A 113,059-nucleotide genomic window follows, 5' to 3' on the forward strand; every position below is an offset into this window, starting at 1 on the left:
GCTGGTGTTTGCCAGTGCCGCTTTTGATGAGATGCATGGCGTGCAGGTGGACACTCATGCGCCGCTGCACCGCCAGCTGGCGCAGCGGGTGCACCCGGATGACTTGCCCGTGTTGTTGGCCACGATAGAGGCGAGCGTGGTGCAGTGCAGCGATTGGGAGCACACCTACCGCGTGTACAACGAAGCCCAGCAGCTGCGTTGGCTGCACGGCCATGCCCACCCGCACACCGAACCTGGCGAGGACACGCTGTGGCACGGCTATGTGCACGACGTGACCGAAGCCCAAGAGCTGCAACAGGCGCTGCGTGAGAGCGAGGAGCGCCTGCGTCTGTCGATCGAAGCCGTGGGCGATGGCCTGTGGGTCTGGGACTGCATCAGCGGCCAGGTGCAGTGGGATGCGCGCTGCTACGAAATGCTGGGCTACGCGCCCGAGAGCTTTCCCATGAGCTACGCCGCCTTCATGGCTCTGGTGCATCCGGAGGATGCTTCGCGCCTGGCCAGCGAGCTGCACCAGCATATCGATATGGGTTCGGAGTTTCGTGTCGATGTGCGTTTGCGCACCCAGGCGCTGGGCTGGCTGTGGGTGCAGTCGCGCGGCAAGGTCACGCTGCGCAACGCCCAAGGCCAGCCGCTGCGCATGATGGGCGTGCACATGGATGTGCAACAGCGCGTGGCGCAAGAGCGCCTGCTGTACGCCCTCATGGACCGTTTCCCCAGCGGCATCTTGCTGGCCGACCCGCAGGCGCAGCGCATTCGCGGTGCCAACCGCCGCCTGGTGCAAATTCTGGAGCTGGCGCAGGCGCCCGACGCGCTCGAAGGCCAGAGCCTGGCCGATCTGCCCGCTGCCTTGCTGCCGTTGCTGCTGCCCGAGGGCCAGGCGCTGCGCGGCAAGCACAGCCAGCAGCTTGTCGATGGGCGCTATCTGGAGCTGCAGGGCTGGGTGCTGCGCGATGCCGATGGCACCCTGGCGCACTGCTGGGTGGTCAACGACGTGACTGAGCGCAAGCGCCGCGAGGCCCAGTTGCAGTCCCTGGCGCTGACCGACGCCCTCACCGGCGTGCCCAACCGCCGCGCGTTCTTTCAGCGGGTGGAGATGGAGCTGGCGCACCTGCGCAGCGGCCTGGTGGGTGATGCCGTGCTCATCATGCTCGACATTGATCATTTCAAACACGTCAACGACAGCTACGGCCACGCCGTGGGCGACGTGGTGCTCAAGGCGCTGGTGGCGCAGGTGGCACGCCAGCTGCGCCGGGGTGACATGCTCGGGCGCATTGGCGGCGAGGAGTTTGCCGTGCTGCTCAGCGGCGCCAACATGGATGTGGGTATGCGCCGCGCCGAGAGCTTGCGCCACGCGGTGGCCGAAAGCGCAGTGGAGGTGCCGGGGCTGCAGGCGCCCATTCATTACGCCATCAGCCTGGGCGTGGCCCCGCTGCAGCCCGAGGACGATACGGTTGATGCCATCTTGGAACGCGCCGACGCCGCGTTGTACTACTCCAAGCGCAACGGGCGCAACCAGAGCACACTCTGGCGCCCGGATTTGCCGGCGATCACCGAACGCTGAGCGGCAGCAAAATGGTCAACGCCCACCACAGACTCAGGGGCGCGAGCAGGGTCGAGAGCGTGACCAGTCCGGCCACATAGACCCCATGCCGGCCCATACGTGCGGCCAGCACGTAACAGCTTGACGCCGTCGGCAAGGCAGAGAACGCCAGCAGTACCGCGCTTTGCGTGGCATCGAGCGCCAGCAGCCAGGCCAGGCCCCAGGCCAGCAGCGGCAGCAGCAGGTGGCGGATGGCCAGCACGCTGGCCGTCAACAGACGCTGCTGACGCAGCTGCCCCCATTGCATTCCAGCGCCGGTGGCCATCAAGCCCAGCACCAGGGCCGCATTGCCCACGCGCGTGGCGCTGGGCGCAATCCACTCGGGCAGGCGCAGGCCCAGTAAATTGGCCACCAAGCCCGAGACGGTGGCCAAAATCAGCGGGTTGCGCAGCAGCTCGCGCGCGAAATGGTGCTCGCCGTGGCGCGCCATGGGCCAGACGGCGGCCACGTTCAACGGTGGTACGCACACGCCGATCAGCACTGCAATCAGCTGCAGCCCCTGGCTGCCGGCGACGCGTTCGGCCAGCGCCAGGGCCATGAAGGAGTTGAAGCGAAACGCCACCTGCGCCGCGCTGGCGTGGGCGCCGGCATCCAGGTGCCGGCCCAGGCCCGGCCACCACGGCAGGGCGTACACCAGGGCGATACCGCCCAGGCTCAGCAGCAGGCCGGCGGCCATGAGGGCCGAGGTTTCGCCCAGTGCGATCGGAGTTTTGATGATGGACTGGAACAGTAGCACCGGAAACAGCAGGTAGTACACCAGCGCCTCCACTGGTTGCCAGACGCTGCGGTTGAGCGCGGTGTAGCGGCAAGCCAGGTAGCCGCCAAGAATCAGGGCGAAATCAGGCAGGAGCAAGAGAGCGTAGTTCACCTGGCGAGGGTAGCGCAGGGTAGTGGTGGGGGCGGCACAATCGGCGCTTTTCGCCCACTTTGCCGCCGCCATGCCCCGCCGCCTTGCCGCCGATGCGCTGATCGATACCTTTACCGATGCCCTGTGGCTGGAGGAGGGCCTGGCGCGCGCCACTTTGCAGGCCTACCGCAGCGACCTGCGCGCCTGGCGCGACTGGCTGCAGCAGCGCGATAAGGTGCTGCTGCAGGCCGACGAGGAGGACATTGCCGCCTACTTTGCCGCCTGCCACGCAGACACGCGCGCGAGCACTGCCAACCGCCGCCTGACGGTGTTCAAGCGCTTTTACCGCTGGGCGCTGCGCGAGCAAAAAATCCGCAGCGACCCGACGCTGCGCCTGCAGGCTGCGCGCCAGCCGCTGCGCGTGCCGCACAGCCTGAGCGAAGCCCAGGTGGAGGCGCTGTTGCAGGCGCCGCCGACCGAGGAGCCGCTGGGCCTGCGTGACCGCGCCATGCTGGAGCTGCTGTACGCCAGCGGCCTGCGCGTGAGTGAATTGGTGGGCCTGCAGCTGTACGCCGTCAGCCTGACCGATGGCGTGCTGCGCGTGCAGGGCAAGGGCGGCAAGGAGCGCCTGGTGCCGTTTGGTGAGGAGGCGCACGACTGGCTGCAGCGCTACCTGCAGCAGGCGCGCAGCGCCATTTTGGGCGGGCAGCGCAGCGAGGATTTTTTCGTCACCCAGCGCGGCAGCGCCATGTCGCGCGTCATGTTCTGGATGCTGGTGAAGAAGTACGCGCAGCGCGCCGGTATCACGGCGCCGCTGTCGCCGCACACCCTGCGCCACGCCTTTGCCACGCACCTGCTCAACCACGGCGCCGATTTGCGCGTGGTGCAGCTGCTGCTGGGGCACGCCGACATTTCCACCACCACCATCTACACCCACGTGGCGCGCGAGCGCCTGGCGCAGCTACATGCGCGCCACCATCCTCGGGGGTGATTTTTGGGTAAAAAATGGCTGCAAGGCGCTTGCAGCAAGCGCGAGCAGCTATCAAAAAAAGAGCGTTATTAAAAAACGTTATTTAAAAAACGTTATTCCGCCGCCAGGCTCTCGGCCCAGATGAGGGCGTTCATGTGCGCCATGTTCACCTGGTGGTTGGACAGGTGCAGGGCATCGGCGCAGCGGGCGAAGGCTTCGTCGTCACCGCTCTCGCAGGCGCGGGTCAGATCGAGGAAGGGGGCGAACACGCCCCGGTTGTGCAGCAGCGCATCCTGCACGCTGTCGGGCAGGGCGACCGATTCGAGGGCGCGGTCCATGGGCACGCCGAGCATCGCGTCGAGCAGCGAGAACACGCCGACGACGAAGGCGTTGTCGCACTCCTCGGGCGGCAGCAGCTCGGCGGCGAGCAGCTCCATCAGGCGCCCGCGCACCACGGCGGTCTGGCCGACGGCGGCGGGGGCGCCGTCCTTGCGCGAGGTGGTGAGCAGCAGCGCGGCCCAGCGAAAGAGCTTTTTCAGCCCCAGGATCATGACCGCGTGCCGGAACGAGGTGACCTCGCACGACAGGCCAAAGCCCGAGGAGTTGATGAAGCGCAGCAGGTTGAACGACAGCGTTGGGTCTTTTTTCAGCAGGTCTTCGATGTCCGCCGTGCTCGCCTGCTGGCGCACCAGGTTGATGAGCTGGATGATGGTCGCCTGCGAGGGCCGGATGGTCTTGGCCTTGACGATGGCCGGCTGCGCAAACCAGTAGCCCTGAAAGAGCTTGACGCCCAGCAGCGCCATGCGCTCGTGCTGCTCGGCGGTTTCGACCTTCTCGGCCACGATCTGCGCCTTGGGTGCGTGCAGGCGCACGTGCTTGACCAGCGGGCCCGAGAGCTCGGGCTTGAAGGCGGTCAGGTCGAGCTTGATGAAGGCCGCGTGCTGCAGCCAGCTGACGTAGGCCGGCAGCAGGGTGTTTTGGTTGAATGCCAGGCGAAAGCCGCGCTGGCGCAGGGCGTCGAAGGTGGGCAGGCGGTTGGCAATGTCTTCGGCCGTGGCCTGGGGGCCGAGGGTGGGGATTTCGAGCACCACCTTGTCGGGGTGGATGAGTTCGAGGTGGCCGCCCACCAGGCTGTCGTGGGTGCAGTTGATGAACACCGTCTTGCGCCCGACCAGGGCCTCGGAGCCGGCGTACGAGAGGGCGTTGAACAGCAGCGCCGCGTCGCTGGCGGCGGTGTGCGCGTGGTGCGCGGTCGAGCGGTCGAACAGCTCGTAGCCAAAGACGGCGCGGCTTTCATCGACGATGGCCTGGCGCGCAATGATGGCGTGGTCGCCGGTGCCTTCGTCGCTGCTGGGCGTCGGGTGGTCAGAGGTGCTCGTCATAGCGCAAGAAAGTATCGGTGCAGAGTAAAGCGGTGATTCTAGGGCGAAGCTTATTCTTCGCTGACATGGTCGGCCCAGGCCAGGGCCTGCAGGTGCGCCATGTTGATTTGTGGGCTCGTCAGTTGCAAGGTGGCGGCGGCGCGGTCGAACATGGCGTCGTTGCTGCTCTCGCAGGCTTCGGCCAGGCTCAGCAGCTCGCCCAGCGGGCCGCTGCGCTGCAAGAGGGCGGCGGCCACGGCGTCGGGCACGGCCAGCAGGTTGATGGCGTCTTGCATGGAGATGCCCAGCATCACGTCCAGCAGCGAGAAGATGCCGGTGACGAAGGCCTCGTCGGCCTGTTCGGCGCTCATGCTCTCCTGCGCCAGCAGCTCCATCAGGCGCCCGCGCACCACCGCCGTCTGCCCCACCGACGAGGGCACGCCGCTGTGGCGCGAGGCCGTGAGCAGCAGCGCCGCCCAGCGAAAGAGCTTTTTCAGCCCCATGAGCATGACGGCCTGGCGGAAGGAGGTGATCTCGCGCGTGAGGCCAAAGCCGGCGGAGTTGATCACGCGCATGAGGTTGAAGGCCAGGCCGGCGTCTTTCTTGAGCACTTCTTCGATGTCGTCGGTGCTCGCCTGTTTGCGCACCAGGTTGATGAGCTGCACGATGCTCGCCTGCCCCGGCGACAGCAGCTTGGCCTGCACCAGCGCCGGGCGCGCAAACCAGTAGCCCTGGAACAGCTGCACGCCCTGGCTCGATGCCATGTCGTACTGCTGCGCGGTTTCGACTTTTTCAGCAATCAGCTCGGCGTGCGAGTGGCGCCCGGCGTAGCTGATGAGCACCGCCACCTGGTCGGGCGCGAGCAGCGACAGGTCGAGCTTGATGTAGTCGGCCAGCGGCAGCCAGGCGCTGTAGCTCGATTCGAGCACGGTGTGGTTGAAGGCGAGGTGAAAGCCGCGCTCGCGCAGGCCCTGCAAGATGGGCAGGCGCGCGGCGACTTCTTCTTTGGCCGCGTGGCCCAGGGGCGGGATTTCGAGCACGACTTTTTCGGGGTCGAGCAGCTCCAGGTGGCCACCGGCCAGGCTCTCGTGCGTGCAGTTGACAAAAATCAGCTTCTTGCCCACCAGCTCCTCGGTGCCCGCGTGCGAGAGCGCGGTGAACACCAGGATCACGTCCGACGCCGCCGTGTGCCCGGCGCTGCTGCGCGAACGGTTGAACAGCTCGTAGCCTACGACCGCCTGCTGCGCGTTGACGATGGCCTGGCGGGCAATCATGGCGATGGCCGATTGCGCGCCGCCGGCAGCGCTGGGGGTTTGGGGCTTGGTGGACATGGTGACGACTGAAAAAAATCTGCAATTGCTAAGAGTGCTAATTGTAGGAAGGAAGCACCTGTGATCCGCCTGATTTACACTTGCTGCTGCAGCCAGTCGAGTTCGGCCTCGGTAAAGCCGGCCTGGCGGCGGGCGGCGGTGTTCAGCGGCGGCTTGGGGCGCGGCGCGCCGTAGTGCTGCATCAGCTGCGCAAAATGCGCCTCGGCGTCCAGGCCCTGGCGCGCGCACAGCCAGCGGTACCAGTGGTTGCCGATGGCGACGTGGCCGACCTCCTCGCGCAAGATGGTGTCGAGGATGTGGGCCGCCTCCAGCGCGTCGGGTGTCCCCACCTGGCGCAGCTTGGCCTGGATCAGCGGCGTGGCGTCGAGCCCGCGCGCTTCGAGCGTACGCGGCACCAGCGCCATGCGCGCGGTGGCGTCGTGCGCGGTTTTCTCGCACATCGTCCACAGGCCCTGGTGCGCGGGAAAGTCGCCATAGTCCCAGCCCATGCGGCGCAGCTGCGCGCGCAGCAGGCCAAAGTGCTGCGCCTCCTCGGCGGCAATGCGCAGCCAGTCGAGGTAGTAGGCCGGCGGCATGGCGTCAAAGCGCCAGACGGCGTCGAGCGCCAGGTTGATGGCGTTGAACTCGATGTGCGCAATCGCGTGCAGCAAGATGGCGCGGCCTTCCGCCGTGGCCGGCGAGCGCCGCGCAACGTCGGTGTGTGCGCGCAGCTCGGGGCGCGGCGGGTGGCCCGGCAGCGGTGCGGGCAGGGCCTGCGGCTGAAAATGCTCTGCTATTGAAAAGTGAGCTGCTCGCGCTTGCATGTCAAGCGCTGCAGCCGCTTTTTCTTCAGGATCGGTGAGGGCTAAAACCTCTAGGGCGCGCTGGCGAAGTTCCATCCCTACAATTGTAGGTTTGCGCACAACGGAGGCTCGCCATGGCGATATATGAATTGGACGGCGTCGCGCCCGAGGTACATGCCAGCGCCTGGGTGGCCGAAAGTGCCGAGGTGATGGGCAGCGTGACCCTGGAGGCCGATGCCAGCGTCTGGTTCGGCACCGTGGTGCGCGGCGATTGCGACCGCATCCATATTGGCACGGGCAGCAACATCCAGGACGCGAGCGTGCTGCACGCCGACTTTGGCCAGCCCCTGGTCATAGGCAGCCACGTGACGGTGGGCCACCAGGCCATGCTGCACGGCTGCACGATTGGCGACGAGAGCCTGATCGGCATCGGCGCCGTGGTGCTCAACGGCGCCAGGATCGGCAAGAACTGCCTGGTGGGCGCTGGCGCCCTGGTGACCGAGGGCAAGGAATTTCCCGACGGCAGCATGATCCTGGGCAGCCCGGCCAAGGTGGTGCGCCCGCTCACGCCGGAGCAAATCGAGGGGCTGCGCCTGAGCGCGCAGCATTACGTGGACAACGCGCGGCGCTTCAAGAGCGGCCTGCGCAAGATTGGTTGATGGAAGTGTTTCGTGTCTGAACTGCACAAGTTTTTGTTTGACGGCCTGCCGGTGCGCGGCGCCATCGTGCGCCTGACGGATGCCTGGGCCGAGGTGCAGCAGCGCCGCGCCGGCAACAGCGACACCGGCGCCTACCCCGCGCCCGTATCGGCGCTGCTCGGCGAGATGCTCGCTGCCGGCCTGCTGATGCAGTCGAGCATCAAATTCAACGGCGCCCTCATCCTGCAGGTGCAGGGCGACGGCCCGGTCAAGCTCGCCGTGGCCGAGCTGCAGCCCGACCTGGCGCTGCGCGCCACGGCCACGGTGCGCGGCGCCGTGCCCGATGGGGCGGGCTTTGCCGCCATGGTCAACGCCGGTGGCGCCGGGCGTTGCGCCATCACCCTCGACCCGGCCGAGCGCCTGCCGGGCCAGCAGCCCTACCAGGGCGTGGTGCCGCTGCACAGCGTGGAGGGGGAAAAATTCCAGAATTTGGCGCAGGCGCTGCAGTTCTACATGCTGCAGTCCGAGCAGCTCGACACCACCTTGGTGCTGGCGGCCAACGAGCGCGTGGCCGCCGGTCTGCTGGTGCAGCGGATGCCGCTCAAGGGCGCGGCCAACCTGGGGGCGGGCCAGGAGGGCGAGCGTGACGCCATCGGCGCCAACGAGGACTACAACCGCATTGCCCACCTGGCAGCGAGCCTGACGCGCGAGGAGCTGCTGACGCTGGACGTGGACACTATCTTGCACCGCCTGTTCTGGGAGGAGGGGTTGCTGCGTTTCGTGCCGCAAGAGGGCGCGAGCGGCCCGCGCTTTGCCTGCCGCTGCTCGCGCTCGCGCGTGGGCGCCATGCTGCGCAACCTGGGCGCCGAGGAGGTGCAGTCCATCGTCGCCGAGCAGGGCCAGATCGAGGTGGGTTGCGAGTTTTGCGGCCAGCAGTACCACTTTGACGCCGTCGATGCTGCCCAGCTGCTGGCTGCCGGCCCGCAGCCGCCCAGCAGCAGCGCGGTGCAATAAATTTTTTCAGGGTGCTACAGGGGCAGCGACAATAGCCCCCTTTCGTCGTTTCCGAAACCATCCCACAAGGAGACTTTGTTCATGCGTAAAACCCTGCTTGCACTGGCCATTACCACCCTGGCCGGCTCTGCCCTGGCGGCTGACCTGCGCGTCGGCCTGAACCCGGCCTACGAGCCGTTTGAATCCAAAACGCCCACGGGCGAGATCGTCGGCTTTGACGTGGATATTGCCAACGCCCTGTGCGCGCAGCTGCAGCGCAAGTGCGTGTTCGTCGAATCCGAGTGGGATTCCATCATTGCCGGCCTGCAGGCCAAGAAGTACGACGTGGTGATCAGCTCCATGTCGATCACGCCCGAGCGTGCGCGTGTGGTGGACTTTACCCAGCGCTACTACAAGACGCCGAGCGCCATCGTGGTGAAAAAAGGCACCCAGTACGACGGCCCGGCCTCGCTCAAGGGCAAGAAAATTGGTGTGCTCAAGGGCAGCACGCAAGAAAAATGGGCCCTGGGTGAATTGAAGCCCGCCGGCGTCACCGTCGTGCCCTACCAGTCGCAAGACCAGGTGTACCTGGACATCAAGGCCGGCCGCCTGGATGGCACGGTGGCCGACAAGGTCGAGGTCAACGGCGGCTTCCTGCGCAAGCCCGAGGGCCAGGACTACGGCTACGTCGGCCACGACCAGTACGAGCCCAAGTACTACGGTGAAGGCATCGGTATCGCCATGCGCAAAGGCCAGGGCGACCTGAAGAAGCAGCTCAACGACGCCATCACCACCATCCGTAGCAACGGTACCTACGACAAGATTGCCAAGAAGTACTTCGACTTCGATCCCTACGGCAAGTGATGCCCCTGGCGCACCGCCCGCGCAGCTGCGCTGCGCACGGTGCGCCGTTTTGTTTTTCCCATGAGTGATTACTACATTGCCATCCTGCAGGGCTCGCTGCTGACGGTGTCCGTCTCGCTGGCCTCGCTGGCCGTGGCCACGCTGCTGGGCCTGGTGGGCGCGGCGGCCAAACTCTCCGGGCGGCGCCCGCTGGTGTGGGCCGCCAGCACCTACACCACCGTGGTGCGCGGCATTCCTGAGCTGCTCATGATGCTGCTGGTGTTCTACGGCGGCGCCATCGGCCTGAACAATCTGCTGGAGTTGCTGGGCAACCCCGACGGTGTCGATCTCGACCCCTTTGTCGCTGGCGTGCTCACCATTGGCTTCATCTACGGCGCCTATATGACCGAGACCTTTCGCGGCGCCATCCTGGCCATCCCCAAGGGGCAGATGGAGGCCGCCTGGGCCTTTGGCATGGGGCGGTTGCAGACGTTCTTGCGCATCACCTTGCCGCAAATGGTGCGCTACGCGCTGCCGAGCTTTACCAACAACTGGCTGGTCCTCATCAAGGCGACGGCGCTGGTCAGCCTCATTGGCCTGCACGACATGACCTACCTGGCCAAGCAGTCCAGCGCCTCGCAGCGCGAGCCCTTTGCCTTCTTCCTCTTCACGGCGGCGATCTACCTGATCTACACCTCGATTTCGCTGTGGGCGCTCAAGCGTGTGAGTGCGCGCTACAGCCTGGGCAGCGACAAGGTGCAGCTGCAATGAACTGGAGCGTGATTTTTGAACCCGAGACCCTGGCGCTGTACGGCGAGGGCCTCATCGTCACGCTGCAGCTGACGCTCTACAGCCTCTCGGTGGGCGCGCTGCTGGCGCTGTTGTGCGCCCTGGCGCTGGTGAGCCCGCGCGCCTGGTTGCGCTGGCCGGCGCAGACCTTCACCTACTTCATGCGCGGCACACCGCTGCTCATTCAGGTGTATTTGATCTACTACGGCGTCGCCCAGCTGGAATGGGTGCAGGCGCACTGGGACGACGTCTGGCCCTGGACGCACTTCAAGGAGCCGTTCTTCTGCACCCTGCTGTCGTTCGCGCTGAACACGGCGGCCTACACCGCCGAGACGCTGGCCGGCTCCATCCGAGAGACCAGCAAGGGCGAGGTCGAGGCCGCACGCGCCATGGGAATGGGCCCGTGGCAGCTCATGCGCCGCATCGTGCTGCCCAGCGCCATCCGTCGCATGTTGCCGGCCTACGGCAACGAGGTGGTGATGATGCTGCACAGCTCCAGCCTGGCGAGCACGGTGCCGGCGCTCCTGGATCTGACGGGCGCGGCCAGCCGCGTGTACGCCGATTTTTTCCTGCCCTTCGAGGCCTATCTGTTCGCCGCCGCCATCTACCTGTGCATCACCTTTGCCCTGCTCGGCTGCTCCAAGCTGCTGGAGCGGCGCTTCCTCGGCTACCTGGCGCCGCGCAAACATTGACCCCCCAGACATGAACAGCCCGATCAAACTCCAGGTGGAGGACATCCACAAGCGCTACGGCGCGAACGAGGTGCTCAAGGGCGTCTCGCTGACCGCGCACGCGGGCGACGTCATCAGCATCATCGGCAGCTCCGGCTCGGGCAAGAGCACGCTCTTGCGCTGCATCAACCTGCTCGAACGCCCGCAGCAGGGGCGCATCCGCGTCGCCGGCGAGGAGCTGGCCTTGCGCATGGCGCGCGATGGTGCGCTCGACGCTGCCGACCACCAGCAGCTGCAGCGCCTGCGCACGCGCCTGGCGATGGTGTTCCAGCACTTCAACCTCTGGGCACACATGACGGTGCTCGCCAACATCATCGAAGTGCCGGTGCATGTGCTGGGCCTGCCGCGCGATGAGGCCGTGGCGCGGGCGCGCAAATACCTGCGCCTGGTGGGGCTCGAAGGGCGCGAGGACGCCTACCCCAACCACATGAGCGGCGGCCAGCAGCAGCGCGTGGCCATTGCCCGCGCGCTGGCGGTGGAGCCGGAGGTGATGCTGTTTGACGAGCCGACCAGCGCGCTTGACCCCGAGCTGGTGGGCGAGGTGCTGCGCGTGATGCAGGTGCTGGCGCAGGAGGGGCGCACCATGCTCGTCGTCACGCACGAGATGGGCTTTGCGCGTGAAGTCTCGAACCAGGTGATTTTTCTGCACCAGGGCCAGATCGAGGAGCAGGGCGACCCGCGCCAGGTCATGGCCAACCCGAAAAGCGAGCGCCTGGCGCGCTTCCTGTCGGGCAATCTCAAGTAATTGCTATCAAAAAAATAGCTGCTAGCGCTTGTCTGGCAAGCGCTAGCAGCTATTTTTATGCCTGAATTTCAGGGCTTGGGCGGCGCTACGTGGACGTACACCTCGCCGGGCTTGACCATGCCCAGCTCGTAGCGCGCCTTTTCTTCCACCATGTCCAGGCCCTCTTTCAGGTCGTTGACCTCGGACTGAAGACGTTCATTTTTTTGGCGTGCCTGGTCGTTGGCAGCCTGTTGTTCGGCAATGCGCTGCTGCATATCGCGCACGTGGTGCACGCTGCCGCGCCCTGTCCACAGCTGGGCGTGGATGGCACCGAGCAGGGCCAGCAGCACCAGGGGGACGAGGCGGGCAACCATGGCAGCAGCGCAGGCGCTTTAGCGCAGGTTGTAGAACGCGCTGCGGCCCGGGTACACGGCCACGTCGCCCAGGTCTTCCTCGATGCGCAGCAGCTGGTTGTACTTGGCGATGCGGTCCGAGCGCGAGAGCGAGCCGGTCTTGATCTGGCCGGCGTTCAGGCCCACGGCGATGTCGGCAATGGTGCTGTCCTCCGTCTCGCCCGAGCGGTGGCTGATGACGGCGGTGTAGCCCGCGCGCTTGGCCATCTCGATGGCGGCGAAGGTCTCGGTCAGCGTGCCAATCTGGTTGATCTTGATGAGGATGGAGTTGGCAATCTTCTTGTCAATGCCTTCCTTGAGGATCTTGGTGTTGGTCACGAACAGGTCGTCGCCCACCAGCTGCACTTTGTCGCCCAGGCGCTCGGTGAGGATCTTCCAACCGTCCCAGTCGCCCTCGGCCATGCCGTCTTCAATGCTGATGATGGGGTATTTATCGACCCAGGTGGCCAGCATGTCGGTCCACTGCTGGGCCGTGAGTGCAATGCCGCCTTCGCCTTCGAGCACGTACTTGCCGTCCTTATAGAACTCGCTGGCGGCGCAGTCGAGGCCGAGCACGATCTGCTCGCCGGCGGTGTAGCCAGCCTTGTCGATGGCTTCCAGAATCAGCTGGATGGCTGCCTCGTGGTTCTCCACGCTCGGGGCGAAGCCGCCCTCGTCGCCCACGGCGGTGCTCAGCCCCAAGTCATGGATGATTTTCTTCAGCGCATGGAACACCTCGGCGCCCCAGCGCAGGGCTTCGCGGAAAGTCGGCGCGCCCACGGGGATGATCATGAACTCCTGCAGGTCCAGCGTGTTGTTGGCGTGCGCGCCGCCGTTGATGACGTTCATCATCGGCACGGGCAGCTGGCAGCCGTTCATGCCGCCAAAGTAGCGGTACAGCGGCAGGCCGGCCTCTTCGGCGGCGGCGCGGGCCACGGCCATGGAGACGGCCAGCATGGCGTTGGCGCCCAGGCGCGATTTGTTCTCGGTGCCATCGAGGTCGATCAGGGTCTTGTCGAGGAAAGCCTGCTCAGAGGCGTCCAGGCCCAGCACGGCCTCGGAGATTTCGGTGTTGATGTGCTCGACGGCCTTGAGCACGCCCTTGCCCAGGTAGCGCGCCTTGTCGCCGTCGCGCAGCTCGATGGCCTCGCGCGAGCCGGTGGACGCGCCGGACGGCACGGCGGCGCGGCCCATCACGCCCGATTCGAGCAGCACGTCGCATTCGACGGTGGGGTTGCCACGGCTGTCCAGCACTTCGCGGCCTACGATGTCAACGATTGCACTCATGGTGTTTCCTTAGGTTGCTTGAAATCGGGGTGTTTTATGAATCAAAACGGCCTGTAAGGCGCTTCTGTCAAGCGCGAGCAGCTATCGAAATAATAGTAATTTCAGGCCGCAAAGTCGTTTTCCAGGAAGCCGGATTTTTTCGTCACGGCATCGAGCGCGACCAGGTTCTGCAGCAGCGCGCGCACGTGCTTGAGCGGCACGGCGTTGGGCCCGTCCGACCAGGCTTCGGCCGGCCGGGGGTGCACTTCCATGAACAGGCCGGCCACGCCGACGGCGACGCCCGCGCGTGCCAGCACCGGCACCATCTCGCGCGCGCCGCCGCTCACCTGGCCCAGGCCGCCGGGCTTTTGCACCGAGTGCGTCACGTCAAAGACGACGGGCGCGCCGGACTTGCGCATCTCGGCCAGGCTGGTCATGTCGGCCACCAGGTTGTTGTAGCCAAAGCTCACGCCGCGCTCGCAGGCGAGGAAGCGGTCTTCCGACAGGCCCACTTCCGCAGCGGCGGCGCGCGCCTTGTCGATGACGTTCTTCATGTCCCAGGGGGCGAGGAACTGGCCCTTCTTGATGTTCACCGGCTTGCCCGACTGCGCCACGGCGCGGATGAAGTCGGTCTGGCGGCACAGAAATGCGGGGGTTTGCAGCACATCGACCACGCTCGCCACCTCGGCCACCTGCGCGGCGTCGTGCACGTCGGTGAGGATGGGCAGCTGCAGTTGGCGGCGCACTTCATCGAGGATGTTCAGGCCCGCCTCCATGCCCACACCGCGCTGGCTGCAGCCCGACGAGCGGTTGGCCTTGTCAAAGCTGCCTTTGTAGATCAGCGGCACGCCCAGCGCGGCGCAGTCTTGCTTGAGCTGGCCGGCCACGTCGAGCGACATTTGCAGCCCCTCGATGGAGCAGGTGCCGGCGATGAGGAAAAAGGGGTGATCGAGGCCGACTTCAAAACCGCACAGTTGCATGGCTCAGGCCTTTTTCTGGTGCGCGATGGCCGCCTTGACAAAGGCGTTGAACAGCGGGTGGCCGTCCCAGGGCGTGGATTTGAACTCGGGGTGGAACTGCACGCCGATGTACCAGGGGTGGGTGGCCTGCGGCAGCTCGACGATCTCGGTCAGCTGCTCGCGCTGCGTCAGCGCCGAGATCACCAGGCCCGCCTGGCGCAGCTGGTCGAGGTATTGCACATTGGCCTCGTAGCGGTGGCGGTGGCGCTCGGTCACCACATCGCCATAGATGCTGTGCGCGAGCGTGCCCGTTTGCACGTCCGAGCTTTGCGCGCCCAGGCGCATGGTGCCGCCAAGATCGGAGCTTTCGCTGCGCGTCTTGATCGTGCCGTCCGCGTCCTTCCATTCGGTGATGAGGGCGATCACCGGGTGCTTTGTTGCCGGGTCGAACTCGGTCGAGTTGGCGCCTTCGAGGCCCGCCACATGGCGCGCGTATTCGATGGTGGCCACCTGCATCCCCAGGCAAATGCCCAGGTAGGGCACCTTGTGTTCGCGGGCGTAGCGGGCGGTGGCGATCTTGCCCTCCACGCCGCGCGAGCCAAAGCCGCCGGGCACCAAGATGGCGTCGTAGCTGCCCAGTTGCGCCGCTGCGTTGTCGTCGGTGATGGTCTCGGAATCGACGTGGGTGATTTTCACGCGCACATGGCTTTGCATACCGGCGTGCTTGAGCGCCTCGTTGACGGATTTGTACGCGTCCGACAGCTCGACGTACTTGCCCACCATGGCGATTTGCACCTCGCCTTGCGGGTTTTCCGTCTCGTGCACCAGCGCGTCCCAGCGCTTCAAGTTGGTGGGTGGCGTGTTCAGGCGCAGCTTGTCGCAGATCAGGCCATCGAGCCCCTGCTCGTGCAACATGCGCGGCACCTTGTAGATGGTGTCCACGTCCCACATGCTGATCACGCCCCACTCGGGCACGTTGGTGAAGAGCGAAATCTTCGCCTTTTCTTCTTCCGGTACCTGGTATTGGGCGCGGCACAGCAGGGCGTCGGGCTGGATGCCGATCTTGCGCAGCTCCTGCACCGTGTGCTGGGTGGGTTTGGTCTTGAGCTCGCCGGCCGTGGCAATCCAGGGCAGGTAGGTCAGGTGCACGAAGGCGGCATTGTTCGGGCCGAGCTTCAAGGCCAGCTGGCGCACGGCTTCCAGGAACGGCAGCGATTCAATGTCGCCCACCGTGCCGCCGACCTCGCAGATGGCGACATCGACCGCGTCGGGCGTGCCCACGCCGGCACCGCGCCGGATGTACTCTTGAATCTCGTTGGTGACGTGCGGAATCACCTGCACCGTCTTGCCCAGGTAGTCGCCCCGGCGCTCTTTTTCGAGCACGGATTGGTAGATGCGGCCGGTGGTGAAGTTGTTGGCCTGCCTCATGCGCGTTTCGATGAAACGCTCGTAGTGGCCCAGGTCCAGGTCGGTCTCGGCGCCGTCGTCGGTCACGAACACTTCGCCGTGCTGGAACGGGCTCATGGTGCCCGGATCGACGTTGATGTACGGGTCGAGCTTGATGAGGGTGACTTTGAGGCCGCGCGATTCAAGGATCGCAGCAAGGGAGGCGGAGGCGATTCCCTTGCCCAGGGAAGACACCACACCGCCGGTGACGAAGACAAATTTGGTCATGTCTTTTAATGGGGTGGGAAATGGGGATTGTAAACGCCCGCCCTCCACCGCCCACGCCCGCCCGGGCAATGCCCCCAGGCTTTGGGGCTCTGCTAGCATTGCGCCCCCATGATGGAACTCGCTGGCAAACACCTCGTTTTAGGTCTCTCGGGCGGCATTGCCTGTTACAAAAGCGCCGAGCTGGTGCGCCTGCTCACGCAAGCGGGTGCCAGCGTGCAGGTGGTGATGACCGAGGCGGCGACGCAGTTCATCACCCCCACCACCATGCAAGCCCTCTCGGGCCGCGCCGTTTATACCGACCAGTGGGACGCGCGCGAGGGCAACAACATGGCCCACATCAACCTGAGCCGCGAGGCCGATGCCATCCTCATCGCCCCCTGCAGCGCCGACTTCATCGCCCGCCTGGCCCAGGGCCGCAGCGACGAACTGCTGAGCCTGCTGTGCCTGGCGCGGCCCACCGAGCGCGTGCCGCTGCTGTTGGCCCCGGCCATGAACCGCGAGATGTGGGCCCACCCGGCCACGCAGCGCAACCTGGCGCAGGTGGCGCAAGACGGCGCCACCGTGCTGGGCGTAGGCTGCGGCGCCCAGGCTTGCGGCGAGGTCGGCGATGGCCGAATGCTCGAAGCAGCCGAGCTGCTGCAGGCGCTGATCGCCTTCTTCACCCCCAAGCACCTGGCGGGCCAGCGCGTTTTGATCACCGCCGGGCCGACGTTTGAAGCCATCGACCCGGTGCGCGGCATCACCAACCTCTCCAGCGGCAAGATGGGTTTTGCCATCGCCCGCGCTGCGCAAGAGGCGGGTGCCGAAGTCACCCTGGTGGCCGGCCCCGTGCACCTGCCCACGCCGCCAGGGGTGCGCCGCATCAACGTGCAATCTGCACAAAATATGCTTGCAGCCGTTGAGGAGCAAGCGCGAGCAGCTACTGTTTTTATAGCAACTGCCGCTGTTGCCGACTGGCGCCCGGCGCAGGCGGCAGCGCAAAAAATCAAGAAAGACGGCAGCGGCAGCACGCCCACGCTGGCGTTTGTAGAAAACCCCGACATCCTGGCTGCCGTAGCGCAGTCGCCCCGCGCACGCGCCGGCCAGCTCTACTGCGTCGGCTTTGCCGCCGAGAGCGAAAACCTGCTGCAGCACGCCAGCGCCAAACGCCAGCGCAAAGGCGTGCCGCTGCTGGTAGGCAACATCGGCCCCGCCACCTTCGGCCAGGACGACAACGCCCTGCTGCTCATCGACGCCCAGGGCCACCGCGAACTGCCGCGCGCCAGCAAGCGCGTGCTGGCGCAGCAGCTGGTGGTGGAGATTGCGCGGCGCCTTACCCGCACCCAGACCCCATGAAACTCGACCTCAAAATCCTCGACCCCCGCATGGCAGCGCAGTTGCCGGCCTACGCCACGCCCGGCAGCGCCGGCCTGGACTTGCGTGCTTGCATCGATGCACCGCTGACCCTGGCGCCCAACGCCTGGCAGCTCGTGCCCACCGGCATCGCCATTTACCTGCAAGACCCTGGCTACGCCGCCATGATCCTGCCGCGTTCCGGCCTGGGGCATAAGCATGGCATTGTGCTGGGCAACCTGGTGGGCCTGATCGACAGCGACTACCAGGGCCAGCTCATGGTCAGCGCCTGGAACCGCAGCGATACGCCCTACACGCTGCAACCGCTCGAACGCCTGGCGCAGCTGGTGATCGTGCCGGTGGTGCAGGCGCAGTTCAACGTCGTGACCGACTTTGCCCCCACCGAGCGCGGCGAGGGCGGGTACGGCTCCACCGGGCATCAATAAAAAAACTGCAGTGCGCCCGAAGGCGGCACTGCAGTGGCAGGGGTGGCAAGGGGGCGCAGAGCCCCCTGTTTTATTTCCAGCAGTAATCCAGGCCAGAGGCGCCGGTGGCCGTGCGTGCGCCCGTGTTGGTCAACCCGAGGTTGCCGCATTTGGCATCGGTTTGCACCGGGGTGGCTGTGAGGGTGAAGGTGGAGCCATCAGCGGCTACGTTGGCGCTCAGGTTGTATTTTTTCGACTCGGTGGTTTGGAGTGCGCTCGGGAGACTACCCGGATACACGCCCGTTGCCGTGGCCCCGCGCTCCATGTACTGCGCCGCTTGCAGCAGCGCAGCCCTGGCCTCGGCCCGCTGGCCCCGGCGCACGTATTCGGTGTAGCTGGGGTAAGCAATCGAGGACAGGATGCCGATGATGGCAACCACGATCATCAATTCGATCAGGGTAAAACCCCGCTGGCCAGAGTGGCGCTGGGGGTATGGCAATCGCTGCATAGATTTTCCTTTTATTTGACTTGGCGCCAGCTGGGGCGCATGGATTGTTCGGGGGAGCGGTTGTCCGTCCGGGTTTTGTTCTTCACATCCACATCCAGGTTGCGATTGCCTTGGACGATGTTGGTGTGTGAGCCTGCCGTGACTTTAATGCGCGATGGGCCGCCGTTGGGGTCGTTGAAAACTCCGTCATTGGCAACAGACGTAATCTGAAACGATGCTTTTTGACCATCCATGATATTGACGTCGGTACGATATTGGCGCTCCACGTCCAGTGTCGCCTCGTCGCAGCTTTCTACGTCTGGATTGGCATTGGATCCTTTGGCTGGCACTTGCGAGTACATGCGCAAGATGTTGGTGCCGTCATAAAACTCCATGGGCTTGAGCAGGCGCTCGCCAGTGGCTGGCATGTCCAGGAACCAGCCGTTGTGCGTATTCCAATCCATAGCCACTTTGGCGGTGAGTGTGCCCGAATCGCCATCGTTAATGGTTTGTTCGGCCAGTTTGGCAGTGGCTACGCCAGTGCCCAGTGCGGTAGGGGTTGGCACGCAGTCGGCACCATTGGGGCAGGTGCCGCCGCCAGGGTGCACCTGCAGGCGCTTGCCCAGGGTGGTATCGATAATTTTGTAGCGGGTGTTGTCCAGCACTGAATACAGGGTTTGCACAACGTTGCTGGCTGGGTCGAGCTTGGTGACGTTGCGACCAGTACCAAAGGCCACCATCATGCCTCCCACCTTGACGCTGGTGGCGCTGGGGCCTGTACCGACGGTTTTCATGCGATCGTTGGCGCGTACTGTGGGCACGGTAGAAATGGGCTGGACGACTGTGCGTGAGGCCCCGCCGTACGATCCTGGACCTTGAGCTGTGAACAGTGGGCTGCCGCTAAAGGCCACGCTCCAGTTGGCGGCGGTGATATTGGTGAGGTCAAATTTCCACATATTGCCCAGGTTGTCGCCAGCGTACGCAATGTCGGGGCGACCGTCCCCGTTCAAATCCACCAGGCGTGGAGCAGATAGGCCGTTATCGTTGGACAAGCCAGAACCAGGGGTAGGTGGGATGTCTGCAGTGCCGGTGACTGGAATGCGCAGCAACTCCTTGTCGCCGTCCAGGTACTGGATCAGCAGCACCGGGCGCTGGTTTTTGCTGTTGTAGCCATTGCCCATCACCACGGCCCAGCGGTTGTTGTTCAGGCGCGTAATTTGCGAGCTACGCATGGGGTCTGCCTCGTCGATGACGGGGCGAGCGGTGATATGGCCAATGTCAGCATCTTCGGCAACGGCTTTGTTGCAAGCAGCCTTTTGCGCCGTGTTCAGCTTGGTGACGCAGTCGGGGGTAGTGTCTTCGACGTTGCGTGTGCGGTCGAGCTTGACCAGATCACCTGCACTGGCTTCGACAAAGGCCGGTGCAGAGCCTGCTGCCGTCGTCGGATTGGTAACGTCGAGCACAAAATAGCCCTTGCCGCCCAGCCCCATGGTGCCGACCAGCAAGGTGCGCCAGTCGGGCTGGTAGTTGGGGTTGTAGTTGGGGTCTTGCGGGTCTTGGGTGCCGGTGCCCATGTCCACGTCGCCGGTCATGGGTGAGCCATCGACGAAAAATTTATGACTGTCTTTGTACTCCGGTACCGTCAGGTAGCGCAGCTGGGCCATGGCGCCCCGGGGGACGTAGGCCAAGGTCTCGCTGCCATCAGCAGCAGCAAAGCCGTGCAACATGCCGTCGTTGCCGCCAACGTAGATCATGGCTGGGCGGGTACTGTTGGCGCGTACGAACTGGGTGTAGCCCTTCAACGCCAGGTTGGAGGCTGGTGCGCCCGTGTACCAGACGACGGAGTTGATGATGTCGCCCTGAATGGACTGGCGCTGGCGGTATGGCTGGCTGGTGGTCGTGCCTTCAAGCGATTTATCGCCCCGGATGTAGTTCAGCCGCTGCCCGCCTTTGGTAGCGCCCTCATCGGTGCCGGCGGTGTTCTTTTGTAGCCAGGTTCTTTGTTTGCTGCTCAGGTAGGTTTCATCATTCGCCCAGCGAAATGCCACGCCACCTTTTTCAGGGCCAGCGGTAGTCAACTGGTCGCTCCAGCCCACCACGACGCGGGTGTTGATGTTGAAGCCGGCGGCATCGAGTTTGTCGGCGGTGGTTTCGCCGTTCCAACCGGGGTTGGGGATGGTGGTTAACCCACCTTTTTGCACGATTTCGCCCTGCACAAATCCTTTCCAGCCATTTTTTGGATCATAGGCGGCGGTGTATTTGCCCACGTCGTTGCGTGAAGTGTTGGAGCCGCTGGTGGCGTTGGAGCTGAGGTCTGGGTCGGTTTGGACGTTGATGGCGCCAATAATTTCGCGGAAGGCTTTTTCTAAATCTTCGCCTTTGTTGACGGCGTAAAACCGGCCACGACCATTGATGGCTGCATGCCACAAATCAAGGGCGCGCACTCTTTCATCGGTTGATTTCCCGTTTTTTCGCATATTTGGCCATGATTTGTTGCCGGTGACGAAATCGGGGAAACTGCCATTGTAGCCAAATGGTGTTTTGTCTGTCGGCGCAAAAATAGTGGGGGCATCTGGCCAGGTGGTGGCGTCGCCACTAAAGCCAATGGTGTACGTCACCATGTGTGGCCAGGTGGCAGGGTCATATTTTGGGTTCCAGTATTTCTCTAGAACGGCATTTTTTTTACCAGTACTGTCCGTGCCAAAATCTTCGCTGTTCGGGGCGTTGCGGTATTCTGCTGTGGGCTCGGGTGCGCCGCTGACGCCTGTAGTTTGCAAGGGTGTTCCCCAGCTGTAAAAAGCCCAGTCTGCGAGCGTGGTTGTGTTCCAGCTGTCTCGGTACAAGGCGGTCTTGACCTGCTCTGCAGCCGTGCTGCCGCCATACACATTACCATCGGCTAGGCTGATATTGGTGGCGTTATCTCTCCGGCTGGTATCGGTGGGGCTATAAATTGTGCCGTTCCAACGGCCATCAGACATGAAGATGTGGTAATTTCGTCGGCAGCCAAGATATTCTGTGCTGGCGGCATTTGTTCCTCCGGGGTTTGTGGACCAAGGGCCGTATTTGCTTACCTTGGCGCGCATATAGGCGTCGGCCTGTGTGAACATTAAGTGCGAAGGAGTACCGTTGTTGGTGTATAGATTTTTGACAAAAGAGACGAAGTTATTGCGGTGATTCCCTTCTAAGGGGCGCATGGAGTTAGTATTTTGACTGGTAATATTTCCGTAATTATCGGCGTTATATACGCTTGAGGCATTGGGCGATCTACCATTGTTCCACATCGATTGCCAAGATAGTCGTATTTTTTTATCCGGCAATAAAGAGGCATCGTATTTCGAATGGGTAGGGTCGAAAATTGATTGTAGGGAATATTTAAGGATATTGATGCGCGGGGCGGCAGAATCCCAGGTGCCATCGGCCTTTGGTTGTGTTATTTTGTCGTTTTCCGCTAATTGGGGGTCGATGGCCCAACCCATACTTCCCGAATCGTCAACCGAAATAATGACGTTTGGCGCCACATAAGGTTGGGTGGTGCCAGGTGGAGAGGTCGCCAGATCCAGTGCCCAGGCAGCGTGCGGGGCCAGCGCAGCGCCGGCTGCGAGGGCCAGCAGGTTTTTGCGGAAGCGGGGGGGAAGGGTGCGGGGCATGGTTTGCTCCTCAGGCTAAGATAGGGTTGAAAACAGTTCTTGCGCTTACAGGGCTTGCGTGTAAAGCTATTGAATTGATAGTGAGTGATGGCTGATCAAGAGCCCGTCAATCCTTGCGCCGTTGGCGGGCATAGGTTTGTTGCAGCACTACCATGGTGCTGGGCTTGCGCCCATAGGCCAGGGCGGTGATGCGGTAAACCACGTACACGTCGAGGTTGAGCGGAAGCTGGTTCTTTTTTGCATTGCTGGGATCGATGAGTAGACCCGAATTTTTGCTGCTTTGATTGGCGTAAGGCAATACCTCGATCCAGTACCAACCACCGGCATCATTTTTGCTGCGGTCATTCAAAATGGGGTTATTGCTAGCCACAGCGCCGGTGTATTGACCATAACGGGCGCCCACGCCAGGTTTTGCCATGGTACTGAGTGGGGCTTCCCCTGCATTACTTTTTGCAGACGGGTTGGGGGTGAGGCCGTTGGCGTAGTTCCAAAAATCTTGTCGGCCGGCACGTTTGGTGCATAGACCATTGCGGCATTTTCCGGTGCTGGTTTGATCGTCCAGGTTGGCGAGCAAGGTGGTGATGTCTTTGGCTTCCAGCGGAATTTTGTCCACGGTGCTGGTGCGGCAGATATCGCCCGAACCGCTGCAGTCTTTGCCGGTGGGGGTTTCACCGCGAATGTCGAGTTCGGCGTCTTGCAGCAGGGCCTGTGCGGCTTCAAAGGAGCGTTGGTAGTCGGCGTCGTTGCCGACTACCATTTCGCTGAACAGTGCGGTGCGTGAGGCCCACAGCGCCAGCAGCATGGTGAGCATGACGAAGACGATGACGACGAACAGGGCGACGCCGTTTTGACGTCGGGTATGTAAGGAGGGGTGAAGGCGGGGCATGGCGAAAGGCTTTCGGTGGTTTAGAGCAGCCCTTGGCTGCGCAGCTGGTAAACGCTGCGAAACGCCATATGCAGGCGCTTGGCGCGGTCACCGGTGAGGGCGGTCATATCGGTATTGTTGCCAGTACAGTCGGTGTAGCTGCTGCCAGCGGGCATGTTGATGACTTCGCTGCCGTAGAGCACCATGCAGACCTCAACGCCTTGCACACGGCCCCATTGGCCAGATGGAATGGCTGTGACATATTGAATTTTGGTATCGCCCGGCGTAGTGGTGTCTTGCAGCATGTAGCGCACCTGAAATTGCGCTACGTTTTGCACAATAGGCTGAGAGGTAGTGCCATTGCCGCTGCATTGCAATTCAGAGCCATTGAGGCGGAATGTACTTTCCATGCGTTGGTCGTTATTGCTGTCGGCTGGGCCGCCAACACAGTTACGTGCGATGGATTGCAATGCCGTGGATGTAAATACTGGGTCTTTGTAACGGCGGTAGCCGATGGTGATGCCGCCACCGCTATTACTTAAAGTGTCTTGACTAGGATCAAAGCTGTTGCCACCTGTGGCATCGGCTTTGGTTTCAAAAGCGACTTCGATTTGTGGATCGGTGGGGTCACTTTTGTTGGTGGGATTGGGGTTGAGATAAAGAGAGCCGGCCTGGCGCAATTGCTGGCCCATGACGCGAAAGGCGTAGGCAGCCTGCTGCTGCAGGCTGCTGACATCGCTCACGGTGCCTGAAATGCCGCGTGAGACCATGAGTGCACTGGTGGCTGCAGCGATGACGAGCAGGCCAACCACCAGGCCAATCAAGACTTCGATCAGACTCAAACCGTGCTGGTGGGCGCTGCCATAAGGGCGCTTGCGGGCTGCGGGGGGCGCGATGGTAATTTGTATAGGCATGGCGGCTGTCTCAGGAGCAGTAATAGGTGGTGGTGATACTGCCGCCTTTGTCGTATGGCGCGCAGCGAGCTGAAACGGGGATGTATTGCAGGTGGCAGGTACGGCCTGCCTGGCAGCTGACGGAGCCACTACCGCCGCCGCCGGTGACGGCGTCGAGAGCGTCTTTGAAGTTGGTGCTGGTGTCGCGTTCGTTTTCGCGCCAGGAGATCATCACGCCGAGCTGGCGGCGGTTGTTCGTGGGCTCGGATGGCGCCAGAAAAATGCTGGCCTGCCCTAGCGGCAGACTGGCAGCAACGTTTTGCTTCCAAATACCTAGGTCGTATTTGGCCAGAGCGGTGTGGTTGCAGGCGGTACCGCAATTGCCTGGGCTGGGTGTATCGGAAAAACCAGACACGTAGGCGGATATGTCTGTCATCGCGTTGGGGTTGACCTTGAGCCGCTCGCTTAAATCTTCAATCAACCGAATAGCTTGGGCGCGACGTACGGTGGTTTGGGAGTCGGTCAGGGTGCGCATTTGCATTCCTACCACACCCAAAATACCCAAGGCAGCAACAATCATGGCAATAAGAGATTCCAGCAGCGAAATACCGCGCTGGCGTTGGGCAGAAGGGGAGGATGAAGTTAGCCGGTGCATGGAATAGCCTCTTGCGAAATGATGCGGATGCGCCCCCCAGAGCTCATGCACACGCCGCGTGTGCCGGGGTGGGAGACGGTTTTGTCTAAAGGGATCAGGGTAAAACCCAGCCAGGGGCCGCTGACCAGGCCCCAGCGGTTGAATTCGATGCTGGCAGCGCCGCCGGTGCGCGCCACTTGCACCCGCGCCGGGGTGTCGATGCGCTGCAGCATGGGTTCGGTGGCGCTGCAGCTGCCGTTGGCGTTGGTGTCTTCGCACACGATCCAGCCGCAATCCCAGTCGCGGGCGGTGCTGGCGCTGGTGCAACCGTTGGTGTTGTTGGGTAGCTTTTGCAGCACGACGCGCCCGGAGCGTTTGATGGCTTCTGAGCGGGCAAAGTGCAGGCTGGACTGCAGGCTTTCAGCGGCTTGGCGCACGCGCCAGCCTTCGATCATGTGGGCGAAGCTGGGTACGGCAATGGCTGAGAGCAGGGCCACGATGCTGACGGTCACCAGCATTTCCACCAGCGTGAACCCGCCCAGGGCTGTGCCGGGGTGGGTGCGGTGGTGGAGGGTGCTGGTGTGCATGGTGCCCGCCTGTGTTCAGGTGCAGTTTTGGGACAGGGGCAGGATTTGGATGCGTCCGCCCTGGCCGGCGCACAGGCGCGAGGCGTTGGGGGAGCTGTCGCCCTTGCCCTCGGGGTAAACGATGAATTCCACCTTGGTGGCAGCACCGTTGGCAGTGGTGGCCACCATGCCCCAGCGATCGACGTAGAAGGTGTTGTTGGTTTGGGTGACGCCGATTTTTTTGGGTGCGGGCGTGGTTTGCAGCTCGGTGGTGGTGCCGCCGAGGGTGTGCTTGACGCTCCAGCCGCTGCCCCAGCCGTTCGCTGCTTCAATGGTGATGCCGCCGCTGCGCTTGATGGCTTCTGAGCGGGCGTAGTACTGGGTTGATTGCAGTTCTTCGGCGGCCTGGCGTACGCGCCAGCGCTCGATCATGCCGGTGAAGCTGGGTGCGGCAATGGCGGCCAGGATGGCGACGATGGCGATGGTCACCATCAGCTCGATCAGGGTAAAGCCCCGGGCGCGCGCGCGGGTGGGGGGTGGGGGGGCGAGAAAAGACATGGAGCCATCCTAGGTGGGGGTATGGGAATGTGCCCACTGTAGGGGACGGGCGGCAGCCGTGGGTGGATCAGTGGCGCCGGGGCCGCTTTAGCTGGCGTACCCCAGGCAGGCGCCGGCGTTGGGCAGGCCCCGGCATTCGCGCAGCAGGCGGCGTTCGCGTTCGGCGCGGCTTTCTTCAGAGCTGCTGCGTGTTGGCTTGGCGCGGCTGCTTTTGCGCGCGTGTTGGCTGGGGGCGGCACTGTGGCCCGGATGGGCGCCGCGTTTTTTGGCCAGCGCGGGCGGGGCGGCGCTCAGGCTGGTGCATAGCACCAGGGCCAGGGCGCAGTGAAAGAGGGCGGTGCGGCGAAGGGTGGGCATGGGCGGGCTCTTTGCAAAAGGGTGCGCCATGCTGCCATGCGCAGGCCCGCGCAGTTTTGCGTGCATTCCCTGGGGTGGGGTGTTGTTTTGATAAGATTCACATAAAATGAATCTTTGCGCGGGACTGCTCCCGCCGTCTTTTTTTTGCAGGCCTTTCATGCAGACACCTACCACCCCCCCATCGCCTTTTGCCGTTCAGGGCTGGCCTGTGCTGCGCCTGGGTTTTCGGCCGTTTTATCTGGTGACGGCCTTGCTCGCTTGCCTGTCGGTGCCGGTGTGGATTGCGGCTTTTTTAGGCCATATCCAGCTGCCGTTGGCACAGCCGCTGGCGCCGCTGCTCTGGCATGGGCACGAGATGCTGTTTGGCTTTGCTGCTGGCGTGGTGGCGGGCTTTTTGCTCACCGCCGTCAAGGCCTGGACGGGGCGGCAGACGCCGCGCGGGCCGCTGTTGGCGGTGCTGGTGCTGCTGTGGCTGGCGGCGCGGCTGGCGGTGTTTTTCGCGCCGTACGCGGTGTTCGCCGTGATCGACATGCTGCTGCTGCCGGCGGTGGCGCTGGCGCTGCTGCGTGTGCTGATCCAGTCGGGCAACAAGCGCAATATTCCGTTGATTTCGTTGCTGCTACTCATGGCGCTGGCCAATGGCGCGTTTCACCTGGCGGTGTTGGGGGTGTTGACGCTGTCTGCGGTGACGGCGCTGTACGCGCAGCTGGGCCTGATCGTGATGGTGGTGTGCGTGATGACGGGGCGCGTGCTGCCCATGTTCACCAAGAACGTGACCCCGGGTTTGGTCATTCGCATTCCGCCGCGTTTTGAGCCCGCGCTGCTGGCCGCCACGGCCCTGGCGCTGCTGCTGTGGGTGCTGGGTGCGCCGGCGCTTTTGGTGGCGGTGGCGGCGTTGCTCGCTGGCGGGCTGCACGCGGTGCGGCTGTGGCTGTGGCACCCGCAGGTCACGCTGGGGCGCCCGATTCTGTGGGTGCTGCACGCTTCTTATGCATGGCTGCCGCTGGGCTTTGTGCTGCTGGCGCTGGCGCAGCTGGGGCTGCTGCCGCTGTCCTTGGCGGTGCACGCCTTTGGCGTGGGGGTGATTGGCGGGCTCATCATCGGCATGGTCACGCGCACTGCGCGCGGGCATACCGGGCGCCCGCTGCAGGCTGGGCGCGGCGAGACGCTGGCCTACGCCTTCGTGCTGCTGGCGGCGGTGCTGCGCGTGCTGGTGCCGGCGCTGCAGCCGGCCTGGTATGCGTACGCGGTGGAGGGCGCGGCCTGCCTGTGGGCGCTGGCCTTTGCCATTTACCTGTTCATCTACACCCCCTGGCTGACCCAGACCCGTCTGGACGGCAAGGACGGTTGAGTTGTTTTTCCTTGTGTTTTTTGTGTGAACTTTTGCTTTGAAAGGTTGTTTCCATGAGCACCATCGTTGCTGAAATCGACGTGCGTACCATCGCCCCCTACGAGCGCCATGCGCAGATTTTTGGCCGTTTCGACGCCCTGGCGCCGGGCGAGGCCATCGTCATCGTCAACGACCACAATCCCGTGCCGCTGCATATGCAGCTCGAAGGCCGCAGCCCTGGGGCGGTGTCCTGGACTTATCTGCAAGCCGGCCCTGACCTGTGGCGTGTGGAGATCGGCAAGCAAGAGGCCAAGAAGGGTCACGGCAACGGCGGTTGCTGCGGCTCCTGCGGCGGGCACTGAGCGCCCGGTTGCACGATCTGCTGCACCCGTGCCTGCACCTGCGGCAGCAGCTCGGCCTCGAACCAGGGGTTGCGCTGCAGCCAGCCGTTGTTGCGTGGGCTGGGGTGGGGCAGGGCGATGGTGTGGGGCCAGTATTGGCGCCAGTCGCGCACGGCAGCGGTGACGCCGCCGCGCGCCTGCGGCAGGTGCCAGGCCAGGGCGTATTGCCCCAGCACCACGGTCAGCTCGATGTGCGCCAGCTGCGCCAGCAGGGGCGCGCGCCAGGCGGGGGCGCATTCCGGGCGCGGTGGCAGGTCGCCCGACCGGCCTGTGCCCGGGTAGCAAAAACCCATGGGCAGGATGGCAACCAGGGCCGGGTCGTAGAACTGCGCTGCGCTCAGGCCCAGCCAGGCGCGCAGGCGTGCGCCGCTGGCGTCGTCAAACGGGATGCCGCTGGCGTGCACCTTGCGCCCCGGCGCCTGGCCGGCGAGCAGGATGCGCGCGCTGCCCGCTGCCTGCAGCACCGGACGCGGCCCCAGCGGCAGCTGCGCCGCGCACAGGCGGCAGGCGCGCACGCGGGTGAGCAGGTGGGCCAAAGATTCTTCGGGCATGGCGCCATCATAGAAATGGCGGCAAATGCCTGCCTGCGCCATGGGCAGCCGCTACGATCGGCGCCATGAGTGTTCCCCCTCTTTATCAGCCCCTGGCCGAGCGTCTGCGCCCGCGCAGCCTGGCCGAGGTGATCGGCCAGCAGCATGTGCTGGGCCCGGGTATGCCGCTGCGCCTGGCGTTTGAATCCGGGCGCCCGCACAGCTGCATCTTCTGGGGCCCGCCGGGGGTGGGCAAGACGACGATTGCGCGCCTCATGGCCGATGCGTTCGATGCCCAGTTCATCAGCATCAGCGCCGTGCTCGGGGGTGTCAAAGACATCCGCGACGCCGTGCAGCAGGCCGAGAACGCGCGCGATGGCCTGGTGGCGCAGCGCACCATCGTCTTTGTCGATGAGGTGCACCGTTTCAACAAAAGCCAGCAAGACGCGTTTTTGCCGCATGTGGAGAGTGGGCTGTTCACCTTTGTCGGCGCCACCACCGAGAACCCGTCGTTCGAGGTCAATTCGGCCCTGCTCTCGCGTGCGGCGGTGTACGTGTTGCAGCCGCTGACGGCCGACGATTTAAAGCAAATTGTGGCTCTAGCCCAATCCAGGCAAGCGCTACCAGCTATAGAAAATGTAGCAATCGAGCGCCTGGTGGCGTATGCCGATGGCGACGCCCGGCGCTTGCTGGGCACGCTCGAAACCCTGGCCATCAGCGCCCAGCAGGCGGGCATTGAGCGCATCGAGGAAGACTGGTTGCTCTCGGTGCTGGGCCAGCAGCTGCGCCGTTACGACAAGGGCGGCGAGCAGTTCTACGACACCATCAGCGCGCTGCACAAGTCGGTGCGCGGCTCGGACCCCGACGCGGCGCTGTACTGGCTGTGCCGGATGCTCGACGGCGGCGCAGATGCGCGCTACCTGGCGCGGCGCATCGTGCGCATGGCCTGGGAGGATGTGGGCCTGGCCGATCCGCGCGCCCTGCAGATCGTGAACGACGCCGCCGCCACCTACGAGCGCCTGGGCAGCCCCGAGGGCGAGCTGGCGCTGGCGCAGGCGGTGATTTATCTGGCCGTGGCGCCCAAGAGCAACGCTGGTTATATGGCGTACAAAAAAGCCCGCGCCCTGGTGCAGCAAGACGGCACCCGGGCGGTGCCGCTGCACCTGCGCAATGCGCCGACGGCGCTGATGAAGTCGCTCGACTATGGCCGCGACTACCGCTACGCGCACGACGAGGAAGATGGGTTTGCAGCAGGCGAAAACTATTTTCCGCAAGAGCTGACGCCGCCGCCGGTTTTCTACCAGCCCGTGCCGCGTGGCCTGGAGATCAAGATTGGTGAAAAACTCGCCCAGCTGCAGGCGCGCAACGCAGCGGCGCGGGCGGGGGGGCTGTAAAAAAACAGCATTTTCAGGAAGGTGCAACCCGGGTATTCCTGGGGGTTGTACCTCGGGAAAACCCCGCCTTTGCGCTGTGTGCCAAAGCGCTGACGCTGGCTAGAATCCGCGCCCAACCCGTGCAGAAAAAAGCTGCCGGGTTTTTTTGTTCAGCGCTGGTAGGGTGTTACAAGATGGCTTTCTGCCGGGCGCGAACATGCTGCGCACGTCACAAACGAAGGACATCCCTATGGACATCTTGCTGCAACAGATCATCAATGGTCTGGTTCTGGGCAGCATGTACGCCTTGATAGCCTTGGGCTACACCATGGTGTACGGCATCATCCAGCTCATCAACTTTGCCCACGGGGAGGTGCTCATGATCGGGGCGCTGACCAGCTGGAGCTGCATCGGCCTGATGCAAGAGGCCATGCCCGGCGCGCCGGGCTGGGTGATTTTGTTGCTGGCCACACTCATTGCCTGTGTGGTGGCGGCGACGCTCAATTTTTCGATTGAAAAAATCGCCTACAAGCGCCTGCGCAGCAGTCCGCGCCTGGCACCCCTGATTACCGCCATCGGCATGTCGCTCTTGCTGCAGACGGTGGCGATGGTTATCTGGAAGCCCAACTACAAGCCCTATCCCACGCTTTTGCCGACGACGCCGTTTGAAATCGGCGGCGCCGTCATCACCAGCACCCAAATCTTGATCTTGGCCGTCACGGCGCTGGCCCTGGGCGCCATGGTCTACCTGGTGAATTACACCAAGCTTGGCCGTGCCATGCGTGCCACGGCTGAGAACCCGCGTGTGGCGGCGCTCATGGGCGTCAAGCCCGATATGGTGATTTCGGCCACCTTCATCATCGGCGCGGTGCTGGCGGCGATTGCCGGCATCATGTGGGCCTCCAACTACGGCACGGTGCAGCACACCATGGGCTTTTTGCCCGGCCTCAAGGCGTTCACGGCAGCGGTGTTTGGCGGCATTGGCAACCTCGCCGGTGCGGTGGTGGGCGGGCTCATGCTGGGCTTGATCGAGTCGATTGGCGCGGGCTATATCGGCGACCTCACGGGCGGTGTGCTGGGCAGCCACTACACCGATATCTTTGCTTTCATTGTGCTCATCATCATCCTCACGCTGCGCCCCTCGGGCCTGCTGGGCGAGCGCGTGGCTGACCGCGCCTAAAGGAGTTCCCGCCATGAAAAACAACAAAATCCAGTGGATTTTGGGCGGCCTGGCGCTGCTCATCCTGCCCCTGATCCTGCAATCGTTTGGCAACGCCTGGGTGCGCATTGCCGACCTGGCGCTGCTCTACGTCATGCTGGCGCTGGGCCTGAACATCGTCGTCGGCTACGCCGGCCTGCTCGACCTCGGCTACGTGGCCTTCTACGCCGTGGGTGCTTATATGTTTGGCCTGCTGGCCTCGCCGCACCTGACGGAGAACTTTGCCTGGTTTGCCGCCAACTTCCCCGACGGCCTGCACATGTCGCTGTGGATGGTGATTCCGGTGGCGCTGGTGCTGGCGGCGTGCACGGGCGTGCTGCTGGGCATTCCGGTGCTCAAGCTGCGCGGCGACTACCTGGCCATCGTCACGCTGGGCTTTGGCGAGATCATCCGCATCTTCATGAACAACCTGGATCAGCCGCTGAACATCACCAACGGCCCCAAGGGCATTGGGCAGATCGATTCGGTGAAGGTGTTTGGCCTCGATCTGGCGCGGCGCCAGGAGTTTTTTGGCTACGACATCCCGTCTGTGACGCTGTACTACTACCTGTTTCTGGCGTTGGTGATTTTCACCGTCATCATTTGCTACCGCCTGCAGGATTCGCGCATTGGCCGCGCCTGGATGGCGATCCGCGAAGATGAAATCGCCGCCAAGGCCATGGGCATCAACACGCGCAACATGAAGCTGCTGGCCTTTGGCATGGGCGCCTCGTTTGGCGGCGTCTCGGGCGCCATGTTCGGTGCCTTCCAGGGTTTTGTCTCGCCCGAATCGTTCAGCCTGATGGAGTCGATCATGATCGTCGCCATGGTGGTGCTCGGCGGCATTGGCCATATTCCGGGCGTGATTTTGGGTGCGGTGCTGCTCTCGGCCCTGCCCGAGGTGCTGCGCTACGTCGCCGGCCCGCTGCAGGAGCTGACGGACGGGCGCCTGGACGCCGCCATCTTGCGCCAGCTGCTCATCGCCCTGGCCATGATCGTCGTCATGCTGCTGCGCCCGCGTGGCCTGTGGCCCGCGCCCGAGCATGGCAAGAGCCTGGAGCACAAGTCCTGATCCCCGCACCGAGAAACAACATGGCAGATACAACCAAAGAAGTGGTGCTCAAGGTCGCGGGCATCTCCAAGCGTTTTGGCGGCCTGCAGGCCCTCTCAGACGTGGGCCTGACGATTCGCCGGGGCCAGGTCTATGGCCTCATTGGCCCCAACGGCGCGGGCAAGACGACGTTCTTCAACGTCATCACCGGCCTGTACACGCCCGACACCGGCACTTTTGAACTCGCAGGCAAGCCCTACGAGCCCACGGCAGTGCACCTGGTGGCCAAGGCCGGCATTGCGCGCACCTTCCAGAACATTCGCCTGTTTGCCGACATGACGGCGCTGGAGAACGTGATGGTCGGGCGCCACATCCGCACCCATTCGGGGCTGCTGGGGGCGGTGTTTCGCACCCCCGGCTTCAAGGCCGAGGAGGCCGCCATTCGCCAGCGCGCGCAGGAGCTGCTGGACTACGTCGGCGTGGGCAAGTACGCCGAGTTCAAGGCCCGCACCCTGTCCTACGGCGACCAGCGCCGCCTGGAGATTGCCCGCGCCCTGGCAACCGATCCGCAGCTCATTGCGCTCGACGAGCCCGCCGCCGGTATGAACGCCACCGAGAAGGTGCAGCTGCGCGAGCTGATCGACCGCATCCGCCGCGACAACCGCACCGTGCTCATCATCGAACACGACGTGAAATTGATGATGGGTCTGTGCGACCGCGTCACGGTGCTGGACTACGGCAAGCAGATTGCCGAAGGCACGCCGGCGGAAATTCAGAAAAACGAAAAAGTGATTGAAGCCTATCTGGGCACAGGGGGGCACTGAGATGGCCGAGACAGCAAACAACAAGCAGCAAGTGCTGCTCAAGGTACGCGGCCTGAAGGTCGGCTACGGCGGCATCCAGGCCGTCAAGGGCGTGGACATGGAGGTGTGCGCGGGCGAGCTGGTATCGCTCATCGGCTCCAACGGCGCGGGCAAGACCACGACCATGAAGGCCGTCACCGGCACCCTGGGCTACAGCGATGGCGACATCGAATACCTGGGGCGCAGCATCAAGGGCCGGGGCGCCTGGGATTTGGTCAAAGAGGGCCTGGTGATGGTGCCCGAGGGGCGCGGCGTGTTCGCGCGCATGACCATCACCGAGAACCTGCAGATGGGCGCCTACACGCGCAACGACAAGGCCGGCATCCTGGCCGACATCGAGAAGATGTTCACCATCTTCCCGCGCCTGCGTGAGCGCAAGGACCAGCTTGCCGGCACCATGAGCGGCGGTGAGCAGCAAATGCTGGCCATGGGCCGCGCCCTCATGAGCCAGCCCAAGGTGCTGCTGCTCGACGAGCCCTCCATGGGCCTGTCGCCCATCATGGTGGACAAGATTTTTGAGGTGGTGCGCGACGTTTACGCCCTGGGCGTGACCATCGTGCTGGTGGAGCAAAACGCCAGCCGCGCGCTGGCGATTGCCGACCGGGGCTACGTCATGGAATCGGGCCTGATCACCATGACCGGGCCAGGGCAGGAGCTGCTCAACGACCCCAAGGTACGCGCAGCCTATCTGGGAGAATGATGCAGAGGCGGGTAGCTATTAAAACAATAGCTGCTCGCGCTTTGCAGTATTGGGCTGGGCGGTGATTTGACTCATAGAATGAGCGCCCATGAGTTTTTTGTCCAGCCTGCCCATTCCCCTGCAAACCGTCATGCTGTTGCTCGCTAGCAACATTTTCATGACCTTTGCCTGGTACGGACATCTACGTAGCCTGAGCGCGGCCCCCTGGTACGTCGCGGCGCTGGTGAGTTGGGGCATTGCCCTGTTTGAATACCTGCTGCAGGTTCCGGCCAATCGCATTGGGTTTTCCCTCTGGAACGTAGGCCAGCTGAAGATCTTGCAAGAGGTGATTACCCTGGCAGTGTTCGTGCCGTTTTCGGTGCTCTACCTCGGTCAGCCGCTCAAGTGGGACTACCTTTGGGCTGGGCTGTGCATGGTGGGGGCGGTGTATTTCATTTTCCGCAGCGCCTGAGGCGCAACCGCCAGCCGGGGGCGCCCGGTTAAACTCGCGCCATCCCCGCAGGGCCCACACGATGCGCTGGCTGCGGGTTGTTCTTTTTCACTCCCCACCCTCTACCCCATCAGGAGCCCTCATGCTGTTTGGCAAATTGTTGCCGCGCGAAGGCAATTTTTTCGAGATGTTCAACCAGCACGCCGAGCGCATTGTGGAGGCGGCGCACGCCTTCTCGCAGCTCGTGGCCAACTACGGGGATGTGCATCTGCGCGAGAAGTACAACCAGGACGTGGACAACGCCGAGCGCGCTGCCGACCGCGTCACGCATGAGGTCAACCGGGTGCTGCACCAGACCTTCATCACCCCCATCGACCGCGAACAGATCCACTCGCTCATCAACACCATGGACGACGTGGCCGACCTGTTCCAGGACAGCGCCGAGGCCATGGCGCTGTACGACATCCGCTCCATGACCGACGAGATCCAACGCCTGACGGATCTGTGCGTCAAGTGTTGCGAGCGCCTGCAGGCAGCGGTCAAGTTGCTGGAGAAAATCGCCGACCCGGCCGTGGCCGAGGCCGCGCTCAAGACCTGCGAGGAGATCGACCGCTTGGAAGGCGATGCCGACCGCGTGCTGCGCAGCGCCATGAGCAAGCTCTTTCGCGAGGAAAACGACGTGCGCGAGCTCATCAAGCTCAAGGCCATCTACGAGCTGCTGGAGACGATCACCGACAAGTGCGAGGACGTGGCCAACCTGATCGAGGGCGTGATCCTCGAAAACTCCTGAGCCTCCGGCCTGTGTAGTTCACCATGGAACCGGTACAAACCGCCCTCTGGGTCGTAGTCGTGTTGGTGGCGTTGGCCATCATTTTCGACTTCATGAACGGCTTTCACGACGCCGCCAACTCGATTGCCACCGTGGTCTCCACGGGCGTGCTGCGGCCGACGCAGGCCGTGGTGTTTGCGGCCTTTTTCAACTTCATCGCCATCTTCGTCTTTCACCTGAGCGTGGCTGCCACCATCGGCAAGGGCATTGCCGACCCGGGGGTGGTCGATACCCACGTGATCTTCGGTGCGCTCGTTGGCGCCATTACCTGGAACGTCATTACCTGGTACTACGGCATTCCCAGCAGCAGCTCGCACGCGCTCATTGGCGGCATCGTCGGCTCCGTCATCGCCAAGAGCGGCGCCGGCGCGCTGGTGGCCAGCGGCATCTTGAAGACCGTGGCCTTTATCTTCATCTCGCCGCTGCTGGGTTTTACCCTGGGCTCGTTGATGATGGTGGCCGTGGCCTGGACGTTTCGCCGGATGCGCCCGAACAAGGTCGATAAGTGGTTCCGCCGTCTGCAGCTGGTATCGGCCGGTGCCTACAGCCTGGGCCATGGCGGCAACGATGCGCAAAAAACCATCGGCATCATCTGGCTGCTGCTGATCGCCACCGGCTATGCATCGGCCAGCGACAGCGCGCCGCCCACCTGGACTATCGTCGCTTGCTACGCCGCCATCGGCATGGGCACCATGTTCGGCGGCTGGCGCATCGTCAAGACCATGGGGCAGAAAATCACCAAGCTCAAACCCGTGGGCGGTTTCTGCGCCGAGACGGGCGGTGCCATGACCTTGTTTTTGGCGACCATGCTGGGCGTGCCGGTTTCCACCACGCACACCATCACCGGCGCCATCGTCGGCGTGGGCTCGACGCAGCGCGCCAGCGCCGTGCGCTGGGGCGTGGCCGGCAACATCGTCTGGGCCTGGATTTTGACCATCCCCGCCAGCGCCTTCGTTGCCGCCATCGCCTACTGGGTGAGCCTGCAGCTGTATTAAGGCTTTGCTATAAAAATAATAGCTGCTAACGCTTATCCAGTAAGCGCTAGCAGCTTTTTTTATGCCTGAAATTACCTGGGTAGACACCCATTGCCACCTGGATGCGGCCGAATTCGATGCCGACCGCAGCGCCGTGCACGCCCAGGCGCGGGCGGCGGGCGTGGCGCGGCTGGTCATTCCGGCGGTGGCGCCGGCGCACTGGCAGCAGGTGCGTGCGCTGGCGCAGCAGCTGGGCGAGGGCTACGCCCTGGGCATCCACCCGCTGTACGTGGCGCAGGCGCAGGAGGCCGACATCGAGCGCCTGGCGGCGCTGCTGGCGCAGTGGCGCAGCGACCCGCTGCTGCTGGCCGTGGGCGAGATCGGGCTGGATTTTTTCGTCCCCGGGCTCGATGCGGCGCGCCAGGAGTGGTTTTACCGCGCCCAGCTGCAGCTCGCGCGCCGCTTTGACCTGCCGGTGCTGCTGCACGTGCGCCGCAGCAGCGACCGCGTCTTGAAGGGCCTGCGGGGCATTGCCGTGCCCGGCGGCATCGCCCACGCCTTCAACGGCAGCTGGCAGCAGGCGCAGGCCTTCCTGGCCCTGGGCTGCAAGCTCGGCTTTGGCGGCGCGGCCACCTATGAGCGCGCCTTGCAGCTGCGCCGCCTGCTGCAGCAGCTGCCCGATGAGGCCATCGTGCTCGAAACCGACGCCCCCGACATGCCCCCGCACTGGCTCTACCGCAGCGCCGCAGAGCGCGCCGCTGGCCTGGTGCAAGGGCGCAACAGCCCGCAGGAGCTGCCGCGCATTGCCGCTGTGCTGGCGCAGCTGCGCGGGCACAGCCTGGCCGACTGGGCTGCGGCCACGCGCGCCAACGCCTGCGCCGCCCTGCCGCGCCTGGCTGCGCTGCTCTAACTACCGACGCCGGGGCTGGGTCACAATCAGGCCCTTTGGGCCCTGGGCCCGCAATGGACAGCTGCCTTGGCCCGATCAAAATCCCCTTCCCTCGAACTGCCCGAAGTCAGCGTCTCCGACGACGGCGAGGTACGCCACCTGCACCTGGGCACGCCCTGGATCCAGGGCTCCATGCGCGTGGACGATCCCTTTGTGATCGAGCTCGAATACGTGCAGCGCATGATGGCCTGGCTGCTGTTCGTCGAACCCACCAGCGTGGCCAAGCGCCAGGCGCTGCAGCTGGGCCTGGGTGCGGGCGCGCTCACCAAGTTCTGCCACAAGAAGCTGCGCATGGGCTGCGCCGCGATCGAGCTCAACCCCCAGGTGCTGGCCGTGTGCCGCGCCTGGTTCAAGCTCCCGCCCGACGGCGCGCGCCTGCGCGTGGTGCTGGCCGATGCAGCGCAGGAGATTCAAAACCCCCAGTGGCAGGGCCGCATCGACGCGCTGCAGGTTGATTTGTACGACCACCAGGCGGCGGCGCCGGTGCTCGACAGCGCTGCGTTTTACGCTGACTGCCGCGCCCTGCTGACCGAAGACGGCTGCCTGACGGTCAACCTCTTTGGCCGCGCCAGCAGCTACGAGCGCAGTATTGCCAGCCTGAGCGAAGCCTTTGGCGCCGAAGCCCTGTGGGCCTTCAAGCCCACGCGCGAGGGCAACACCGTGGTGCTGGCGCAGCGCCAGCCCAGCCGCCCCAAGCGCGCCGAGCTGCAGGCGCGCGCCGAAGCCATAGAGGCGCGCTGGGCGCTGCCAGCGACCAAGTGGCTGCGCGTTTTCAAACCCGTGGCCAAGGAGTGAGCCTTATGCACGACCATCACGCCAAAACCGCGCCCCGGCGCCCCGGCCCGCTCGATTGGCAGCGCATCGTGCGCTGGCTGCAAAGCGACGGCGTCATCAGCGCTGAAGAAGCGCAGCGCACCACCGCGCGCTGCTCGCAGGCCGAGAGCCACCAGCACCCGCTGGTGCGCCTGGGCAACGTCGCCATGGCGCGTGCCGATGGCGCCGGCGCACTCACGCTCGATGCGTTGACCGAATACGTCGCCGGGCGCAGCGGCCTGGCCTTCTTGCGCATCGACCCGCTGAAGGTGGACGTGGGCCGCGTTGCCGACGCCATGAGCGCGCAGTACGCCGAGCGCCACAAGGTGCTGCCGGTGCAGGTCACGCCCAGCGAGGTGGTGGTGGCCACGGCCGAACCCTTTTTGGACGACTGGGTGGCCGAGGTCGAGCGCCAGGCCAAGCGCAGCGTGCGCCGCGTCATGGCCAACCCGCAGGACATTGCGCGCTACACGGCCGAGTTCTTCGCCCTGGCCAAGTCGGTGCGGGCGGCGCAAAAAAGCGGCGGCGGCAACGGCGGCAGCACTTTCGAGCAGCTCGTCGAGCTGGGCAAGAGCAACAAGCAGCTCGACGCCAACGACCAGGGCGTGATCCGCGTCGTCGATTGGCTGTGGCAGTACGCCTTCGACCAGCGCGCCAGCGACATCCACCTCGAACCCCGGCGCGAGCAGGGCGTGATCCGCTTTCGCATCGACGGCGTGCTGCACCCCGTCTATCAGATGCCCATGGGCGTGATGAACGCCATGGTGGCGCGCATCAAGCTGCTCGGGCGCATGGACGTGGTGGAAAAGCGCCGCCCGCTCGACGGCCGCATCAAGACGCGCAACCCGCACGGCCAGGAGGTGGAAATGCGCCTCTCGACCCTGCCCACCGCCTTTGGCGAAAAAATGGTGATGCGTATCTTTGACCCCGACAACGCCGTCAAGGATCTCGATGCACTCGGTTTTGCGCGCCACGACGCCGAGCGCTGGGAGCAGCTGGTGCGGCGCCCGCACGGCATCATCCTCGTCACCGGCCCCACCGGCTCGGGCAAGACGACGACGCTGTACTCGACCTTGAAGCGCATCGCCACCGAGGAAGTCAACGTCAGCACGGTGGAAGACCCGATCGAGATGATCGAGCCGAGCTTCAACCAGACGCAGGTGCAGCCGCAGCTCGACTTCAACTTCACCGAGGGCCTGCGCGCGCTCATGCGCCAGGACCCGGACATCATCATGGTGGGCGAAATCCGCGACCTGCCCACGGCCGAGATGGCGGTGCAGGCCGCGCTCACCGGCCACCTGGTGTTTTCTACCTTGCACACCAACGACGCGCCCAGCGCCGTCAGCCGCCTGATGGAGCTGGGCGTGCCCAACTATCTCATCAACGCCACGCTGCTGGGCATCCTGGCGCAGCGCCTGGTGCGCACCCTGTGCCCGCAGTGCAAGCAAAAAGACGATGCCGCGCACATCGATGAGCTGGCCGCCGCCGTGCGCCCCTGGAAGCTCTCGGGCGGCTGGCAGCCGTACAAGCCTGTGGGCTGCGTCGATTGCCGCATGACCGGCTTTCGTGGCCGCATGGGGCTGTACGAGCTGCTCACCGTGAGCGAGCCGCTGAAGGACAAAATCACGCAAAGCCCGAGCATGGACGCCCTGCGCCGCCAGGCGGTGCAAGACGGTATGCGCCCGCTGCGCCTGGCCGGCGCGCTGCGCGTGGCCGAGGGCCTGACGACGCTCGAAGAAGTCATTGCCGCCACGCCGCCAATCGAGGCTTGACGGTTTTTTTGCTGTTTTTGCAGTTTTTTTGCAAGGCGCTGGCACACCATGAAAATCAAAAACCAGAAAGATTTTTTTGCCGGCCTGCTGTTCGTGGCCCTGGGCCTGGGCTTTGCCTGGGGCGCCTGGGGCTACGGCCTGGGCACGGCGGCGCAAATGGGGCCGGGCTACCTGCCGCTGCGCCTGGGCCTGCTGCTGGCGGCGCTGGGCGCGCTGGTGATGTTCAAGGCCGGCACCATCGAGGTGCAAGGCGGTGGCCGCACCGGCCCCTGGGCCTGGCGTGCGCTGCTGTGTGTGCTGGCCGCGCCGGGCGCTTTTGTGCTGCTGCTGACGGGCCTGCCGCACTGGGGCTTGCCGCCCATGGGGCTGGTGCTGGCGGTGCTGGCGCTGGTGCTCATCGCCAGTCTGGCGCTGCCCGCGCCTGAGCGCCGCTGGGGCCAGGCGCTGGCGCTGGCGGCCCTGCTGGCGCTGGGCAGCGCGCTGCTGAGCGTGTTTTTGCTGCAGCTGCCGCTGGCGCTGTGGCCCGCTTTCATTCGGGGGTGAAGCATGGAATGGCTGGCACATGGGGCCCTGGGCCTGGAGGTGTTGTTCAGCAGCGGCAACGTGCTCGCCGCCGTTGCCGGCTGCCTGCTGGGCCTGGCCGTGGGCGTGCTGCCGGGGCTCGGGCCCATGGCCAGCATTGCCATGCTGCTGCCCGTGACCTACGCGCTGGCGCCACCCACGGCCTTGATTTTTCTCGCCGGTATTTACTACGGCGCGCAGTACGGCGGCGCCGTGCCGGCCATCTTGCGCCAGCTGCCGGGCGAGGCTTCGTCGGCAGTCACGGTGCGTGACGGCTACGCCATGGCCCGCGCCGGCCAGGCCGGCGCGGCGCTGGGGGCGGCGGCGCTGGCCTCGTTTGTCGCCGGCACCGTGGGCACGCTGCTGCTGGCCGCGTTGGCGCCGCTATTGAGCGCGCAGGCGCAGCAGGTGCTGCAGGCGCCCGAGCAGGTGGCGCTGCTGGTGCTGCTTTTGGTGGGGGCGGTGGTGCTGGCTTCGGGCGCGCTGCTCAAGGCGCTGGGCATGGTGCTGGTGGGGCTGCTGCTGGGCCTGGTGGGCATGGACCCGTATTCGGGCCAGCTGCGCTACGACCTGGGCCTGCCCGAGCTCGCCGGCGGCATCAGCTTCATGGCCCTGGCCATGGGGCTGTTTGGTTTGGGCGAAATCATTGCCCACCTGGGGCGCAAGCCGGCAGAGCCGGCGCTGGCCGTGCAGGCGCCGGCGCTGGCGCAGCGTTGGCCAGATGCGCTGCAGCGGCGCCAGCTGCGCCCGGCGCTGCTGCGCGGCACGGTGCTGGGCTCGCTGCTGGGCTGGCTGCCCGGTGGCGGCGCGCTGCTGGCCTCGTTTGCGGCCTACGCCGTCGAGGGTCTGCGCCGCCTGCGCCCGGGCGAGCTGCCGCTGGGCCAGGGCAATATCCGGGGCGTGGCCGCGCCCGAGGCGGCCAACAGTGCCGGCGCCCAGGCGGCCTTCATGCCACTGCTGGCGCTGGGCCTGCCGACCAATGCCGTCATGGCGCTGCTGCTGGGGGCCTTGAGCCTGCACCAGGTGCAGCCGGGGCCGCTGGTGCCCAGCCAGGCGCCGCAGCTGTTCTGGGGTTTGATTCTTTCCATGGGCCTGGGCAACCTGGTGTTGCTGCTGTGCGGCCTGCCGCTGCTGGGGCTGTGGCTGCGGGTGCTGGCGCTGCCGTACCGGCTGCTTTTTCCGGCCCTGGTGCTGCTGTGTGCGCTGGGCATGTACAGCTTGCAGGCGAGCAGTTTTAGCGTTGCCCTGCTGTGCCTGTGCGCGCTGCTCGGTTATGTGTTTCGCCAGCTGGGCATGGAGCCCGGGCCGCTGCTGCTGGGGTTCATCGTGGCGCCGCAGCTCGAAGCCCAGCTGCGCCTGGCGCTGGTGCAGGGGCAGGGCACTTGGTCGGTTTTTTGGACGCGCCCGCTGGCGGCGGGCCTGCTGGTATTGACGGGGCTGCTTTTGTTGTTGGTGCTGCTGCCGGGGTTGCAGCGCCAGCGGGGGCAGACCTTTGTGGACGATTGATGGATTTTTCTTTTTTCTTTCATGGCTTTGACTTCTTTTCCGGCACAGCATCCGCAGCGCGCCCAGCTGCATAACGAGGTTCACGCCCGCCCGCCCGAGGCCCTCACGGCGCCGGTGGCGATCACGCACATCGTCATGTGGGCCGACGCGGCCGAGCGCGAGGCCAGCCGCGCGCACCTGACGCAGCTGCTGCGCGACCAGCACCTGCCGCTGCCGGGGGCCGACAGCACGCACCTGCGCGTCGATCTGGGGCCGTTTCGCCTGCGCTGGGAGCTGCACACCGAGTTCGTCAGTTGGACCTTCATGGCGCCGCTGGCGGCCGACGGTTTTGGCCAGCGCGAGCCCCAAGGGGCGATCGAAGCCGTGCCGCGCGAGTGGCTCGCCGGCCTGCCAGGGCAATGCCTGTGCAGCCTGCACCTGTGGCTGCTGCCGATGCAAAAATTTGGTGACGTGGCCCTGGTACCGCAGGTGCTGCGCGAGGACAGCCTGGTGGCCTGCACCGTGGCCGACGGCCATGGCGAAGTGTTCACCGACTTTGCCCTGCACGCCGACGGCTGCTCGCGCATGGTGCTGCTCGCCGGCGCCATGACGCCGCGCCGCTTGGGCCGCCTGGTGCAGCGCCTGCTGGAGATCGAAACCTACCGCATGGCGGCGCTCCTGGGCCTGCCGGCGGCGCGCGAGGCGGCGACCGTGCTCGCCAGCGCCGAGCGCGAGCTGGCGGCGCTGGCCAACGCCATCCGCAGCGCCGACCGCGACAGCGAGCCCGTGCTGCTCGACCGCCTCACGCGCCTGGCCGGCCAGGTCGAGAGCCAGTACGCAGCCACGCATTCGCGCTTTTCGGCCAGCAGCGCCTACTTTGAGCTGGTCGATACGCGCATCCGCGACATTGCCGAGTCGCGCCTGGCGGGGATGCAGACCATTGGCGAATTCATGGACCGGCGCCTCTCGCCCGCGCGCAGCACCTGCGCCTGGGTGGTGCGGCGCCAAGATGGCCTGTCGCAGCGCGTCTCGCGCATGAGCAACCTGCTGCGCACGCGCGTCGAGATCGAGCAGCAGCAAAGCAGCCAGGCGCTGCTCGCCGCCATGAACCAGCGCCAGGACCTGCAGCTCAAGCTGCAGTCCACGGTCGAGGGGCTGTCGGTGGCGGCCATCACCTACTACATCGTCGGCCTGGTGAGCTACCTGGCCAAGGGGGCGCAAAAAATCGGCTGGCCGCTCTCGCCCGAAAGCACGGCTGCCGTCGCCATTCCGCTGGTGGCGGGCAGCGTCTGGTGGTCGCTGCGCCGGCTGCACCAGCGCATGTTCCGGAATAGGCATTGAATCGGGCTGCAGGGCAATGTGGGTAAGCGCTAGAAGCTATCAAAAATATAGTAAATAGATGCTTCAAAGCAACGCCCGGCCCGCAAGCACCGCCCGGGTACGGGCACAATGGCCGGCGTTACGTACAAAGCCTTACGTAAAACCACAAGGAATACAAGGAAAGGGGCCATGCACGCCTTGCTGTCATCTCTGCGGCGCCGTTGGTTGACGGCGTTGTGCGCTCTGGGGCTCGCCAGCGCCTCTGCGGCCCTGGCCTTGACGCCGCCCGCATCTGCACCCGCACACGCGCCTGCTGCTGCCGTACCTGCGCCGTACAAACTGCGCATCGTCGGCGGCCTGGCGGGTGTGACGCAGTATCTGCAGCACGAGGAGCCTTTCTGGACGCAGCAGCTGCAGCAGCTCAGTGCTGGTCGCTACAGCGCCGACATCGTGCCCTTTGACCGCGCCGGCGTGCCTGGCTCGGAGATGCTGCGCATGATGCAGCTTGGCGTGCTGCCCTTTGGCACGGTGCTGATGAGCGCGCTCTCCGGCCAGTACCCGCAGTACACCGCTGCCGACCTGCCGGGCATGGCTGCCGACATTGCGCAACTGCGCGCCAGCGTCGCGGCGCTGCGCCCCTTTCTGGAAAAAGACCTGCGCCAGCGCCACGGTGTGGAGCTGCTCGCCATCTACGCCTACCCGGCGCAGGTGCTGTTTTGCAAAAAACCCATCGCCCGCCTGGCCGATCTGGCGGGGCGGCGCGTGCGCGTGTCCTCGGGTGGCCAGGCCGACTACGTCAGCGCCCTGGGCGCCTTGCCGGTCAATACCGCTTTTGCCCAGTTGGCGCACAGCCTGGAGTCGGGCGATACCGAATGCGCCATCACCGGCACCCTCTCGGGCCACAGCCTGGGGCTGTACCGCGTGACGCAATACCTCTACACCCTGCCCATCACCTGGGGCCTGGGGGTGTTTGCCGCCAACCAAACGGCCTGGGCGGCGCTGCCGGCAGACCTGCGTGCCCTGCTGCTGCGCGAGCTGCCGCAGCTCGAAGCGCGTATCTGGGATGCGGCCGAGCGCGATACCGCCGAAGGCATCGCCTGCAACAGCGGCGCTGCCAGCTGCGCCTTGAGCCGCAAAGGCCGCATGGTGGTGGTCAACCCCTCGGCCCAGGACCAGATCAAGAGCCGCGAGATTTTCAGCAGCGTCGTGTTGCCGCGCTGGCAACAGCGCTGCACGGTCGATTGCGCCGCCATCTGGAACCAGACCGTGGGGCCGGTGCAGCAAATCCAGCTGCCGCCGCTGCGCTAGACCCGGCCATGCCCTTGCCTGCCCGCACCACAACCCGGATCCGGCTGGCTGTGGCCGTGGTGGTGCTGGGGTTCTGGCTTGTGCTGCTGGTGGGCTCGGGCCTGTTGGTGCAGCGCATCCGCCAGAACGACTACGCCGAGAGCGAGGCCCAGGTCACGCGCTTCGTCGCCGGTGCGCTGACGGCGGTCAACCGCGTGCTGCTGGGCGTGGACGTGCTGCTCGCGAGCTGCGACGAGCTGCTCGACCTGGCCCAGCCCCGGGGCCGCTGGCAGGATGGCGCCAGTGCCAGCGCATTGCTGCGCAGCAGCGTGCGCTACAACCTGCTGCTGCGCCATGTGGCGGTGCTCGATGGGGCGGGGCGGGTGCTGGCCTCTTCGGCACCGGCGGGCCAGCAGCTGGCGCTGGCGTTGCCGCCCGATTTTGCGCAGCAGGCGCTGGCGCAGCCCGTGCCCGGCATGTGGCTCAGCCGCGCACACATCAACCCCGATACCTCTGAGCGGATGCTCTACGTTGCCCGCCCGGTGCTGCGCGCCAATGGCAGCCGCTGGCTGGTGGTGGCGCAGATTCCACTGGCCATGCTCGAACCAGTGCTGATGCAGAGCGTGGACATCGAGGGCCTGGAGGTCACGCTCGAAGAGCCGCAGGGCGGCGTGCTGCTGGCCGTCTCGCCAGTGCAGCACGCCGCACCTGCGGGCCAGCCCCTGGCGATGGGTGTGCACTGGCAGCAGCGGGCACGCCTGTCGCAGAAGCCGGCCCTGGTGGTGGCCCAGCCCAGCCTGTATCCGCAGCTGTGGATCTCGGCGAGCCTGCCCGAGGTCGATGCTCTGGACAGCTCCCGGGGCGAGCGCCAGGTGCTGCTGGGCGTGGCGCTGCTGCTGGGTGTGCTGGTGCTGCTCGCCGGCCTGGGGGTGCAGCGCTACGTGCTGCGCCTGTACAGCGCGCGCAGCGCCATGACGCGCGCCAAGGAGATGCTCGACCAGGCCCTGGGGGCCATGGTCAGCGGTTTTTTGCTCATCGACGGCAAGCTGCTGGTGCGGCAGTGGAACCGGCGCTTTGAAGAAATGTTTCCCTGGCTGCGCGGCGTCATCCGCGTCGGCCAGCCTTGCGCCGAGCTGCTCGAAGCCGTGGTGCACCAGCACCTGGCGGGCGCCAGTGCGGCCGAGCGCCAGCAATGGGTGCAGTGGCGCTTGCAGCGCATGGTGCGGGCGCAGGGGCTGGCGTTCGAGCAGCTTTTGGCCTCGGGGCAGTGTATCGAGGTGACCGAAAGGCCCACGCCCGAGGGCGGCTGCGTCATCACCTACCACGACGTCACGGCACTGCGCCGCGCCAACGCCGAGATCGAATCCCTGGCCTTCTACGACCCACTCACCAGCCTGCCCAACCGGCGCCTGCTGCTTGACCGTCTGGGGCAAGCCATCTTGCAGGCGCAGCGCTCGGGCCAGCGCGGGGCGCTGCTGTTCTTGGATCTGGACCATTTCAAGATGCTCAACGACACGCGCGGGCACGAAGTGGGCGACCAGCTGCTGCAGCAGGTGGCGCAGCGCCTGAAAGAGACCGTGCGCAGCTGCGACACCGTGGCGCGGCTGGGGGGCGATGAGTTCGTCGTCATGCTCGGTGAGCTGGCCGACGATGCCGTGCAGTCCGCCGCCCAGGCGCGCCAGGTGGGCGAAAAACTGCTGCAGCAGCTGGCCCAGCCCTACATGCTCTCGGGCCAGCCGCACCGCAGCAGCTGCAGCATGGGGGCGACGGTGTTTGGCAGCGAGCCGTTGACGGCGGCCGAGCTGCTCAAGCGCGCTGACATCGCCATGTACCAGAGCAAGGCGCAGCGCAGCCACACGCTGGCTTTTTTCGATCCGCAGATGCAAGAGGCGCTCAACCGCCGCGCCAGCCTGGAGGCCGATCTGCAGGCCGCGCTGCACAGCCCCGGGCAGCTGAGCCTGCACTACCAGCCGCAGTACCGCTGGGGCGGGCAGATGGTGGGGGCCGAGGCGCTGCTGCGCTGGCAGCACCCCGAGCGCGGCAGCGTCGCGCCGGGGGAATTCATCACCGTGGCTGAAGACTCGGGCCTGATCGTGCCCCTGGGCACCTGGGTGCTGCAGCAGGCCTGCGTGCAGCTGGCGGCCTGGCAGGGTGGTGCGCTGCGCGGCTTGCCGTTGTCGGTCAACGTCAGCGCCCGGCAGTTTCGCCAGGCAGATTTTGTCGAACAGGTGCTGCAGGCGCTGCGCGCGAGCGCGGCGCCGGGGCATCTGCTCAAGCTCGAATTGACGGAGTCGCTGGTGCTCGAAGACGTGCAGGATTCGATCGCCAAAATGCACGCCCTGCGCACCAAGGGCGTGCGTTTTTCCATGGACGACTTTGGCACCGGCCATTCCTCGCTCGCCTACCTGACGCGGCTGCCGCTCGATCAGCTCAAGATCGACCAGTCCTTTGTGCGCCAGCTCGGGCTGCAGCACAGCGACGACGTGATCGTGCAAACCATCATCGCCATGGCGTGCACGCTGGCGCTGGAGGTGATTGCCGAGGGCGTGGAAACCCCCGCCCAGCGCGATGCCCTGGCCGGCTACGGCTGCAGCCTGTACCAGGGCTATTTGTTTTCCCGGCCGCTGCCGTTGGTGCAGCTGCTGGCGCTGGCCGCATCGGCTTCAGGCGCGGCGCGAGCTGATGACGATGCCGCCAACGATGAGCAAGAACGCCAGCCCATGGTAGGCCTGGGGCCGCTCGCCCAGGAAGGCGGCTGAGAGCAGGGCGGCAAACAGCGGTGTGAGGTTGATGAAGAAGCCGCCCAGCACCGGCCCTGCGCGCTGCACGCCCACGCCCCAGAAGCGGTAGGCCAGCACCGCCGGCCCGATGGCGATGAACAGCAGTCCCGCCAGCAGCGGCGCGCTGGGCGTGAGGTACACCTGGCCCAGCCCCGCCTCGACACCGGCAAACGCGCCCGACCAGCCCAGGCCGAAAACGATTTGCGCCAGCAAAAACGCCGACCAGTCGCTGCGGATGTGCTGCGGCTCTTGCGTGCGCACCAGCAGCCAGCTATAGAACGACCAGGAGATGGTGGCCAGCACCATGTACAAATCGCCCGGCACCAGGTGCAGCGCCAGCAGCTGCTCCCAGCTGCCCCGGCTGAGCACGGTCAGCACGCCGACGATGGACAGCAGCGCACCGGCCACCTGCTGGCGCGAGGCTGGCACGCCAAAAAAGAGCGCGCCCACCAGCAGCATCCACACCGGCATTCCGGAGCCCACCAGGGTCACGTTCAGCGGCGTGGACGTTTGCAGCGCCAGGTACTGCAGCGCGTTGTAGTTGCCAATGCCCAGCAGCCCCAGCCAGGCGTAGCGGCGCCAGTGTGGCCACAGGCCGCTGCCCGGGCGCAGCACCTGCCAGGCCAGTGGCAGCAGCAGCACGGCGGCAATCAGCCAGCGCAAAAAATTCAGGGTGATGGGCGCCACCAGCGGCGCCAGGGCACGGCCCACCACGGCGTTGCCGGCCCAGAGCAGGGGCGCGGCGGCGAGCATGAGGAGGGTGGAGGGGGAAAGCTGTGAACGCATAGGGTTTGCGACTGTACCCGTTGCCGTGGCACGATGTGCGCTGCGCAAATTTTTCACAGGAGGATGGCCATGGGCCTTGCCGTTCATATCCGCCAGCATGGCGGCCCCGAAGTGCTGGAGCTGGTCAACGCCGCCGTGGGCAGCCCCGGCCCGGGCGAGGTGCACATCCGCCACCACGCCATTGGCCTGAACTTCATCGACTGCTACCACCGCAGCGGCCTGTACCCCCTGCAGCTGCCCGCCGGCATCGGCATGGAGGGCGCGGGTGTGGTGCTGGCGCTGGGCGCGGGCGTGGAGCACCTGCAGGTGGGCGAGCGTGTGGCCTACGCCAGCACGCCGCCGGGCAGCTACTGCGAGGAGCGCATCATGCCGGCGCGCTGCGTCTGCCGCCTGCCCGATGACATCAGCTTTGAAACGGGCGCGGCCATGATGCTCAAGGGCCTGACGGCGCAGTACCTGCTGCTCAAGACGCGCCCGGTGGAGGGGCTGCAGGCGGGCGACGCGGTGCTGTTCCATGCCGCTGCCGGGGGCGTGGGCCTGATCGCCTGCCAGTGGGCGCGCGCGCTGGGCCTGCAGCTGATTGCCACGGCCGGCAGCGACGAAAAATGCCAGCTCGCCCTGGCGCACGGCGCCGCCCACGCCATCAACTACCGGCGCGAGGATTTTGTCGCCCGCGTGCGCGAGATCACCGCCGGTCAGGGGGTCAAGGTGGTGTACGACTCGGTGGGCAAGGACACCTGGGAAAAATCGCTCGACTGCCTGCGCCCCTTTGGCCTCATGGCCAGCTTTGGCAACGCCTCGGGCCCGGTGCCGCCGTTTGCGCCCGCGCTCCTGGGGGCACGCGGCTCGCTCTACGTCACGCGCCAGACGCTGTTCACCCACATCGCCACGCGCGAAGCCACCCAGGCCATGGCCGATGCGCTGTTTGCCGTGGTGCAAAGCGGGGCGGTGCAGATTCGCATCGACCAGCGCTACCCGCTGGGTGAGGTGCAGCAGGCACACCGCGACCTGGAGGCGCGGCGCACTACGGGGTGCTCGGTATTGATGCTGTAATTGGCCACTAGCTCTTGCTGGTCAAGCGCTAGTAGCTATCAAAATCATAGCTTTTCGTGGCCGGGCGGCTCGGGCGGGTTGTCGCTGCGCAGGCGGCTGGGGGCCAGGGCGCCGGTGTTTTCCAAAATGGGGTAGGCCATGGAGCACAGCAGCGAGTTGATGCGCTTGAGCTCGCTGAGCAGGTCGATGTGCAGCGAGCTGGTTTCTATGCTCTGCATGGTGCGCTCGGACAGGCGCGCCAGGTGCGCGGCGGCGTAGCTGCGTTCGAGGTCGCGAAAGCGCACCTTCTCTTCGAGCAGGCGGTGCGCGTCGCGCAGGTCGCCGTTGAGGAACACGCTCATCGCCAGGCGCAGGTTGTCCAGCAGGCGCGCGTGCAGCTCGGTGATCTCCTGCAGACCGGCTTCGGAGAATTGGAAGCCGCGCTTGATTTTCTTGTCCTCGATGTCGATCAGCACGCGCTCGATGATGTCACCGATCTGCTCCATGTTGATGGTGAAGCTGATGATGTCGGTCCAGCGCCGGCCCTCGCGCTCGTCGAGCTCGGCGCGCGAGATTTTCGTCAGGTAGTACTTGATGGCCGAGTACAGCTCATCGACCGTGTCGTCGAGCTGGCGCAGCTCGGCCGAGCGCTTCAAATCGTCGCTGCGGATGACCTCGAACATGCCGATCAACATGGTTTCGACCAGATCGGCCTGGTGCAGCGCCTCGCGCGCGGCGCAGGAGATGGCCAGCGACGGCGTGGCCAGCGCCGAGGGGTCGAGGTGGTGCGGGCGCAGCGGGTTCTTGCTCGCCGGGTCGGGCGGCGGCATCAGGCGCGCCACCAGTTGCGCCACCGCCTGCGTCAGGCCGATGAAGCCGACGCTGATGATGACGTTGTACGCCAGGTGAAACAGCACCACGCCGTGCGCGTCGGCGGGCATGTGCGGCTGCACGTGCTGCAGCCACAGGCCAATCGCCGGCGCCATGAGCAGCACGCCCATGATCTTGAACACCATGTTGCCAACGGTGACCTGCTGCACTTCCACCGAGGACTTGGCCATGGTCAAAATGGCCGCCAGGCCGTTGCCCAGGTTGGCGCCCAGCACCATGGCCAGCGCCATGGGCACGGGCACGATGTGCGAGTCGGCCATGGCGGCAATCAAGAGCACCACCGCCAGGCTGGAGTACGAGATGATGGCGAGCACAGCGCCGATCAAGATTTCGGCCAGCAGGTCGCTGCCCATGGACTGCAGCAGCGCCTGCGTCACGGGCGAGGCCATCATGGGGTCGGTGGCCTGGGTGATGCGTTCGAGCGCCAGCAGCATCAGCCCCAGGCCGATGCAGACCCGGCCCACGCGCCCGGCGGTCGTCTCTTGTCGTGCCAGGAACAGCACCACGCCGACGAAGATGAACAGTGGCGAGAGCCAGGACAGGTCGGTGGAGAACAGCACGGCCATCAGCGCCGTGCCGATGTCGGCGCCGCGCATCACCGCCAGCGCCGCCGGCAGGCTGATGAGGCCCTGGCCGACGAAGGAGGCCGTCATGAGCGAGGTTGCGGTGCTCGACTGCACCAGCGCCGTGACGCCGATGCCCGAGAGCGCTGCCGTGAAGCGGTTGCCCATGCTGCGCGCGAGCAGGCTGCGCAGGTTGGCGCCAAACACCCGCAGCACGCCGGTGCGCACCAAGTGGGTGCCCCAGACCAGCAGGGCAATGGCGGCGAGCAGGTTCAGTAGGTGCTTCATGGCGGCGGCGTTGTCTCCTGGGCACGCGCCAACAGCCGGGCGGTGCGTGGTATCGAACCTTGCAGTCTACTGCCGTGCGCCGTTGCTGGTGCCCGGGTGCGCAATGGCGCAGCCCGGCGGGGGGTCAAGCCTGCGGGCGGCGCGCGCGCAGCAGCTCGTCGAGGATCAGGCCGATGGCGCCGATGGTGATGGCGCAGTCGGCTAGGTTGAAGGCTGGAAAATGCCCGCCGTGGAACAGGCCCGCCAGAAAGGCCCAGTGGAAGTCCAGAAAATCCACCACATAGCCGTGCTGCAGCCGATCGACGACGTTGCCAATGGCGCCGCCGAGGATGCTCGAGAGCGCAAAGGCAAACAGCTTCTCCCCCGGGTGCTGGCACAGCTGCCAGACGATGAACAGCGCCGCTGCCAGGCCAAAGGCGATGAAGCCCCAGCGCTGCCAGCCGCCGGCGTCGGCCAAAAAGGAAAACGCCGCGCCGCTGTTGTGCGCGCGCACGAGGTTGAAAAAACCCGTCACCGGCGTCGCCTCGCCGAGCTGGTAGGCGCCCAGGATCAGCGCCTTGCTCAGTTGGTCGGCCACGAACAGCAGCAGCGCCCAGGTCAGCCAGGGCCAGAGGCTGGCGGCTTTGTGCGGGTTGGCGCAGCGCATCAGGCGTGGGTGCGGGACTCGCCCGCACCGTGCAGGTTGCTGTCGCAGCGGCCGCACAGCGTGGGGTGCTGCGCGTTGCTGCCAACGTCGGCGCGGTAATGCCAGCAGCGTTCGCATTTGGCATCAGAAATGGCGCTAACGCTTATCTGGAGAGCGTCACCAGCTATCAAATCAATAGCAGAAACGATGAATGGGAACTTCAAATCATCGCCCAGGCTGGCGAGCAGCGCGTAGTCCTCGGGGGCGGCGGTGAGCTGCAAGCGCGCCTGCAGCGAACTGCCGACGCCGCCTTGCGTGCGCAGCTGCTCGATCTCCTTGTTTGCCAGATCGCGGATGGCGCGAATGCGCGCCCACTTGGCCAGCAGCGCCTCGTCGCCGGCGGGCAGGGTTTGGTAGGTTTCCAGGAAGATGGAGGGGCTGTGGCCAAACAGCTTCCAGGCTTCTTCGGCGGTGAAGGACAGGAAGGGTGCCATCCAGCGCAGCATGGCGTGCGTGATCTGGTGCAGCGCAGTTTGCGCGCTGCGCCGTGCCAGGCTCTTGGCGCCGGTGGTGTAGAGGCGGTCCTTGAGCGCGTCGAGGTAGAAGCCGCCCAGGTCTTCCGAGCAAAACAGCTGCAGCTTGGTGACCACGGGGTGGAATTCGTACGCTTTGTAGTGCCCCAGCAGCTCGGCCTGGAACTCGGCGGCGCGCGCCAGCGCCCAGCGGTCGATCTCCAGCAGGTCGCCCTCGGCCACGGCGTCCTGCGCGGGGTCGAAGTCGCTGACGTTGGCGAGCAAAAAGCGCAGCGTGTTGCGGATGCGGCGGTAGGCATCGACCACGCGGGCGAGGATCTTGTCGTCAATCGCCAGGTCGCCCGAGTAGTCGGTGGACGCGCACCACAGGCGGATGATCTCGGCGCCCATCTTGGAGCTGACCTCTTGCGGCGAGACAGTGTTGCCCAGCGACTTGCTCATCTTCTTGCCCTGGCCATCGACCGTGAAGCCGTGCGTGAGCAGGCCCCGGTAGGGCGCGCGGCCAAAGATGGCGCTGGCGAGCAAGAGTGATGAATGAAACCAGCCCCGGTGCTGGTCGTGGCCCTCCAGGTACAGGTCGGCCTCGGGGCCCTCGTCGTGGTGCATACCGGCGTGCGTGCCGCGCAGCACGTGCCAGAAGGTGGAGCCGGAGTCGAACCACACTTCGAGGATGTCGGTGCTCTTGGTGTAGTGCGCGGCGTCTTGCGCCCCCAAAATTTCTTCCGCCGTGGCGCGGCTCCAGGCTTCGATGCCGCCTTGCTCGACGATGGCCGCCGCCTGGTCGATGATCTCCAGGGTGCGCGGGTGCAGTGCGCCCGTGTCCTGGTGCAGGAAGAAGGGCAGGGGCACGCCCCAGCTGCGCTGGCGCGAGATGCACCAGTCGGGCCGGCCCGCAATCATGTCGCGCAGGCGGGCCTTGCCGTTCTCGGGGTAAAAATTGGTTTTTTCGATGGCTGCGAGCGCAATCTGGCGCAGGGTTTGCGCCGGTTTTTGCGCCGGGTCGGTGAACACGCCCTCGCCCTCGTCCATGCGCACGAACCACTGTGCGGCGGCGCGGTAGATGACGGGCGACTTGTGGCGCCAGCAATGCGGGTAGCTGTGCGTGATGGTGACCGAGTCGAGCAGGCGGCCAGCCACTTTGAGCGCGTCGATGATGACCGGCACGGCCTTCCAGATGTGCTGGCCGCCAAACAGGCCCAGCTCGGGCGCGTAGGCACCGTTGCCCTGCACGGGGTTGAGGATGTCTTGCAGCGCCATGCCGTTGGCGCGGCAGCTGTTGAAGTCGTCCACGCCGTAGGCGGGCGCGCTGTGCACGATGCCGGTGCCGTCGTCGGCCGTGGCGTAGTCGGCCAGGTACACGGGCGAGAGGCGGTCAAACGCCTTGTCCACATGCGCCAGCGGGTGGCGGAAGCCCAGGTGGTCGAGCTTCTCGCCCAGGGCCGTGGCCAGCACCTGGCCTTGCAGCTGCCAGCGCTCCAGGCATTTTTCGACCAGCGCGCTGGCGACGATGAGCAGGCCGCGCTCGGTATCGACCAGGCTGTATTCGAGCTGCGGGTTGACGTTGAGCGCCTGGTTGGCCGGAATCGTCCAGGCGGTGGTCGTCCAGATGACGATGAAGGCGGGCTTGGCCAACTGCGGCAGGCCAAAGGCGGCGGCCAGGCGCGCCGGCTCGGCAGCGGGGAACATCACGTCCAGCGTCTGGCTCTTTTTGTCCTGGTATTCGATCTCGAATTCGGCCAGCGAGCTGGCGCAGTCAAAGCACCAGTACACAGGCTTGAGGCCCCGGTAGACGAAGCCGCGCTCCATGACTTTTTTCAGCGCCCGCAGCTGCCCGGCCTCGCTGGCGAAGTTCATGGTCTTGTAGGGGTTGTCCCACTCGCCGAGCACGCCCAGGCGCTGGAAATCGAGCAGCTGCTGCGCGATCTGCTCGGTGGCAAAGGAGCGGCCCTTGGCCTGCATCTCGTCGCGCGGCAGGTTGCGCCCGTGCAGCTTCTCGATGGCGTTTTCGATCGGCAGGCCGTGGCAGTCCCAGCCGGGGGTGTAGAGGGCGTCAAAGCCTTCGAGCTGGCGGCTCTTGACGATCATGTCCTTCAAAATTTTGTTCACCGCGTGGCCGATGTGGATCTGGCCGTTGGCGTACGGCGGGCCGTCGTGCAGGATGAATTTGGGTGCACCCCGGCGCGCGTCGCGCAGCTTTTGGTACACGCCTTGCTCGTTCCACTCCTTGACCCAGCCCGGTTCGCGCTTGGGCAGGTCGCCGCGCATGGGAAACGGCGTGTCGGGCATGTTCAGCGTGGCGCGGTAGGCGGACGCTTCGGCAGGTTTGCTGGGCTTGGCGGGTTGGTTTTCGGACATGGGGGGAAACCTTCAAAACAAGGGCGCTCCCGGCAGGGGCGCCAGGAGCGGGCAAGACGGGCGGACGCACAGGGACAGGGGCGGGGCGCGGGCGGCCCCGTCAAATTCGGTCGCGCGTGGTCTGGCGGTGGGTTTCGGCGTGGCCGGCAAAGTACGCCCGGGCGTCTTCGCAGTCGCGGGCGATGCCTTGGGTGAGGGCCGCGAGGCTGTCGTATTTCAGCTCGTCGTGCAGTTTGTGCAGCAGTTCCACGCGGATGATTTTACCGTAGCCCCCCTCGGCGCCGAGGTGCGCGGGCCAGTCCAGGCAGTGCGTCTCCAGCAGCACGCGCCCGCCATTGACGTCGTTCGGGTCGAGCGAGGGTCGCACCCCGAGGTTGGCCACGCCCTGCAGCGGCGTATCGCTCAGGCCATGCACCCGCACGGCAAAAATGCCGCTGGCGGCAGGCTTCCAGTGGGCAAAGCGCAGGTTCAGGGTGCGAAAGCCGTCGCCGGCGCCGGCACGCGACTCGGCCAGCTGGCGCCCGAGCTTGCGCCCGTGCAGCACGTGGCCGCTGATGCTGTAGGGCCGGCCCAAGAGGCGCGCGGCAGCCTGCATGTCGCCGCTGGCCAGGGCGCTGCGCACCTCGGTGCTGGAGACGCGCGTGCCGTGCACCTCGTAACTGTTCATGCGCGCAACATCAACGCCGCGTGCCTGGCCGCAGGCGTCGAGCAGGGCGTAGTCGCCCGCGCGCTGGGCGCCAAAGCGGAAGTCGTCACCGACGAGTACGTAGCGCGCGCCCAGGCTGCGCTGCACCACCTGGTCGATGAAGTCCTGCGCCGACAGCGCGGCGAACGCGGCGTTGAAGGGCTGCACCACGACCTGTTCCACGCCGCAGTCCTGCAGCTGCGAGAGTTTGTCGCGCAGCGTGCCAATGCGCGCCGGCGCCAGCGCGGGCTTGCGCAAGGCGGCGGCAAAGTAGTCGCGCGGGTGCGGCTCGAAGGTCAGCACGCAGCTGGGCACGCCGCGCAGGTGCGCCTCGTGCGCGAGCAGCGCCAGCATGGCGCGGTGGCCCCGGTGCACGCCGTCAAAGTTGCCAATGGTCAGCGCGCAGGCGCTGGCCAAACCCGGCCGATGAAAGCCACGGAAGATTTTCATGCTTTTATTTTGATAGCGGCTGGCGCAAGCCTGGCAAGCGCGGGAGCCCTGTTTCAATAGGAGACGGAGTATATTGCGCCCGGCAGCCTCGCGGCGGCAGGCATCGCTCGGCGGCGGCGGGAAACCGGCCTGGGTTTGTGGTTGAATTGAGGGTTTTCCCTGGGGTTTGTCCATGATCGTCCGCGAGCGCCCGTCGGGGCTGCGTTTGTTTTTGTTGCTGCGCGGTTCGATCTTGCAGCGCATTCGCCTGATGCTGCTGGTCAACACTTTGCTGGCGCTGGCTGTGACCTTGGTGCATGGTCATTTGTTCACGCTCAAGGTCACGCTGACGCCGGTGCCGTTCACGCTGATTGGCCTGCCGCTGGCGATTTTTCTCGGGTTTCGCAACACCGCCGCTTACGACCGCTATTGGGAGGCGCGCAAGCTCTGGGGTGAGATCACCCTGCGCCTGCGAACCTTGTCGCGCCAATGCCAATCGCTGCTGGCGCTGCCCGCGCTGCAGAGCCCCCGCTCCGACGATGTGCGCGTGCGCATGGTGCACCGGGGTATTGCTTTTGCGCACGCCCTGCGCTTGCAGCTGCGCGGGCAGAGCGATGCGCCGCTGCTGCAACACTGGCTGGGGACAAAGGAGTGGGCACAGCTGCAGCGCCAGCGCGCCGCACTGCCCGACGCCTTGCTGCTGGTCATGGGCCGCGACTTGGGGGCCGAGTTGCGCGCGGGCCGCATCGAGCCCTGCCTGGCCGCAGCGGTGGATGCCACGCTGTCGGCGCTTACAGCGGCAGCGGCCGCGTGCGAGCGCATCAAAAATACGCCGGTGCCGTTCTCGTACACCCTGCTGCTGCACCGCACGGCCTATCTGTACTGCTTCTTGCTGCCCTTCGGGTTGGTCGATACCGTGGGCTTTATGACGCCCTTCGTCGTGGCCATCGTCGCCTACACCTTCTTCGGTCTGGATGCAGTGGGCGACGAACTGGAGGAGCCCTTCGGCCTGGAGAGCAACGATCTGCCGCTCGACACCCTGTGCCGGGGCATCGAGATCAGCCTGCTGGCCTCGCTCGGCGAGACCGAGCTGCCGGCGCCGCTGGCGCCGGTGGACTTTCAGCTGACGTGATCAGGCGGCCTTGTAGGCCGTGATGACGAAGCCTTGGACGGGCTCCCGGTTCTCGTAACGCAACACGGTGTCTTCCACATCTACGCGCACAAAGCCTGCCGCTCGGCACAGTGCTTCGATGTGGCTGCGTTGGTGTGCGTAGCGGCCGGTGCTGGGCAGCGTGAGCGTGGCACCATTTTCCGGTGCACTTTCACACGAAAAAATCATGTGTCCACCCGGTAGCAGGATGCGGTGCGCATTCGGGATGATTTCGTCGAGTGCTCCAGCATAGGGAAAAACGTCAAGTGCTGTGATGACGTGGTACAGCGCGTCGGGAGTTTCGTGCAGCGCGTCGTGCAGATTGACGGTGTGAAAGCGGTCGTAAACGTTGTGGCGGGTCGCTTGCTCGACCATTTTGCGCGAAGTATCAACGCCGATGAGGAAACCTTCGATACGCCCCAGGCAGACGCCAAGCAGGCCGGTGCCGCAGCCCAGATCCAGCACGTTGAAGGGCTTGCCGGCGTGCAGATTCTTGATTTGCGTTGCCACTTGTTTGGGCAGTTGGTAGCCCAAGCCGCGCACCATGTGGAGGTCGTAAATTTCAGCCATGTTGTCGAACAGGGATTGGTTCAGAGCCACGGGCTGCTGCGTGGGGACTTGACCGTGGGCCAGGGCGTTGTAGTACGCGTAGACCGAATCGCCAGGGGCTTGGGCCAGTAGTTCCGTAGTGTCTGCAATGGCCCTGGCGGGTGTTTGCGCTGCGAGCAGGGTTTGCACGCGGCCCAGGCGCGCTTGGGCATCGGCAGGGTTTTGTTCGATCAATGCGCCCCAGATGTCAAGTGCTTCGGCGTGTGCACCTTCGGTGCTCAGGTCGCGTGCGAGCAAATGGCGCAGCTGTACGTCGCCTGGCACCAGCTCCAAGCCCCGGCGCAAATGGCGAATCGCCATCTCGTTGTGGCTGGCGCGGTGGGCAATGTCAACCACACCGGCCAGCACCTGCAGGTTGCGTGGCTCGATCGTGGCTACTTTTTCAGCCGTTTCGGTCGCTTCTTTGAACTGGTTTTGCCGCGCCAGCAGCAGTGCGAGCTCCAGCAGACCAGGCCCCCAGTTTGGCGCCATAGCGACGCATTTGCGCAGCGCATCAAAGGCTCCTTGGATGTTGCCCGATTTTTCTGCCATCCAGCTGGCAACCATGAAGGTGCGTGCATCGTTGGGCGATTTCTTTTGGGCTCGATTGAGTGTTTGTGCTGCCTGCTGGAGATCACCTTGGGCGATTTGTGCACGGGCCGTGTCAAGATATTGGCGGATGGGATCGGCGATGCTCATGGCTTGATGTGAAATATAAAAAAGGAGGCGAGAATTTTTCGTGAACCTGCCATTATCGAAGATGTGATGGTGTTGGCGGTACGTGGGATCGGTAACGTAACCTCCGGCCCGTGTGATCAGGCGCCGCCAGGGATAATCCCCCACCTTATGAAAAACATCGTCATCTTGATCTCGGGCGGCGGCTCGAACATGGCTGCCATCGTGCGTGCGGCGCAGCAGCAGGACTGGGCGCGCAGCCTGGGGGCGCAGGTGGCCGCCGTGGTCAGCAACAAGGCCGAGGCCAAGGGCTTGGACTTTGCCCGCGCCCAGGGCATTGCCACCGAGGTGCTCAACCACAAAGACTTTGCCAGCCGCGAAGATTTTGACGCGGCGCTGGCGCAGGTGATCGACCGCTACCAGCCGGCGCTGGTGGTGCTGGCGGGCTTCATGCGCATCCTCACACCGGGTTTTGTGGCGCACTACGCTGGACGCATCATCAACATCCACCCTTCGCTGCTGCCGGCCTTCACCGGCCTGCACACGCACCAGCGCGCGATTGATGCCGGCTGCAAATTTGCCGGTGCCACCGTGCACCAGGTGACGGCTGAGCTGGATGTGGGCCCCATCCTGGAGCAGGCCGTGGTGCCGGTGCTGCCCGGCGACACGGCCGACACCCTGGCCGCGCGGGTGCTGACGCAAGAGCACGTGATCTACCCGCGCGCGGTGGCGGCTTTGTTGCGGGGCTGAGGGGCGCATCCAGCAGGGGCCGGTACCGGGTATCCGGGCGCCGTGGGAGGGTGGCGGGTAAATGGGACAATCGCCCCCATGCATCCCAAAGCCCTTTTAGACGCCTGCGCTGAACTCGTCAGGCTGACCCTTTCTTTTGAACACCCGGCCGACGCCGTGGTGTCGCGTTTTTTCCGTGACCATCGCAACCTGGGGCAGCGCGAGCGCGCCACCCTGGCCGAGACCACGTACGCCGTGCTGCGCCAGAAAATCCTGTTCGAGCAGCTCGCGCGCTCAGGATCGGGGCCGAAGGAGCGGCGCCTGGCCATTCTGGGCTTTTATGGCCCGCGCGACTTTCTCAAAAGCGCCCTGAACGAGCAGGAAAAAGCCTGGATCGACGCCTGCGACAGCGTGCGCCCCGATGAACTGCTCGAACCCCAGCGCCACAACCTGCCGCAGTGGCTGGCCGAGCCGCTCAAAGCCCAGCTGGGCGCGGGCTTTTGGCCGCTGGCCGAGAGCCTGCAGCAGCAGGCGCCGCTCGATCTGCGCGTCAACGCTTTACAAGAAAAACGCGAGCAAGTGCAGAAGGAGCTTGCGCAAGCAGCTATCAAATCAGAAGCAACGCCGTACTCCCCCTGGGGCCTGCGGGTGCAGGGCAAGCCGGCGCTGAACAAGCTCGACGCCTTCACGCGCGGCGCGCTCGAGGTGCAGGACGAAGGCTCACAGCTGCTGGCACTGCTGCTCGATGCCAAGCGTGGCGAGATGGTGGTGGATTTTTGTGCCGGTGCTGGCGGCAAGACCCTGGCGATTGGTGCGCAGATGCGCAACACCGGGCGGCTGTATGCGTTCGACGTCTCGGGCCACCGGCTCGATGCGCTCAAGCCGCGCCTGGCGCGCTCGGGCCTGTCGAACGTGCACCCGGCGGCGATTGCGCACGAGCGCGATGAGCGCGTCAAGCGCCTGGCCGGCAAGATCGACCGCGTGCTGGTCGATGCACCGTGCTCGGGCCTGGGCACGCTGCGGCGCAACCCCGATTTGAAATGGCGCCAAAGCCCGCAGGCCGTGGCCGAATTGACGGTCAAGCAGGCGGCGATTCTGGCCAGCGCTGCGCGCCTGGTGAAAAGCGGCGGGCGCCTGGTGTACGCCACCTGCAGCGTGCTGCCCGAGGAGAACGAGGCCATTGCCGAAGCCTTTGGCGCTGCGCACCCCGACTTTGCGCCGCTGGCGGCCGGCGAGCTGCTGGCGCAATTGAAGGTGGAGGGCACCGCCAGCCTGTGCAGCGGCGGCGACGATGGCCAGCGCTACCTGCGCCTGTGGCCGCACCTGCACCAGACGGATGGCTTTTTTGCCGCTGTGTGGCAGAGGAACTAAGCCCCCATCCCAGCCTTCCCCCAGAGGGCTTATGTATGCACACATCTTTTTTTGATAGCGCACAACGCTTGTTTGGCGCTGGTTTGCACTCCCTCTCCCCTTGCGGGAGAGGGTTGGGGAGAGGGGTGAATAGGCAAGGTGCTGCCAGCGCCCCCTCTCCCCCGGCCCCTCCCCCGCGAGGGGGGAGGGGAGCAAAAACCGCCCTTTGACCAGGCGGATGGGAGCCGTCAAAAGATGTGTGCATACACAAGCCCAGAGGGGGAAGGGGCCCAAAAACAAAAAACCGCCAAGGCTTGCGCCGTGGCGGTTTTTTGGGAGGGCGGGGCCGAATTACTTCAGCTTCGCTTCCTTGTACTCGACGTGCTTGCGCGCCTTGGGGTCGAACTTCATGATCGACATCTTTTCAGGCATCGTCTTCTTGTTCTTGGTGGTGGTGTAGAAGTGACCGGTGCTCGCCGTGGAGACCAGCTTGATCTTTTCGCGTCCGCCTTTAGTAGCCATGGTGTTTCTCCTTCAGGAAATTAAGCTTGGCCACGGGCACGCATGTCTGCGAGCACGGAGTCGATACCGTTCTTGTCGATCAGGCGCAGGGCGGCGCTGGAGACGCGCAGGCGCACCCAACGGTTTTCGCTCTCCACCCAGAAACGGCGGTACTGCAGGTTGGGCAGGAAACGGCGCTTGGTTTTGATGTTCGAGTGGGAGACGTTGTGTCCCACCATGGGCTTCTTGCCCGTTACTTCACATACGCGTGCCATGAGGACACTCCGATAGTTGCACGGCTGCAAGCCCTGAAACACGGCCTGCAACCTCACCTCGCCAGAATAGGGGTGGCGGTAACCCCGCTGCTCTGGGTTGGGGCCAAAGCAGCAAAGCCCGCGATTATAGCGCGGTGCGCGGATTTACCCTTGTTGCTCCAAAAAGCGCTGGGCATCGAGCGCCGCCATGCAGCCCGTGCCGGCGCTCGTAATCGCTTGGCGGTACACGTGGTCCTGCACGTCGCCGGCGGCAAACACGCCGGGCACGCTGGTTTGCGTGGCAAAGCCCTTGAGTCCGCCCTGGGTGACGATGTAGCCGTTTTCCAGTGTCAGCTGGCCCTGGAAAATCTCGGTATTGGGCGCGTGGCCGATGGCGATGAAGCAGCCTTGCAGGGCAATATCTTCGCTGTGTCCGTCCTCGGTGCTCTGGATGCGGATGCCAGTCACGCCGCTGTCGTCGCCCAGCACCTCTTGCAAGTTGAAGAAGGTTTTAAGAGCTATCTTGCCCTCGGCCACCTTGGCCATCAGCTTGTCGATCAGGATGGGTTCGGCGCGGAACTTGTCGCGCCGGTGTACCAGCGTCACCTTGCGCGCGATGTTGGCCAGGTACAGGGCTTCCTCCACGGCGGTGTTGCCGCCGCCGATCACGCACACGTCCTGCTCGCGGTAGAAAAAGCCGTCGCAGGTGGCGCAGGCCGACACGCCCCGGCCCATGAACGCTGCTTCGCTGGGCAGGCCCAGGTACTTGGCCGAGGCGCCGGTGGCGATGATGAGCGCGTCGCAGGTGTACTGGCCGCTGTCGCCCGTCAGCGTGAAGGGGCGCTTGGAAAAATCAACCTGGTTGATGTGGTCGAAGATGATGTTGGTCTTGAAGCGCTCGGCGTGCTCCAAAAAGCGCTGCATCAGCTCCGGGCCTTGCACGCCGGCGACGTCGGCGGGCCAGTTATCGACCTCGGTGGTCGTGGTCAGCTGCCCGCCCTGGGCCATGCCGGTGATGAGCACGGGGTTGAGGTTGGCGCGCGCGGCGTAGATGGCGGCGGTGTAGCCAGCGGGACCGGAGCCGAGGATCAGAACCTGGGCGTGTTGCGAAGTGCTCATGGTGTTTTTCCTGTGGTACGCCCCGAAGGGCAAACACCGATTGTAGGGAGGCCCGCCCAGCGCCTGCAGCGCGCACGGCTTGGCAGCCCTGCTTGCTGTAAGCTTGCCCGCCTGCCATGACCTACTCGCTCAACACCCTGAACGCATCCTCCGCCGGCAAGGCTGCGGCGCGCACCGGTATCGCCCGCGTCGGCCAAGAATTGAGCCTGGTGCTGGGCCTGGTGGCCCTCGTCGTCTGGCTGCTGGCATTGCTCAGTTACTCGCCGCAGGATGCGGCCTGGTCCACCTCGGGCACCGGCGCCATGGCCAGCAACTGGGTGGGGCGCCTGGGCGCCTGGCTGGCCGACAGCAGTTACTTTTTGCTCGGGTTTTCCTGCTGGTGGGGCGTGCTGGTGCTCGCCTGGGGCTGGGCGACGGCGCTGGCGCGCTGGATGCGCGGCGGCCAGGAGCCCGAGGGCGCCCCCGGGCCGCTGCTGCGCCGGCTCATGTTCTGGGGTGGCATGGTGCTGATGCTGTGCACCAGCACCATGCTCGAATGGACGCGCCTGTACCGCTTTGAAGACCACCTGCCCAGCCACGCCGGCGGCGTGCTCGGCTACCTGCTCGGGCCGCAGGCCATGCGCTGGCTGGGCTTTACGGGCTCGGGGCTCTTGGGCATCGTGCTGGCGGTGCTGGCGCTGGCGCTGGTGTTTCGCTTCTCCTGGGGGCAGCTGGCCGAGGGGCTGGGCGCGCGCATCGACGCCCTGGTGCAGCGGCTGCTCACCCAGCGCGAAAAAGCCCGCGACCAGGCCGTGGGCCGGCGCGCGGCCAAGGCGCGTGCCGAGGTCGTGCAGGAGGAGCGCGCCGAAAGCGCCGCGCACCACCCGCAGCCGGTAAAAATCGTTGAACCCGTGCTCGACGAGGCGCCGCAGAGCAGCCGGGTCGTGAAGGAGCGCCAGCAGCCGCTGTTCACCGAGATGCCCGACAGCCACCTGCCGCAGGTCGATCTGCTCGACCGCGCCCAGGCGCGCCAGGAAAGCGTGGCCGCCGAGACGCTGGAGATGACCAGCCGCCTGATCGAGAAAAAGCTCAAGGACTTTGGCGTCGATGTCACCGTGGTGCAGGCCGAGCCCGGCCCCGTCATCACGCGCTACGAGATCGAGCCCGCCACCGGCGTCAAGGGCGCGCAGATCGTCAACCTGGCCAAAGACCTGGCGCGCTCGCTGTCGCTGGTGTCGATCCGCGTCGTCGAGACCATCCCGGGCAAGACCACCATGGCGCTGGAGCTGCCCAACGCCCGGCGCCAGACCATCCGCCTGTCCGAAGTGCTGGGCTCGCAGGTGTACCACGACGCCAAGAGCCTGCTCACCGTCGGCCTGGGCAAGGACATCGTCGGCAACCCGGTGGTGGCCGATCTGGCCAAGATGCCGCACTGCCTGGTGGCGGGCACCACCGGCTCGGGCAAGTCGGTGGGCATCAACGCCATGATTTTGAGCCTGCTGTACAAGGCCGAGGCGCGCGACGTGCGCCTCTTGATGATCGACCCCAAGATGCTGGAGATGAGCGTCTACGAGGGCATCCCGCACCTGCTGTGCCCGGTCGTCACCGATATGAAGCAGGCTGCCAACGGCCTGAACTGGTGCGTCGCCGAGATGGAGCGGCGCTACAAACTCATGAGCAAGGTCGGGGTGCGCAACCTCGCCGGCTACAACGCCAAAATCGACGAGGCCAAGGAGCGCGGCGAGATCATCGCCAACCCCTTCAGCCTCACGCCCGAAGCGCCCGAGCCGCTGGCGCGCCTGCCGCACATCGTCGTCATCATCGACGAGCTGGCCGACCTGATGATGGTCGTGGGCAAGAAGATCGAGGAGCTGATCGCGCGCCTGGCGCAAAAGGCGCGCGCTGCCGGCATCCACCTGATTCTGGCCACGCAGCGCCCGAGCGTGGACGTGATCACCGGCCTCATCAAGGCCAACATTCCGGCGCGCATCGCGTTCTCGGTGGGCAGCAAGATCGACAGCCGCACCATCCTCGACCAGATGGGCGCCGAGGCCCTGCTGGGCATGGGCGACATGCTCTACATGGCCAGCGGCACCGGCCTGCCGGTGCGCGTGCACGGCGCCTTCGTCAGCGATGAGGAAGTGCACCGCGTCGTCAGCTACCTCAAAAGCCAGGGCGAGCCCGACTACATCGACGGCGTGCTCGACGCCAGCGAAGGCAGCGAAGACGGCGGCGGCGAGGCCGGCGAAGGCGCCAGCGCCAGCGGCGAGCAAGACCCGATGTACGACCAGGCGGTGGAGGTGGTGCTCAAAGACCGCAAGGCCAGCATCTCCTACGTGCAGCGCAAGCTGCGCATTGGCTACAACCGCTCGGCCAATTTGCTCGAACAAATGGAACGCGCCGGCCTGGTCAGCGCTCTCACCGCCAGCGGCCAGCGCGAGGTGCTGGTGCCGGCACGGGAATGACCATGAAACTCAAGATTGCTATCGTTTTACTAGCTGCTAGCGCGCACTGCGCCTGGGCTGACGGCCTCAAAAGCCTCGAAACCTTCATGCGCGACGTACGCAGCGGCCGTGCCAGCTTCACGCAAACCGTCACCCCCCCGCCCAAAGACGGGCAGACCGCGCGCAGCAAGCAGTCCAGCGGCGACTTCGCCTTTGCGCGCCCGGGGCGCTTTCGCTTTGACTACACCAAGCCCTTTGCCCAAACCATCGTCGCCGACGGCAAGACGCTGTGGCTCTACGACCCCGACCTGAACCAGGTCACCCAGCGCGTGCAAGACCAGGCCCTGGGCAGCACGCCGGCGGCGCTGCTGACCTCCGCCACCGACCTGGCGGCGCTGCGCGCCGAATTCGTGCTTGAAAACGCCCCCGACCAGGACGGCCTGCAGTGGGTGCTGGCGCGCCCCAAAGCCCTGGGCGGCCAGCTGCAAAGCGTGCGCGTGGGCTTTGCCGGCGCGCAGCTGGCGGTGCTGGAGATTGAAGACAGCTTCGGCCAACGCTCGCACATTCGGTTTACGGGCCTGCAAACCAACCCCAGCCTGCCGGCAGCCACCTTCCACTTCCAGGTGCCGGCGGGCGCCGACGTGCAAAAGCTCAATTAAAAAACGGGAACGGCCCTCACTTTTTGATAGCGCGTTGCGCTGATGGGGCGCGGGTTTTGCTCCCTCTCCCCTTGCGGGCTTGTGTATGCACACATCTTTTGACGGCTCCCATCCGCCTGGTCAAAGGGCGGTTTTTGCTCCCCTCCCCCCTCGCGGGGGAGGGGCCGGGGGAGAGGGGGCGCTGGCAGCACCTTGCCTATTCACCCCTCTCCCCAACCCTCTCCCGCAAGGGGAGAGGGAGTGCAAACCAGCGCCAAACAAGCGTTGTGCGCTATCAAAAAAGATGTGTGCATACACAAGCCCTCGCGGGGGAGGGGAGTTACAGCCGTCACGCGCCATCAAAAAGCCCGCGCGCAGCGGGAGCGTTGTTATGGCTTGCGCAGCACCAGCCGCACATCCTCGCCCACCCGCTCCATGCTGTGCCAGGCCAGCGGCGCCGCGGCTGCCAGGTGGCTCGGACCGCTCCAGTCGGCCAGGCCGCGCCCGGCGCCGAGCAGCCGGGGGGCGAGGTACAGCAGGTACTCATCGACCAGGTTGGCTTGCACCAGGGCGCCGTTCAGGCGTGCGCCGGCTTCCACGTGCAGCTCGTTGATGCCGTGCGCGCCCAGGTTGCGCAGCAGCGCCCGCAGATCGACCCGGCCATCGGCGCCGGGCAGGTGGATGACGCGCGCGCCGCGTGCCTGCAGGGCCGCGCGGCGGGCCTCTATTTCAGGGCTTAAAGGGGCTGCAAAGTAGATCAGGCAAGCGCGAGGTGCTATAAAAATTGCAGCATCCGGGGGCGTGCGCAGGGCGCTGTCGAGCAGCACCAGCTGCGGCTGGCGCGGCGTGGCCAGGGCGCGCACGTCCAGGCGCGGGTTGTCGGCCAGCACCGTGCCGACGCCGGTGAGCACGGCGCAGGCACGGGCGCGCCAAATCTGGCCGTCGGCCCGGGCGGCGGCGGCGGTGATCCACTGGCTCTCGCCGCTGGGCAGGGCGGTGAAGCCGTCGAGCGAGCCCGCCGCTTTCATCCGCACCCAGGGCAGGCCGTGCTCCATGCGGCGGAAAAAACCGATGTTGAGCGCGTGCGCCGCCTCGGCGCCCGGGCCCACGTCCACCGCCACGCCGGCGGCGCGCAGGCGCGCAAAGCCCTGGCCGCCGACCAGCGGGTTCGGGTCGCCCAGGCTGGCCACCACGCGGGCGATGCCGGCGGCCACCAGCGCGTCGCAGCAGGGCCCGGTGCGGCCCTGGTGGGCGCAGGGTTCGAGCGTGACGTAGGCCGTGGCGCCGCGCACGCTGTGCCCGCGCGCGGCGGCGTCGCGCAGCGCCATGACCTCGGCGTGCGCGCCGCCGGCCTGCTGCGTAAAGCCCTGGCCGAGCACCTGGCCGTCGGCGCTGGTGATGACGCAGCCCACGCGCGGGTTGGGGCTGGACAGGAGCAATGCCTGCTCGGCCTGCGCCAGTGCCTGGGCCATGAAAAATTCGTCCATCTGCGGGTGTGTCATGGGGTGCTCGTGGGCTGCTCGTGGGGGGGGAGGGCGGCCAGGGCGGCGGCGATGGCCGCCGCCGTGCCCTGGGGGTCTTCCATGGGGAAAAGGTGGCTGCCGTCAAGCAAGCTCATACGCCCCTGGGTGACACGCCGCGTCAGCCCCAGGCCCACCTGGCGCAGCTCGTTGGAGTGGCGCCCGCCGATGAAGGCCACCGGGCAGCGCAGCGGGTGCTGGCGCAGCAGCTGCGCCAGGTTGTGCGGCAGGGTGTTGTAGATCTGCGTCTCCACCATGCGGTCAAAGGCCAGCACGCGCTGGCCGTCGGCGTCGTGCAGGCCGTGCGTGACGTAGTCCTGCAGCACCTGCGCATCCCAGCGGGCAAAGCTTTTTTTCTGCTGGAAATGCGCCAGCGCCGCCTCGGTGCTGGGCCACTGGTGGCGCCGGCGGCGGCTGATGCGCCCGGGCGTGACCGAGGGCGCCAGGCCGGTGTGCTTGGCCAGCGCCAGGGCGTGCGCGCGCCAGCCGCCAATCAGCGGTGAGTCGAGCAGCAGCACGCCGCGCGCGAGCTCCGGGTGCTGCGCCGCCACCATGGCGCTCAAAAAACCGCCGAGCGAATGGCCGACGAGAAACGCCGGCTGGCCGTTGCGCTCTTGCTCGCGGCGGGCAAAGTCGGCCAGCTGCGCCACCAGGTGCGGCCAGTTGTTGGTGACGGGGTAGCGCGCGTCGTGCCCCAGGCGCTCGATGGCGTTGACGGCAAAGCCGCGCGCGCGCAGCTGCGCGAACAGCACGCGGTAGGTGCTGGCGGGAAAACTGTTGGCGTGGGCGAAAACGATGGGGGTCATGGGGTGGGGTGGTGGCAAAGGCGTTCAGGCGCTGTGTGCCAGGTTCAGCGCCAGGTTCAGCGCCAGCAGGCGGCGCAGGAGCTCGTCGTCCTTCATGTCGGGCTGGTAGTCCGCCCAGCCGTAGGCGGCGGCAACGGCGGCGTCGAGCTGCTGGTGCGCCGCCGCCAGCCAGGCCGGGCGCTGGTTGTAGAGCTTGGTCAGGGTGCGCTGGGCCAGCTCTTTTTCAAAACCGGGCTTGGCCACCGTGCGGTCGGGGTAGGGCGAGGCGGCCAGGCCCAGCGGCACCACCTCGGGCACGGTGTCGGTCCACTCGGGCGGGTTGAGCCAGCGCTGGCGCAGCTGGTGCAGGCGCTGGGCGGCCTGGGCGATGTCGGTTGCTATTATTTTGGTAGCTGGTAGCGCTTGCTGGTCGGGCGCTGCAGCCGTTTTTTGCTCTGAAAGATCGGCCGGGATGACGGCGCCGCAGGCCAGGGTTTCGGTGCGCTGGTGGGCGGTGTCGGCCGGCGTCAGGCCGGTGGGGAAGGGGAAGGTTTCAAAGCAGGTGGTGGGGGTGTAGCGGGGGCGGTCTTCCAGCGAGGTGCCCAGGCGCAAGGCCCAGAGTTCGTGGAAGCGGCTGTGCAGGATGCCGAAGGTGGTGTCGTCGGCGCGGGCGATGACGACGACTTGGGAATCGGGAATGACAGCGGAGGGTTGCCACACAAACAATCGATATTTGGCAACTCTGGCCGTCGCAATGAAACGTTCAAGAGGCTGCAAAGCGGCTTTCATTTCGGGTCGCGTCCGTTGTAACTTCCACCATTGCTCCCCTGTGCGACCTTCGCGGTTATTGAGTCGTGATGTCTTGACATGGTTTTCGCAATGGAGCCAAGGCGCTTCAAACATCACAGCGTGGTCTGCGGACAAATCGTTGAAATCCACAATCCATAACCCGTTGGGCCTACGGGTGATGTCCAGCCCATTGATCCATGGAGCGAGAACCGTTGCATTTGATTGGCCATGCGGGTTGGGCTGACGAAGCCACGCACGGGCGATTTCACCTGAGATATCGAATGCGCCACCTTTTTGGGTACCAATGAAAGTGGTTCCGGGGGCGTTTAGAGCGACTGCTCGCGAAAGATCGAGCAATGTGTCGTGGTCGTTTCCCCCGGTCAGATCTGAATAAATCGCGCCCATAGCGATGCCGTCGAGCGCTGCTGCTTGGTCACTTTTGCCAAACGCCACCAGAGACACCCGCACTGCAGCACCGTTGTTCACCCACGGCTCGTCGCTCCAGGCCTCAAAGATGCGCGTGGCGTCGGTGATGGCGTCGAGCACTTTGCGGTTGGCGCCGCCGCGTATGGAGTTGGTGGTGACCAGCCCGGCGCGCTGCAGTTGACCGGCGTTGATGTGCGTGCGGGCACGCTCGAACCAGTAGCACACCAGGTCGGCGCCGCCGGGCACGCGGCCGGCGTAGGTCTGGCGCAGTGCGGTGGTGTAGGCGTCGCCCAGTTCGGCGCGCATTTTCTTGTCGCCCAAAAACGGCGGGTTGCCCACCACCACGTCGGCGCGCGGCCAGGCGGCTTGGCCCTGGCCTTCGGGCGCCAGCAGCGCGTCGCGGCATTCGATGTGCTGCAGGGTGTCGAGCACGGGGTTGGTCTTGAAGGGGTAGCCGTGCGCCAGGCGCCATTGCAGCTCGCCGATCCAGACGGTGACGCGGGCGAGTTCGGCGGCGTATTCGTTGAGCTCGATGCCGAGCACGTTGTGTGGGCCGGTGACCAGGTCTTGCTCGCGCTCCAGGCCCAGTTCGGCGGCCTGCAGGTGGCTGTGCAGCTCCACGTCTTTGAGGCAGCGCAGCGCCAGGTACAAAAAGTTGCCGCTGCCGCAGGCGGGGTCGAGCGCGCGATAGTCCTTGAGCGTTTGCAGCCAGCCGATGAACAGCTGGTGCGCGGCGCGGTAGTGTTTGTCGCCTTTTTTGGTAATTTTGGCCGCCAGCGCTTGTATTTGCTGCGCGACCAGCTCCCATTTTTGTAGCAACGGGCGGCGGATGACGGGTGCGAGCAGGCGCTCGATGGTGTCCGGGTCGGTGTAGTGCGCGCCCAGCTGGCTGCGCTTGGCGGGGTCCAGGCCGCGCTCGAACAGGGTGCCGAAGATGCTGGGGTCGATGGCGCTCCAGTCCAGCTCGGCGGCGCGGCGCAGCTCGGCCAGGTCGGGGGCGGCCAGGGGCGGCACGGCAATGCTCTGGAACAGGCCGCCGTTGAACCAGGGGATGTCGTCCACGCCGAACAGGCCGCCTTGCTGCATGGCGCCAAAGAGCTGCGCCAGGCCCTGCGTCAGGCGCTCGGGCGTGCTGTGGGCGTGGCCCACCAGGCGCTCGAACATGCGCGCGGGCAGCAGGCCCACGTCTTCGGCAAAGAAGCAGAACAGGCATTGGGTGAGGAAGTGCGCCGCCTGCTGGGCGTGCACGGCCGGGGGCGTGCCCGTGGGGCAGCGTGCGCGCAGGCTCTCGGCCAGGGTGGCAAAGCTGCGTGCGGCGGCTTCGGTGATGTCGCGGTTGGTCTGGCGCGGCTTGAAGCTCTCGGGTTCGGTCCAGATGCGGCGCAGCAGGGCGCGTTTGTCGGGCTGCTCGAGCTCGTCGATGCGCAGCGCGTGCGTGGTGCTGGGGTGGCCGGTGAACTGGGTGTGGATGCGGAGGGTGAGCCGGTCGCACACCACCAGGATGGGCGGGTTGGACAGTGCCAGGCTGTAGCTGAGCAGCTGCTTGAGTGCGCTGTCGAGGTTTTTGCCGGGGGCTTTGTTTTCCCAGGCGAAAACGCCTTGCATGAAGACGTCGGCGTAGCCGGTCTTGCCGCCGACGATGGCGCTTTTTTCTTCAAAGCGGTAGCCGGCGCGGCTGCCGGGTTTGGGCACATCGAGCAGCGCGCACAGGTCCAGGAAGTGGCTTTGCGCGCCTTGCTCCTCGTTCAGGTGGTAGCCGGGGCCGGGTACGCCGCCGGGGGCGCCCCATTGGGCGATGAAGTCTTGCGGGGTCATGGGCGGGGGTGGGTCAGTAGCCGTGCAGGGCGTAGTCGAGTGCGTCCCAGATGGCCTGGGCATCCTGGCCAAGATTGGTCAGCGGGCTACGGAGTTCGCCAGGTTCAAAGGAGCCGATGGCCAGTGTTTCCAGCACGAAGGCCTGCCCTGCCACCTTTAGCAGGGGGTTGAGCACGGAGGCGTGTTGCGGGTTGTTCAGGGGGGCGAGTGGAACGACCATGACGGCCACAGGGCGCTGGAGGAAATGGCTTTGCACTTGCACCACGTAGGGGTGGGTGGCGCGCAACTCCTCCAGCGGGTGGGGGTAGACGTCAAACTGCGCCATCAGCTGCCGCCGCTGGCTGCGCCTTGGTCTTGCGCCAATCATGGATGCGTCGTGCCATGGAGCCGATCCTGGACATGCGCTGGTTCATGGCCTCGATGGCTTCCTTGTTTTCTTCTTCCCACTGGGCGTGTGCGGCGTTCGCTTCAGCCGGGCTGCGTGCGGCTGCTGCGGCGCGCCGGGCCAGGCGCTCGGGCGTGCGCCAGCCATCACCAGCGTCACTACCGCCAGCGGCGCTGGGGTTGGCGTAGCTGGCGCGTTCTTCCTGCACGGCCAGCGGCGCGGGCACGACTTGCATGGGCTGCAGCACGATGGTGCCGTCGGCCCGGGTTTGCAGGTCAAAGAGCTGACCGGCGTATTTTTTGCCCAGCGAGATTTGGCCGCTGGCGCCGACTTCCTTGAGCATGGCGGGTGTCCTGGGGGCGGGGTGTCATGCCATCATGCGGCATGAATCAGGGCTTGGCAAGCTGGGCCTTGAGCTGGTAGAGCGCATCGAGCGCTTCGCGCGGGGTGAGCTGGTCGGGGTTGATTTGCGCCAGCAGGGTTTCGACGGCGCTGCCGGGCGCGGCGGGCGGCGCGGGCGGCGGGGCGAACAGATCGACCTGCGCCTGCCCGGCGGCGGCGCGCTCTTCGAGTGCGGCCAGGGCGTGGCGGGCGTGGCTGAGCACGGCGGCGGGCATTCCGGCGAGCTGGGCCACCTGCACGCCGTAGCTGCGGCTGGCGGGGCCGGCCTGGATTTCGTGCAGGAAGACGATGTCGTGCCCGCTCTCGGCGGCGCTCACATGCATGTTGACGGCGTGGCGCGCCTGGGTGGGCAGCTCGGTCAGTTCAAAGTAATGCGTGGCAAAGAGGGTGAAGGCGCGGTTTTTGTCGTGCAGGTGGCGCGCGATGCTGCCGGCCAGGGCCAGGCCGTCGAAGGTGCTGGTGCCCCGGCCAATTTCGTCCATCAGCACCAGGCTGTGGGGGGTGGCGGCGTGCAAAATTTGCGCCGCTTCCACCATTTCCAGCATGAAGGTGGATTGCGCGTTCGCCAGGTCGTCGGCGGCGCCGATGCGGGTGTGGATGGCGTCGATCGGGCCCAGGCGGCAGCTCGCGGCGGGCACGTGGCTGCCGATGCTGGCGAGCAGCACGATCAGCGCCACCTGGCGCATATAGGTCGATTTGCCGCCCATGTTGGGGCCGGTGATGATCTGCATCCGCGCCTGCGCCGACAGGCGCGTGTGGTTGGCGATGAAGGCGCCGGCCGAGGTTTCGGCCAGGCGCGCTTCGACCACCGGGTGGCGCCCGGCCTCGATCTCGATGCAGGGCTCGGGCACGAACTGCGGCGCGCACCAGCCCAGGGTCAGGGCGCGTTCGGCAAAGCAGCACAGCACGTCGAGCTGCGCCAGCGCCTGCGCCAGCCGTGTGAGCAGCGGCACGTGCGCCTGCAGGTCTTCGAGCAGCTGCTCGTACAGCCATTTCTCGCGCTGCAGCGCGCGTTCCTGCGCCGACAGGGCCTTGTCCTCGAAGGCTTTGAGCTCGGGCGTGATGAAGCGCTCGGCGTTCTTCAGCGTCTGGCGGCGGCGGTAGTCCGGCGGCACCTTGTCGAGGTGGCTGACGGTGACCTCGATGTAAAAGCCGTGCACGCGGTTGAACTGCACGCGCAAATTGGGGATGGCGGTGCGCTCTTTCTCGCGCGCTTCCAGGTCGAGCAGAAAACTGTCGCAGTTGTTCTGGATGGCGCGCAGCTCGTCGAGCTCGGCGTCAAAGCCGCTGGCGATGACGCCGCCGTCGCGCACCAGCGCGGCGGGCTCGGGGGCGATGGCGCGCAGCAGCAGCGCCTGGCAGCCCGGGGGCGGCTGCAGGTGGCTGAAAATTTGGGCCAAATACGGCTCTGGGGCTTGTCCATGCTGCGCGAGCAGCTGCGTTTTTTGTAGCGTCAGGGCCAGTGCCAGCAGCTCGCGCGGGCGCACCTGGCGCAGCGCCAGGCGGGCGCTGATGCGCTCGACGTCGGCCATGCCCTTGAGCGCTTCGCGCAGCAGCTGCCAGGGCCCGCCGCTGCCGCTGCCGCACAGGGCGCGGCTGGCGTCCAGGCGCTGCTGCGCGGCCTGGCGCTGGCGCGCGGGCGTGAGCAGCCAGTGGCGCAGCAGGCGGCTGCCCATGCCGGTGATGCAGGTGTCGAGCTGTGACAGCAGTGTGGGCGCGTCTTCGCCGCGCAGGGTTTGCGTCAGCTCCAGGTTGCGGCAGGTGCTCGCCGGCAGGGCGATGAGCTCGTCGCCGCGCTGCACCTGCAGGGCGTGGATGTGCGTGAGCGCGCGCCCCTGGGTGTGCTCGGCGTACTGCAGCAGGGCGGCGCAGGCGGCGTGGGCCTCGGCCAGCTCCTGCGCTTGCCAGGCGGCGAGGGTGGCGGCGCCGAGCTGTTCGAGCAGCTTGCGCTGGCCCAGGGCGCTGTCGAATTGCCAGTCGGGGCGCGGCGCCATCGGGCAGCTGCAGGCGCCGCTGTGGCGCAGCTGCTGCAGCTGCTGTTCAAAGCGCTGCGTGACGCCTGCGCTGTAGATCAGCTCGCTGGGCGCCAGGCGCGCGAGCCAGGCGCCAAGCTCGCCCTGGCTGCATTCGGCCAGAAACACCCGCCCCTGCGTGACCGAGAGCCACGCCAGGCCGCAGCGCGCGCGCTTGCCCTGGTGCACGGCCAGCAGCAGCGCCTCGCTCTTGTCGGCCAGCAGCGCGCTGTCGGTGAGGGTGCCGGGGGTGACCACGCGCACCACCTTGCGCTCGACCGGGCCCTTGGCCGTGGCCACGTCGCCCACCTGCTCGGCAATGGCCACCGATTCGCCCAGCTTGATGAGGCGCGCCAGGTAGCTCTCGAGCGCATGAAACGGCACGCCCGCCATGGGGATGGGCTGGCCGGCGGACTGGCCCCGGTGCGTGAGGGTGATGTCGAGCAACCGCGCCGCCTTGTGCGCATCGTCGTAGAACAGCTCGTAGAAGTCGCCCATGCGGTACAGCAGCAGGGTCTCGGGGTAGCCGGCCTTGAGGGCCAGGTACTGGGCCATCATGGGGGTGTGCTGTTCGGAGGGCGTGGGCATGGCGGGCATGGGCGGCAAACCGGCAAAGGCGCAGACTGTAACAGTTGCACTGTCGGGTATGTCCCAGGGGGTAGCATGTAACAAATGTTTCAAACGCAGCTGCGGGTTTGCGATACTGCGGCGCTGGTGCTTTGTGCTGTTTTTCTTTGGCTGACTGACCATCCCCAGTGCTGGGGTGTGTGGATCCCTTGTGAAACCAACTGAACTGCTGTCTGCCCTGCTGGCTCCCGCCGGCGATTCGCAACTGCCGCACGCGGCCTATGTCGGGTTGCAGGCTTTGCTCGATGCCGTGCCCATCGCCTTGATGGAGTTTTGCCTGAGCGGCTCGGATTTGATTTTGCTCGCGGCCAATGCGGCTGCGCGGCGTATGCCCGGCCTGGGGGCGGTGCGCGAGAGCGGGGCCGATGCGGCCGTGGTGTTTGACCAGCTGGCCGATACCGCGCTCGTTGAGCAGCTGCGCGGCGTGGCGCAGCTGGGCGTGCCGCTGGATGTGCGTCATGTGCGCCGCGAAGGCCCACGCCTGCAGCTGGCCTGGGACGTGGCCGCGCGCAGCCTGGCCGAGGGCTGCGTGCTGGTGGCCATTGCGGATGCGAGCGAGGCCGAGGAGCTGCGCTACCAGCTGCGCGCGAGCGAGGCGGCGCTGGCCGAGGCGCGGCGCGACCTGCGCGAGCAGACCGAGGTTTTTGACACCATGGAGACGCTGGCGCGCGCGGGCCACTGGCGGCGCATCAAAGACCCGGCGGAGACGGTGCTGCTGTGGTCGCCCGGGCTGTGCGACATCGCCGGCTTTGAGCGCCAGGAGTGGGTCGATCCCGAGCACGCTGTCAGCGGCATCCTGCCCGATGACCGTGCACGCTACGAAACCGCCAGCCGTGCCTACGACGGCGCCGACGTCGAATACCGCTGGCGCCGCCCCGATGGCCAGGTGCGCTGGATGCGCTCGCGTGTGCAGCGGGTGCGAATGCGTGACGGCGTGGCGGTGCAAATGGGCGTGGTGCAGGACGTGACGCAAGAGCACCAGGCGGCCGAGCAGCTGCGTGAGCAGCTGCTGTTCATCCAGCGCATTGCCAGCCGGGTGCCGGGCTTTATCTACCAGTACCGACTCGGGCGCGGTGGCGATGGCGCGCATGTGCAGTACGTGAGCGATGCCGTGCGTGAGTTTTTGGGTGTCGAGCCCGCCGCCGTGCTGCGCGACCACGACATGCTGCTGCAGCGCGTGCTGCCCGAGGATGTGCCGCAGCTGCGCCGCGCCATGTTGCTGTCGGTGCGTCGGCTCTCGCCCTGGCAGAGCGAATACCGCGTGCGGATGCCCGACGGCAGCGTGCGCTGGCACATGACCAGCGCCGTGCCTTACCGCGAGGGCGATGGCGCGGTGGTGGCGCATGGCTTCACCATGGACATCACCGACCGCAAGCGCGCCGAGCAGCAGATCGAGCGCCTGGCCTTCTATGACGTACTCACCGGCCTGCCCAACCGGCGCCTGCTGCTCGACCGCCTGCAGCGCGCCACCATGCTGAGCCAGCGCACGCAGCAGCAGGGGGCGCTGTTGTTCATCGACCTGGACAATTTCAAGGTACTCAACGACACCCTCGGGCACGACATGGGCGACCAGCTCCTGATCGAAGTCGCCAACCGCCTGAGCGAGACCGTGCGCGAGAGCGATACCGTGGCGCGTTTGGGCGGCGACGAGTTCGTCGTCATGCTCGACAGCCTGGCTGCCAATGCCGATGAAGCCGCCTTGCAGGCCGAGGCGGTGGCGGAAAAACTGCTGTTGCACGTGAACGAGCCCATCGTCCTTGCCGGGCGCCAGCACTACAGCTCGCCGAGCATCGGCATCGCCCTGTTTGGCCCCGAACGGGTGCCGGTGCACGAGCTGCTCAAGCGCGCCGACCTGGCCATGTACGAGGCCAAAGGCGCGGGGCGCAACACGCTGCGGTTTTTTGATCCCGAGATGCAAGCGAGCGTCAACGCCCGCCTGCACCTGGAGGCCGACATGCGCCAGGGCCTGGAGCGCGGCGAATTCAGCGTGCACTACCAGCCCATCGTCGATGAGCGTGCGCGCCTGGTGGGCGCCGAGGTGCTGCTGCGCTGGCAGCACCCCACGCGTGGCATGGTCAGCCCGGCGGAATTCATTCCGCTGGCCGAGCAAACCGGGCTCATCCTGCCGCTGGGACGCTTTGTACTGCAGCAGGCGTGCGCGCAGCTGGTGCGCTGGGCGCAGGATGAGCGCACGGCGCGGCTGGGGCTGTCGGTGAACGTGAGTGCGCGCCAGTTCCGTCATGCCGATTTTGTCGATGAGGTGCTGGACGTGCTGCAAGCGAGCGGCGCCAATGCCCAGCGCCTGACGCTGGAGCTGACCGAGAGCATGTTGCTCGGCAAGGTGGAGGAGGCGATCGCACGGATGCAGCAACTGCAAAAGCAGGGCATAGGCTTTGCGCTCGACGATTTCGGCACCGGCTACTCCAGCCTGAGCTTCTTGAAGCGCCTGCCGCTGCAGCAGATCAAGATCGACCAGGGCTTTGTGCGCGACCTGCTCGAAGACCCGAACGACGCCGCCATCGTGCGCACCATCTTGGCGCTGGCGCAGAGCCTGGACTTGCATGTGGTGGCCGAGGGTGTGGAAACCGCCGGCCAGCTGGGCTTTTTGCGCCTGCACGGCTGCCCAGGTTTTCAGGGCTATTTGTTTGGCCGCCCGGCACCGCTGGCGGCCTGGGATGAACTGCTGTTCAAGGTATGAACCAGCTGCTCGACAAACTCTTTGCCCGCCGCCAGCGCTGGCTGCCCGGCATGGCGCTGGTGCTGCTGCTGGCGCTGCTGGGTGCCTGGCTGGCGGTGCAGACGGTGGAGGCGCTGCTGCAGGCGCAGCGCGGGCAGGAGCGTACCCGCCTCGTCAACCAGACGGCGCAGGAGTTGCTGGGTAAAACCAGCGCCGGGCCGCTGCTGGCGGCGGCGGTGCAGCTGGGCCTGGACGAGCCCTTGCTCAAGGGCTTGGCGCTGGGCCACTTGCCGCCCGATGCCCCCGATGCCCTCTCGCGCCTGGCGCTGGCGCGCGTGCGCTCAGGCGCGGTCGATGTGTACGTTCTCGACCAGGCTGGCACGGTGGTGGCGCACGACACCGAGGGTGAGCACGCCACGGGTTTTAACCTGTTCTCGCGCCCCTATCTGCAGCAGGCGCTGCATGGGCGCGCCAACGTGTACGCGGCGCAGGGGCGCAGCACCCATGTGCGCGGGCTGTATTTCACGGCGCCGCTGTATGAGGGCGAAGACAGCAGTGGCGCAGTGATTGGCGCCGTGGTGCTCAAGACCAGCTTTGTCCCCATCGATACGCTGCTGCTGCGCAGCGGCATGACCATGCTGCTGCTCTCGCCCGAGGGCGTGGCCTTTGCCGCCACGCGGCCCGAATGGCAGTACGCCATGCGCGCGCCGCTGTCGCAAGAGCGCATCGACGCCGTGCGCGCCCTGGGCCAGTTTGGCAACCACTTTGACAACAACCAGGCGCAGGCCCTGCCGTTCACCCAGGAGGCAACGCAGGCCTTGATTGGCGGCAAGCCCTACGCCATTGCCCGCCAGGACATCGTCTGGAACGACCCTGGCGGCCCCTGGCGTCTGGTAGCGCTCGACGACGTCAGCGCCCTGGTGCCGGCGGCGCTGCGCTGGCAGGTGGGGGTGGCGGCTTTTTTGCTGCTGTGCGTGTTTGGCAGCCTGGTGTTCGTCATGCTGCGCAGCCGCGCGCGCATGGCGGCGGTGCTCGAACGCTTCCGGGTGCTGGGCGCAGCGCTCGAGAGCAGTCCGGTGGGCGTGGTCATCACCGACCCCCAGGGCCGCATTGAATGGGTCAACCCGCATTACGAGCACAACACCGGCTACCGCCTGCGCGAGGTGCAGGGGCAAAAGCCCAGCGTGGTCGCCAGCGGGCAAACGCCGACGCACCACTACCGCGCCATGTGGAAGGCGCTGCTGGCGGGCCAGCCCTGGAGCGGGCGCTTCGTCAACCGCCGCCGCGATGGCAGCCTGTACCACGACGAGGCCACGCTCTCGCCCGTTGTTGACAAGCGAGGTCAGTGCATCGCCATCGTCGGCCTGCACCAGGACGTGACCGCGCGCATCGAGGCGCAGCAGGCACTCGAATGCCAGCAGCAGGAGCTGAGCGAACTGCTGGACCAGCACACGGCCATTTTTGACAACGCCCCGCCCATCTTGCTGGTGTGCGATGGCGCCTACCGCCAGGTCAACCCGGCCTTTGCCGAGCTCATGGGTGGCCAGGCACAGGACATGGTGGGCACCCCCATTGCCCGCCTGTTTGGCAGCGAGGACAGCTACCAGGCTTTCAATACCATGGTCGTGCAGGGCTTGGCACAGCGCCAGGCGGTGCAGCAGGTGTGGCCGCTGCAGCGCCTCGATGGCACGCAGTTCCAGGCGCGGCTGTCGGGGCGCATGGTCAAGCTCACGGGCTGTTCGCGCGGCTCGATCTGGGTGATTGAAAACGTTACCGAGGCGCTGCGCGCCGAAGAAGCTTTGCACCAGGCGAAAGAAGCGGCAGACGCCGCCAACCGCGCCAAGAGTGATTTTTTGGCCAACATGAGCCACGAGATTCGCACGCCCATGAACGCCATCATTGGCATGTCGCACCTGGCGCTCAAATCGGGGCTGGACGCGCGCCAGCATGGCTACGTCAGCAAAATCCAGCAGGCCGGTCAGCATCTGCTGGGGGTCATCAACGACATTTTGGATTTTTCCAAGATCGAGGCCGGCAAGCTGCAGCTCGACGCCCAGCCGTTTGCGCTCGACCGCCTGCTCGCCGGCGTGGTCGATGTGGTCGGCTACAAGGCCGGCGCCAAGGGGCTGGAGCTGGTGCTCGACGTGGCGCCCGATGTGCCGCAAAACCTGGTGGGTGATGCGCTGCGCATCGGCCAGGTGCTGATCAACTTTGCCAACAACGCCGTCAAGTTCACCGAGCGCGGTGAAATCACCCTGCTCGTGCGCCGGCAGGACAGCAGCGCGCCGGGCCAGGTGCTGCTGCGCTTTGAGGTGCAAGACAGCGGCATTGGCATCGCTGCCGAGCAGATGGGGCGCTTGTTCCAGAGTTTTGAGCAGGCCGACAGCTCCACCACCCGGCGCTACGGCGGCACGGGCCTGGGGCTGGCCATTTGTCGCAAGCTCGCTGAGCTCATGGGCGGCAGCGTGGGCGCCGACAGCACGCCCGGCCAGGGCTCGCGCTTTTGGGCTGATTTGCCGCTGGCGCTGGGCGTTCCAGCCCCGCGCCGCGAGCTGCCGGCGGGCTGCTTGCAATCTGGGCGTGTGCTGGTGGTGGATGACAACGAGGCCGCCGCCCATGTGCTGTGCGACATGCTGCAGTCCCTGGGGTTGCAGACGCAGACGGTGCATTCCGGTGCCGAGGCCCTGATCGCCGTGCGCCAGGCGATGGATGCGGGGGCACCGCACAGCTTGCTGCTGCTCGATTGGCAGATGCCGGGCATGGACGGCATCGAGCTGGCGCGGCGCATTCGCGCGCTCAACATCGGCCCGGTGCCGCAGATGCTGATGGTCACCGCCTATGGCCGCGAGGAGGTTTTGCAGGCCGCGCGCCAGCAGGGCATAGACACGGTGCTCATCAAGCCCGTCAGCGCCTCGGTGCTGTTTGAAACCCTGGTGCAGCCCCTGGCCGCCATTGAGCCCCAGGCCGGCCACCGGGCCAGCCTGCAAGACCCGGCGCAGCAGGCGCTGCTCGAGCCGCTGCGCGGCGCGCGTGTGCTGCTGGTCGAAGACAACGACCTGAACCAGCTGGTGGCGCAGGAGCTGCTGCGCGATGCGGGCTTGCAGGTCGATCTGGCGGCCGACGGCCAGCAGGCCCTCGACGCCCTGGCGCAGCAAGACTACGACGTGGTGCTGATGGACATGCAAATGCCCGTGATGGACGGCGAAACCGCCACCCGCCGCTTGCGCCAGAACCCGCGCTGGGCCGATTTGCCCGTGATCGCCATGACCGCCAACGCCATGGACAGCGACCGCCAGCGCTGCCTGGCCGCCGGCATGAACGACCACGTCGCCAAGCCGATAGCGCCCGAGCAATTGTGGGCTGCGCTGCGGCGTTGGCTGCGTCCGGCGGCCCCGGTGGCGCCCATCCCAACGCCCGCTCCACCGCCAGCCCCCGCACCGATGGCCGCCGGCGCCGTCGATGCCTTGCTGCCCGCGCACCTGCCGGGCGTGGACATGCGCCAGGGCCTGCAGCGTGCGCTGGGGCGCCCGGCGCTGTATGCCGACATGCTGCGCCGCTTTGCACAGGGCCAGGCCCTGTGGGCGCACGATTTTGCAGCGGCCATGCAGGCGGGCGATGCGCGCCTGGCCGAGCGCCTGGCGCACACCCTGCGCTCGGTGGCCGGCAATATTGGCGCGCAGCCGCTGGCGCAGTACGCGCAGCAGCTCGAAAGCCTGCTGCGTGCTGCGGCCCCGGCGCCCCAGGTGGTGGAGGTGCAGGCCGAGCTGCAAACCTTGCTCGCCGAGCTGCAGCAGGCGCTGCGCCAATGGCAGCCAGCCCTGGCACCCGCGCCCGCAGCCGCCGCTGAGGTGGCGCAGGCCGCGCCGCTGGTGACCGAGCTGCGCCGCCTGCTGTGCGCCGATGATCCGGCCGCCGTTGCATACTTGGAGCGCCACAGTGCCCTGTTCCAGGCGCTGTGGGGCGAGCATTTCCAGCGGGTGCGGGGCAAAACCCAGGCATTCGAATTTGAACAGGCGCTGCAAAGCATGGACGCGGCAGGTACCCCGCCGTAACCCCAGGCGCAGCGCCACCACCACAGCAGGAAGACCATGGACTACGCCCCCTTCTTGAGCCCATCATCGGTGTTGGTTGACAAGCCCATTGCCACGGTGCTGGTGGTGGACGATACGCCCGAAAACCTGTCGCTCATGGGCGCGCTGCTGCGCGACCATTACCACGTCAAGGTGGCGAATCAGGGGGAGAAGGCGCTCAAGATCGCCCAGGCGGAGGCGCCGCCCGACCTGATCTTGCTCGACATCATGATGCCGGGCATCGACGGCTACGAGGTCTGTCGCCAGCTCAAGGCGCGGACGCAGACACGCGACATTCCGGTGATTTTTCTCACCGCCCGCGCCGAGATCGAGGACGAGCGCCTGGGGCTGGCGCTGGGGGCGGTGGACTACATCACCAAGCCCATCAGCCCGCCGATTTTGCTCGCGCGCGTGGCCACGCACCTGGCGCTCAAGGCATCGAACGATTTTCTGCGCGACAAAAGTGCCTACCTGGAGCGCGAGGTGGCGCTGCGCACGCTGGAGGTGCAGGCCATTCAGGATGTGACCATCATGGCCATGACCAGCCTGGCCGAGACGCGCGACAACGAAACCGGCAACCACATCCGGCGCACGCAGCTCTACGTCAAGGCCCTGGCCGAGCGCTTGCGCGAGCACCCGCGCTTTGCCCATGTGCTGACCGATCGCATGATCGACCTGCTGTACAAGTCGGCGCCGCTGCACGACATCGGCAAGATTGGTATTCCCGACGCCATCTTGCTCAAGCCGGGCAAGCTCACGGTGCAGGAGTTTGAGGTCATGAAAACCCACACCACCCTTGGGCGCCGGGCCATCGAGGAGGCTGAGCGGCGCCTGGGGATGCGCGTGGCCTTCTTGAGCGTGGCCAAGGAAATAGCCTACAGCCACCAGGAAAAGTGGGACGGCAGCGGCTACCCCGAAGGGCTCAAGGGCGATGCGATTCCGATTTCCGCGCGCCTGATGGCGCTGGCCGACGTGTACGACGCGCTTATCAGCCGCCGCGTGTACAAGCCGGCGTTCTCGCACGAGCAGGCGTGCGTCATCATCGTCAAGGGCCGGGGCAGCCATTTTGACCCCGACATTGCCGATGCGTTTGTCGAGCTGGCCGGGGATTTTTTGCGCATCTCACAGCGCTATCCCGACCCGGATTGAGAGCCGGGAGGGGGCTGCGCGCGTGGGCTTATTCGCCAGCGCTGGGCGCGTCTTGGCGCAGCGTGGCCTTTTCCCCGGCGCTGGCGAATTTGCTGTACTTGGAGAGCAGGGGCACCAGCTGGCCGTAAATGCGTGGCGCGGCGGCCAGGCATTCTTTTTGTTCCAGAAAATCGGCTTCGCCGGTGTAGTTGCCGATCAAGCCGCCGGCCTCGGTTACCAGCAGCGAGCCGGCCGCCACGTCCCAGATCGACAGGCCGGTTTCAAAAAAACCGTCGCTGAAACCTGCCGCCACGTAGGCCAGGTCGAGCGCGGCCGAGCCCGGGCGGCGCAGGCCCGCCGTGCGCGGCATGATGTCGGCCATGATGGCCATGTAGTTCTTGAAATGGTCGCCAGGGCGGAAGGGAAAGCCGGTGGAGATCAGGCAGTCCTTGAGCTGGGTGCGCTTGGAGACGCGGATGCGCCGCTCGTTCATGAAGGCGCCGCGCCCGCGCGTGGCGGTGAACAGGTCGTTGCGCGTGGGGTCGTAGATGACGGCGTGCTCGATCTTGTCCTGGTACGCCAGGGCAATGCTCACGCAGTACACCGGAAAGCCGTGGATGAAGTTGGTCGTGCCGTCGAGCGGGTCGATGATCCAGCAGTAGTCCGAATGCTTGGCACCGCGTTCGCTGCCGCTTTCTTCGGCCAAGATGGCGTGGCCGGGGTAGGCGGTGAGCAGGGTGTCGATGATGACCTGTTCGGCGGCGTGATCGACCTCGGTCACAAAGTCGTTGACCTGCTTTTGCGAAATACGCACCGCTTCCACGTCGAGCGCAGCGCGGTTGATGATGGCGCCGGCGGCGCGTGCGGCCTTGATGGCCACGTTGAGCATGGGGTGCAGGTTGGACGACATAGCTTGTGACGAAGGTGCGAGGGGCGGCTGGTGGCCGAAAGCGGGCCCGGCGATGCGAGCGCGCAAAGGAGGCATTCTAGCTGTGCTGCCCCGCATTTGCCCAGCCGGCTGCGACAATCCCCCCTATGCACACGCGTTTTATCCTGATTGAAACCAGCCACGCCGGCAATGTGGGCGCTGCCGCCCGCGCCTTGAAAACCATGGGTTTTGACGACCTGGTGCTGGTGCGCCCGCGCTGGCCGAATGTGCTGCGCAAAGAAGAAACCATCCAGCGTGCCAGCGGCGCCCTGGACGTGCTGGAGAAGGCGCGCATCGTCGCCAGCCTGGACGAGGCGCTCGACGGCGTGAGCCACCTGTGCGCCACGGCGATGACGCCGCGCGACTTCGGCCCGCCCACGCGCGCGCCCCGGCAGCATTTTGAAATGCTATTAAAACAGGAGCTGCTCGCGCGCTCTGGTAAAGCGTTAGAGGCTGATTTTGCTCCCAATGCAGGCATTGCCTTCTTGTTTGGCTGCGAGCGCTTTGGCATGGCCAACGAAGATGTGTACCGCTGCCATGCGGCGCTGTCGATACCGACCAATCCCCAGTTTGGCTCGCTCAACCTCGGGGCGGCGGTGCAGCTCATTGCCTATGAATGGCGCCAGGCGCTGGGCAGTTTTGCCCTGCCCGATGCGCGGGCGCCGGCGCTGCAGGCCGATGCGCAGCAGGTGGCGGGCATGTTGGCGCATTGGGAGCAGGCGCTGACGGCGGTGGGTTTTTTGGACCCGGCGGCGCCGAAAAAGCTCATGCCGCGCCTGAACCATCTTTTCAACCGTGCGCAGCTGACGCCGGAAGAAATCCACATTCTGCGCGGCATTGCCAAAGCCATGCTGCAGACGGCTGCGGGTAAGCCGCTAGACTGAGCGGCCCTTGCTTTTGCACAACAACAATATGTTTGCCCGCCTGCGTTCCGACATCCAGTGCATTCTTGACCGCGACCCGGCGGCGCGCTCGCGCTTTGAGGTCGTGACCTGCTACCCCGGCCTGCACGCCATCTGGCTGCAGCGCCCGGCGCACTGGTGCTGGAACCATGGCCTCAAGTGGCTCGGGCGCTTCATCTCGCACTTTGCGCGCTGGTGTACGGGGATTGAGATCCACCCCGGTGCCGTCATCGGTGAGCGCGTTTTCATCGACCACGGCATGGGCGTGGTGATTGGCGAGACGGCGGTGGTGGGCGATGGCTGCACCATCTACCACGGCGTCACGCTGGGCGGCACCTCGCTCTACAAGGGCGCCAAGCGCCACCCGACGCTCGGGCGCGACGTGGTGGTGGCTGCTGGCGCCAAGGTGCTCGGCGGTTTTGAGGTGGGTGACGGGGCCAAAATCGGCAGCAATGCCGTGGTCATCAAGCCCGTGCCGGCGGGCGCTACGGCGGTGGGCATTCCGGCGCGCATCATCCCCTCCAAGGAAGGCCACAGCGCCGACGTGACCGAGGCGCCGCGCCCGCGTTTTACCGCCTACGGTGTGACGCAGGAGGACGATCCGCTGTCGCAGGCGCTGCACGGCATCATCAACAACGCCTCGGCGCAGGAGCACCAGATTGCGCTGCTCTGGCGTGCCCTGGAGCAGCTCGCCCAGGGGCAGCGCGAATGCGTGCCCGGCGAGGCGGCGCGCGAGGAGCATTTCGAGGCCGGCAAGTTCAACGACATGGTGGGTAAATAAAAACGGCGCCCGTGCAGGGCGCCGTCAAGCCTTCTCGTGTTGCTGCCGGGTTCAGCGTTCAGCGTTTAGCGTTTAGCGTTTAGCTGCAGCCGCAGGTGCCACCGCCGCAGCCGCCTTGTGCCGCTGCCTTTTCAAATTGCGGGAACAGCACGTTGTTTTCCAGGTGGATGTGGTTGATGAGATCGTCGCGCAGCTGCGCCATGCCGGAGTAGAGCGCACGCCAGGTGTTGCACGCACCCGGGGGCGGGGTGATGTCGTTGGTCAGGCGGGCGATGTGCTCCAGGGCCTCGCCGTGGTCGTTGTGCTCGTGGCGCATCATGGCGATGGGCTGGGGCACAAAGCTGTTGCCACCGGCGCGCAGCATGGGGAACAGCACGGCCTCTTCCTTGTGCATGTGCGTGGTCAGCTCGCGCTCCATGGCTTCGAGGGTGTCGGCCAGGCCGTGCGGGGTGTGGGGGTTGTCGCGGTGCACGGCCTCGACGCGGCGCGCCATGCGCACCAGCTCGGGCAGCTGGGCGCGGTGCACTTCGTGGTAACGCGCCAGGATGTGGTCGATCAGCTCGTTGGGCGTGCCGGTGTCGGGCAGCTCGGTCGGGCGTTGCAGGCTGGCGAGCTCATCGACCACGGCCTGCAGCTCCAGGCCACGACCGGCGCAGGACTGGCGCAGGCTGACCTGGCCGCCACAGCAAAAATCGAGTTTCAGACGGCGAAAAACCGCTGTCGCGCCGGGTAATTCGACGGCGATCTGGCCAATCGCTTGTTCGACGTCTATCGGGGTCTGGGGCAGACGGGCGTTCATGGTGGACTGTCCTTGTAAAGATTCATTCGACATGTGCATTTTATCGAAATAAAATTCATCCTGTATGACTCTTTTCTTGACCTAAGGCAATTCCTCCATGCGCCTGACCCAATGGACCGACTACGCCCTGCGCGTGCTGATGTACTGCGCCGGCCAGCAGGAGCGCGAGCAGCCGGTGACGATCAGCGAGGTGGCGCAATCGCACGACATCTCGCGCAGTCACCTGACCAAGATCGTGCAGGAGCTGGCGGCCCAGGGCCTGCTGGAGACCACGCGCGGGCGCGGCGGCGGTATGCGCCTGATGCGCCCGGCCAAGGAGATCAGCGTCGGTGCCGTGGTGCGGGTGATGGAGTCGGACTTTGAAATGGTCGAATGCTTCAACCTGGAGAACAACACCTGCCGCCTGAGCAGCCACTGCGTGCTCAAGGGCGTACTCGGCAGCGCCACCCAGGCGTATCTGGCCGTGCTCGACCGCCTGACGCTGGCCGACCTGGTGCCGCAGCCGCCGGAGCCTATCTCTTTACCGGCACCCGGCGCCGCGCCCGCGCAGCCGGTGCATATGCTGCGCCTGGTGCGGTAGGGTAAGTAGGTTAGTGCAAGCTCTCGTGCGCAGCCGCCAGCACGCAGTCTGTCAGGCGCTGCAGCGCGGCCCGGGCGCTGCGCGGGTGGGCCCAGAACAGCGGTACGTCGATGCGGGCCTCGGGCCGTAGCTCCACCAGGCGGCCCTGGGCCAGTTCCTCTTGCACCATGGCCATGGGGTGCATTCCCCAGCCCATGCCAATTTCACAAGCGCGCACATAGCCACCGGCTGAGGGCAGGAAATGCCGGGGCGGCGCTTCGCTCGGGGTCAGGCCCTGGGTTTGCAGCCATTGTTCTTGCAGGCGGTCGTTGCGGTCGTACACCATCATGGGTGCACGCGCCAGGGCCTGCGCCGTCACGCCCTGGGCAAAGTGGCGGTGCATGAAGGCCGGGCTGGTGGCGGCGATGTAGCGCATGGTGCCCAGGGGCCAGCTGTCGCAGCCGGCCATCGGTGCGGCGCTGGTGGTCACGGCGGCCAGCACCTCGCCTTCGCGCAGGCGCAGGCCGGTGTGCTCCTGGTCGTCAATGCGCAGATCGAGCAGCTCCGTGCCGCCCGCAGTAAAGGCCGCCACCGCCTGCATGAACCAGGTGGCGAGCGAGTCGGCATTGACCGCCAGTTTGAGCGTGGGCGTGTGCTCCGCCATGGCCGGCAGCAGCGCCGGGTGGCGGCTGCGCAGCTGGTGTTCGAGCAGCGCCACCTGCTCCAGGTGCAGGCACAGGTGGCGCCCGGCCTCGGTGCCGGTGCAGGGGCTGCCGCGCTGCACCAGCACCTGGCCGGCGCGTTCTTCCAATTGTTTGATGCGCTGCGAGACGGCAGAGGGCGTGACGTGCAGGCGCTGCGCTGCGCGTTCAAAACTGCCTTCGCGCAGCACGGCGGCCAGGGCCTGGAGGGCGGCGTAGTCCAGCATGAAGTTTTGCTAAATATGCATTAGAAATTTGAAGTGTACTTAAATGCATGGTGTGCTTAGCATCGGCGCCATGTTCTCTCTTGCTGCTGCTTCTCCCTGGTCTGCCGCCTGGCTCGCGGGCTTTGGCGTGTGCCTGTCGCTGATTGCTTCCATTGGCGCGCAAAACCTGTACGTGCTGCGCCAGGCCGTGCGGGGCGAGCATGTGCGTGCCTGCGTGGCGCTGTGTGTGGCTTGCGATGCGTTGCTGGTGGCCCTGGGGGTGGCGGGCATGGCGCAGCTGCTGGGGTCTTCGCCCGTGCTGGCGCAATGGCTGCAGTGGGGCGGGGCGCTGTTTTTACTGGCCTACGGCCTGTTTGCCTGGCAGCGGGCGCTGTTTGCGCCGGATGCGAACCAGGCCGCAACCGGGGGCGATCGCGTGGCGCGCGGCGTGCTGGGCGTGCTCGCAGGGTTGGCCGTGATTACCTTGCTCAACCCGCACGTGTACCTTGATACCGTGCTTTTGATCGGCTCCATCGGCGCGCGCCAGCCGGGGGCGCTGAAGGCGGTGTTCGTGCTGGGTGCGACCTGCGCCAGCCTGAGCTGGTTCGTCGCCCTGGCGGTGACGGGGCGGCGCTTGCAGCACTGGTTTGCCCAGCCCCGGGCCTGGCGTGTGCTCGATGCGTTCACCGGCAGCACCATGCTGGTGCTCGCCTGGTGGGTGGCGCGCAGTGCGTGAGCGTTTGGTTCAAGACCCCAGCTCAATACACCAGCCGCTCGGGCCGCACCTCTTGCAAGATGGTGGTGGCGATTTCCTCGATGCTTTTGGTCGTGGTCGAGAGCCATCGGATGCCGGCGCGGCGCATCATGGCCTCGGACTCGCTGACTTCGTAGCGGCAGTTGACGATGTCGGCGTAGCGTGAGTTCGGGCGGCGCTCGTTGCGGATCTCGGAAAGGCGCTCGGGCTGGATGGTCAGGCCGAAGATTTTCTTGCGGTGCGGCAGCAGCGCGGGCGGCAGCTGGCGGCGCTCGAAGTCTTCGGGAATCAGCGGGTAGTTGGCCACCTTCAGGCCGCACTGCATCGCCAGGTACAGGCTGGTGGGCGTCTTGCCGCTTCTGGAGACGCCGATCAGGATGACGTCGGCGCCCTCCAGGTCGCGGTGGCTTTGGCCGTCGTCGTGGTCGAGGCTGAAGTTGATGGCCTCGATGCGGTCGATGTACTCCTTGGAGCGCGTCACGTCCGAAAAGCGCCCGACGCGGTGCAGCGACTTGATGCCCAGCTCCTGCTCCAGCGGCCGCACAAAGGTGCCGAACATGTCCATCAACATGCCTTTGCAGCCTTCCTGGATGACCTTGAGCACCTCCATGTTCACCAGCGTGGTGAAGACGATGGGCTTCTTGCCCTCGAGCTCCGCCTGGTGGTTGATCTGGCGTACGGCCTGGTGGGCCTTGTCCACGGTGTCGATGAAGGGCAGGCGAACGTGGCGCGATTTGACTTCAAACTGCGCCAAGATGGCATTGCCAAAGGTTTCGGCGGTGATGCCGGTGCCGTCAGAGATGAAAAAAACAGTGCGCATGGGAGAAAGGGCTGAGAGGGGAAGCCATAGGCTGCAGGGCTTGGGGGCTGCGGCATAGAATCGCGCCCATTGTCCCAAATTCACGCCATGCGCAGCCGCAGCCCACAACCCCAAATACAACGCGCGCCCTTGCCCATGGCCGCCTGCGCCCTGCTGGCGCGGGCCACCGGTTTTTAACTTCTGGAGTCTTCCCATGTCTGCACGTTTTGAGGCGACCGCCCTGGTCGTACCGTTTGAACAACTGAGAATGAGCGACGTCGAGGTCGTTGGCGGCAAGAACGCCAGCCTGGGCGAAATGATCTCGCAGCTGCCCCAGGGCGTGCGCGTGCCCACCGGCTTTGCCACCACGGCGCACGCCTTCCGCGAGTTTTTGAAGTACGAGGGCCTGCACGAGCGCATCAGCGCGCGCCTGGCGGCGCTCGATGTCGAAGACGTGCGCGCCCTGGCCGCAGCCGGGGCTGAAATCCGTGGCTGGGTGGAGAACCAGCCCTTCCCTGCCGACCTGGAACAAGCCGTGCGCGCCGCCTTCGCCACCCTGAGTGCAAGCAATGCCCAGGCCAGTTTTGCCGTGCGCAGCTCGGCCACGGCAGAAGACCTGCCCGACGCATCCTTTGCCGGCCAGCAAGAAACCTTTTTGAACGTCGTCGGCATCGAAGATGTGCTGCACAAGATGAAAGAGGTGTTTGCCAGCCTCTACAACGACCGCGCCATCTCCTACCGCGTGCACAAGGGCTTTGCGCACGACGTGGTGGCGCTGTCGGCGGGCGTGCAGCGCATGGTGCGCTCGGACCTGGGCGCGGCGGGCGTGATGTTCACCATCGACACCGAAAGCGGCTTTGAAGAAGTCGTCTTCATCACCAGCAGCTACGGCCTGGGCGAGACGGTGGTGCAAGGCGCCGTCAACCCCGACGAATTCTACGTCCACAAGCCCATGCTGCGCGCCGGCAACAAGGCCGTGATCCGCCGCAACCTGGGCTCCAAGCTGATCCAGATGGTGTTTGCCAGCGCGGAAGAAAAGGCCGCCACGGGCAAGCTCGTCAAGACCACCGATGTGGCCACCGAGCTGCGCAACCGCTACAGCCTGAGCGACGATGAGGTGCAGCAATTGGCGCAGTACGCGCTGGTGATCGAGCAGCACTATGGCCGCCCCATGGACATCGAGTGGGGCAAGGACGGCCAGGACGGCCAGCTCTACATCCTGCAGGCGCGCCCCGAGACGGTGAAAAGCCAGGCCAAGGGCCAGGCCGAACTGCGCTACAAGTTGAAGGGCCACGGCCAGGTGCTGGCCGAGGGCCGTGCCATTGGCCAGAAGATCGGCACCGGCCCGGTGCGCCTGGTGCACGACATCCGCGAGATGGACAAGGTGCAGGCCGGCGACGTGCTCGTCACCGACATGACCGACCCGAACTGGGAGCCGGTGATGAAGCGCGCCAGCGCCATCGTCACCAACCGGGGCGGGCGCACCTGCCACGCCGCCATCATCGCGCGCGAGCTGGGCATTCCCGCCGTGGTGGGCTGCGGCAACGCCACCGACAAGCTGAGCGACGGCACGCTGGTGACGGTGAGCTGCGCCGAGGGCGATACCGGCCACATCTACGACGGCCTGCTGGAGACCGAAGTGACCGAGGTGCAGCGTGGCGAGATGTCCGCCATCAAGACCAAGATCATGATGAACGTCGGCAACCCGCAGCTGGCCTTTGACTTTGCCCAGTTGCCCAACGAAGGCGTGGGCCTGGCGCGGCTGGAATTCATCATCAACAACAACATCGGCGTGCACCCCAAGGCCATCCTGGACTACCCCGCCGTCGATGCCGACCTGAAGAAGGCCGTGGAGAGCGTGGCCCGTGGCCATGCCAGCCCGCGCGCCTTCTACGTGGACAAGGTGGCCGAGGGCGTGGCGACGATTGCGGCGGCGTTTTGGCCCAAGCCCGTCATCGTGCGCCTGTCGGACTTCAAGAGCAACGAGTACCGCAAGCTCATCGGCGGCAGCCGCTACGAGCCCGAGGAAGAAAACCCGATGCTGGGCTTCCGGGGCGCGGCGCGCTACATCAGCGCCGATTTTGGCGAGGCTTTTGCCATGGAATGCGAGGCCATCCGCCGCGTGCGCGGCGACATGGGCCTGACCAACGTGCAGGTGATGGTGCCGTTTGTGCGCACCCTGGGCCAGGCCGACCGCGTCACCCGCCTGCTCGCCGAGCACGGCCTGCAGCGCGGGCAGAACGACCTCAAGGTCATCATGATGTGCGAGGTGCCCAGCAACGCCGTGCTGGCCGACGAGTTCCTGCAGTACTTCGATGGCTTCTCCATTGGCTCCAACGACCTGACCCAGCTCACCCTGGGCCTGGACCGCGACAGCGGCCTGGAGCTGCTGGCGCAGGATTTTGACGAGCGCGACCCGGCCGTGCGCGCGCTGCTGTCGCGTGCCATCGCTGCCTGCAAGGCACAAGGCAAGTACGTGGGCATCTGCGGCCAGGGCCCCAGCGACCACCCCGACTTTGCGCAGTGGCTGGCAGATGAGGGCATCTCCTCGATCTCGCTCAACCCCGACAGCGTGATCGACACCTGGCAGCAGCTCGCGGGCTGAGGCCGCAGACACCATGCCACCGGCGATTGAGCCCACAGCCGAGCACAGTGGCATGACCACGGGCGTGCCGTTTGCGCCCGATTTGCACGATGCGCGTCACCTGTGGCTCAAAGCCGTTTTGCTGCTGCTGTGGCTGCTGGTGACTTTTGTCACCAGCTTTTTTGCCCGCGACCTGAGTCTGCCGTTTGGTGGCTGGACGTTTGGCTACTGGATGGCAGCGCAGGGCGCGGTGCTGGTGTTCATCGTCCTCACCATCGTGTACTGCGGGGCCATGGATCGCTTTGAACGCGCAGATGCCGATGCAGCGGCGCCGCCCCCGCGCCATGGCTGAAGGGGTGCAGGGCGAGCGCGCCTACCTGCGGCGCCTGCACCGCACCCTGGCGCTGTACGTGGCCGGGGTGTTGGGTTTTCTCGGCCTCATGGCCTGGGCCGAGCAGCGGGGGCTGTCGCGCCACTGGATCGGGCCCATTTTTCTTTTCTTCACGGTGATGGTGTACGCCGCCATCGGCGTCTGGGGGCGCACCACCGACCCTGAGGAGTACTACGTTGCCGGGCGGCGCATCCCGCCCATGTACAACGGCATGGCGGCGGCGGCCGACTGGATGAGCGCCGCCTCCTTCATCAGCCTGGCGGGCGCCCTGTACCTGCAGGGCTTTGCCGGCCAGCCCGGCCAGCCCGGGGGCCTGGCGTATTTGCTGGGCTGGACGGGGGGCTTTGTGCTGGTGGCGCTTCTCATTGCGCCGCACCTGCGCGCCATGAATCTCTACACCATCCCGGATTTTTTTCAGCAGCGCTTTGGCGGGCGCTGGCCGCGCATCATTGCCGCGCTGGCGGCGGTGCTGTGCTCGTTCACCTATGTGGTGGCGCAGATTTATGGCGTCGGCCTGATTGCCTCGCGCCTGACGGGGGTGCAGTTCGAGATCGGCATCATGCTCGGCCTGGGCGGGGTGCTGCTGTGCTCGTTCCTCGGGGGGATGCGCGCCATCACCTGGACGCAGGTGGCGCAGTACGTGGTCGTGCTGCTGGCGTTTTTGATCCCGGTGTCGTGGCTGGCCTACCAGCAGCTGGGCACGCCGCTGGCGACCTTGGTGTACGGCCAGCAGGTGGCGCGGGTGGCCGAGCTGGAGCAGCAGCTGCTCGATGACCCGGCCGAGCGCGCCGTGGTGCAGGCTTATTTGCAGCGTGCGCGCAACTACGAACAGCGCCTGCACAACGTGGGCGTGGCCCTGGAGCGCGAGCGCGAGGCGGCGCGTGCCCATGTGCGCGAATTGCGTGCGCGCAATGCCGATGTAGGTCAGATCGTTGCTGCCAGTCGCGAGCTGGCGGCGCTGCCGCGCGATGAGGCGCAGGCGCGGGCGCAGTGGACGCGTGAGATGTACACCTATTACGAGCGTGCCCGTCCCCTGGGCGGCCTGCCGCGCCACAGCCAGGCTTTTGCCGGCAACCCCGACGGCACGCCGCAGGAGCGCGCCGATTACCAGGACACGCGGCGCAACTTTCTGGCGCTGATGTTCTGCCTCATGGTCGGCACGGCGGGCCTGCCGCACCTGCTCACGCGCTACTACACCGCCAGTTCAGTCGCGGGGGCGCGCGCCTCGGTGGCCTGGTCGGTGTTCTTCATTGCCCTTTTGTACCTGAGCGCCCCGGCGCTGGCGGTGCTGGTCAAGTTTGAGGTCATGCACAACCTGGTGGGCAGCAGCTTTGGCGAGCTGCCCAACTGGATTGCGCAGTGGGCGCGGGTCGATCCGGCGCTGCTGTCGGTGGAGGACGTCAACGGCGACGGCATCGTGCAGTTTGGCGAGATTCACCTCGGCGCCGACCTCATCATGCTGGCCACGCCCGAGCTCGGCGGCCTGCCGTACGTGATCTCGGGGCTGGTGGCCGCTGGGGGCCTGGCAGCGGCGCTGTCCACCGCCGATGGCTTGCTGCTGACCATCAGCAACGCCCTGGTGCGCGACCTGTACTACCAGGGTCGCAGCGGGCGGCGCCATAGCTCGGCTGAGCAGCGGGTGATTTTGACCAAGTTTGCCCTCATGGCGGTGGCGCTGGCGGCGGCTTTTGTGGCCTCGCTCAAGCCGTCGGACATCTTGCCCATGGTCTCGGCCTCGTTCTCGCTGGCGGCCTCGGCCTTCGTGCCGGCCATGGTGCTGGGTATTTTTTGGCGCGGCACCACGCGCGCGGGCGCCGTCTGGGGCATGTTGGCGGGGCTGGGGGTGGCGCTGTACTACATCGTGTCGCATCTGCCGGTGGTGCAGATGCTCACGCCCAGCTGGCTCGCCTGGCTCTGGGTGCAGGGCCTGTGGTGGGAGATTCAACCGATCTCCGCCGGCGTCTTTGGCGTGCCGGCGGGGCTGGCGGTGACGCTGCTGGTCAGCCGCATCACGCGCCCGCCGCCGCCGCTGCCGCGCATCCGGCTGGAGATGTGAACGCTCTGGGCCGGTGCGCGGGCTGCCCGATGGCGGTTAAACCGCCAGCAGTTCGACGTCGAACTTGAGCGTGGCGTGCGGCGGAATGACGCCGCCCGCGCCGCGTGCACCGTAGCCCAGGCTGGCGGGGATGATGAGGGTGCGCTGGCCACCGACTTGCATTCCCTGCACGCCTTCGTCCCAGCCCTTGATGACCATGCCGGCGCCCAGCAGGAAGGCAAACGGATCGCCCCGGTCGCGGCTGGAGTCGAACTTGGCGCCTTGCTGGCCGTCGTTGTAGAGCCAGCCGGTGTAGTGCACGCGCACCTGGGCGCCGGCCTGGGCGCTGGCGCCGCTGCCTTGCACGGTGTCTTCGTACTGCAGGCCCGAGGCGGTGGTGGTGAAAGCCATGGTGAAAATCCTTTTGCTATCAAAATAATAGCTGCTCGCGCTTGCTGGATAAGCGTTGCAGCCCAAAAAGCCAAAAACCCGCGCAGGGCGCGGGTGTCTGGCGAGAACAAGGGGCCGGGGCCGCTTTACTTCTTGGCGCGGCCGGCGGCCCAGCGGGTGGCAAAAGCCTGCAGATCCGACAGGCGCTTGAGCAAGTCCTGGCCGCTGGCGGTGACGGTGTAGCCCTCGCTGCCGTGGTCGAGCAGGCCCGCTTCGCGCAGCTCTTTGATGCGGGTGTTGAGCGTGTTGGGCGTGATGCCGCCGACGCTGTCTTGCAGCAGGCGGAAGGTTTGCGGGTGGCCGTCGCGCAGCGCCCAGAGCACGCGCAGCGCATAACGGCATTCGAGCTTTTCAAACAGCTGGTGGATGGCGGCGTTTTCTTTGGCGCTCATGAACGCTTCTCCTGGGGCAATGGGTGGGCGATGGGGCAGGGCGGGCCTGCCAAGGTGGGCCGGACTATAGCCGGGATTCGATTTTGCTACAAGTTTAATAGCTCCAAAGTGCCGGTGGGTATGCGCTACCCTGCAAAAACGGGGTAAATACCGAGTGCCCCTCCAGGGGCGGGCTTATGCTGTAGCCCCCTGTTTTTTGCTTCCCGCCATGTCCTCTCGCACTTCCTCCCTTCCCCTGGCCGGCCTGCGCGTGGTCGAATTCACGCACATGGTCATGGGCCCGACCTGCGGCATGGTGCTGGCCGACCTGGGGGCCGAGGTCATCAAGGTCGAGCCCATCGAGGGCGACCGCACGCGCCACCTGCTGGGCGCGGGCGCGGGCTTTTTCCCCATGTTCAACCGCAACAAGAAAAGCATCGCCATCGACCTGCGCCAGAGCGAAGGCCAGGCCGTGGCGCGCAAGCTCGCGCTGTCGGCGGACGTGGTGCTGCAAAACTTCAAGCCCGGTACCCTGGCCAAGTACGGGCTCGATTACGCCGCCCTGAGCGCCGAGAACCCGCGCCTGATCTACGTGAACCACACGGGGTTTTTGCCCGGCCCCTACGAGCACCGCACGGCGCTCGACGAGGTGGTGCAGATGATGGGCGGCCTGGCCTACATGACGGGCCGCCCCGGCGACCCGCTGCGCGCGGGTACCAGCGTGAACGACATCATGGGCGGCATGTTCGGCGCCATTGGCGCCATGGCGGCGCTGCTGCAGCGCGGCATCAGCGGGCGCGGGCAGGAGGTGGATTCGGCGCTGTTCGAGAACAATGTCTTTCTGGTCGGCCAGCACATGCTGCAGTACGCCATCACCGGCGAGGCGGCGGCGCCCATGCCCGCGCGCATCTCGCCCTGGGGTGTGTACGACGTGTTCACGGTGCAGGGTGGCGAGCAGATTTTTCTCTCTGCCGTGAGCGATGTGCAGTGGCAAACCCTGTGCCGTATTCTGGATTGGGCCGATCTTGCTGCCGACCCGCAGCTCGCCAGCAACAACGACCGCGTGCGCGCCCGCCCGACGCTGCTGCCACAGCTGCGCCAGCGCCTGGCCGAGCGCAGCGCAACCGAGCTGGCGCAGCTGTGCGAGGCCCATGGCCTGCCCTACGCCCCCATTGGCCGCCCCGAGCAGCTCTACGACGACCCGCACCTCAACGCCAGCGGCGCCCTGGCCGACATCACCCTGCCCGACGGCGAGCGCGCCGGCCAGACGGTGCGCACACCCTTGTTCCCGCTGCGCCTGGCCGGCGCGCACCTGCCCGTGCGCATGGACCCACCGGCCAAGGGTGCGCACACCGACGCGCTGCTGCAGGGCCTGGGTTACGACGCCGCGCAAATCGAGGCCCTGCGCACGGCTGCCGCCGTGGCTTGAAATTGGAGTGTTTTTGGCCTCTAGTCCTTGCTAATCAAGCGCTAGTAGCTATCAATTTAATAGTTTCTGGCGTGCTTGCAGCATCCGCACCAGTACCAATAGGGCCTGGTTTGCCGGCGCCGTCAGGCCATGGGCGGCGGCGCGGCGCACAACGTAGCCATTGAGGTGCTCGATCTCGCTCTCGCGCCCGCGCGCCAGGTCTTGCGCGGTGGACGATTTTTGCGCCGGCATGGTCTGCGCAATCGCCTGCACGCGCGCAGGCAGGTCGGCGGGCAGCGGCACGCCCTCGGCCTGGGCCACGGCCTGGCATTCGGCCACCAGCTGCGCCAGCAGCGCCGGTGCGCCGTCTTGCTGCAGGAGCCAGCCATAGGGCTGCTGCACGATGGCCGAGAGCGCGTTGTAGGCGCAGTTGACCACCAGCTTGGCCCAAAGCGTGCCCGCCACCTGGTCGGACAACGCCACGGCAATCCCCGCCTGCTGCAGCCAGGGGGCGATGGCGGCGCAGGCGCTGGCGTCGGGCAGCACCAGTTCGCAGCGGCCCAAATGCTGTACATGGCCGGGCCCGGCCATGGCCGTGGCGACGTACACCACCGCCGGCCAGACCGGGTGTGCCGGCCCCAGCACGGCGCGCACGCGCTCGGCGTTATCGACGCCGTTTTGCAGGCACAGCACCACGGCGCCGGGGCGCAGGTGCGGCGCCAGCTGCTGCGCAGCTGATTCGGTGTCGGTGGCCTTGACGCACAGCAGCACCACATCGGCCTGGGCGGCGGCGCGCGCCTCGGTGCTGGCGGCCAGGGGGATGTGCACATCCTCGGTCGCCGTTTGCAGGCGCAGGCCGTGCGTGGCAATCGCCTGCACGTGGGCGGCGCGGCCAATGAGCTGCAGCGGGTAGCCGGCGCGCGCCAACAGGGCGCCAAAGTAGCAGCCGACGGCGCCGGCGCCGAAGACGGCAAAGAAAGGGGGGTGGGAGCGATGCATGGGCGGTGATTGTCCCAGTCCGCCGGCCCTTGTGCAGCCCGGGGGCGGGGCGGAAAATCCAGGCGCCGGCGCCGTTGCCGCCGATTGGAGATTGACCATGCGTACCCCGCTCTTCCTGTCCTCGTTTTCCGCCCCGGCCCCGCTCCTGGCTTTGCCCCTGGTTGTGCTCCTGGCGCTGGGCAGCAGCGTTCAGGCGCAAACCTTGCAGCCGGGGCTGTGGGAGTTTCAGCACCAAAACCCAAGTGCGCAGCAGTCCGGCGGCAACGCCATGGCCGAGCGCATGGCGCAGATGCGCGAGCAGCTCAAAAACATGCCACCCGAATCGCGCAAGATGATGGAGCAGCAAATGGCGGCCCAGGGCGTAGCGCTCGACGGCAACGGTGGCCTGCGCGTGTGCATCAGCCCCGAGCAGGCGCAGCAGGCCCCCATCCGCGAGGGCCAGCGCGAAGGCCAGTGCACCTACAGCCAGGTGCGCCACAGCGGCAATACCTGGAAGGGCCATGTGCGCTGCCAGGAGCCGGCGAGCGAGGGCGATTTCACCACCACCCTCTACGGCCCCGAGCACTTCGTCACCGAGGCGGTGGTGACGAGCAAGGAGCATGGCCGCATGGCGATGAAGACCGAGGCACGCCGGCTCGGCAGCGACTGCGGGGCGTTGAGCAAAAAGCCGGCGGCCGGGCAGTGAGGGCGCTTGTCCGTCGTCGGCGCGCCGAACACCTGGGCGCACACCGTGCGCAGCAAAGGGTACTAACTGCGCCGGCGAGTCCAGGGCGTCGGGGTGCCTTCGGCCCCTGCCAGTTGCATCTCTGACAACCAACGCCGGGCGTTGGCGGCGCAATCCATGTCCTCGGGCTTGGCTTCGATCTGCGCCATCAGTTCGACCAGGTGGGCCTTGCTTTGTGCGAGCTGTGCTTGCAGCGCCTCGATGTCCTGCACTTTGCGGCGCAGCGTCTGGAGCAGGGTGCCGTGCTCCCAGCTGGCGAGGTCGCTGGGCAGCAGCGTGCGCAGTTCCTCCAGGCTGAAGCCCGCGTTCTGCCCAGCTGCGATCAGCTTGAGCACCAGAACCGCATCGTCGGGATAGCTGCGGTAGCCATTGGCCTGGCGTTCAACCGCCTTGAGCAGGCCGATCCGCTCATAGAAGCGAATGCGCGAGGGCGCCAGGCCAGTGCGCTCCGCCAGTTCTCCAATTTTCATTTCACGGTGCTCCGAATGGGCGCGTAGTTTGACATTGAACTTTGCTTCAAGGTTAACCTTACGGCCATTACCACAAGATTCAGTTCACCGAGATGCGCGCAATGCAGACGATATTGGGGGCCAACGGCCAGATCGCCACAGAGCTGGCGAGGGAGCTCAAGCGTAGATACACCGACGAGGTGCGGCTGGTGAGCCGCACGCCGCGCAAGGTCAACGCTGCCGACAGCCTGGTGTCTGCCAACCTGCTCGATGTGCAGCAGACCTTGGAGGCAGTCAAGGGCAGCCGCATCGTCTACTTCACCGCTGGCCTGCCGCCGGACACGGAACTGTGGGAGATGCAGTTCCCGACGATGCTCAAGAACGCCCTCGATGCGGCCCGCGCCACAGGTGCGCGCTTTGCGTATTTCGACAACACGTACATGTACCCGCAGGATGCGCGGCTGCAGACGGAGGAGGCGCCCTTCGCTCCGGTCGGCCGCAAGGGCAAGGTGCGTGCCGCGATGGCGTCCATGGTGCTCGATGAAATGGCGCGGGGCGAGATTCCCGTGCTCATCGGCCGTGCCCCCGAGTTCTACGGCCCGGGCAAGACGCAGAGCTTTACCAACGCGCTGGTGATCGAAAAGCTCCAGGCCGGTAAGAAGCCGCTGGTGCCGGTGCGCGACGACACGCGGCGCACGCTGATCTGGACGCCGGACGCGAGCCGCGCGCTGGCGGCACTGGGCAATGCGCCCGATGCGTTCGGGCAGACCTGGCACCTGCCGTGCTGCGACGAGCGCCTGACGTACCGGGAATTCGTCGCCATGGCCAGCGAGATAGGGGAGCGGGAGTTCGCCTACAAGGTCATTGGCCAGTGGGCACTGACCGCCGCCGGGCTGTTCCGGAAAGAGGCGCGCGAGATCCGCGAGCTGCTGCCCCGCTACCGGCAGGACAACCTGTTCGACTCCACGAAGTTCAAGCGCCGGTTTCCAGAATTCGGGGTAACCACGTACCGGCAGGGCCTGGAGCTGATCTGGCGGGGCGCAGCGGGCACATAGATAGCCTCGCCGCCGCCTACGCTATCTGTAGCGGCCCCGATCCTGGCAGGCGCGCCACCAGGTCGGCCCCCACCAGCCGGGACGGCGTGTAGGCGCCACCTGCGGGCCGGGCCGCCATCAGGTGCTCCACCACGGCCAGTGCGCCGGTGATGGTCAGGCTATAGCCATTGGCGGTGCGGATGCGTGCAGTCTTCTTCTCCCCGCGCGCATTGCGGGCCTCGCCCCAGACGAAGGTGGGCATCTGTGCGCGCTGTTCCTCGCTGGGGCCCTTCACCGTTTGGGCGATGCGTGCCTTGATGAGCTTTTGCACCCACGGCCACCCCAGCAGCGGCCGGATGTAGTTGGCACGCCGGGCGTTGGCGATCATGCTGGGCGCGCCAGGAATGAACACCCGTACGTTCGGAATGCCGGTGCTGTAGAAGGCGGTGGAGACATCGCCCCAGGGGATGCTCATGGCCTCCTTCTCGCCATCGCCGAAGTCGATGCGGCGCACCTCGTGGGCCAGCGGCACGGTGATGATCTTGCCGTCTTGGCGCACCTTGCCGCCCTGGGCCAGGCCCTCGACCGAGGTCTTGGCCGTGCCGGGCGAGAAGCCCGAACGCGAATCGAAGCCCAGCGCGAGATGCGTGGCATCGGGCAGCGCTTCCTTGAGTGCCGCAGCCACGCAGTCGGTGGGGATGACATCGAAGCCCACGCCGGGGCACAGCACCACGCCCGCGTCGCGCGCGCGTGCATCGAGCGACTGCGCCAACTCGAAGACGGCGATCTCGCCGGTGATGTCCAGGTAGTGCGCACCGGCGCGCAGGCAGGCCGCCATCATCGGCGCGGCGGTGGCGGAAAACGGGCCGGCGCAGTTCAGCACCAGCGCGTGGTCACGCAGCTGTGCCGCCAGCACCGTGGCGTCGTCGAGGCCGAAGGCTTGCGCCTCCAGCCCGAGGGTGCGTGCCAGCGGTTCGATGCTTTCGCGCCGGCGGCCCGCCAGCACCGGCGTGAGCCCGCGCCGCACTGCTTCGCGGGCGATGAGTTCCCCGGTGTAGCCGTTGGCGCCATAGATCATCCAGCGCAGGGGCTGGGTGTTTTTTGTGATTACCATGATGACGATGCCTTGGTTTTGCCCCGCGTGAATGGGAATTCACGGATGGCCTTGGAGTGGAGGAGCGATGGCGTGAATCTAAGGTTTAAGTTAAGTTGAATGTCAAGGGATTGTTCGGGCCCATGGCGGATCGGTGCGCTGCGATGGGCGCCGGGCCTCGCGCAGTAGGGCTGGAGGCGAACAGGCAAGCGGTGGTCAGCGATGGACGAACCGGCTGTATCGGGCGGCGGCGCAGTCCAGCAGAATTGGGTGCTGGCGCGATGTGGAAATGAAAAAACCCGCCCCCACGCTGTGCGTCGGGGCGGGTGTGCCGGGTGGATGCAGGCTTACAGCGAGTCGATGAAGCTGCGCAGCTTGTCGCTGCGGCTGGGGTGCTTCAACTTGCGCAGCGCCTTGGCTTCGATCTGGCGGATGCGTTCGCGCGTGACGTCGAACTGCTTGCCCACTTCTTCCAGGGTGTGGTCGGTGGACATTTCAATGCCGAAGCGCATCCGCAGCACCTTGGCTTCGCGCGGGGTCAGGCCGTCGAGGATGTCTTTCACCACGTCGCGCAGGCCGGCCTGCATGGCGGCGTCGATGGGCGCGGTGTTGGCGCTGTCCTCGATGAAGTCGCCCAGGTGGCTGTCGTCGTCGTCGCCGATGGGCGTTTCCATCGAGATCGGCTCCTTGGCGATCTTCATGATCTTGCGGATTTTGTCCTCGGGAATCTCCATCTTCTCGGCCAGGATGGAGGCATCGGGCTCGAAGCCGAATTCCTGCAGGTGCTGGCGCGAGATGCGGTTCATCTTGTTGATGGTCTCGATCATGTGCACCGGGATGCGGATGGTGCGCGCCTGGTCGGCGATCGAGCGCGTGATGGCCTGGCGGATCCACCACGTGGCGTAGGTCGAGAACTTGTAGCCCCGGCGGTATTCGAATTTATCGACCGCCTTCATCAGGCCGATGTTGCCTTCCTGGATCAGGTCCAGGAACTGCAGGCCCCGGTTGGTGTACTTCTTGGCAATCGAGATCACCAGGCGCAGGTTGGCCTCGATCATCTCTTTCTTGGCGTCGCGGCTGGCCATCTCGCCGGCGTTCATGCGCTTGTTGATGTCTTTCAACTCGGTCAGCGGCACGACGACGCGGGTCTGCAGGTCGATCAGCTTTTGCTGCAGGTCCTGGATGGGCGGGATGTTGCGCGCCATGACGGCGCTGTAGGGCTTGCCGGCGCTGGCTTGCTTTTCCACCCACTGCAGGTTCAGCAGGTTGGGCGGGAAGTCCTTGATGAAGGTCTCCTGCGGCATACCGCACTTATCGACGATGATGCGGCGCAGCTCGCGCTCTTTCTTGCGCACGTCGTCCACCTGGGCGCGCACCATGTCGCACAGCTTCTCGATGGTCTTGGCGGTGAAGCGGATCGTCATCAGCTCGGCCGAGATGGCGTGCTGGATCTTCATGTACGCGGCGCCGCCGTAGCCGTCCTTGTCGTACACCTTGTGCATTTTCTCGAACAGCGCGTGCAGGCTGTCGAAGCGGCGCAGGGCTTCGTTTTTCAGCTCTTCGAGCTTCTTCGTCAGCGCCTTGGAGCCGCCCTTGCCGTCGTCGTCGTCGGCTTCGTCGTATTCGTCGAAGTCTTCTTCGGCCACGTAGTCGTCGTTTTCGTCGGCGTTGACGAAGCCATCGACGATGGTCGAGATGACGACCTTGCCGCCCCGAATTTCCTCGGCCATGCTGAGAATTTCGGCAATCGTGGCGGGCGAGGCGCTGATGGCCTCCATCATGTCCTGCAGGCCGCCTTCGATGCGCTTGGCGATCTCGATTTCGCCCTCGCGCGTGAGCAGCTCCACGGTGCCCATCTCGCGCATGTACATGCGCACCGGGTCGGTGGTGCGGCCAAATTCGCTATCGACGGTGGAGAGCGCGGCCTCGGCCTCTTCTTCCGCTTCTTCGACCGTGGTGGCGGTGGGTGTGACGTTGTTCTGGAACAGGGTCTCGGCGTCGGGCGTTTGCTCGTACACCGCCACGCCCATGTCGTTGAGCATGGTGACCACGACTTCCATGGTCTCGGCGTCCACCAGTTTGTCGGGCAGGTGGTCGGAGATTTCGACCTGCGTCAGGTAGCCGCGTGTCTTGCCCAGGGTGATGAGCTTTTTCAGCTGCGAGCGGCGCTTGGCCAGGTCTTCTTCCGACAGCACGGTCTCGTCGAGGCCAAACTCCTTCATCAAGGCGCGTTCCTTGGCCTTGGAGAGCTTCATGCGCAGCGGCTTGGCCTTTTCCACGGTGGTATCGGCGCTGGCTTCGGCGGCTGGGGCTTCTTCCACCTCACCTTCGAGGTCGGCTTCGATGTCCGACAGGTCGGTGTCGTCGCCCGCTTCTTCTTCCTTGGCCTTGGGCTTGCGGCCGCGCTTGGCCGGGGCCTTGGCGGCGGCTTTGGCAGCGGGCTTGGGCTTGGCGAGCGCTTCGTCGGCGCTGGTGTCCTTGGCGGCGCTGCTGCGCGTGGCCTTCTTCTTGGGCGTTTCGGCGCTGGTGTCTGTGGCGACAGTGACAGCCGCTTTGGGGGTGGCCTTGGTCGCGCCCGTGACCGCAGTCTTGGCAGCGGCTTTGCTCGCCGGCTTTTTCTTGTCCTGGGCTTCGGCGTTTTTCAGGAATTCATCGGCCGCTTCTTTGAGCAGCTGGGCTTTGCTTTTGGGTGGGGTGGACACTTGAGCAGCTTTCGTTGCGGCCAGGGCGGCCGGGGAAGAAGGGACAGCGGCGCCTGCAGCAGGCTTGGCAGACTTCGCGGACTTTTGAGTGGGCATCAACTACCTCAGGGTCAAAAACGGGCACACAAAGAAAACGCAAGCGCCACCGCCATGGTGCGCGCAAATAACGGCCCGGGCGCAGCGCCTGGGCGGCCGAGGGCAAGCCTCGGGGGCAAGATGTCTGGGCGAACATTTGGAGTGCAGTCCTTGCGAGAGAGTGGGCCTTGCACTGGCTGCAAGTGGCGTGGATTCACGCTGGCCCGGGTCGGAGGTGCTGCTGTCGCTCTTGCCGAAAAGCCGTGGATTATACCGTTGCCTAAATGTCGGGAGAAAATTCAAAAAGTCAAGGGGGCGGGGCGGCCGGCGTTTCGAGTACCTTGCGCTGCGCCTGCAGCGTGCGCAGGCGCAGCGCGGCCTGCGGGTCGCTGCCCAGGGCGTGGATGGCTTCGTTTTCCTGCTGTTTGATGTGGTCGATGCGCAGGCGGTTGAGCACGCCGCGCAGCTCGCGCTGGATTTCCGCCAACTCACCCTCGGGTTGGGCGTGGGGGCTGTTCATTAGGCGCAGCGCCAGGTCTTCGCTGCCTTGGCTGCGCAGGCCCTCGCGCAGCACGGCCCAGGGCTGGGGGCCGTGTTCGTGCCACTGCGCCTCCAGCCAGGCAAACAGAGGGCCGTGTGGCGCGGGTTGCTGCGCCAGCGCGGCCCAGTCGTCGTGGTCCATGTGCTCAAGAAAATCCATGTGCGACAGCAGCAGGCGCGCGGCCTGGTCGGCGCGGCTGACGGGTGTCGGGCGCGGGCCCTGGTAGGGCGGCGCGGCATCTTGCCAGGGGCCGCGTTTTTTCCACGTGCCTTTGCTGCGGTAGGCGCCGGCGCCTGTGTGCGCTGGCGCGGGCCAGCTGCCCCGGTTGCCCTGGCCAGCGTCGCCGGCCTGGGCGTGGGGCGGGGCAAAGTCGCCCTCCCAGGGGGGGGCGCTGCTGCCGCCCGGTGCGGGCGGGCGGGCGTTGCTGGTGGGTTTGCTGTGGTGCCACAGGTCCCACAGTTCGCTGCTGTCGAGCTGGCCGCGCTGCGCCAGCTCGGCCAGCAGCTGGCGTTTGAGGGCGCCGTCGGGCAGGGCGCCCCACAGTGGCTGGGCATTGCTCAGCATGTGGGCACGGCCTTCGGTCTGGCCCAGGTCGCAGCCCTCGGCGGCGGCTTCGAGCACGAAGCGGCTCAGCGGCAGGGCGGCGCCGACGTGGCGCGCAAAGGCTTCCGGGCCGTGGGCGCGGATGAAGCTGTCGGGGTCGTGCTCGGCGGGTAGAAACAAAAATTTGATGCTGCGCGTGTCGCTGGCGTAGGGTAGGGCGGCGAGCAGCGCCTTGTGCGCCGCGCGCCGGCCAGCGTTGTCGCCGTCAAAGCTGAACACCACCTGCTCCGTAAAGCGAAACAGCTTGTGCACATGCTCGGCAGTGCAGGCCGTGCCCAGGGTGGCGACGGCATTGGCAAAACCCAGCTGCGCCAGCGCCACCACGTCCATATAGCCTTCGGTGACGAGGGCGTAGCCCTGGTCGCGGATGGCCTGGCGGGCCTCGTACAGGCCGTATAGTTCCTGGCCCTTGTGAAAGACGGGGGTTTCGGGCGAGTTGAGGTATTTGGGCTTGGCATCGCCCAGCACGCGCCCGCCAAAGCCGATGCACTCGCCCTTGACGTTGCGGATTGGGAACATGATGCGGTCGCGAAAACGGTCGTAGCGCTTGCCGTCCTCCTCGCCGACGATGACCAGGCCCGACTCTTGTAGCAGCGGATCGTCGTAGGCCGGAAAGACACTGGCCAGGCTGCGCCAGCCCTCGGGCGCGTAGCCCAGGCCGTAGCGCTTGGCGACGATGCCACTGACGCCGCGCTGCTTGAGATAGGCGATGGCGTGGGGCGCTGTCTTGAGCTGCTGGCAGTAGGCGGTGCCGGCGCGTTCGAGCACCTCGCTCAGGGTGTGCTGCTTCTCGCGCGCAGCGGCTGCCTGCTGGCGCTGGTGTGCCGGGGTGTCGTCCTGCGGCACGGCCAGGCCCACGCCCTGGGCCAAATCTTGCACGGCTTCCACAAAACCCATACCGGCGTGTTCCATGAGAAACCCTATGGCATTTCCATTTTTGCCGCAGCCGAAACAGTGGTAGAACTGTTTGGAGGGGCTGACGCTGAACGAGGGGGATTTCTCGCCATGGAAGGGGCACAGGCCCATGAAATTGGCGCCGCCTTTTTTCAGCTGCACATAGCGGCCCACGACCTCGACCACATCGACGCGGGCGAGGAGTTCCTGGATGAATGACTGGGGAATGCTCACAGCCATGATTGTCCGTGCAAACACAATGGCCGCGCTGCCCAGGCAGTGGCGCCGCCGTAATTGGCTGCTGGCAGCAACAGCGGCGTCAGCCGCACTGGTGGGCTGCCAGGCGCGTGCGCGCCAGTCGGTGCTGCGGGTGCTGGCTTGGCCGGGCTACGCCGATCTGGACTGGATACAGGCGTTTGAGCAGCGCCATGGCGTACGCGTGGAGTTCACCATCATTGGCAGCGATGACATGCTGCGCGCCAACCTCAGCCGCCCGGCCCATGGCGGCTTTGACGTGGTGGCGGCGAACACCGTCGAGCTCGCTGCGCTGCTGGCGCAGGGGCGTCTGCTGGCGCTCGATCCGGGGCTGCTGCCGCTGCGCGCTGGGCAGCTGCCGCGTTTTCAGCAGCCCATTGCCGGCACGGCGGCGCAGGGGCGGCTGTACGCCGTACCGTTTACCTATTCCGAGATGGGCTTGATTTACGACCGGCGTCAGTTTGAGCAGCCGCCGTCGCTGGGCACTTTGTGGGATCGGCGCTGGCAGGGGCGGGTGTTGTTTTTTGATGGCAGCGCGCACGCGTTTTCACTTGCGGCGCAGGCGCGTGGCTGGGCGCCTTTTGCACTGCAGCCGGCGCAGTTTCCCGTCCTGGCGCGTGACCTGGTGCAGCTGCGGCGCAACCTGCTGGTGTTGTACCGCCTGCCCGAGGAGCCGGTCGAGCTGTGGGTGCGCCATTCGGTGGCGTTGATGCACGCCAATTACGGCCAGCAGCAGCTCAAGATGTTGCGCGACGCAGGCCTTGACGTGGGTTATGTCGTGCCGCGCGAGGGCGCCCTGGCCTGGCTCGATGCCTGGGCGGTGCTGCAAAGCACCCAGCAGCCGCAGCTGGCGCAGCAGTGGATCAACCACATGCTCGATCCTGCCATTTGCGCTGAGTTTTCCCGCCGCCAGGGCCTGGCCAATACCTTGCAGGAGCCCGCTGGCCTTGATGCCGCCAGCCTGCGCGGCTCTATTGTTTGGCTTGAACCGGTGGAAGATGAAGAGCAACGCCAGCGCTGGTGGCGCCGCATCGTTGCCGGTGACCGGTTGCAGGGGGTGGCCTGATGCGCTGGAATATGGGACAGCGTTTGGGGCTGCTGCTGGCGAGTTTTAGTCTGCTGGCCTCGGTGCTGCTGGGCTACCTGGGGTTTAACGCTGGGCGCACGCTGCTGGAGCAGCGCGCCAGCCAAGCCTTGCTCGACACCACGCGCATTCTGGCGGCGCATTGGCAGAGCGGAATCGATCAGGTGGGGCAGGATGTGCAGGCCCTGGCCGAGCTGGCTGCTCGCCTGCCCGCCAGCGCCCCCAGCACAGGCCAACAGCAAAGCCTGGCCGACGCCTTTGCCTCCCTGCTGCACAGCCACCCTGACTATTTACAGGCGCGCTGGATTGGCCGTCAGGGGCATGGGCTGGAGCTGGTGCATGTGCGCCAATGGGTCGATGCCCGGATCGAACGGGTCGGTGGTCCCGCGTTGCAAGAGAAGGGGCATTTGCCTTTTGTGTACGAAACCCTGCAACTGCCGCGTGGTGCGGTGTACGTGAGTGATGTCGGTCTGAACCATGAAGACGCCCAAGATTGGCGCGACCCGCCGATGTTCTACGTTGCCGTGCCCGTGGTGCCAGCAGCGGGTGCAGCCACTGGGGTGGTGGTGCTGCGCATTGATGCGCTGGCTTTTTTGGCGCGTATGCGCAGCGGGTTGCCATCGGACTACCAACTGTTTTTGACCAACCGCTGGGGGGACTTTTTGTTGCACCCGGACAGCGCCTTGGCATTGGGCTTTGAGCGTGGGCGGCGGGCCCTGGTGCAAGAGCAGTTCCCGGCCACCCAGGCGCTGCTGCAGACGGGTGAGCGCAGCGCCTTGTTTGCCCATAGTGATGCCCAGGGCAACGTCCAGAGCGTGGCTTTTGTGCGGATGCCGTATGGCGGCGTGGACGATGGCCGATTTTTGCTCCTGGGCCTGGCACAGGCCATGGCTGGGGTGCAGGCCGATACCCAGGCTCTGGGCATTGCCACGTTGCGTATGGTGGCGTTGCTGGCTTTGCTCGGTGCATTGCTGGCCGCCTGGGCCTCGCGCATTTTCATTGGGCCCTTGCGCGCCGTGGTGCAGGCGGCGCAGGCGTTTTCGCTCGGGCGTGCGCATGGCTCGTTGCCGGTGCAGCGCCAGGACGAACTGGGTGATTTGGCGCGCAGCTTTCAGGACATGGAGGGCATCATTGGCGCGCAGCTGCAGGAGCTCAACCGCAGCCGTGACGCCATGGAGCACCTGGCGCACCACGACGCCCTCACCGGCCTGCCCAACCGCCGCATGTTCACGCAATGCCTGCAGCAAGCCATCGAGCGTGCGCGCCGCAGCGGGCGACCGCTGGCGCTGGTGTTCGTCGATCTCGATGGCTTCAAGGCCATCAACGACAGCCTGGGCCACGCCGTGGGCGATGCCGTGCTGCAGGCCACGGCCCAGGCCATCCGGGGTGCCGTGCGCCAGAGCGACATCGTCGCCCGCCTGGCCGGCGATGAATTCACCGTGCTGTGCGAGAACGTCGATACCCCCGAGGCCGCCCAGGCCCTGCTGCACAAGCTGGCGCAGGCGTTTGCGGCGCCGCTGGCCGTGGGCGAGCGCACCCTGCCGGTGCGTGCCAGCATGGGGCTGAGCCTGTTCCCGCAAGATGCAGAGGAGGCAGAGGGCCTGCTGGGCAGCGCTGATGCCGCCATGTACCAGGCCAAAACCGCTGTGTCGCGTACTTGACAGCTGTTCCCGGGGAATGGGCGGCGCTATCAGCCAGCTGTCAGATTCAATTGCTGCAATGCAGCATCTTCGTGCCTGAATCATCAAGGAATCCGCTGTGACCAGCATCTACGACCAGAATCTGCCCCGTACCGAAGCCAACCACGCACCGCTGTCGCCCCTGTCCTTCATCGAGCGCACCGCCCAGGTGTACCCCGAGCGCCTGGCCATCGTGCACGGCAGCCTGCGCCAGACCTGGGGCCAGACCTACACGCGCTGCCGCCAGCTCGCCAGCAGCCTGCAGCGTGCCGGCATTGGCAAGAACGACACCGTGGCCGTGATGCTGCCCAACACCCCGCCCATGGTGGAGGCGCACTTTGGCGTGCCCATGGCCGGGGCGGTGCTCAACACGCTCAACACCCGGCTGGACCCGGAAACCATCGCCTTCATGCTCGACCACGGCGAGGCCAAGGCCGTCATCGTGGACCCGGAATTTGCCGCCGTCATGGCCAAGGCCCTGGCGCTGCGCCAGAGCGCTGCGCCCCTCACGGTGATCGAGGTGCAGGACGCCGAATACGGCCCTGCCGCGCACAGCCTGGGCGGCGTGGACTACGAAAGCTTTCTGGCCCAGGGCGATGCGCAGTTTGCCTGGCAGCTGCCGGGTGACGAGTGGGATGCGATCGCGCTCAACTACACCAGTGGCACCACCGGCAACCCCAAGGGCGTGGTGTACCACCACCGGGGCGCGGCCATCAATGCCATCAGCAATGTGCTCGAATGGGACATGCCCAAGCACAGCGTGTACCTGTGGACGCTGCCCATGTTCCACTGCAACGGCTGGTGCTTTCCGTGGACGGTGGCGGCGCGTGCGGGCGTCAACGTCTGCCTGCGCCGGGTGGACGCCAAGGCCATCTTTGATGCCATTCGCCAGCATGGCGTGACCCACTACTGCGGCGCGCCCATCGTGCAGGGCCTGCTGGTCAACGCCCCGGCAGCGCTCAAGGAAGGCGTGCCCGCCGGCGTGAAAACCATGGTGGCCGGCGCTGCGCCCCCGGCCTCGATGATCGAGGGCATGGAAAAAATCGGTTTTGACCTGACCCACGTCTATGGCTTGACGGAGGTGTACGGCCCGGCCACCGTGTGCGCGCCGCACGAGGCCTGGGCGCAGCTCGACATTGGCGAGCGCGCGCGCCTGAACGCCCGCCAGGGCGTGCGCTACCACCTGCAGCGCGCCGCCGCCGTGCTCGACCCTGACACTCTGGAGCCCGTACCGCACGACGGCGAGACCATGGGCGAAATCATGTTCCGGGGCAACATCGCCATGAAGGGCTACCTGAAGAACCCGCAGGCGACGCAAGATGCCTTCCGGGGCGGGTGGTTCCACACCGGCGACCTGGCCGTGCAGTACCCCGACGGCTACATCAAGATCAAGGATCGCAGCAAGGACATCATCATCTCGGGCGGCGAGAACATCTCCTCCATCGAGGTCGAAGATGTGCTCTACCGCCACCCCGACGTGCTTGCCGTCGCCGTCGTCGCCAAGCCCGACGCCAAGTGGGGCGAGACGCCCTGCGCCTTCGTCGAGCTCAAGGCCGGCGCGCACACCACGGTGGAGGACATCGTGGCGCACTGCAAGCAGCACCTGGCCGGCTTCAAGGTGCCGCGCGCGGTGGTGTTTGGCGACCTGCCCAAGACCAGTACCGGCAAGATTCAGAAGTTTGAGCTGCGCCGCCAGGCGGGCTCGGCGGTGGCCATCAACGTTTAGTTTTGCTATTAAAACAATAGCTGCTAGCGCTTGCTAGATAAGCGCTAGAGGCAAATTGGAGTAAAAATTGGGGTCAGATTCCAATTTCCTGAGGGAAATTGGAATCTGACCCCAATTTTTTTTAAAGTCCCTTGAGCATCACCACCAGGATGAGCGCCGGCGTCACCCAGCGCAGCAGCACGAACAGCACCCCGGCCAGGGCGCCGTTGCGCAGCTGGCCCTGGTTGGACAGCGCCCGGGCAAAGCCCTCGTGCCCCCAGGCCCAGCCCACGCACAGCGCCAGGCCGATGCCGCCCACGGGCATGAGCAGGTTCGACGAGACGTAGTCTGCCCAGTCGAACACCGTGCGCCCGCCGGGCGTGAACTGTGCCAGCGTGCTGCCGCTCAGGGCGCTGCCCGCGCCCAGCAGCACCAAAATCACCAGCGTGGCGATGGTGGCGTGGCTGCGGCGCAGGCCCCAGCGCTCGTGCAGGATGACCACCGGCACCTCCATGATGGAGAGCATGGCGCCGGTGGCGGCAATCGCCGTGAGGATGAAGAACGCTGCCAGCAGCACCTGCCCGCCGGGCATTTGCGCAAACACGGCGGGGATGGTGATGAACACCAGCGACGGCCCGGCCGAGGGCGCAAAGCCAAAGCTGAACACCGCCGGAAAAATCGCCATGCCCGCGAGCAGCGACACCGACAGGTCGGCCAGCATCACCCGCGTGGCCGTGGCCGGGATGTTTTGCTCTGGCGTGAAGTAGCTGCCGTAGGTCATCATCGTGCCCATGCCGATGGAGAGCTTGAAGAACGCCAGCCCCATGGCGGTGAGCACCACGGCGGGCGTGATCTTGTGCCACTCGGGCTCGAACAGAAAGCGCAGCGCCGCCCCCGTGCCCGGCAGCGTCAGGCTGTAGCCGCACAGCAGCAGCAGGAGCAAAAACAGCAGCGGCATGAGCTTTTTCGTCATCGCCTCGATACCCTTGGTCACCCCCATGAGCAGGATGGCGGCAATGAAGGCCAGCACCAGCCACTGCCACAGCAGCGACTGCACCGGGTCGGCCACCAGGGCGCTGAAGGCGGCTTGCGTGCTCGCCGGGTCGCTCGAAAGCAGGCGGCCCGAGAGCGCCTTGGCGACGTAGGCAAACACCCAGGCCACGACCTCGGAGTAGAACGACAGGATCAAAAACGCCGCCACCATGCCCCCGGCGCCAATGAGCCACCAGGGCGCGCCGCCGGGGCTGAGCTGGCGCAGCGCGGTAATGGGGTTGGCCTTGGCCTGGCGGCCTATGCTGATCTCGGCAATCATCAGCGGCAGGCCGATGAGCAGCGTGGCCAGCAGGTACACCAGCAAAAAGCCCGCGCCGCCGTTGGCGCCGGTGAGGGAGGGAAACTTCCAGATATTGCCCAGGCCCACGGCCGAGCCCAGGGTGGCGGCGAGGACGCCAAAGCCAGAGGTAAACCCAGCGCGCGCGGTGGTGTTGGCGGGGGCGCTGGTAGCGCTGGTGGCGCCGGGGGAGCTTGGTTTGCTCATAAATTGATAGCTGCTAGCGCGCATTGGTATTGCGCGGGGGGCGTATTTTGCCTCAAGGAAAAGGCCCTGCAGGTGCGGTTCAGTGTTGTCTTAGGCGCGCACCGGCCCGGGGTGGCCGTCGGTGACGACGAACTGCGCCAGGGTGTAGGCCGGGCTGCGGGCGTCGAGCGGGTTGGCCACGGCGCGCAGCGTGGTGCGCCAGGTCTGCGGCGTGATTTCGGCCAGACCGTAGCCGCGCTCCTCGCAGCGCGCGAGCAGCACATGCGGGTTGTGGCGGGCGATGGCGTCCACCTTCTCCTGCGCCGTGCCGCTGCGCGAGCTGATCGAGGTGCTGCAGAACTCGCTCGCCAGCAGGGCGGAGTCGGGCTGTTCGGCCTTGGCGTGCACCTGGCAGACGTAGTTCTGGTGGATGTCGCCGCCCAGGAACACGGTGTTGCGCTGCGGGTGCTGTTGCAAGCTGGCGAGCAGGCGCGTGCGCGCTGCCGGGTAGCCGTCCCAGTTGTCGGTGCTTTGCAGGCCCGAGGGGTAGTGGCGTGGCGAGAACAGGGTTTGCTGCGCCAGCACGCTCCAGCGCGCCGGCGCCTGTGCCAGCTGCGCCGCCAGCCACTGCTCTTGCGCCGGGCCGAGCAGGGTGCGCGCCCGGTCGTGCAGGCTCGGGCAATCGCTGGCGCGTACGCTGGCGGCGCCGCTGCGGCCGGGCTGGCGGCAGGCTTGCCAGTCGCGGTACTGGCGGTCGTCGAGCAGGTGGATGCGCGCCAGCTGGCCCCAATCGAGGCTGCGGTACAGCTGCAGGCCGCCTTGCAGCCAGGCCGTGGCGGACAGGGGCATGTGCTCGTAGTACGCCTGGAAGGCGGCAGCGCGCTGGGGCGCAAAAGCCTGGGCGCCGTCGGGGCCGGCGCTGCCGGCCCAGTCGTTCTCGACCTCGTGGTCGTCCCAGGTCACGGCCCAGGGGCAGGCGGCGTGCGCGGCCTGCAGCAGCGGGTCGCTTTTGTACAGGGCGTAGCGGTCACGGTAGTCCTGCAGGGTGCGTGCCAGCGGCAGGTCGTGGCTGCGCGCCAGGGTGCTGCGCTCGCGCGGGCTGGCGTATTCGTAGATGTAGTCGCCCAGGAACAGCACCAGGTCGGGGGCGTCTTGCGCCGCGTGCCACCAGGCGGCGTATTGCCCGTGCTCCCAGCGCTGGCAGGAGGCGAACACCAGGCGCAGCTGCGCTGGCAGCTCGCCCGCAGCCGGCGCGGTGCGCGTGCGCCCGGTGGCGCTGGTGGCGCCGCCGCAGTGAAAGCGGTAGAAGTACCAGCGCCCCGGCTGCAGGCCCTGCAGCTGCACGTGTACGCTGTGGCCCCATTCGGGTGCGGCCAGCGCCTGGCCGCGTTGCACCGGGCGGCGAAACTGCGCGTCGTGCGCCAGCTCCCAGTGCACGGTCTGCGCTGGCAGCTGTGGCGGGGCGCTGGCCAGGCGCGTCCACAGCACCAGGCTGTGGGCGCCGGGCTCGCCGCTGGCCACGCCCAGGGCAAAGGGGTCTTGCTGCCAGGGCTGGGGGTTGGCCCAGGCCCAGCGCGGCAGTTGCATGGCGCAAGCGGCCAGGGCGGCGCGCTGCAGCCACGCGCGCCGCGCGGCGTTCATGCCGGCACGACGCGGTTTTTGCCGGCGCGCTTGGCCAGGTACATGCCTTGGTCGGCGCGGCGGATGGCGTCGGTGCTGCTTTCGGTTGGGCCCAGCTCGGCCACGCCGGCGCTGAAGGTGATGAGCAGCTTTTCGTTGTTTTGCAGGAAAAACCGCGTCGTCAGCTCGCGCTGCAGGCGCTGCATGGCCTGCACGCCCTGGGCCTGGGTGGTGTCGGGCAGCACGAGCACGAATTCTTCGCCGCCGTAGCGCGCCAGCATGTCCTGCGGGCGCATGACGGAGCGCGTGACCTCGGTCAGGTGTTGCAGCGCGGCGTCGCCGCTGGCGTGGCCCAGGCGGTCGTTGAGGGCCTTGAAGTTGTCAATGTCGAGCAGCGCCACGCACAGCGGTGAGCCCAGGCGGCGCGCGCGGGCGATTTCGCGCTCCATGGCTTCGTCCAGGCCCTTGCGGTTGAGGGCGCCGGTCAGGGGGTCGTGGCGCGCCAGGGCGCTGGCCTGGTCGAGTTCTTCTTGCAGGCGTGAGATTTCGGCGCGTTTTTCTTCCGCGCGCTCACGCAGGGTTTGCAGCTCTTCGTGTGCGATGCGGCTGTCGAGCGCCATGGCGCGGGTGGCGTTCATCACCTCTTGCAGCACCGGGGTGATGTCTTCGAGCCGGCTGGCCTGGCCGATTTGGTCGGCGCAGCGTTCGAGTGTGAGGTGGAACTGGTCGCTGGTGGAACAAATGCTGGTCAGGCGTTCGATGAAGGTGGCGAGCAGCTCCTTCATTTGTTCCTGCGCTTCGTTCGAGCGGGCGCGGGCTTCGGTTTGTTTGAAGATGACGTCTTTGAGGCGCCGCTGCACGTCGTCGAGGCGGCGCAGGCTCAGCGGCGGGGTGGCTGCGGCCATCAGCGCCTCGGCCTGGCCGCGCAGCCAGTCGTCGTTCGGGCTCAGGGCGGAGATGTTCTCGAACACCAGGTGCAGCAAGGTCAGCAGCCCGAGGCGGATGGCCTGTAGCTCTTCGGCCGAGAACGACAGGCGGTAGCTGAAGTTGGCCAGCAGCAGCGTCAGGGTGGAGCTGGGTGGGTGGTTGGTGCGCAGCAGCTGCGTGATCTCCAGCGCCATGTCGTGCACGCGGGCGTCGTCTTCGCTCAGGATGGTGCGCAGACTGTCGAGCAGGCGGGCGATTTGTTCGGCCAGGTCGTTGGGCAGGACTTGCAGGGGGGCTGGCTCGGGCGGTGGCAGGGCCGTGCCGGCGGCTTGCAGGCCGAGGTTGGCGTAGCCGACGAGCACGCTTTGCAGCGCCGTCCAGTCCTGGCGGTGCACGGCGGCGCCGAATTGTTCGAGCAGGCGGATCTGCGGGGGAGTTTGTGCTGGCAGCACGCGCATGATGGCGCGCAGCTGGCCTTCGGGAAAACCCAGGCTGGCAGCGGGCACGCCGGCGATTTCGGCATATACCGCCTGGTAATGCTCGGGCGTGGGCGCGAGTCGGCGCAGGGCCAGCTGTTTGAGGGTTTCGCGCGCGATATCGGAGGTGGTGCGTTCTGCCATGGGCCATGCCAAGCGGTAGCGTTGGACGGCTGCGAGTGTGACAGAAGAAGCGGCCCGCTGTGGCCGTGGCTCTTGGGTTGTTGCGTCGGTGGCACGCTTTCGGTGTGCTGTGAACGCCCACCCTACAATCGGGCGCACTGCGATGTGACCCTATGAAAATTCTCATTTCCAACGACGACGGTTACCAGGCTCCGGGCATCGTGGCGCTGTACGAGGCGCTGCGCACGGTGGCCGACGTTGAAGTCGTCGCCCCCGAGCACAACAACAGTGCCAAGTCCAATGCCTTGACGCTCAATGCTCCGCTGTATGTG

At 66.0% G+C, this 113,059-nt stretch carries 97 protein-coding genes (2 of these 97 cut by a window edge); 51 read left to right on the forward strand and 46 right to left on the reverse strand.

The window, feature by feature from the left end:
- Positions 1-1,561 carry the 3' portion of a diguanylate cyclase gene (locus G7045_RS03190; protein WP_240919258.1) on the forward strand. The gene continues 1,001 nt to the left of window position 1, outside the view, so only the last 1,561 of its 2,562 coding nucleotides appear in the window; its start codon lies off the left edge, out of view; it ends in the stop codon at positions 1,559-1,561.
- Here the strand turns inward: G7045_RS03190 and G7045_RS03195 are convergent.
- On the reverse strand, positions 1,548-2,468 hold the full coding sequence (locus tag G7045_RS03195) for an AEC family transporter (RefSeq protein ID WP_166157217.1): 921 nt from the start codon (positions 2,466-2,468) through the stop codon (positions 1,548-1,550). The two genes, G7045_RS03190 and G7045_RS03195, sit on opposite strands and share 14 nt — an antisense overlap.
- 70 nt (positions 2,469-2,538) lie before the next feature.
- Here G7045_RS03195 and xerD point away from each other — a divergent pair, with 70 nt between their 5' ends.
- Positions 2,539-3,438, forward strand: coding sequence for a site-specific tyrosine recombinase XerD (gene xerD / locus G7045_RS03200; RefSeq protein ID WP_166157220.1), 900 nt, complete (start codon positions 2,539-2,541; stop codon positions 3,436-3,438).
- 92 nt (positions 3,439-3,530) lie between these two features.
- Here the strand turns inward: xerD and G7045_RS03205 are convergent, their stop codons facing one another.
- From G7045_RS03205 to G7045_RS03215, 3 genes are all read right to left on the reverse strand, one after another.
- Entirely contained in the window at positions 3,531-4,799 is a 1,269-nt protein-coding gene (locus tag G7045_RS03205; RefSeq protein ID WP_166157223.1) for an EAL and HDOD domain-containing protein, read from the reverse strand.
- Between the two features lie 50 nt (positions 4,800-4,849).
- Positions 4,850-6,109: an EAL and HDOD domain-containing protein gene (locus G7045_RS03210; protein ID WP_166157226.1), complete on the reverse strand. Its 1,260-nt coding sequence runs from the start codon at positions 6,107-6,109 to the stop codon at positions 4,850-4,852.
- Between the two features lie 74 nt (positions 6,110-6,183).
- A complete protein-coding gene (locus G7045_RS03215; RefSeq protein ID WP_166157229.1) occupies positions 6,184-6,987 on the reverse strand; it encodes a ferritin-like domain-containing protein in 804 nt (267 codons plus the stop codon).
- Positions 6,988-7,025: 38 nt separating this feature from the next.
- Between G7045_RS03215 and G7045_RS03220 the strand changes: the two genes are divergently transcribed.
- The 6 genes from G7045_RS03220 (at position 7,026) to G7045_RS03245 (ending at position 11,630) form a co-directional block, all read left to right on the forward strand.
- Entirely contained in the window at positions 7,026-7,550 is a 525-nt protein-coding gene (locus G7045_RS03220) for a gamma carbonic anhydrase family protein (RefSeq protein ID WP_166157232.1), read from the forward strand.
- Positions 7,551-7,562: 12 nt separating this feature from the next.
- Entirely contained in the window at positions 7,563-8,543 is a 981-nt protein-coding gene (locus G7045_RS03225) for an Hsp33 family molecular chaperone HslO (protein ID WP_166157234.1), read from the forward strand.
- Positions 8,544-8,624: 81 nt separating this feature from the next.
- Positions 8,625-9,386, forward strand: coding sequence for a transporter substrate-binding domain-containing protein (locus G7045_RS03230; RefSeq protein WP_166157237.1), 762 nt, complete (start codon positions 8,625-8,627; stop codon positions 9,384-9,386).
- 60 nt (positions 9,387-9,446) lie between these two features.
- Complete coding sequence (locus G7045_RS03235) at positions 9,447-10,136, forward strand: ABC transporter permease (protein WP_166157240.1); 690 nt, start codon at positions 9,447-9,449, stop codon at positions 10,134-10,136.
- On the forward strand, positions 10,133-10,846 hold the full coding sequence (locus G7045_RS03240; RefSeq protein ID WP_166157243.1) for an ABC transporter permease: 714 nt from the start codon (positions 10,133-10,135) through the stop codon (positions 10,844-10,846). The genes G7045_RS03235 and G7045_RS03240 overlap by 4 nt, the downstream gene beginning before the upstream one ends.
- 10 nt (positions 10,847-10,856) lie before the next feature.
- Positions 10,857-11,630 (forward strand): ABC transporter ATP-binding protein, encoded by a 774-nt coding sequence (locus tag G7045_RS03245; protein ID WP_166157246.1) that lies wholly within the window; start codon positions 10,857-10,859, stop codon positions 11,628-11,630.
- 68 nt (positions 11,631-11,698) lie between these two features.
- On the opposite strand, the gene ftsB is transcribed toward G7045_RS03245, so the two are convergent.
- From ftsB to G7045_RS03265, 4 genes are all read right to left on the reverse strand, one after another.
- Complete coding sequence (ftsB, locus tag G7045_RS03250; protein ID WP_166157249.1) at positions 11,699-11,983, reverse strand: cell division protein FtsB; 285 nt, start codon at positions 11,981-11,983, stop codon at positions 11,699-11,701.
- Between the two features lie 18 nt (positions 11,984-12,001).
- Complete coding sequence (eno, locus tag G7045_RS03255; RefSeq protein ID WP_166157252.1) at positions 12,002-13,288, reverse strand: phosphopyruvate hydratase; 1,287 nt, start codon at positions 13,286-13,288, stop codon at positions 12,002-12,004.
- A 101-nt stretch (positions 13,289-13,389) separates the two neighbouring features.
- A complete protein-coding gene (gene kdsA, locus G7045_RS03260) occupies positions 13,390-14,247 on the reverse strand; it encodes a 3-deoxy-8-phosphooctulonate synthase (RefSeq protein ID WP_166157255.1) in 858 nt (285 codons plus the stop codon).
- 3 nt (positions 14,248-14,250) lie between these two features.
- Positions 14,251-15,900, reverse strand: a complete 1,650-nt coding sequence (locus G7045_RS03265; RefSeq protein WP_166157258.1) for a CTP synthase — start codon at positions 15,898-15,900, stop codon at positions 14,251-14,253.
- Between the two features lie 108 nt (positions 15,901-16,008).
- On the opposite strand from G7045_RS03265, the gene coaBC reads away from it, so the two are divergent.
- Both coaBC and dut read left to right on the forward strand, forming a co-directional pair.
- Positions 16,009-17,235, forward strand: a complete 1,227-nt coding sequence (gene coaBC, locus G7045_RS03270) for a bifunctional phosphopantothenoylcysteine decarboxylase/phosphopantothenate--cysteine ligase CoaBC (protein WP_166157261.1) — start codon at positions 16,009-16,011, stop codon at positions 17,233-17,235.
- Positions 17,232-17,678 (forward strand): dUTP diphosphatase, encoded by a 447-nt coding sequence (gene dut / locus G7045_RS03275; RefSeq protein ID WP_166157265.1) that lies wholly within the window; start codon positions 17,232-17,234, stop codon positions 17,676-17,678. Before coaBC ends, dut begins: the two co-directional genes overlap by 4 nt.
- A gap of 70 nt (positions 17,679-17,748) precedes the next feature.
- Here dut and G7045_RS03280 read toward each other — a convergent pair whose 3' ends face one another.
- From G7045_RS03280 to G7045_RS03315, 8 genes are all read right to left on the reverse strand, one after another.
- On the reverse strand, positions 17,749-18,165 hold the full coding sequence (locus tag G7045_RS03280) for a type IV pilin protein (protein WP_166157268.1): 417 nt from the start codon (positions 18,163-18,165) through the stop codon (positions 17,749-17,751).
- 11 nt (positions 18,166-18,176) lie between these two features.
- Positions 18,177-21,791: a pilus assembly protein gene (locus tag G7045_RS03285; RefSeq protein ID WP_166157271.1), complete on the reverse strand. Its 3,615-nt coding sequence runs from the start codon at positions 21,789-21,791 to the stop codon at positions 18,177-18,179.
- Between the two features lie 106 nt (positions 21,792-21,897).
- Positions 21,898-22,677, reverse strand: a complete 780-nt coding sequence (locus tag G7045_RS03290) for a PilX N-terminal domain-containing pilus assembly protein (RefSeq protein WP_166157274.1) — start codon at positions 22,675-22,677, stop codon at positions 21,898-21,900.
- A 20-nt stretch (positions 22,678-22,697) separates the two neighbouring features.
- Complete coding sequence (locus tag G7045_RS03295) at positions 22,698-23,570, reverse strand: PilW family protein (protein WP_166157277.1); 873 nt, start codon at positions 23,568-23,570, stop codon at positions 22,698-22,700.
- A 10-nt stretch (positions 23,571-23,580) separates the two neighbouring features.
- The gene (gene pilV, locus G7045_RS03300; protein ID WP_166157280.1) at positions 23,581-24,204 is read right to left on the reverse strand and encodes a type IV pilus modification protein PilV; all 624 of its coding nucleotides are present in this window, start codon (positions 24,202-24,204) and stop codon (positions 23,581-23,583) included.
- Entirely contained in the window at positions 24,192-24,770 is a 579-nt protein-coding gene (locus tag G7045_RS03305) for a GspH/FimT family pseudopilin (protein WP_166157283.1), read from the reverse strand. The genes pilV and G7045_RS03305 overlap by 13 nt, the downstream gene beginning before the upstream one ends.
- A 15-nt stretch (positions 24,771-24,785) precedes the next feature.
- Positions 24,786-25,307, reverse strand: coding sequence for a GspH/FimT family pseudopilin (locus G7045_RS03310; RefSeq protein ID WP_166157286.1), 522 nt, complete (start codon positions 25,305-25,307; stop codon positions 24,786-24,788).
- 87 nt (positions 25,308-25,394) lie between these two features.
- Positions 25,395-25,664 carry a hypothetical protein gene (locus G7045_RS03315; protein WP_166157289.1) on the reverse strand — a complete coding sequence of 90 codons (270 nt, stop codon included), beginning with the start codon at positions 25,662-25,664 and terminating at the stop codon, positions 25,395-25,397.
- Between the two features lie 157 nt (positions 25,665-25,821).
- Here G7045_RS03315 and G7045_RS03320 point away from each other — a divergent pair, with 157 nt between their 5' ends.
- On the forward strand, positions 25,822-27,015 hold the full coding sequence (locus G7045_RS03320; protein WP_166157296.1) for an NnrS family protein: 1,194 nt from the start codon (positions 25,822-25,824) through the stop codon (positions 27,013-27,015).
- A gap of 53 nt (positions 27,016-27,068) precedes the next feature.
- Positions 27,069-27,356: a DUF2249 domain-containing protein gene (locus tag G7045_RS03325; RefSeq protein ID WP_166157299.1), complete on the forward strand. Its 288-nt coding sequence runs from the start codon at positions 27,069-27,071 to the stop codon at positions 27,354-27,356.
- On the opposite strand, the gene G7045_RS03330 is transcribed toward G7045_RS03325, so the two are convergent.
- Positions 27,314-27,946: a uracil-DNA glycosylase family protein gene (locus G7045_RS03330; protein WP_166157302.1), complete on the reverse strand. Its 633-nt coding sequence runs from the start codon at positions 27,944-27,946 to the stop codon at positions 27,314-27,316. The genes G7045_RS03325 and G7045_RS03330 overlap by 43 nt on opposite strands.
- 65 nt (positions 27,947-28,011) lie before the next feature.
- On the opposite strand from G7045_RS03330, the gene G7045_RS03335 reads away from it, so the two are divergent.
- The 16 genes from G7045_RS03335 (at position 28,012) to G7045_RS03410 (ending at position 46,289) form a co-directional block, all read left to right on the forward strand.
- Positions 28,012-29,319 carry a replication-associated recombination protein A gene (locus tag G7045_RS03335; RefSeq protein ID WP_166157305.1) on the forward strand — a complete coding sequence of 436 codons (1,308 nt, stop codon included), beginning with the start codon at positions 28,012-28,014 and terminating at the stop codon, positions 29,317-29,319.
- Positions 29,320-29,548: 229 nt separating this feature from the next.
- On the forward strand, positions 29,549-30,478 hold the full coding sequence (locus G7045_RS03340) for a branched-chain amino acid ABC transporter permease (protein WP_166157308.1): 930 nt from the start codon (positions 29,549-29,551) through the stop codon (positions 30,476-30,478).
- Between the two features lie 13 nt (positions 30,479-30,491).
- On the forward strand, positions 30,492-31,568 hold the full coding sequence (locus G7045_RS03345; protein WP_166157311.1) for an ABC transporter ATP-binding protein: 1,077 nt from the start codon (positions 30,492-30,494) through the stop codon (positions 31,566-31,568).
- A 20-nt stretch (positions 31,569-31,588) separates the two neighbouring features.
- Positions 31,589-32,371, forward strand: a complete 783-nt coding sequence (locus G7045_RS03350) for an ABC transporter ATP-binding protein (protein WP_166157314.1) — start codon at positions 31,589-31,591, stop codon at positions 32,369-32,371.
- Position 32,372: 1 nt separating this feature from the next.
- The gene (locus G7045_RS03355; RefSeq protein ID WP_166157317.1) at positions 32,373-33,110 is read left to right on the forward strand and encodes an ABC transporter ATP-binding protein; all 738 of its coding nucleotides are present in this window, start codon (positions 32,373-32,375) and stop codon (positions 33,108-33,110) included.
- An 88-nt stretch (positions 33,111-33,198) separates the two neighbouring features.
- A complete protein-coding gene (locus tag G7045_RS03360) occupies positions 33,199-33,561 on the forward strand; it encodes a DMT family protein (protein WP_166157320.1) in 363 nt (120 codons plus the stop codon).
- A gap of 121 nt (positions 33,562-33,682) precedes the next feature.
- Positions 33,683-34,330 carry a DUF47 domain-containing protein gene (locus tag G7045_RS03365; RefSeq protein ID WP_166157323.1) on the forward strand — a complete coding sequence of 216 codons (648 nt, stop codon included), beginning with the start codon at positions 33,683-33,685 and terminating at the stop codon, positions 34,328-34,330.
- A 23-nt stretch (positions 34,331-34,353) separates the two neighbouring features.
- Complete coding sequence (locus G7045_RS03370; RefSeq protein ID WP_166157326.1) at positions 34,354-35,364, forward strand: inorganic phosphate transporter; 1,011 nt, start codon at positions 34,354-34,356, stop codon at positions 35,362-35,364.
- 61 nt (positions 35,365-35,425) lie between these two features.
- A complete protein-coding gene (locus tag G7045_RS03375; RefSeq protein ID WP_166157329.1) occupies positions 35,426-36,253 on the forward strand; it encodes a TatD family hydrolase in 828 nt (275 codons plus the stop codon).
- Positions 36,254-36,319: 66 nt separating this feature from the next.
- A complete protein-coding gene (locus G7045_RS03380; protein ID WP_166157331.1) occupies positions 36,320-37,087 on the forward strand; it encodes a spermidine synthase in 768 nt (255 codons plus the stop codon).
- Positions 37,088-37,092: 5 nt separating this feature from the next.
- Positions 37,093-38,877: a GspE/PulE family protein gene (locus tag G7045_RS03385; RefSeq protein ID WP_166157334.1), complete on the forward strand. Its 1,785-nt coding sequence runs from the start codon at positions 37,093-37,095 to the stop codon at positions 38,875-38,877.
- A 48-nt stretch (positions 38,878-38,925) separates the two neighbouring features.
- Positions 38,926-39,420, forward strand: coding sequence for a tripartite tricarboxylate transporter TctB family protein (locus tag G7045_RS03390; RefSeq protein WP_166157337.1), 495 nt, complete (start codon positions 38,926-38,928; stop codon positions 39,418-39,420).
- Between the two features lie 3 nt (positions 39,421-39,423).
- Positions 39,424-40,944, forward strand: a complete 1,521-nt coding sequence (locus G7045_RS03395) for a tripartite tricarboxylate transporter permease (RefSeq protein WP_166157340.1) — start codon at positions 39,424-39,426, stop codon at positions 40,942-40,944.
- Positions 40,945-40,965: 21 nt separating this feature from the next.
- Positions 40,966-42,264, forward strand: a complete 1,299-nt coding sequence (locus G7045_RS03400; RefSeq protein ID WP_166157343.1) for a DUF3422 family protein — start codon at positions 40,966-40,968, stop codon at positions 42,262-42,264.
- Between the two features lie 168 nt (positions 42,265-42,432).
- Positions 42,433-43,551 carry a TRAP transporter substrate-binding protein gene (locus G7045_RS03405; protein WP_166157346.1) on the forward strand — a complete coding sequence of 373 codons (1,119 nt, stop codon included), beginning with the start codon at positions 42,433-42,435 and terminating at the stop codon, positions 43,549-43,551.
- Between the two features lie 8 nt (positions 43,552-43,559).
- Positions 43,560-46,289 carry an EAL domain-containing protein gene (locus G7045_RS03410; RefSeq protein WP_166157349.1) on the forward strand — a complete coding sequence of 910 codons (2,730 nt, stop codon included), beginning with the start codon at positions 43,560-43,562 and terminating at the stop codon, positions 46,287-46,289.
- Here the strand turns inward: G7045_RS03410 and G7045_RS03415 are convergent.
- Entirely contained in the window at positions 46,194-47,096 is a 903-nt protein-coding gene (locus G7045_RS03415) for a DMT family transporter (protein ID WP_166157352.1), read from the reverse strand. The two genes, G7045_RS03410 and G7045_RS03415, sit on opposite strands and share 96 nt — an antisense overlap.
- 69 nt (positions 47,097-47,165) lie before the next feature.
- Between G7045_RS03415 and G7045_RS03420 the strand changes: the two genes are divergently transcribed.
- Positions 47,166-48,149 (forward strand): quinone oxidoreductase, encoded by a 984-nt coding sequence (locus G7045_RS03420; protein WP_166157355.1) that lies wholly within the window; start codon positions 47,166-47,168, stop codon positions 48,147-48,149.
- 44 nt (positions 48,150-48,193) lie between these two features.
- Here G7045_RS03420 and G7045_RS03425 read toward each other — a convergent pair whose 3' ends face one another.
- The 4 genes from G7045_RS03425 to G7045_RS03440 form a co-directional block, all read right to left on the reverse strand.
- Positions 48,194-49,870, reverse strand: a complete 1,677-nt coding sequence (locus tag G7045_RS03425; RefSeq protein ID WP_166157358.1) for a Na/Pi cotransporter family protein — start codon at positions 49,868-49,870, stop codon at positions 48,194-48,196.
- Positions 49,871-49,994: 124 nt separating this feature from the next.
- On the reverse strand, positions 49,995-50,516 hold the full coding sequence (lspA, locus tag G7045_RS03430) for a signal peptidase II (protein ID WP_166157361.1): 522 nt from the start codon (positions 50,514-50,516) through the stop codon (positions 49,995-49,997).
- On the reverse strand, positions 50,516-53,383 hold the full coding sequence (ileS, locus tag G7045_RS03435; RefSeq protein WP_166157364.1) for an isoleucine--tRNA ligase: 2,868 nt from the start codon (positions 53,381-53,383) through the stop codon (positions 50,516-50,518). The genes lspA and ileS overlap by 1 nt, the downstream gene beginning before the upstream one ends.
- 100 nt (positions 53,384-53,483) lie before the next feature.
- The gene (locus G7045_RS03440) at positions 53,484-54,518 is read right to left on the reverse strand and encodes a bifunctional riboflavin kinase/FAD synthetase (protein ID WP_166157367.1); all 1,035 of its coding nucleotides are present in this window, start codon (positions 54,516-54,518) and stop codon (positions 53,484-53,486) included.
- Between the two features lie 172 nt (positions 54,519-54,690).
- Between G7045_RS03440 and G7045_RS03445 the strand changes: the two genes are divergently transcribed.
- The gene (locus G7045_RS03445; RefSeq protein WP_166157370.1) at positions 54,691-55,629 is read left to right on the forward strand and encodes a bestrophin family protein; all 939 of its coding nucleotides are present in this window, start codon (positions 54,691-54,693) and stop codon (positions 55,627-55,629) included.
- Here G7045_RS03445 and G7045_RS03450 read toward each other — a convergent pair whose 3' ends face one another.
- Positions 55,630-56,934 carry a tetratricopeptide repeat protein gene (locus G7045_RS03450; protein ID WP_166160333.1) on the reverse strand — a complete coding sequence of 435 codons (1,305 nt, stop codon included), beginning with the start codon at positions 56,932-56,934 and terminating at the stop codon, positions 55,630-55,632.
- A 147-nt stretch (positions 56,935-57,081) separates the two neighbouring features.
- Here G7045_RS03450 and purN point away from each other — a divergent pair, with 147 nt between their 5' ends.
- Positions 57,082-57,660 carry a phosphoribosylglycinamide formyltransferase gene (gene purN, locus G7045_RS03455; RefSeq protein WP_166157373.1) on the forward strand — a complete coding sequence of 193 codons (579 nt, stop codon included), beginning with the start codon at positions 57,082-57,084 and terminating at the stop codon, positions 57,658-57,660.
- A gap of 78 nt (positions 57,661-57,738) precedes the next feature.
- Positions 57,739-59,010: an RsmB/NOP family class I SAM-dependent RNA methyltransferase gene (locus tag G7045_RS03460; RefSeq protein ID WP_166157376.1), complete on the forward strand. Its 1,272-nt coding sequence runs from the start codon at positions 57,739-57,741 to the stop codon at positions 59,008-59,010.
- A 330-nt stretch (positions 59,011-59,340) separates the two neighbouring features.
- Here the strand turns inward: G7045_RS03460 and rpmG are convergent, their stop codons facing one another.
- The 3 genes from rpmG to trxB form a co-directional block, all read right to left on the reverse strand.
- Positions 59,341-59,511: a 50S ribosomal protein L33 gene (gene rpmG / locus G7045_RS03465; RefSeq protein WP_166157379.1), complete on the reverse strand. Its 171-nt coding sequence runs from the start codon at positions 59,509-59,511 to the stop codon at positions 59,341-59,343.
- Positions 59,512-59,531: 20 nt separating this feature from the next.
- Positions 59,532-59,765: a 50S ribosomal protein L28 gene (gene rpmB / locus G7045_RS03470; RefSeq protein WP_166157382.1), complete on the reverse strand. Its 234-nt coding sequence runs from the start codon at positions 59,763-59,765 to the stop codon at positions 59,532-59,534.
- 144 nt (positions 59,766-59,909) lie between these two features.
- Positions 59,910-60,863 carry a thioredoxin-disulfide reductase gene (gene trxB, locus G7045_RS03475; protein WP_166157384.1) on the reverse strand — a complete coding sequence of 318 codons (954 nt, stop codon included), beginning with the start codon at positions 60,861-60,863 and terminating at the stop codon, positions 59,910-59,912.
- A 116-nt stretch (positions 60,864-60,979) separates the two neighbouring features.
- On the opposite strand from trxB, the gene G7045_RS03480 reads away from it, so the two are divergent.
- On the forward strand, positions 60,980-63,307 hold the full coding sequence (locus G7045_RS03480; protein WP_166157387.1) for a DNA translocase FtsK: 2,328 nt from the start codon (positions 60,980-60,982) through the stop codon (positions 63,305-63,307).
- 2 nt (positions 63,308-63,309) lie between these two features.
- Positions 63,310-63,945 (forward strand): outer membrane lipoprotein chaperone LolA, encoded by a 636-nt coding sequence (lolA, locus tag G7045_RS03485; protein ID WP_166157390.1) that lies wholly within the window; start codon positions 63,310-63,312, stop codon positions 63,943-63,945.
- 368 nt (positions 63,946-64,313) lie between these two features.
- On the opposite strand, the gene ribD is transcribed toward lolA, so the two are convergent.
- Genes ribD through mutS form a run of 6 tightly spaced genes read right to left on the reverse strand, consistent with a single transcriptional unit; the run spans position 64,314 to position 72,646 of the window.
- Positions 64,314-65,426, reverse strand: a complete 1,113-nt coding sequence (gene ribD / locus G7045_RS03490) for a bifunctional diaminohydroxyphosphoribosylaminopyrimidine deaminase/5-amino-6-(5-phosphoribosylamino)uracil reductase RibD (RefSeq protein WP_240919259.1) — start codon at positions 65,424-65,426, stop codon at positions 64,314-64,316.
- The gene (locus G7045_RS03495; protein WP_166157393.1) at positions 65,423-66,250 is read right to left on the reverse strand and encodes an alpha/beta fold hydrolase; all 828 of its coding nucleotides are present in this window, start codon (positions 66,248-66,250) and stop codon (positions 65,423-65,425) included. The genes ribD and G7045_RS03495 overlap by 4 nt, the downstream gene beginning before the upstream one ends.
- 24 nt (positions 66,251-66,274) lie before the next feature.
- Positions 66,275-69,259, reverse strand: a complete 2,985-nt coding sequence (locus G7045_RS03500; protein ID WP_166157396.1) for a DNA methyltransferase — start codon at positions 69,257-69,259, stop codon at positions 66,275-66,277.
- A 13-nt stretch (positions 69,260-69,272) separates the two neighbouring features.
- Positions 69,273-69,584 (reverse strand): CcdB family protein, encoded by a 312-nt coding sequence (locus tag G7045_RS03505; protein WP_166157399.1) that lies wholly within the window; start codon positions 69,582-69,584, stop codon positions 69,273-69,275.
- Positions 69,571-69,987: a type II toxin-antitoxin system CcdA family antitoxin gene (locus G7045_RS03510; RefSeq protein ID WP_166157402.1), complete on the reverse strand. Its 417-nt coding sequence runs from the start codon at positions 69,985-69,987 to the stop codon at positions 69,571-69,573. The genes G7045_RS03505 and G7045_RS03510 overlap by 14 nt, the downstream gene beginning before the upstream one ends.
- Before the next feature lie 46 nt (positions 69,988-70,033).
- Positions 70,034-72,646, reverse strand: a complete 2,613-nt coding sequence (gene mutS, locus G7045_RS03515; protein WP_166160335.1) for a DNA mismatch repair protein MutS — start codon at positions 72,644-72,646, stop codon at positions 70,034-70,036.
- A 190-nt stretch (positions 72,647-72,836) separates the two neighbouring features.
- Here mutS and G7045_RS03520 point away from each other — a divergent pair, with 190 nt between their 5' ends.
- Genes G7045_RS03520 through G7045_RS03530 form a run of 3 tightly spaced genes read left to right on the forward strand, consistent with a single transcriptional unit; the run spans position 72,837 to position 80,581 of the window.
- The gene (locus tag G7045_RS03520) at positions 72,837-75,383 is read left to right on the forward strand and encodes a bifunctional diguanylate cyclase/phosphodiesterase (RefSeq protein ID WP_240919260.1); all 2,547 of its coding nucleotides are present in this window, start codon (positions 72,837-72,839) and stop codon (positions 75,381-75,383) included.
- The gene (locus G7045_RS03525; RefSeq protein WP_166157405.1) at positions 75,380-79,414 is read left to right on the forward strand and encodes a response regulator; all 4,035 of its coding nucleotides are present in this window, start codon (positions 75,380-75,382) and stop codon (positions 79,412-79,414) included. The genes G7045_RS03520 and G7045_RS03525 overlap by 4 nt, the downstream gene beginning before the upstream one ends.
- Positions 79,415-79,450: 36 nt before the next feature.
- Positions 79,451-80,581: a two-component system response regulator gene (locus tag G7045_RS03530; protein ID WP_166157408.1), complete on the forward strand. Its 1,131-nt coding sequence runs from the start codon at positions 79,451-79,453 to the stop codon at positions 80,579-80,581.
- Positions 80,582-80,609: 28 nt separating this feature from the next.
- Here G7045_RS03530 and G7045_RS03535 read toward each other — a convergent pair whose 3' ends face one another.
- Positions 80,610-81,470 carry an inositol monophosphatase family protein gene (locus G7045_RS03535; protein WP_166157411.1) on the reverse strand — a complete coding sequence of 287 codons (861 nt, stop codon included), beginning with the start codon at positions 81,468-81,470 and terminating at the stop codon, positions 80,610-80,612.
- A 125-nt stretch (positions 81,471-81,595) separates the two neighbouring features.
- On the opposite strand from G7045_RS03535, the gene G7045_RS03540 reads away from it, so the two are divergent.
- Positions 81,596-82,372, forward strand: a complete 777-nt coding sequence (locus tag G7045_RS03540) for an RNA methyltransferase (protein WP_166157414.1) — start codon at positions 81,596-81,598, stop codon at positions 82,370-82,372.
- 28 nt (positions 82,373-82,400) lie between these two features.
- Positions 82,401-83,171 carry a serine O-acetyltransferase gene (gene cysE, locus G7045_RS03545; RefSeq protein ID WP_166157417.1) on the forward strand — a complete coding sequence of 257 codons (771 nt, stop codon included), beginning with the start codon at positions 82,401-82,403 and terminating at the stop codon, positions 83,169-83,171.
- 79 nt (positions 83,172-83,250) lie between these two features.
- On the opposite strand, the gene ytfE is transcribed toward cysE, so the two are convergent.
- The gene (gene ytfE / locus G7045_RS03550) at positions 83,251-83,970 is read right to left on the reverse strand and encodes an iron-sulfur cluster repair protein YtfE (RefSeq protein WP_166157420.1); all 720 of its coding nucleotides are present in this window, start codon (positions 83,968-83,970) and stop codon (positions 83,251-83,253) included.
- A gap of 97 nt (positions 83,971-84,067) precedes the next feature.
- Here ytfE and G7045_RS03555 point away from each other — a divergent pair, with 97 nt between their 5' ends.
- Complete coding sequence (locus G7045_RS03555) at positions 84,068-84,550, forward strand: Rrf2 family transcriptional regulator (protein WP_166157423.1); 483 nt, start codon at positions 84,068-84,070, stop codon at positions 84,548-84,550.
- Positions 84,551-84,560: 10 nt separating this feature from the next.
- Here G7045_RS03555 and argP read toward each other — a convergent pair whose 3' ends face one another.
- On the reverse strand, positions 84,561-85,457 hold the full coding sequence (argP, locus tag G7045_RS03560) for an HTH-type transcriptional regulator ArgP (protein WP_166157426.1): 897 nt from the start codon (positions 85,455-85,457) through the stop codon (positions 84,561-84,563).
- Positions 85,458-85,527: 70 nt separating this feature from the next.
- Between argP and G7045_RS03565 the strand changes: the two genes are divergently transcribed.
- A complete protein-coding gene (locus G7045_RS03565) occupies positions 85,528-86,172 on the forward strand; it encodes a LysE/ArgO family amino acid transporter (RefSeq protein ID WP_166157429.1) in 645 nt (214 codons plus the stop codon).
- A gap of 22 nt (positions 86,173-86,194) precedes the next feature.
- On the opposite strand, the gene G7045_RS03570 is transcribed toward G7045_RS03565, so the two are convergent.
- Positions 86,195-87,010, reverse strand: a complete 816-nt coding sequence (locus tag G7045_RS03570) for a pyruvate, water dikinase regulatory protein (protein ID WP_166157432.1) — start codon at positions 87,008-87,010, stop codon at positions 86,195-86,197.
- 193 nt (positions 87,011-87,203) lie between these two features.
- Here G7045_RS03570 and ppsA point away from each other — a divergent pair, with 193 nt between their 5' ends.
- Genes ppsA through G7045_RS03585 form a run of 3 tightly spaced genes read left to right on the forward strand, consistent with a single transcriptional unit; the run spans position 87,204 to position 92,020 of the window.
- A complete protein-coding gene (ppsA, locus tag G7045_RS03575; protein ID WP_166157435.1) occupies positions 87,204-89,594 on the forward strand; it encodes a phosphoenolpyruvate synthase in 2,391 nt (796 codons plus the stop codon).
- A 13-nt stretch (positions 89,595-89,607) separates the two neighbouring features.
- The gene (locus G7045_RS03580; protein ID WP_205737202.1) at positions 89,608-89,925 is read left to right on the forward strand and encodes a DUF4212 domain-containing protein; all 318 of its coding nucleotides are present in this window, start codon (positions 89,608-89,610) and stop codon (positions 89,923-89,925) included.
- Positions 89,918-92,020, forward strand: a complete 2,103-nt coding sequence (locus tag G7045_RS03585; RefSeq protein WP_166157438.1) for a VC_2705 family sodium/solute symporter — start codon at positions 89,918-89,920, stop codon at positions 92,018-92,020. The genes G7045_RS03580 and G7045_RS03585 overlap by 8 nt, the downstream gene beginning before the upstream one ends.
- Before the next feature lie 36 nt (positions 92,021-92,056).
- Here G7045_RS03585 and G7045_RS03590 read toward each other — a convergent pair whose 3' ends face one another.
- Both G7045_RS03590 and G7045_RS03595 read right to left on the reverse strand, forming a co-directional pair.
- Positions 92,057-92,410, reverse strand: coding sequence for an FKBP-type peptidyl-prolyl cis-trans isomerase (locus tag G7045_RS03590; RefSeq protein ID WP_166157442.1), 354 nt, complete (start codon positions 92,408-92,410; stop codon positions 92,057-92,059).
- Between the two features lie 125 nt (positions 92,411-92,535).
- Positions 92,536-92,841, reverse strand: a complete 306-nt coding sequence (locus G7045_RS03595; protein ID WP_166157445.1) for a helix-turn-helix domain-containing protein — start codon at positions 92,839-92,841, stop codon at positions 92,536-92,538.
- Between the two features lie 208 nt (positions 92,842-93,049).
- On the opposite strand from G7045_RS03595, the gene G7045_RS03600 reads away from it, so the two are divergent.
- Positions 93,050-94,249, forward strand: coding sequence for a CaiB/BaiF CoA-transferase family protein (locus tag G7045_RS03600; protein WP_166157448.1), 1,200 nt, complete (start codon positions 93,050-93,052; stop codon positions 94,247-94,249).
- 51 nt (positions 94,250-94,300) lie between these two features.
- Here the strand turns inward: G7045_RS03600 and G7045_RS03605 are convergent, their stop codons facing one another.
- On the reverse strand, positions 94,301-95,227 hold the full coding sequence (locus G7045_RS03605) for a ketopantoate reductase family protein (RefSeq protein ID WP_166157451.1): 927 nt from the start codon (positions 95,225-95,227) through the stop codon (positions 94,301-94,303).
- A gap of 97 nt (positions 95,228-95,324) precedes the next feature.
- Here G7045_RS03605 and G7045_RS03610 point away from each other — a divergent pair, with 97 nt between their 5' ends.
- A complete protein-coding gene (locus G7045_RS03610; RefSeq protein WP_166157454.1) occupies positions 95,325-95,912 on the forward strand; it encodes a DUF3617 domain-containing protein in 588 nt (195 codons plus the stop codon).
- A gap of 62 nt (positions 95,913-95,974) precedes the next feature.
- Here G7045_RS03610 and G7045_RS03615 read toward each other — a convergent pair whose 3' ends face one another.
- Complete coding sequence (locus tag G7045_RS03615) at positions 95,975-96,421, reverse strand: MerR family transcriptional regulator (protein ID WP_166157457.1); 447 nt, start codon at positions 96,419-96,421, stop codon at positions 95,975-95,977.
- A 101-nt stretch (positions 96,422-96,522) separates the two neighbouring features.
- On the opposite strand from G7045_RS03615, the gene G7045_RS03620 reads away from it, so the two are divergent.
- Positions 96,523-97,455 (forward strand): NAD-dependent epimerase/dehydratase family protein, encoded by a 933-nt coding sequence (locus G7045_RS03620; protein WP_166160338.1) that lies wholly within the window; start codon positions 96,523-96,525, stop codon positions 97,453-97,455.
- A gap of 16 nt (positions 97,456-97,471) precedes the next feature.
- On the opposite strand, the gene G7045_RS03625 is transcribed toward G7045_RS03620, so the two are convergent.
- The 3 genes from G7045_RS03625 to dnaG form a co-directional block, all read right to left on the reverse strand.
- Complete coding sequence (locus G7045_RS03625) at positions 97,472-98,548, reverse strand: trans-acting enoyl reductase family protein (RefSeq protein ID WP_240919261.1); 1,077 nt, start codon at positions 98,546-98,548, stop codon at positions 97,472-97,474.
- Between the two features lie 326 nt (positions 98,549-98,874).
- Positions 98,875-101,325 carry an RNA polymerase sigma factor RpoD gene (rpoD, locus tag G7045_RS03630; RefSeq protein WP_166157459.1) on the reverse strand — a complete coding sequence of 817 codons (2,451 nt, stop codon included), beginning with the start codon at positions 101,323-101,325 and terminating at the stop codon, positions 98,875-98,877.
- 286 nt (positions 101,326-101,611) lie between these two features.
- Positions 101,612-103,576, reverse strand: coding sequence for a DNA primase (gene dnaG / locus G7045_RS03635; protein WP_240919262.1), 1,965 nt, complete (start codon positions 103,574-103,576; stop codon positions 101,612-101,614).
- A gap of 4 nt (positions 103,577-103,580) precedes the next feature.
- On the opposite strand from dnaG, the gene G7045_RS03640 reads away from it, so the two are divergent.
- From G7045_RS03640 to G7045_RS03650, 3 genes are all read left to right on the forward strand, one after another.
- A complete protein-coding gene (locus G7045_RS03640; RefSeq protein ID WP_240919263.1) occupies positions 103,581-104,663 on the forward strand; it encodes a PotD/PotF family extracellular solute-binding protein in 1,083 nt (360 codons plus the stop codon).
- An 11-nt stretch (positions 104,664-104,674) separates the two neighbouring features.
- The gene (locus tag G7045_RS03645) at positions 104,675-106,342 is read left to right on the forward strand and encodes a diguanylate cyclase domain-containing protein (protein ID WP_240919264.1); all 1,668 of its coding nucleotides are present in this window, start codon (positions 104,675-104,677) and stop codon (positions 106,340-106,342) included.
- A 97-nt stretch (positions 106,343-106,439) separates the two neighbouring features.
- Positions 106,440-108,086 (forward strand): acyl-CoA synthetase, encoded by a 1,647-nt coding sequence (locus G7045_RS03650; RefSeq protein ID WP_166157471.1) that lies wholly within the window; start codon positions 106,440-106,442, stop codon positions 108,084-108,086.
- 121 nt (positions 108,087-108,207) lie between these two features.
- Here G7045_RS03650 and G7045_RS03655 read toward each other — a convergent pair whose 3' ends face one another.
- The 3 genes from G7045_RS03655 to G7045_RS03665 all read right to left on the reverse strand — a co-directional run bounded on the left by G7045_RS03655 (position 108,208) and on the right by G7045_RS03665 (position 112,748).
- On the reverse strand, positions 108,208-109,602 hold the full coding sequence (locus G7045_RS03655) for a sodium-dependent transporter (protein WP_166157474.1): 1,395 nt from the start codon (positions 109,600-109,602) through the stop codon (positions 108,208-108,210).
- A 90-nt stretch (positions 109,603-109,692) separates the two neighbouring features.
- Positions 109,693-111,222: an alkaline phosphatase gene (locus G7045_RS03660; protein ID WP_166157477.1), complete on the reverse strand. Its 1,530-nt coding sequence runs from the start codon at positions 111,220-111,222 to the stop codon at positions 109,693-109,695.
- The gene (locus G7045_RS03665) at positions 111,219-112,748 is read right to left on the reverse strand and encodes a GGDEF domain-containing protein (protein WP_166157480.1); all 1,530 of its coding nucleotides are present in this window, start codon (positions 112,746-112,748) and stop codon (positions 111,219-111,221) included. Before G7045_RS03665 ends, G7045_RS03660 begins: the two co-directional genes overlap by 4 nt.
- A 152-nt stretch (positions 112,749-112,900) precedes the next feature.
- Here G7045_RS03665 and surE point away from each other — a divergent pair, with 152 nt between their 5' ends.
- Positions 112,901-113,059: the 5' portion of a 5'/3'-nucleotidase SurE gene (gene surE / locus G7045_RS03670; protein WP_166157483.1), read on the forward strand. Its footprint extends 618 nt past the window's final position; 159 of the gene's 777 nt are visible here — the first part of the coding sequence; its start codon is at positions 112,901-112,903; its stop codon lies off the right edge, out of view.

It is taken from the genome of Acidovorax sp. HDW3 (genome assembly GCF_011303755.1).
Lineage (GTDB): Bacteria > Pseudomonadota > Gammaproteobacteria > Burkholderiales > Burkholderiaceae_C > Paenacidovorax.

Coding starts and splice junctions, on each gene's coding strand:
- xerD (WP_166157220.1), top strand. CDS start 2,539: ATGCCCCGCCGCCTTGCCGCCGATGCGCTGATCGATACCTTTACCGAT.
- G7045_RS03205 (WP_166157223.1), bottom strand. CDS start 4,799: ATGACGAGCACCTCTGACCACCCGACGCCCAGCAGCGACGAAGGCACC.
- G7045_RS03210 (WP_166157226.1), bottom strand. CDS start 6,109: ATGTCCACCAAGCCCCAAACCCCCAGCGCTGCCGGCGGCGCGCAATCG.
- G7045_RS03215 (WP_166157229.1), bottom strand. CDS start 6,987: ATGGAACTTCGCCAGCGCGCCCTAGAGGTTTTAGCCCTCACCGATCCT.
- G7045_RS03220 (WP_166157232.1), top strand. CDS start 7,026: ATGGCGATATATGAATTGGACGGCGTCGCGCCCGAGGTACATGCCAGC.
- G7045_RS03230 (WP_166157237.1), top strand. CDS start 8,625: ATGCGTAAAACCCTGCTTGCACTGGCCATTACCACCCTGGCCGGCTCT.
- G7045_RS03235 (WP_166157240.1), top strand. CDS start 9,447: ATGAGTGATTACTACATTGCCATCCTGCAGGGCTCGCTGCTGACGGTG.
- G7045_RS03240 (WP_166157243.1), top strand. CDS start 10,133: ATGAACTGGAGCGTGATTTTTGAACCCGAGACCCTGGCGCTGTACGGC.
- G7045_RS03245 (WP_166157246.1), top strand. CDS start 10,857: ATGAACAGCCCGATCAAACTCCAGGTGGAGGACATCCACAAGCGCTAC.
- ftsB (WP_166157249.1), bottom strand. CDS start 11,983: ATGGTTGCCCGCCTCGTCCCCCTGGTGCTGCTGGCCCTGCTCGGTGCC.
- eno (WP_166157252.1), bottom strand. CDS start 13,288: ATGAGTGCAATCGTTGACATCGTAGGCCGCGAAGTGCTGGACAGCCGT.
- kdsA (WP_166157255.1), bottom strand. CDS start 14,247: ATGCAACTGTGCGGTTTTGAAGTCGGCCTCGATCACCCCTTTTTCCTC.
- G7045_RS03265 (WP_166157258.1), bottom strand. CDS start 15,900: ATGACCAAATTTGTCTTCGTCACCGGCGGTGTGGTGTCTTCCCTGGGC.
- coaBC (WP_166157261.1), top strand. CDS start 16,009: ATGATGGAACTCGCTGGCAAACACCTCGTTTTAGGTCTCTCGGGCGGC.
- dut (WP_166157265.1), top strand. CDS start 17,232: ATGAAACTCGACCTCAAAATCCTCGACCCCCGCATGGCAGCGCAGTTG.
- G7045_RS03280 (WP_166157268.1), bottom strand. CDS start 18,165: ATGCAGCGATTGCCATACCCCCAGCGCCACTCTGGCCAGCGGGGTTTT.
- G7045_RS03285 (WP_166157271.1), bottom strand. CDS start 21,791: ATGCCCCGCACCCTTCCCCCCCGCTTCCGCAAAAACCTGCTGGCCCTC.
- G7045_RS03290 (WP_166157274.1), bottom strand. CDS start 22,677: ATGCCCCGCCTTCACCCCTCCTTACATACCCGACGTCAAAACGGCGTC.
- G7045_RS03295 (WP_166157277.1), bottom strand. CDS start 23,570: ATGCCTATACAAATTACCATCGCGCCCCCCGCAGCCCGCAAGCGCCCT.
- pilV (WP_166157280.1), bottom strand. CDS start 24,204: ATGCACCGGCTAACTTCATCCTCCCCTTCTGCCCAACGCCAGCGCGGT.
- G7045_RS03305 (WP_166157283.1), bottom strand. CDS start 24,770: ATGCACACCAGCACCCTCCACCACCGCACCCACCCCGGCACAGCCCTG.
- G7045_RS03310 (WP_166157286.1), bottom strand. CDS start 25,307: ATGTCTTTTCTCGCCCCCCCACCCCCCACCCGCGCGCGCGCCCGGGGC.
- G7045_RS03315 (WP_166157289.1), bottom strand. CDS start 25,664: ATGCCCACCCTTCGCCGCACCGCCCTCTTTCACTGCGCCCTGGCCCTG.
- G7045_RS03320 (WP_166157296.1), top strand. CDS start 25,822: ATGCAGACACCTACCACCCCCCCATCGCCTTTTGCCGTTCAGGGCTGG.
- G7045_RS03325 (WP_166157299.1), top strand. CDS start 27,069: ATGAGCACCATCGTTGCTGAAATCGACGTGCGTACCATCGCCCCCTAC.
- G7045_RS03330 (WP_166157302.1), bottom strand. CDS start 27,946: ATGCCCGAAGAATCTTTGGCCCACCTGCTCACCCGCGTGCGCGCCTGC.
- G7045_RS03335 (WP_166157305.1), top strand. CDS start 28,012: ATGAGTGTTCCCCCTCTTTATCAGCCCCTGGCCGAGCGTCTGCGCCCG.
- G7045_RS03340 (WP_166157308.1), top strand. CDS start 29,549: ATGGACATCTTGCTGCAACAGATCATCAATGGTCTGGTTCTGGGCAGC.
- G7045_RS03345 (WP_166157311.1), top strand. CDS start 30,492: ATGAAAAACAACAAAATCCAGTGGATTTTGGGCGGCCTGGCGCTGCTC.
- G7045_RS03350 (WP_166157314.1), top strand. CDS start 31,589: ATGGCAGATACAACCAAAGAAGTGGTGCTCAAGGTCGCGGGCATCTCC.
- G7045_RS03355 (WP_166157317.1), top strand. CDS start 32,373: ATGGCCGAGACAGCAAACAACAAGCAGCAAGTGCTGCTCAAGGTACGC.
- G7045_RS03360 (WP_166157320.1), top strand. CDS start 33,199: ATGAGTTTTTTGTCCAGCCTGCCCATTCCCCTGCAAACCGTCATGCTG.
- G7045_RS03365 (WP_166157323.1), top strand. CDS start 33,683: ATGCTGTTTGGCAAATTGTTGCCGCGCGAAGGCAATTTTTTCGAGATG.
- G7045_RS03370 (WP_166157326.1), top strand. CDS start 34,354: ATGGAACCGGTACAAACCGCCCTCTGGGTCGTAGTCGTGTTGGTGGCG.
- G7045_RS03375 (WP_166157329.1), top strand. CDS start 35,426: ATGCCTGAAATTACCTGGGTAGACACCCATTGCCACCTGGATGCGGCC.
- G7045_RS03385 (WP_166157334.1), top strand. CDS start 37,093: ATGCACGACCATCACGCCAAAACCGCGCCCCGGCGCCCCGGCCCGCTC.
- G7045_RS03390 (WP_166157337.1), top strand. CDS start 38,926: ATGAAAATCAAAAACCAGAAAGATTTTTTTGCCGGCCTGCTGTTCGTG.
- G7045_RS03395 (WP_166157340.1), top strand. CDS start 39,424: ATGGAATGGCTGGCACATGGGGCCCTGGGCCTGGAGGTGTTGTTCAGC.
- G7045_RS03400 (WP_166157343.1), top strand. CDS start 40,966: ATGGCTTTGACTTCTTTTCCGGCACAGCATCCGCAGCGCGCCCAGCTG.
- G7045_RS03405 (WP_166157346.1), top strand. CDS start 42,433: ATGCACGCCTTGCTGTCATCTCTGCGGCGCCGTTGGTTGACGGCGTTG.
- G7045_RS03410 (WP_166157349.1), top strand. CDS start 43,560: ATGCCCTTGCCTGCCCGCACCACAACCCGGATCCGGCTGGCTGTGGCC.
- G7045_RS03415 (WP_166157352.1), bottom strand. CDS start 47,096: ATGCGTTCACAGCTTTCCCCCTCCACCCTCCTCATGCTCGCCGCCGCG.
- G7045_RS03420 (WP_166157355.1), top strand. CDS start 47,166: ATGGGCCTTGCCGTTCATATCCGCCAGCATGGCGGCCCCGAAGTGCTG.
- G7045_RS03425 (WP_166157358.1), bottom strand. CDS start 49,870: ATGAAGCACCTACTGAACCTGCTCGCCGCCATTGCCCTGCTGGTCTGG.
- lspA (WP_166157361.1), bottom strand. CDS start 50,516: ATGCGCTGCGCCAACCCGCACAAAGCCGCCAGCCTCTGGCCCTGGCTG.
- ileS (WP_166157364.1), bottom strand. CDS start 53,383: ATGTCCGAAAACCAACCCGCCAAGCCCAGCAAACCTGCCGAAGCGTCC.
- G7045_RS03440 (WP_166157367.1), bottom strand. CDS start 54,518: ATGAAAATCTTCCGTGGCTTTCATCGGCCGGGTTTGGCCAGCGCCTGC.
- G7045_RS03445 (WP_166157370.1), top strand. CDS start 54,691: ATGATCGTCCGCGAGCGCCCGTCGGGGCTGCGTTTGTTTTTGTTGCTG.
- G7045_RS03450 (WP_166160333.1), bottom strand. CDS start 56,934: ATGAGCATCGCCGATCCCATCCGCCAATATCTTGACACGGCCCGTGCA.
- purN (WP_166157373.1), top strand. CDS start 57,082: ATGAAAAACATCGTCATCTTGATCTCGGGCGGCGGCTCGAACATGGCT.
- G7045_RS03460 (WP_166157376.1), top strand. CDS start 57,739: ATGCATCCCAAAGCCCTTTTAGACGCCTGCGCTGAACTCGTCAGGCTG.
- rpmG (WP_166157379.1), bottom strand. CDS start 59,511: ATGGCTACTAAAGGCGGACGCGAAAAGATCAAGCTGGTCTCCACGGCG.
- rpmB (WP_166157382.1), bottom strand. CDS start 59,765: ATGGCACGCGTATGTGAAGTAACGGGCAAGAAGCCCATGGTGGGACAC.
- trxB (WP_166157384.1), bottom strand. CDS start 60,863: ATGAGCACTTCGCAACACGCCCAGGTTCTGATCCTCGGCTCCGGTCCC.
- G7045_RS03480 (WP_166157387.1), top strand. CDS start 60,980: ATGACCTACTCGCTCAACACCCTGAACGCATCCTCCGCCGGCAAGGCT.
- lolA (WP_166157390.1), top strand. CDS start 63,310: ATGAAACTCAAGATTGCTATCGTTTTACTAGCTGCTAGCGCGCACTGC.
- ribD (WP_240919259.1), bottom strand. CDS start 65,426: ATGACACACCCGCAGATGGACGAATTTTTCATGGCCCAGGCACTGGCG.
- G7045_RS03495 (WP_166157393.1), bottom strand. CDS start 66,250: ATGACCCCCATCGTTTTCGCCCACGCCAACAGTTTTCCCGCCAGCACC.
- G7045_RS03500 (WP_166157396.1), bottom strand. CDS start 69,259: ATGACCCCGCAAGACTTCATCGCCCAATGGGGCGCCCCCGGCGGCGTA.
- G7045_RS03505 (WP_166157399.1), bottom strand. CDS start 69,584: ATGGCGCAGTTTGACGTCTACCCCCACCCGCTGGAGGAGTTGCGCGCC.
- G7045_RS03510 (WP_166157402.1), bottom strand. CDS start 69,987: ATGCTCAAGGAAGTCGGCGCCAGCGGCCAAATCTCGCTGGGCAAAAAA.
- mutS (WP_166160335.1), bottom strand. CDS start 72,646: ATGCCCACGCCCTCCGAACAGCACACCCCCATGATGGCCCAGTACCTG.
- G7045_RS03525 (WP_166157405.1), top strand. CDS start 75,380: ATGAACCAGCTGCTCGACAAACTCTTTGCCCGCCGCCAGCGCTGGCTG.
- G7045_RS03530 (WP_166157408.1), top strand. CDS start 79,451: ATGGACTACGCCCCCTTCTTGAGCCCATCATCGGTGTTGGTTGACAAG.
- G7045_RS03535 (WP_166157411.1), bottom strand. CDS start 81,470: ATGTCGTCCAACCTGCACCCCATGCTCAACGTGGCCATCAAGGCCGCA.
- G7045_RS03540 (WP_166157414.1), top strand. CDS start 81,596: ATGCACACGCGTTTTATCCTGATTGAAACCAGCCACGCCGGCAATGTG.
- cysE (WP_166157417.1), top strand. CDS start 82,401: ATGTTTGCCCGCCTGCGTTCCGACATCCAGTGCATTCTTGACCGCGAC.
- ytfE (WP_166157420.1), bottom strand. CDS start 83,970: ATGAACGCCCGTCTGCCCCAGACCCCGATAGACGTCGAACAAGCGATT.
- G7045_RS03555 (WP_166157423.1), top strand. CDS start 84,068: ATGCGCCTGACCCAATGGACCGACTACGCCCTGCGCGTGCTGATGTAC.
- argP (WP_166157426.1), bottom strand. CDS start 85,457: ATGCTGGACTACGCCGCCCTCCAGGCCCTGGCCGCCGTGCTGCGCGAA.
- G7045_RS03565 (WP_166157429.1), top strand. CDS start 85,528: ATGTTCTCTCTTGCTGCTGCTTCTCCCTGGTCTGCCGCCTGGCTCGCG.
- G7045_RS03570 (WP_166157432.1), bottom strand. CDS start 87,010: ATGCGCACTGTTTTTTTCATCTCTGACGGCACCGGCATCACCGCCGAA.
- ppsA (WP_166157435.1), top strand. CDS start 87,204: ATGTCTGCACGTTTTGAGGCGACCGCCCTGGTCGTACCGTTTGAACAA.
- G7045_RS03580 (WP_205737202.1), top strand. CDS start 89,608: ATGCCACCGGCGATTGAGCCCACAGCCGAGCACAGTGGCATGACCACG.
- G7045_RS03585 (WP_166157438.1), top strand. CDS start 89,918: ATGGCTGAAGGGGTGCAGGGCGAGCGCGCCTACCTGCGGCGCCTGCAC.
- G7045_RS03590 (WP_166157442.1), bottom strand. CDS start 92,410: ATGGCTTTCACCACCACCGCCTCGGGCCTGCAGTACGAAGACACCGTG.
- G7045_RS03595 (WP_166157445.1), bottom strand. CDS start 92,841: ATGAGCGCCAAAGAAAACGCCGCCATCCACCAGCTGTTTGAAAAGCTC.
- G7045_RS03600 (WP_166157448.1), top strand. CDS start 93,050: ATGTCCTCTCGCACTTCCTCCCTTCCCCTGGCCGGCCTGCGCGTGGTC.
- G7045_RS03605 (WP_166157451.1), bottom strand. CDS start 95,227: ATGCATCGCTCCCACCCCCCTTTCTTTGCCGTCTTCGGCGCCGGCGCC.
- G7045_RS03610 (WP_166157454.1), top strand. CDS start 95,325: ATGCGTACCCCGCTCTTCCTGTCCTCGTTTTCCGCCCCGGCCCCGCTC.
- G7045_RS03615 (WP_166157457.1), bottom strand. CDS start 96,421: ATGAAAATTGGAGAACTGGCGGAGCGCACTGGCCTGGCGCCCTCGCGC.
- G7045_RS03620 (WP_166160338.1), top strand. CDS start 96,523: ATGCAGACGATATTGGGGGCCAACGGCCAGATCGCCACAGAGCTGGCG.
- G7045_RS03625 (WP_240919261.1), bottom strand. CDS start 98,548: ATGGTAATCACAAAAAACACCCAGCCCCTGCGCTGGATGATCTATGGC.
- rpoD (WP_166157459.1), bottom strand. CDS start 101,325: ATGCCCACTCAAAAGTCCGCGAAGTCTGCCAAGCCTGCTGCAGGCGCC.
- G7045_RS03640 (WP_240919263.1), top strand. CDS start 103,581: ATGATTGTCCGTGCAAACACAATGGCCGCGCTGCCCAGGCAGTGGCGC.
- G7045_RS03645 (WP_240919264.1), top strand. CDS start 104,675: ATGGGACAGCGTTTGGGGCTGCTGCTGGCGAGTTTTAGTCTGCTGGCC.
- G7045_RS03655 (WP_166157474.1), bottom strand. CDS start 109,602: ATGAGCAAACCAAGCTCCCCCGGCGCCACCAGCGCTACCAGCGCCCCC.
- G7045_RS03660 (WP_166157477.1), bottom strand. CDS start 111,222: ATGAACGCCGCGCGGCGCGCGTGGCTGCAGCGCGCCGCCCTGGCCGCT.
- G7045_RS03665 (WP_166157480.1), bottom strand. CDS start 112,748: ATGGCAGAACGCACCACCTCCGATATCGCGCGCGAAACCCTCAAACAG.